The 115,343-nt window shown below is 43.2% G+C and carries 104 protein-coding genes and 5 pseudogenes (1 of these 109 running past the window's edge); 75 read left to right on the top strand and 34 right to left on the bottom strand.

Going from position 1 to position 115,343, the window contains the following annotated elements:
• Positions 1 to 3: 3 nt before the first annotated feature.
• The 3 genes from erbB to SB847_RS04355 form a co-directional block, all read right to left on the bottom strand.
• Positions 4 to 357, bottom strand: a complete 354-nt coding sequence (gene erbB / locus SB847_RS04345) for an SMR family multidrug efflux transporter EbrB (protein WP_410577358.1) — start codon at positions 355 to 357, stop codon at positions 4 to 6.
• Positions 358 to 374: 17 nt separating this feature from the next.
• Positions 375 to 689, bottom strand: coding sequence for an SMR family multidrug efflux transporter EbrA (gene erbA, locus SB847_RS04350; RefSeq protein WP_007410378.1), 315 nt, complete (start codon positions 687 to 689; stop codon positions 375 to 377).
• A 137-nt stretch (positions 690 to 826) separates the two neighbouring features.
• On the bottom strand, positions 827 to 1,138 hold the full coding sequence (locus SB847_RS04355) for a hypothetical protein (RefSeq protein WP_007611594.1): 312 nt from the start codon (positions 1,136 to 1,138) through the stop codon (positions 827 to 829).
• A gap of 101 nt (positions 1,139 to 1,239) precedes the next feature.
• Here SB847_RS04355 and SB847_RS04360 point away from each other — a divergent pair, with 101 nt between their 5' ends.
• From SB847_RS04360 to SB847_RS04400, 9 genes are all read left to right on the top strand, one after another.
• Entirely contained in the window at positions 1,240 to 1,644 is a 405-nt protein-coding gene (locus tag SB847_RS04360; protein ID WP_014417831.1) for a YmaF family protein, read from the top strand.
• A gap of 98 nt (positions 1,645 to 1,742) precedes the next feature.
• Complete coding sequence (miaA, locus tag SB847_RS04365) at positions 1,743 to 2,687, top strand: tRNA (adenosine(37)-N6)-dimethylallyltransferase MiaA (protein ID WP_007410375.1); 945 nt, start codon at positions 1,743 to 1,745, stop codon at positions 2,685 to 2,687.
• Positions 2,688 to 2,726: 39 nt separating this feature from the next.
• Positions 2,727 to 2,948: an RNA chaperone Hfq gene (gene hfq / locus SB847_RS04370; RefSeq protein WP_003154064.1), complete on the top strand. Its 222-nt coding sequence runs from the start codon at positions 2,727 to 2,729 to the stop codon at positions 2,946 to 2,948.
• Positions 2,949 to 3,044: 96 nt separating this feature from the next.
• Entirely contained in the window at positions 3,045 to 3,320 is a 276-nt protein-coding gene (locus SB847_RS04375) for a YmzC family protein (RefSeq protein ID WP_007611597.1), read from the top strand.
• 82 nt (positions 3,321 to 3,402) lie between these two features.
• Entirely contained in the window at positions 3,403 to 3,618 is a 216-nt protein-coding gene (locus SB847_RS04380) for a hypothetical protein (RefSeq protein ID WP_003154062.1), read from the top strand.
• Positions 3,619 to 3,877: 259 nt separating this feature from the next.
• Positions 3,878 to 4,270, top strand: coding sequence for a class Ib ribonucleoside-diphosphate reductase assembly flavoprotein NrdI (gene nrdI / locus SB847_RS04385; protein ID WP_003154061.1), 393 nt, complete (start codon positions 3,878 to 3,880; stop codon positions 4,268 to 4,270).
• Positions 4,230 to 6,332, top strand: coding sequence for a class 1b ribonucleoside-diphosphate reductase subunit alpha (nrdE, locus tag SB847_RS04390; RefSeq protein ID WP_007611605.1), 2,103 nt, complete (start codon positions 4,230 to 4,232; stop codon positions 6,330 to 6,332). The genes nrdI and nrdE overlap by 41 nt, the downstream gene beginning before the upstream one ends.
• A 17-nt stretch (positions 6,333 to 6,349) precedes the next feature.
• Complete coding sequence (gene nrdF / locus SB847_RS04395; RefSeq protein WP_012117608.1) at positions 6,350 to 7,339, top strand: class 1b ribonucleoside-diphosphate reductase subunit beta; 990 nt, start codon at positions 6,350 to 6,352, stop codon at positions 7,337 to 7,339.
• 48 nt (positions 7,340 to 7,387) lie between these two features.
• Complete coding sequence (locus tag SB847_RS04400; protein ID WP_410562131.1) at positions 7,388 to 8,008, top strand: hypothetical protein; 621 nt, start codon at positions 7,388 to 7,390, stop codon at positions 8,006 to 8,008.
• 49 nt (positions 8,009 to 8,057) lie between these two features.
• Here the strand turns inward: SB847_RS04400 and SB847_RS04405 are convergent, their stop codons facing one another.
• A complete protein-coding gene (locus SB847_RS04405) occupies positions 8,058 to 8,816 on the bottom strand; it encodes an N-acetylmuramoyl-L-alanine amidase (RefSeq protein WP_020955856.1) in 759 nt (252 codons plus the stop codon).
• 306 nt (positions 8,817 to 9,122) lie between these two features.
• Between SB847_RS04405 and spoVK the strand changes: the two genes are divergently transcribed.
• The 5 genes from spoVK to glnA all read left to right on the top strand — a co-directional run bounded on the left by spoVK (position 9,123) and on the right by glnA (position 14,672).
• Positions 9,123 to 10,091: a stage V sporulation protein K gene (gene spoVK / locus SB847_RS04410; protein ID WP_015417523.1), complete on the top strand. Its 969-nt coding sequence runs from the start codon at positions 9,123 to 9,125 to the stop codon at positions 10,089 to 10,091.
• Between the two features lie 130 nt (positions 10,092 to 10,221).
• Entirely contained in the window at positions 10,222 to 11,484 is a 1,263-nt protein-coding gene (hflX, locus tag SB847_RS04415; protein ID WP_410562127.1) for a GTPase HflX, read from the top strand.
• Between the two features lie 16 nt (positions 11,485 to 11,500).
• Complete coding sequence (locus SB847_RS04420) at positions 11,501 to 12,766, top strand: methionine gamma-lyase family protein (RefSeq protein WP_007410367.1); 1,266 nt, start codon at positions 11,501 to 11,503, stop codon at positions 12,764 to 12,766.
• A 109-nt stretch (positions 12,767 to 12,875) separates the two neighbouring features.
• Positions 12,876 to 13,280, top strand: a complete 405-nt coding sequence (gene glnR / locus SB847_RS04425) for a transcriptional repressor GlnR (protein ID WP_007611631.1) — start codon at positions 12,876 to 12,878, stop codon at positions 13,278 to 13,280.
• A 57-nt stretch (positions 13,281 to 13,337) separates the two neighbouring features.
• The gene (gene glnA, locus SB847_RS04430) at positions 13,338 to 14,672 is read left to right on the top strand and encodes a type I glutamate--ammonia ligase (protein ID WP_007410365.1); all 1,335 of its coding nucleotides are present in this window, start codon (positions 13,338 to 13,340) and stop codon (positions 14,670 to 14,672) included.
• A gap of 204 nt (positions 14,673 to 14,876) precedes the next feature.
• Here glnA and SB847_RS04435 read toward each other — a convergent pair whose 3' ends face one another.
• Positions 14,877 to 15,965: an L-dopachrome tautomerase-related protein gene (locus SB847_RS04435; RefSeq protein WP_410577360.1), complete on the bottom strand. Its 1,089-nt coding sequence runs from the start codon at positions 15,963 to 15,965 to the stop codon at positions 14,877 to 14,879.
• Between the two features lie 564 nt (positions 15,966 to 16,529).
• Here SB847_RS04435 and SB847_RS04440 point away from each other — a divergent pair.
• Both SB847_RS04440 and xynB read left to right on the top strand, forming a co-directional pair.
• The gene (locus tag SB847_RS04440; RefSeq protein WP_410577362.1) at positions 16,530 to 17,921 is read left to right on the top strand and encodes an MFS transporter; all 1,392 of its coding nucleotides are present in this window, start codon (positions 16,530 to 16,532) and stop codon (positions 17,919 to 17,921) included.
• A 42-nt stretch (positions 17,922 to 17,963) separates the two neighbouring features.
• Positions 17,964 to 19,565, top strand: a complete 1,602-nt coding sequence (gene xynB / locus SB847_RS04445) for a xylan 1,4-beta-xylosidase (RefSeq protein WP_410577364.1) — start codon at positions 17,964 to 17,966, stop codon at positions 19,563 to 19,565.
• A 143-nt stretch (positions 19,566 to 19,708) separates the two neighbouring features.
• Here the strand turns inward: xynB and xylR are convergent, their stop codons facing one another.
• Positions 19,709 to 20,863 (bottom strand): transcriptional repressor XylR, encoded by a 1,155-nt coding sequence (gene xylR, locus SB847_RS04450; protein ID WP_410577366.1) that lies wholly within the window; start codon positions 20,861 to 20,863, stop codon positions 19,709 to 19,711.
• Between the two features lie 263 nt (positions 20,864 to 21,126).
• Here xylR and xylA point away from each other — a divergent pair, with 263 nt between their 5' ends.
• The 3 genes from xylA to ppsA all read left to right on the top strand — a co-directional run bounded on the left by xylA (position 21,127) and on the right by ppsA (position 26,871).
• Positions 21,127 to 22,464 (top strand): xylose isomerase, encoded by a 1,338-nt coding sequence (gene xylA / locus SB847_RS04455; protein WP_410577367.1) that lies wholly within the window; start codon positions 21,127 to 21,129, stop codon positions 22,462 to 22,464.
• 135 nt (positions 22,465 to 22,599) lie between these two features.
• Positions 22,600 to 24,099 carry a xylulokinase gene (gene xylB / locus SB847_RS04460; protein WP_410577369.1) on the top strand — a complete coding sequence of 500 codons (1,500 nt, stop codon included), beginning with the start codon at positions 22,600 to 22,602 and terminating at the stop codon, positions 24,097 to 24,099.
• A 174-nt stretch (positions 24,100 to 24,273) separates the two neighbouring features.
• Positions 24,274 to 26,871 carry a phosphoenolpyruvate synthase gene (gene ppsA, locus SB847_RS04465; RefSeq protein WP_045207483.1) on the top strand — a complete coding sequence of 866 codons (2,598 nt, stop codon included), beginning with the start codon at positions 24,274 to 24,276 and terminating at the stop codon, positions 26,869 to 26,871.
• Between the two features lie 536 nt (positions 26,872 to 27,407).
• On the opposite strand, the gene SB847_RS04470 is transcribed toward ppsA, so the two are convergent.
• Complete coding sequence (locus SB847_RS04470) at positions 27,408 to 27,506, bottom strand: YjcZ family sporulation protein (protein WP_003154037.1); 99 nt, start codon at positions 27,504 to 27,506, stop codon at positions 27,408 to 27,410.
• Positions 27,507 to 28,268: 762 nt separating this feature from the next.
• Positions 28,269 to 28,442 (bottom strand): hypothetical protein, encoded by a 174-nt coding sequence (locus SB847_RS04475; RefSeq protein ID WP_349551683.1) that lies wholly within the window; start codon positions 28,440 to 28,442, stop codon positions 28,269 to 28,271.
• A 352-nt stretch (positions 28,443 to 28,794) separates the two neighbouring features.
• On the opposite strand from SB847_RS04475, the gene SB847_RS04480 reads away from it, so the two are divergent.
• The 3 genes from SB847_RS04480 to SB847_RS04490 all read left to right on the top strand — a co-directional run bounded on the left by SB847_RS04480 (position 28,795) and on the right by SB847_RS04490 (position 31,046).
• Positions 28,795 to 28,980 (top strand): hypothetical protein, encoded by a 186-nt coding sequence (locus SB847_RS04480; RefSeq protein WP_032875019.1) that lies wholly within the window; start codon positions 28,795 to 28,797, stop codon positions 28,978 to 28,980.
• Between the two features lie 587 nt (positions 28,981 to 29,567).
• Positions 29,568 to 30,482: a helix-turn-helix transcriptional regulator gene (locus SB847_RS04485; RefSeq protein ID WP_082998054.1), complete on the top strand. Its 915-nt coding sequence runs from the start codon at positions 29,568 to 29,570 to the stop codon at positions 30,480 to 30,482.
• A 63-nt stretch (positions 30,483 to 30,545) separates the two neighbouring features.
• Positions 30,546 to 31,046, top strand: coding sequence for a DinB family protein (locus tag SB847_RS04490; protein ID WP_082998055.1), 501 nt, complete (start codon positions 30,546 to 30,548; stop codon positions 31,044 to 31,046).
• Positions 31,047 to 31,196: 150 nt separating this feature from the next.
• Here SB847_RS04490 and adhP read toward each other — a convergent pair whose 3' ends face one another.
• Positions 31,197 to 32,213: an alcohol dehydrogenase AdhP gene (adhP, locus tag SB847_RS04495; protein WP_082998056.1), complete on the bottom strand. Its 1,017-nt coding sequence runs from the start codon at positions 32,211 to 32,213 to the stop codon at positions 31,197 to 31,199.
• A 503-nt stretch (positions 32,214 to 32,716) separates the two neighbouring features.
• Between adhP and SB847_RS04500 the strand changes: the two genes are divergently transcribed.
• From SB847_RS04500 to SB847_RS04550, 11 genes and pseudogenes are all read left to right on the top strand, one after another.
• Positions 32,717 to 33,082 carry an LbetaH domain-containing protein gene (locus SB847_RS04500; protein ID WP_249274036.1) on the top strand — a complete coding sequence of 122 codons (366 nt, stop codon included), beginning with the start codon at positions 32,717 to 32,719 and terminating at the stop codon, positions 33,080 to 33,082.
• Between the two features lie 467 nt (positions 33,083 to 33,549).
• Complete coding sequence (locus SB847_RS04505) at positions 33,550 to 33,672, top strand: hypothetical protein (RefSeq protein ID WP_007410351.1); 123 nt, start codon at positions 33,550 to 33,552, stop codon at positions 33,670 to 33,672.
• 15 nt (positions 33,673 to 33,687) lie between these two features.
• The gene (locus SB847_RS04510) at positions 33,688 to 33,891 is read left to right on the top strand and encodes a hypothetical protein (RefSeq protein ID WP_017417852.1); all 204 of its coding nucleotides are present in this window, start codon (positions 33,688 to 33,690) and stop codon (positions 33,889 to 33,891) included.
• 267 nt (positions 33,892 to 34,158) lie between these two features.
• Positions 34,159 to 35,271: a WD40/YVTN/BNR-like repeat-containing protein gene (locus SB847_RS04515; protein ID WP_082998057.1), complete on the top strand. Its 1,113-nt coding sequence runs from the start codon at positions 34,159 to 34,161 to the stop codon at positions 35,269 to 35,271.
• 193 nt (positions 35,272 to 35,464) lie between these two features.
• Positions 35,465 to 35,608 carry a hypothetical protein gene (locus SB847_RS04520; protein ID WP_410577374.1) on the top strand — a complete coding sequence of 48 codons (144 nt, stop codon included), beginning with the start codon at positions 35,465 to 35,467 and terminating at the stop codon, positions 35,606 to 35,608.
• A 159-nt stretch (positions 35,609 to 35,767) separates the two neighbouring features.
• On the top strand, positions 35,768 to 36,184 hold the full coding sequence (locus SB847_RS04525) for a UPF0715 family protein (RefSeq protein ID WP_410577376.1): 417 nt from the start codon (positions 35,768 to 35,770) through the stop codon (positions 36,182 to 36,184).
• A 35-nt stretch (positions 36,185 to 36,219) separates the two neighbouring features.
• Positions 36,220 to 36,981, top strand: coding sequence for a GNAT family N-acetyltransferase (locus SB847_RS04530; RefSeq protein WP_410577378.1), 762 nt, complete (start codon positions 36,220 to 36,222; stop codon positions 36,979 to 36,981).
• A gap of 217 nt (positions 36,982 to 37,198) precedes the next feature.
• Positions 37,199 to 37,741 carry a GNAT family N-acetyltransferase gene (locus tag SB847_RS04535; RefSeq protein ID WP_410577380.1) on the top strand — a complete coding sequence of 181 codons (543 nt, stop codon included), beginning with the start codon at positions 37,199 to 37,201 and terminating at the stop codon, positions 37,739 to 37,741.
• 288 nt (positions 37,742 to 38,029) lie between these two features.
• Positions 38,030 to 38,270, top strand: a pseudogene (locus SB847_RS04540) (hypothetical protein).
• 30 nt (positions 38,271 to 38,300) lie between these two features.
• Entirely contained in the window at positions 38,301 to 38,735 is a 435-nt protein-coding gene (locus SB847_RS04545; RefSeq protein ID WP_319465003.1) for a DUF3902 family protein, read from the top strand.
• Between the two features lie 128 nt (positions 38,736 to 38,863).
• Complete coding sequence (locus tag SB847_RS04550; protein ID WP_410562075.1) at positions 38,864 to 39,343, top strand: DUF4944 domain-containing protein; 480 nt, start codon at positions 38,864 to 38,866, stop codon at positions 39,341 to 39,343.
• A gap of 46 nt (positions 39,344 to 39,389) precedes the next feature.
• Here the strand turns inward: SB847_RS04550 and SB847_RS04555 are convergent, their stop codons facing one another.
• Positions 39,390 to 39,617, bottom strand: a complete 228-nt coding sequence (locus SB847_RS04555) for a hypothetical protein (RefSeq protein ID WP_045207493.1) — start codon at positions 39,615 to 39,617, stop codon at positions 39,390 to 39,392.
• A 296-nt stretch (positions 39,618 to 39,913) separates the two neighbouring features.
• On the opposite strand from SB847_RS04555, the pseudogene SB847_RS04560 reads away from it, so the two are divergent.
• The 3 genes and pseudogenes from SB847_RS04560 to SB847_RS04570 all read left to right on the top strand — a co-directional run bounded on the left by SB847_RS04560 (position 39,914) and on the right by SB847_RS04570 (position 42,663).
• Positions 39,914 to 40,521: pseudogene (locus tag SB847_RS04560) on the top strand (DUF3885 domain-containing protein).
• 240 nt (positions 40,522 to 40,761) lie between these two features.
• Positions 40,762 to 41,835, top strand: coding sequence for an LLM class flavin-dependent oxidoreductase (locus tag SB847_RS04565; protein ID WP_410562072.1), 1,074 nt, complete (start codon positions 40,762 to 40,764; stop codon positions 41,833 to 41,835).
• 207 nt (positions 41,836 to 42,042) lie between these two features.
• Entirely contained in the window at positions 42,043 to 42,663 is a 621-nt protein-coding gene (locus SB847_RS04570; RefSeq protein ID WP_410562069.1) for a lytic polysaccharide monooxygenase auxiliary activity family 9 protein, read from the top strand.
• Between the two features lie 164 nt (positions 42,664 to 42,827).
• Here the strand turns inward: SB847_RS04570 and SB847_RS04575 are convergent, their stop codons facing one another.
• The 4 genes from SB847_RS04575 to SB847_RS04590 all read right to left on the bottom strand — a co-directional run bounded on the left by SB847_RS04575 (position 42,828) and on the right by SB847_RS04590 (position 47,228).
• The gene (locus tag SB847_RS04575; RefSeq protein ID WP_003154022.1) at positions 42,828 to 42,926 is read right to left on the bottom strand and encodes a YjcZ family sporulation protein; all 99 of its coding nucleotides are present in this window, start codon (positions 42,924 to 42,926) and stop codon (positions 42,828 to 42,830) included.
• Positions 42,927 to 43,664: 738 nt separating this feature from the next.
• A complete protein-coding gene (locus SB847_RS04580) occupies positions 43,665 to 44,201 on the bottom strand; it encodes a hypothetical protein (RefSeq protein ID WP_007611706.1) in 537 nt (178 codons plus the stop codon).
• Positions 44,202 to 44,486: 285 nt separating this feature from the next.
• A complete protein-coding gene (locus SB847_RS04585) occupies positions 44,487 to 44,642 on the bottom strand; it encodes a hypothetical protein (protein ID WP_164512107.1) in 156 nt (51 codons plus the stop codon).
• 168 nt (positions 44,643 to 44,810) lie between these two features.
• On the bottom strand, positions 44,811 to 47,228 hold the full coding sequence (locus SB847_RS04590; RefSeq protein WP_410562064.1) for a peptidase G2 autoproteolytic cleavage domain-containing protein: 2,418 nt from the start codon (positions 47,226 to 47,228) through the stop codon (positions 44,811 to 44,813).
• A gap of 379 nt (positions 47,229 to 47,607) precedes the next feature.
• Between SB847_RS04590 and SB847_RS04595 the strand changes: the two genes are divergently transcribed.
• On the top strand, positions 47,608 to 48,042 hold the full coding sequence (locus SB847_RS04595) for a dUTP diphosphatase (RefSeq protein ID WP_003154017.1): 435 nt from the start codon (positions 47,608 to 47,610) through the stop codon (positions 48,040 to 48,042).
• 88 nt (positions 48,043 to 48,130) lie between these two features.
• Here SB847_RS04595 and SB847_RS04600 read toward each other — a convergent pair.
• Positions 48,131 to 48,238, bottom strand: a pseudogene (locus SB847_RS04600) (DUF4177 domain-containing protein); the annotation flags it as partial.
• 212 nt (positions 48,239 to 48,450) lie between these two features.
• Between SB847_RS04600 and SB847_RS04605 the strand changes: the two are divergent.
• The 3 genes from SB847_RS04605 (at position 48,451) to SB847_RS04615 (ending at position 50,347) form a co-directional block, all read left to right on the top strand.
• Entirely contained in the window at positions 48,451 to 49,272 is an 822-nt protein-coding gene (locus tag SB847_RS04605) for a poly-gamma-glutamate hydrolase family protein (RefSeq protein WP_101670680.1), read from the top strand.
• Positions 49,273 to 49,380: 108 nt separating this feature from the next.
• Positions 49,381 to 49,530, top strand: coding sequence for a hypothetical protein (locus SB847_RS04610; protein WP_007410334.1), 150 nt, complete (start codon positions 49,381 to 49,383; stop codon positions 49,528 to 49,530).
• Entirely contained in the window at positions 49,517 to 50,347 is an 831-nt protein-coding gene (locus SB847_RS04615; RefSeq protein WP_007611716.1) for a prohibitin family protein, read from the top strand. Before SB847_RS04610 ends, SB847_RS04615 begins: the two co-directional genes overlap by 14 nt.
• Positions 50,348 to 50,374: 27 nt before the next feature.
• On the opposite strand, the gene SB847_RS04620 is transcribed toward SB847_RS04615, so the two are convergent.
• Positions 50,375 to 50,824 (bottom strand): YndM family protein, encoded by a 450-nt coding sequence (locus SB847_RS04620; protein WP_003154009.1) that lies wholly within the window; start codon positions 50,822 to 50,824, stop codon positions 50,375 to 50,377.
• Between the two features lie 153 nt (positions 50,825 to 50,977).
• Here SB847_RS04620 and SB847_RS04625 point away from each other — a divergent pair, with 153 nt between their 5' ends.
• Positions 50,978 to 51,406, top strand: a complete 429-nt coding sequence (locus SB847_RS04625) for a hypothetical protein (RefSeq protein WP_101670681.1) — start codon at positions 50,978 to 50,980, stop codon at positions 51,404 to 51,406.
• A 338-nt stretch (positions 51,407 to 51,744) separates the two neighbouring features.
• Here SB847_RS04625 and lexA read toward each other — a convergent pair whose 3' ends face one another.
• Complete coding sequence (lexA, locus tag SB847_RS04630; protein WP_007611720.1) at positions 51,745 to 52,365, bottom strand: transcriptional repressor LexA; 621 nt, start codon at positions 52,363 to 52,365, stop codon at positions 51,745 to 51,747.
• A gap of 155 nt (positions 52,366 to 52,520) precedes the next feature.
• Between lexA and yneA the strand changes: the two genes are divergently transcribed.
• The 6 genes from yneA (at position 52,521) to SB847_RS04660 (ending at position 56,872) form a co-directional block, all read left to right on the top strand.
• Positions 52,521 to 52,832 (top strand): cell division suppressor protein YneA, encoded by a 312-nt coding sequence (yneA, locus tag SB847_RS04635; protein ID WP_003154001.1) that lies wholly within the window; start codon positions 52,521 to 52,523, stop codon positions 52,830 to 52,832.
• Between the two features lie 15 nt (positions 52,833 to 52,847).
• Positions 52,848 to 53,498 (top strand): YneB family resolvase-like protein, encoded by a 651-nt coding sequence (locus SB847_RS04640; RefSeq protein ID WP_044801482.1) that lies wholly within the window; start codon positions 52,848 to 52,850, stop codon positions 53,496 to 53,498.
• 68 nt (positions 53,499 to 53,566) lie between these two features.
• Positions 53,567 to 53,800 (top strand): DUF896 domain-containing protein, encoded by a 234-nt coding sequence (locus tag SB847_RS04645; protein WP_003153997.1) that lies wholly within the window; start codon positions 53,567 to 53,569, stop codon positions 53,798 to 53,800.
• A 166-nt stretch (positions 53,801 to 53,966) separates the two neighbouring features.
• Positions 53,967 to 55,970: a transketolase gene (gene tkt, locus SB847_RS04650; protein ID WP_410577384.1), complete on the top strand. Its 2,004-nt coding sequence runs from the start codon at positions 53,967 to 53,969 to the stop codon at positions 55,968 to 55,970.
• A gap of 151 nt (positions 55,971 to 56,121) precedes the next feature.
• The gene (gene sirA, locus SB847_RS04655; RefSeq protein WP_003153995.1) at positions 56,122 to 56,568 is read left to right on the top strand and encodes a sporulation inhibitor of replication protein SirA; all 447 of its coding nucleotides are present in this window, start codon (positions 56,122 to 56,124) and stop codon (positions 56,566 to 56,568) included.
• An 85-nt stretch (positions 56,569 to 56,653) separates the two neighbouring features.
• Positions 56,654 to 56,872 (top strand): YneF family protein, encoded by a 219-nt coding sequence (locus SB847_RS04660; RefSeq protein WP_003153994.1) that lies wholly within the window; start codon positions 56,654 to 56,656, stop codon positions 56,870 to 56,872.
• A gap of 73 nt (positions 56,873 to 56,945) precedes the next feature.
• Here SB847_RS04660 and SB847_RS04665 read toward each other — a convergent pair whose 3' ends face one another.
• Positions 56,946 to 57,119, bottom strand: coding sequence for an aspartyl-phosphate phosphatase Spo0E family protein (locus tag SB847_RS04665; protein ID WP_012117647.1), 174 nt, complete (start codon positions 57,117 to 57,119; stop codon positions 56,946 to 56,948).
• A gap of 201 nt (positions 57,120 to 57,320) precedes the next feature.
• On the opposite strand from SB847_RS04665, the gene SB847_RS04670 reads away from it, so the two are divergent.
• The 3 genes from SB847_RS04670 (at position 57,321) to SB847_RS04680 (ending at position 59,046) form a co-directional block, all read left to right on the top strand.
• Complete coding sequence (locus tag SB847_RS04670; protein ID WP_087920767.1) at positions 57,321 to 58,028, top strand: cytochrome c biogenesis protein CcdA; 708 nt, start codon at positions 57,321 to 57,323, stop codon at positions 58,026 to 58,028.
• 84 nt (positions 58,029 to 58,112) lie between these two features.
• On the top strand, positions 58,113 to 58,475 hold the full coding sequence (locus SB847_RS04675) for a response regulator (protein ID WP_007410327.1): 363 nt from the start codon (positions 58,113 to 58,115) through the stop codon (positions 58,473 to 58,475).
• 79 nt (positions 58,476 to 58,554) lie between these two features.
• Complete coding sequence (locus SB847_RS04680; protein WP_007611735.1) at positions 58,555 to 59,046, top strand: CcdC family protein; 492 nt, start codon at positions 58,555 to 58,557, stop codon at positions 59,044 to 59,046.
• A gap of 27 nt (positions 59,047 to 59,073) precedes the next feature.
• On the opposite strand, the gene SB847_RS04685 is transcribed toward SB847_RS04680, so the two are convergent.
• From SB847_RS04685 to sspO, 4 genes are all read right to left on the bottom strand, one after another.
• Positions 59,074 to 59,502 carry a DUF2621 domain-containing protein gene (locus SB847_RS04685; protein WP_007410325.1) on the bottom strand — a complete coding sequence of 143 codons (429 nt, stop codon included), beginning with the start codon at positions 59,500 to 59,502 and terminating at the stop codon, positions 59,074 to 59,076.
• A gap of 233 nt (positions 59,503 to 59,735) precedes the next feature.
• Entirely contained in the window at positions 59,736 to 60,107 is a 372-nt protein-coding gene (locus SB847_RS04690) for an Hsp20/alpha crystallin family protein (RefSeq protein WP_224181757.1), read from the bottom strand.
• A gap of 94 nt (positions 60,108 to 60,201) precedes the next feature.
• Positions 60,202 to 60,348 (bottom strand): small acid-soluble spore protein P, encoded by a 147-nt coding sequence (locus SB847_RS04695; RefSeq protein WP_052586010.1) that lies wholly within the window; start codon positions 60,346 to 60,348, stop codon positions 60,202 to 60,204.
• 29 nt (positions 60,349 to 60,377) lie between these two features.
• Positions 60,378 to 60,524, bottom strand: coding sequence for a small acid-soluble spore protein SspO (sspO, locus tag SB847_RS04700; RefSeq protein WP_032875047.1), 147 nt, complete (start codon positions 60,522 to 60,524; stop codon positions 60,378 to 60,380).
• Positions 60,525 to 60,755: 231 nt separating this feature from the next.
• Here sspO and acnA point away from each other — a divergent pair, with 231 nt between their 5' ends.
• The 7 genes from acnA (at position 60,756) to SB847_RS04735 (ending at position 65,552) form a co-directional block, all read left to right on the top strand.
• Positions 60,756 to 63,482: an aconitate hydratase AcnA gene (gene acnA, locus SB847_RS04705; protein ID WP_032875049.1), complete on the top strand. Its 2,727-nt coding sequence runs from the start codon at positions 60,756 to 60,758 to the stop codon at positions 63,480 to 63,482.
• Positions 63,483 to 63,543: 61 nt separating this feature from the next.
• Entirely contained in the window at positions 63,544 to 64,053 is a 510-nt protein-coding gene (locus SB847_RS04710; RefSeq protein ID WP_003153980.1) for a TlpA family protein disulfide reductase, read from the top strand.
• Positions 64,054 to 64,131: 78 nt separating this feature from the next.
• Entirely contained in the window at positions 64,132 to 64,257 is a 126-nt protein-coding gene (locus tag SB847_RS04715; protein ID WP_012117651.1) for an FbpB family small basic protein, read from the top strand.
• 63 nt (positions 64,258 to 64,320) lie between these two features.
• Positions 64,321 to 64,467, top strand: coding sequence for an acid-soluble spore protein N (locus SB847_RS04720; RefSeq protein WP_003153977.1), 147 nt, complete (start codon positions 64,321 to 64,323; stop codon positions 64,465 to 64,467).
• A gap of 24 nt (positions 64,468 to 64,491) precedes the next feature.
• A complete protein-coding gene (tlp, locus tag SB847_RS04725; RefSeq protein WP_007410320.1) occupies positions 64,492 to 64,734 on the top strand; it encodes a small acid-soluble spore protein Tlp in 243 nt (80 codons plus the stop codon).
• Positions 64,735 to 64,820: 86 nt separating this feature from the next.
• Entirely contained in the window at positions 64,821 to 65,237 is a 417-nt protein-coding gene (locus tag SB847_RS04730; protein WP_003153973.1) for a YbgC/FadM family acyl-CoA thioesterase, read from the top strand.
• Between the two features lie 15 nt (positions 65,238 to 65,252).
• On the top strand, positions 65,253 to 65,552 hold the full coding sequence (locus SB847_RS04735; protein ID WP_007410319.1) for a hypothetical protein: 300 nt from the start codon (positions 65,253 to 65,255) through the stop codon (positions 65,550 to 65,552).
• A 31-nt stretch (positions 65,553 to 65,583) separates the two neighbouring features.
• On the opposite strand, the gene SB847_RS04740 is transcribed toward SB847_RS04735, so the two are convergent.
• Entirely contained in the window at positions 65,584 to 65,871 is a 288-nt protein-coding gene (locus SB847_RS04740; RefSeq protein ID WP_007410318.1) for a HesB/YadR/YfhF family protein, read from the bottom strand.
• Between the two features lie 88 nt (positions 65,872 to 65,959).
• A complete protein-coding gene (gene plsY, locus SB847_RS04745) occupies positions 65,960 to 66,541 on the bottom strand; it encodes a glycerol-3-phosphate 1-O-acyltransferase PlsY (protein WP_007611761.1) in 582 nt (193 codons plus the stop codon).
• 152 nt (positions 66,542 to 66,693) lie between these two features.
• Here plsY and SB847_RS04750 point away from each other — a divergent pair, with 152 nt between their 5' ends.
• The 3 genes from SB847_RS04750 to parC all read left to right on the top strand — a co-directional run bounded on the left by SB847_RS04750 (position 66,694) and on the right by parC (position 71,918).
• Entirely contained in the window at positions 66,694 to 67,101 is a 408-nt protein-coding gene (locus tag SB847_RS04750; RefSeq protein WP_007410316.1) for a CoA-binding protein, read from the top strand.
• 423 nt (positions 67,102 to 67,524) lie between these two features.
• The gene (gene parE / locus SB847_RS04755) at positions 67,525 to 69,492 is read left to right on the top strand and encodes a DNA topoisomerase IV subunit B (RefSeq protein ID WP_014305073.1); all 1,968 of its coding nucleotides are present in this window, start codon (positions 67,525 to 67,527) and stop codon (positions 69,490 to 69,492) included.
• 2 nt (positions 69,493 to 69,494) lie between these two features.
• Positions 69,495 to 71,918, top strand: coding sequence for a DNA topoisomerase IV subunit A (gene parC / locus SB847_RS04760; RefSeq protein ID WP_032875056.1), 2,424 nt, complete (start codon positions 69,495 to 69,497; stop codon positions 71,916 to 71,918).
• 51 nt (positions 71,919 to 71,969) lie between these two features.
• Here parC and SB847_RS04765 read toward each other — a convergent pair whose 3' ends face one another.
• Both SB847_RS04765 and SB847_RS04770 read right to left on the bottom strand, forming a co-directional pair.
• Positions 71,970 to 72,095: a hypothetical protein gene (locus SB847_RS04765; RefSeq protein ID WP_007410313.1), complete on the bottom strand. Its 126-nt coding sequence runs from the start codon at positions 72,093 to 72,095 to the stop codon at positions 71,970 to 71,972.
• A 24-nt stretch (positions 72,096 to 72,119) separates the two neighbouring features.
• Entirely contained in the window at positions 72,120 to 72,473 is a 354-nt protein-coding gene (locus SB847_RS04770; RefSeq protein WP_003153956.1) for a hypothetical protein, read from the bottom strand.
• A 376-nt stretch (positions 72,474 to 72,849) separates the two neighbouring features.
• Here SB847_RS04770 and SB847_RS04775 point away from each other — a divergent pair, with 376 nt between their 5' ends.
• From SB847_RS04775 to SB847_RS04840, 14 genes and pseudogenes are all read left to right on the top strand, one after another.
• Positions 72,850 to 74,268: an alanine/glycine:cation symporter family protein gene (locus tag SB847_RS04775; RefSeq protein WP_007410311.1), complete on the top strand. Its 1,419-nt coding sequence runs from the start codon at positions 72,850 to 72,852 to the stop codon at positions 74,266 to 74,268.
• Positions 74,269 to 74,471: 203 nt separating this feature from the next.
• Positions 74,472 to 75,428 carry a sugar kinase gene (locus SB847_RS04780; protein ID WP_327943183.1) on the top strand — a complete coding sequence of 319 codons (957 nt, stop codon included), beginning with the start codon at positions 74,472 to 74,474 and terminating at the stop codon, positions 75,426 to 75,428.
• A 29-nt stretch (positions 75,429 to 75,457) separates the two neighbouring features.
• Entirely contained in the window at positions 75,458 to 76,477 is a 1,020-nt protein-coding gene (locus SB847_RS04785; RefSeq protein WP_410577389.1) for a zinc-binding alcohol dehydrogenase family protein, read from the top strand.
• Between the two features lie 13 nt (positions 76,478 to 76,490).
• A complete protein-coding gene (locus SB847_RS04790) occupies positions 76,491 to 77,126 on the top strand; it encodes a bifunctional 2-keto-4-hydroxyglutarate aldolase/2-keto-3-deoxy-6-phosphogluconate aldolase (protein ID WP_410577391.1) in 636 nt (211 codons plus the stop codon).
• 1 nt (position 77,127) lies between these two features.
• A complete protein-coding gene (gene uxuA, locus SB847_RS04795) occupies positions 77,128 to 78,204 on the top strand; it encodes a mannonate dehydratase (RefSeq protein WP_007611787.1) in 1,077 nt (358 codons plus the stop codon).
• Positions 78,201 to 79,037 carry an SDR family oxidoreductase gene (locus SB847_RS04800; RefSeq protein ID WP_410577394.1) on the top strand — a complete coding sequence of 279 codons (837 nt, stop codon included), beginning with the start codon at positions 78,201 to 78,203 and terminating at the stop codon, positions 79,035 to 79,037. Before uxuA ends, SB847_RS04800 begins: the two co-directional genes overlap by 4 nt.
• Before the next feature lie 83 nt (positions 79,038 to 79,120).
• Positions 79,121 to 80,122, top strand: coding sequence for a substrate-binding domain-containing protein (locus SB847_RS04805; RefSeq protein WP_038458149.1), 1,002 nt, complete (start codon positions 79,121 to 79,123; stop codon positions 80,120 to 80,122).
• A gap of 74 nt (positions 80,123 to 80,196) precedes the next feature.
• Entirely contained in the window at positions 80,197 to 81,468 is a 1,272-nt protein-coding gene (locus tag SB847_RS04810) for an MFS transporter (RefSeq protein WP_029325933.1), read from the top strand.
• A 118-nt stretch (positions 81,469 to 81,586) separates the two neighbouring features.
• Positions 81,587 to 82,027, top strand: a pseudogene (locus tag SB847_RS04815) (hypothetical protein); the annotation flags it as partial.
• A pseudogene (locus tag SB847_RS04820) lies at positions 82,019 to 82,369 on the top strand (DUF4166 domain-containing protein); the annotation flags it as partial. The pseudogenes SB847_RS04815 and SB847_RS04820, both read left to right, overlap by 9 nt.
• Complete coding sequence (locus SB847_RS04825; RefSeq protein WP_410577396.1) at positions 82,363 to 84,000, top strand: YndJ family protein; 1,638 nt, start codon at positions 82,363 to 82,365, stop codon at positions 83,998 to 84,000. The pseudogene SB847_RS04820 and the gene SB847_RS04825, both read left to right, overlap by 7 nt.
• Positions 84,001 to 84,150: 150 nt before the next feature.
• On the top strand, positions 84,151 to 86,316 hold the full coding sequence (locus SB847_RS04830; protein WP_410577398.1) for a DUF1430 domain-containing protein: 2,166 nt from the start codon (positions 84,151 to 84,153) through the stop codon (positions 86,314 to 86,316).
• Positions 86,313 to 86,933, top strand: coding sequence for an ATP-binding cassette domain-containing protein (locus tag SB847_RS04835; protein ID WP_324635809.1), 621 nt, complete (start codon positions 86,313 to 86,315; stop codon positions 86,931 to 86,933). The genes SB847_RS04830 and SB847_RS04835 overlap by 4 nt, the downstream gene beginning before the upstream one ends.
• 13 nt (positions 86,934 to 86,946) lie before the next feature.
• A complete protein-coding gene (locus SB847_RS04840; RefSeq protein WP_140957314.1) occupies positions 86,947 to 87,156 on the top strand; it encodes a bacteriocin-like WGxF protein in 210 nt (69 codons plus the stop codon).
• 830 nt (positions 87,157 to 87,986) lie between these two features.
• Here SB847_RS04840 and SB847_RS04850 read toward each other — a convergent pair.
• Positions 87,987 to 89,123, bottom strand: coding sequence for an alpha/beta hydrolase (locus SB847_RS04850; protein ID WP_410577401.1), 1,137 nt, complete (start codon positions 89,121 to 89,123; stop codon positions 87,987 to 87,989).
• A 244-nt stretch (positions 89,124 to 89,367) separates the two neighbouring features.
• On the bottom strand, positions 89,368 to 90,867 hold the full coding sequence (locus SB847_RS04855; RefSeq protein ID WP_410577403.1) for a cellulase family glycosylhydrolase: 1,500 nt from the start codon (positions 90,865 to 90,867) through the stop codon (positions 89,368 to 89,370).
• A 459-nt stretch (positions 90,868 to 91,326) separates the two neighbouring features.
• Here SB847_RS04855 and SB847_RS04860 point away from each other — a divergent pair, with 459 nt between their 5' ends.
• Complete coding sequence (locus tag SB847_RS04860) at positions 91,327 to 91,638, top strand: magnetosome magnetite crystal formation protein family (RefSeq protein ID WP_375005447.1); 312 nt, start codon at positions 91,327 to 91,329, stop codon at positions 91,636 to 91,638.
• A gap of 49 nt (positions 91,639 to 91,687) precedes the next feature.
• Here the strand turns inward: SB847_RS04860 and SB847_RS04865 are convergent, their stop codons facing one another.
• The 6 genes from SB847_RS04865 to bamB form a co-directional block, all read right to left on the bottom strand.
• A complete protein-coding gene (locus SB847_RS04865) occupies positions 91,688 to 93,088 on the bottom strand; it encodes a sensor histidine kinase (protein WP_375005448.1) in 1,401 nt (466 codons plus the stop codon).
• Positions 93,089 to 93,090: 2 nt separating this feature from the next.
• A complete protein-coding gene (locus SB847_RS04870; protein WP_410561989.1) occupies positions 93,091 to 93,798 on the bottom strand; it encodes a response regulator transcription factor in 708 nt (235 codons plus the stop codon).
• A 143-nt stretch (positions 93,799 to 93,941) separates the two neighbouring features.
• Positions 93,942 to 95,213: a glucuronoarabinoxylan endo-1,4-beta-xylanase XynC gene (gene xynC / locus SB847_RS04875; protein WP_410561986.1), complete on the bottom strand. Its 1,272-nt coding sequence runs from the start codon at positions 95,211 to 95,213 to the stop codon at positions 93,942 to 93,944.
• Between the two features lie 51 nt (positions 95,214 to 95,264).
• Positions 95,265 to 96,803 (bottom strand): glycoside hydrolase family 43 protein, encoded by a 1,539-nt coding sequence (locus SB847_RS04880; RefSeq protein WP_130570939.1) that lies wholly within the window; start codon positions 96,801 to 96,803, stop codon positions 95,265 to 95,267.
• A 324-nt stretch (positions 96,804 to 97,127) separates the two neighbouring features.
• Positions 97,128 to 104,987: a bacillomycin D non-ribosomal peptide synthetase BamC gene (bamC, locus tag SB847_RS04885; RefSeq protein WP_410577405.1), complete on the bottom strand. Its 7,860-nt coding sequence runs from the start codon at positions 104,985 to 104,987 to the stop codon at positions 97,128 to 97,130.
• An 83-nt stretch (positions 104,988 to 105,070) separates the two neighbouring features.
• Positions 105,071 to 115,343, bottom strand: partial view of a bacillomycin D non-ribosomal peptide synthetase BamB gene (bamB, locus tag SB847_RS04890; RefSeq protein ID WP_410577407.1) — the 3' portion only. The gene runs 5,819 nt beyond the window's last position; only the last 10,273 of its 16,092 coding nucleotides appear in the window; its start codon lies beyond the right edge, outside the window; its stop codon occupies positions 105,071 to 105,073.

Genomic DNA, 115,343 nt, shown 5'->3' on the forward strand with positions numbered 1-115,343 from the left:
CGGTCAGCTCCGGGCCGTTTGATTTTTTTTAGCTTTTTGAGACTTGGAACGGTTCAGCAGGATGACGCCCGTGATGACCAAAACAAGCCCGATCATCATTTTGATTGTCATGGCCTCCTTAAAAACAAAAAAGCCGACAATTGCCGTTAAAGCGGTGCCGACACCTGACCATGTCGCGTATGCGGCGGATAAATCAAGGCTTTTCAATGAGAAGCTCAAAAACATAAAAGAGGCTCCGATTCCGGCAATGACGCCGAGAGCGGGCCACAGGTGCGTAAAACCGTCCGACAGCTTCAGCATCGTGCTCCCGAACACTTCTGATACAATGGCTAATGCCAAGCAAAGTAATCCTTTCATCAGTATGCCTCTCCTTTCTACCAATTCATCAAAATGACACCGGCCAATAAGAAAAAGAGTCCGATGACGGCCTGCTTGTCCAGTTTTTCATGAAACCATTTCGCTCCGATAATGGATGCGAGCACCGTTCCGGCTCCGCTCCATGTTGCATAGGATAAGCTGAGCGGAATGAGATTCAGTGTCAGTGAAAGCATATAAAAGGCCAATGAATAGCCTGCCACTACAAGCGCGCTCGGCAAAAACCGCGTAAATCCGCGGGAGACCTTCAGCATGGCCGCGCCGATTGACTCTGATAAAATAGCAATTGTGAGGAAGATATAACCCAGAATCATATCAAATCCCCCTCTCATCATAATCCTTATGCCTTTTGTTTAAGGCAGTAAAATAAAATAATATCCGAACTTTGCCCGCCAAGTCAAGACATTAGGCCTATACAAAAAGGCCCCCCGGGAGGAGCCTTTTTGATTCGTCAATAGTAATACGGATAGCCGTAGCCGTAACCCCCGTACAAGTACGGATTGAATAAAGCGCTTCCGACAAGCCCCCCGACAAGCCCTCCGAAAAACGGTCCGCCGTAAAAACCAAACGGCCGTCCGAATCCATAACCAAACCAAGGCCGGCCAAATCCAAAACCCGGCCGTCCGAATCCAAATCCGAATCCGGGACGCCCGAAGCCGAAGCCCGGCCGGCCAAACCCAAATCCGGGCCGTCCAAACCCAAATCCAGGCCGCCCAAACTGTCTCATATCACTATCTACTGCGTATGTGTATTCTTCATTCATAATTAAGGTACCTCCAAGAATAAATTTGAGATGATAACAGAGTATTCAGCCCACCAATTTTTGATTGGGCGTTTATCAAAAAAATAAAGGAGTGAGCTTTTGTGGGCCTGTATCAGTCCGATTGGTCAAAAAAACCTCCGCACACACACGCATACCGGGCGGTTACGGATGTAGTGCAGGGGCATTACCATTTGATTGAAGGCTTTTCGCAGCCGGAGAACGGCAGCAATACAGATGAGCATACACATTTCTATACGGGCATCACCTCGTTTGAAAACGGCCATTTTCATAGGTATTACGGCATTTCCGGCCCTGCCATCCCGAGGGTTGACGGAACACATTACCATGAGCTTTCAGAGACCACCTTTGCCGCCTACAATGAGCCGATTCAGATCCAGCACGGCGGCGTCGTTTACGATCCGCGGGAGGAAGGACGGAAAACGCACCGCCATACACTCAAAGGAAAAACGAGAGAGGTTGTCGGAAACGAGCCGATCGGGTGGTAGTGGACGTTTAGCGCTCAGGAAAAAGGGCAAAATGGATAGGTGCCTGAAGAAATGAATGCTATAATTAGGGGGAGATTTATAAAAGAGAGTGATACATATTGAAAAATAAAAAACAGCCTGTCGTCATACTTGTCGGACCGACGGCAGTCGGAAAAACAAAACTAAGCATCGGACTCGCGAAAATGCTGAATGCGGAAATCATCAGCGGAGATTCCATGCAGGTATATAAAGGGATGGACATCGGAACGGCCAAAGTCACCGAAGAAGAGACAGAAGGCGTGCCGCATCACCTGATTGATATTTTGGAGCCGTCCGACACTTTTTCAACGGCGGATTATCAGAAAATGGTAAGGGGAAAAATCACCGAGATTGCCGATAGAGGAAAGCTGCCGATGATTGTCGGGGGAACGGGTCTGTACATTCAGTCCGTGCTGTATGACTATACGTTCACGGAAAACTCCGGCGACCCTGTATTCCGGGAGCGCATGGAGAAACTGGCGGCTGAAGAAGGGGCGGAAGCGCTTCATGCCAAGCTTGCGGCAGCCGACCCGGAAGCGGCGGCAGCCATTCATCAAAACAATACGCGAAGAGTCATCCGCGCGCTCGAAATTCTGCATGTATCGGGAAAAACAATGTCAGAGCATCTTAAAACCCAAAAACGGGAGCTGCTTTACAATGCGGTTCTTATCGGTCTTACAATGGACAGAGAAGTGCTGTACGGCCGGATTAATGAGCGCGTTGACCTGATGCTGGAAACCGGCCTTCTTGACGAAGTAAAGCGGCTGTATGATATGAATATCCGGGACAGCCAATCGATTCAGGCGATCGGTTATAAAGAGCTGTATGAATATCTTGATGGAAAAGTGCCGCTCCCTCAGGCTGTGGAGCAATTAAAACAAAATTCAAGGCGATATGCGAAACGCCAGCTGACCTGGTTTCGCAATAAAATGCCCGTTTCATGGACAGATATGACGCCGCCTGTTGATATTGAGCAGAAAAAAAAGGAAATTTTCGAGTGCATAGCAGGAAAACTGGAAATTTAATCGAAACAGTATTGTATTGAGAACCAAGGAGGACGAAACATGAAACCGATTAATATTCAAGATCAGTTTTTGAATCAAATCCGAAAAGACAATACGTTCGTCACGGTGTTTTTACTCAACGGCTTCCAGCTTCGCGGCCAGGTAAAAGGCTTTGACAACTTTACCGTTTTGCTCGAAACGGAGGGGAAGCAGCAGCTTATTTATAAACATGCCATCTCCACGTTCGCCCCGCAAAAAAACGTCCAGCTTGAGCTTGAATAGACTTTTTGAAAAAGACCATGAACAATGGTCTTTTTCTATGCGCATCTGTATATTGCAGGCTGTATATCGGAAACATAAAAGGGGGTTCGGAAAATCGTGTTCGAAAGTGAAAATGAACTGAGAAGAATCAGGATTACGCTCGTTTGGATCGCTGTTTTTTTGCTGTTTGGAGCTTGCAGCAATCATGAGACGGTGGTGACGGATGATGACGGCGGTTCAACGGATACCGAACCGCAGACAGAAGGCATGGTGCAGCTGGAACATAATCGTTTCGGCATCGTTGAGGACGGTTACTTAAAAATATACCGCTATGATGAAAAAACGAATAAAATTGAACTGAAAAAAGAAACGGCGCTGGATGAGCTTGAATAAATTTCACAAGCGTTCGAATTTACAAAGCGGGCAACACAAGCTACACTAAGTACTGACATTGATCATGCAGAGGGTGAGACGATTGAAACACAAGGTGATAATCAACCATTGGGAAGAAACTTGTGAAGATGATTCCTGCTATGAATATGGAACCAGCATCATCGTTGACGGCAAAGAACTGATCAGAGAGGCTTCCATCACAAGCGCTCTGAAAGCCGTACTGAAAGAAATCGGTGCTGATGTGGAGATTGAAGAAACCGTTGAAAGCGAAAAAAAATGTGATTCTTACAAAAAATAAGAATAAAAGTCTAGACTACTAAGCAGTTTTTTTTCATGTTATGATAGACATCGGCTTACACATGACACCTTGAGTAGGATGAGAGATGATTCTCGTTCTGCTCTCTTTTTTGGGCGTTAATCGGGCCAGAGCCAAAGTCCGCTCTTTCAAAAATATGAATTTTTTATAAATCGATCTCAATATGTTGTGTTTTTCTGAGAGGTTAGTATACTATATATAGTGTTAAGAGATTCATTATTTTTGATAGGTCGTGATAAGGATGGTTCAAATCATATTTGATTCAAAGACAGGGAATGTTCAGCGTTTTGTGAATAAAACAGACTTCCAGCTGATCCGCAAGGTGGACGAAACGGACCACGTGGACACTCCGTTTGTTTTGGTCACCTACACGACAAACTTCGGCCAGGTACCGGCATCAACACAATCATTTCTCGAAAAATACGCCCATCTCTTATTAGGAGTCGCTGCGAGCGGCAACAAAGTATGGGGCGATAACTTTGCAAAAAGCGCCGATACCATTTCAAGACAATATCAGGTGCCGATCTTGCACAAATTTGAACTCAGCGGCACATCTAAAGACGTTGAATTGTTTACTCAGGAGGTAGAAAGAGTTGTCACAAAATCAAGTGCCAAAATGGATCCAGTTAAATAACGAAATCATGATCCAACAAGATGGAAAATTCCAGTTTGATAAAGATAAAGAGGCTGTACATAGCTATTTTGTTGACTATATCAATCAAAACACAGTTTACTTTCACGATTTAAAAGAGAAGCTGGATTATTTGATTGAAAACCAATACTACGAAGAGGAATTCTTAAGCCTTTACTCTTTTGAAGACATTAAAGAAGTGTTTAAGACAGCTTACGCAAAGAAGTTTCGTTTTCCTTCCTTCATGAGTGCGTTTAAATTCTATAATGACTATGCTTTGAAAACGAATGACAAGAAAAGAATCCTCGAGCGTTATGAGGACCGAATCTCAATCGTTGCGCTGTTCTTCGCAAACGGCGACACTGAGAAAGCAAAAGAATATGTGAATCTGATGATCAATCAGGAATATCAGCCGAGTACACCGACGTTTTTGAATGCCGGCAGAAAACGCCGCGGAGAACTGGTGAGCTGCTTCTTGCTCGAAGTCAACGATTCCTTAAACGATATTTCACGGGCGATCGATATTTCCATGCAGCTGTCTAAATTGGGCGGCGGGGTTTCTCTTAATCTGTCCAAGCTTCGCGCGAAAGGTGAAGCGATTAAAGATGTTGAAAACGCCACAAAAGGTGTTGTAGGCGTCATGAAGCTTCTTGATAATGCGTTCCGTTACGCTGACCAAATGGGCCAAAGACAAGGCTCAGGCGCGGCGTATTTAAATATTTTCCACCGCGATATCAATGATTTTCTCGATACGAAAAAGATTTCTGCGGATGAAGATGTGCGCGTCAAAACGCTTTCTATCGGTGTCGTCATTCCGGATAAGTTCGTTGAGCTTGCACGTGAGGATAAAGCGGCTTATGTATTCTATCCGCATACGATTTATAAAGAATACGGCCAGCATATGGACGAAATGGACATGACGGCGATGTATGAGGAGCTTGTCGACAACCCGCGTGTCAAAAAAGAAAAAGTGAATGCGCGCAAACTGCTTGAAAAGCTTGCCGTTCTCCGTTCTGAGTCAGGTTATCCGTACATTATGTTCCAGGATAACGTAAACAAAGAGCACGCGAATAACCACGTATCAAAAGTGAAATTCTCGAACCTTTGCTCTGAAGTGCTTCAGGCGTCACAGGTTTCGGCTTACACAGATTATGACGAGGAAGACGAAATCGGCTTGGACATTTCCTGCAACCTTGGTTCATTAAATATACTGAATGTCATGAAACATAAATCGATTGAGCGCACGGTGAAACTCGCGACGGATTCCCTGACTCATGTATCTGAGACGACGGATATCCGCAACGCGCCGGCAGTCAGACGCGCGAACAAAGCGATGAAGTCCATCGGTTTAGGCGCCATGAACCTTCACGGCTACCTGGCCCAAAACGGCATCGCGTATGAAAGCCCGGAAGCAAGAGATTTCGCGAATACGTTCTTTATGATGGTGAACTTTTATTCCATCCAGCGTTCAGCTGAGCTTGCGAAAGAAAAAGGCGAAACGTTTGAGCATTATGAAGGCTCCACTTATGCAACGGGAGAATATTTCAATAAATACATCGAAAAAGAGTTCTCACCAGCATACGAAAAAATCGCTGCGCTCTTTGAAGGCATGCACATTCCGACAATCGAAGACTGGAAAGAGCTGAAGGCGTTTGTCGCTGAAAACGGCATGTACCACAGCTACAGACTGTGCATCGCGCCGACAGGCTCCATTTCCTACGTCCAATCCAGCACGGCGTCCGTTATGCCGATCATGGAACGGATCGAAGAAAGAACATACGGAAATTCAAAAACGTATTACCCGATGCCGGGGTTAGCGTCTAATAACTGGTTCTTCTACAAAGAAGCTTATGATATGGACATGTTCAAAGTGGTGGATATGATCGCGACAATCCAGCAGCATATCGATCAGGGAATCAGCTTTACCCTGTTTTTGAAAGATACGATGACAACTCGTGATCTGAATCGTATTGATCTGTATGCCCACCATAGAGGCATCAAAACCATTTACTATGCAAGAACGAAAGATACCGGGCAGGACAGCTGTCTTTCTTGTGTCGTTTGATTAAAGGAGAGTTTACAGTGACAAAAATTTATGACGCAGCAAACTGGTCAAAGCATGAAGATGATTTCACCCAAATGTTTTACAACCAAAATGTAAAGCAGTTTTGGCTTCCGGAAGAGATCGCATTAAACGGCGATCTTCTCACTTGGAAGTACTTGGGTAAAAATGAGCAGGATACGTACATGAAGGTGCTCGCCGGCCTGACACTGCTTGATACAGAGCAGGGGAACACGGGCATGCCGATTGTGGCCGAGCACGTCGAAGGCCATCAGCGAAAAGCGGTTCTTAATTTCATGGCGATGATGGAAAACGCGGTGCACGCAAAATCATATTCAAATATTTTTATGACGCTTGCTCCGACTGAAACGATTAATGAAGTATTTGAATGGGTTAAACAAAATAAATATTTGCAGAAAAAAGCGCAAATGATTGTCGGGCTTTACAAAGCCATTCAAAAAGATGATGAAATTTCACTGTTCAAAGCGATGGTTGCTTCCGTCTATCTGGAAAGCTTCCTTTTCTACAGCGGTTTCTATTATCCGTTATATTTCTACGGACAAGGAAAACTGATGCAAAGCGGTGAGATCATTAACCTGATCCTTCGGGACGAAGCGATTCACGGCGTGTATGTCGGTCTCCTTGCTCAGGAAATTTATAATAAACAGACAGAAGAGAAAAAAGCAGAGCTTCGTGAATTTGCGATTGACCTTCTGAATCAGTTATATGAAAATGAGCTTGAATATACAGAGGACTTGTACGATCAAGTGGGACTCTCACACGATGTAAAGAAATTCATCCGCTATAACGCCAATAAAGCTTTGATGAACTTAGGGTTCGATCCTTACTTTGAAGAAGAGGATATTAATCCGATCGTATTAAACGGATTAAACACCAAAACAAAATCACATGATTTCTTCTCCATGAAAGGGAACGGCTACAAAAAGGCGACGGTAGAACCGATTAAGGACGAAGATTTTTATTTTGGCCAAGATGAAGAGCAGATATAATATCTGCTCTTTTGGCTTGAGTGGAGAGGTAAGACAGGAGGAACGGGCATGAATAAAATGGATGAAATCATCTTGGCTGCACCGCGGAGTGACGTCTTTCAAAACGAAATGCTGACATTTCAGGGAGTCAACAGCGAGGATGAACGTATCGTAAAAATTATGGCTCAAATTGAGGCGCATTTTTTTGAAATCAGAAGAGGCGACGCGGAAGAGGACCCGCGATTTAAACAGCCGATTCCGTATGTCGTCATCCGCCGCGATGATGAGGTGTTTGTGTATGAACGGCTCGCGGGCGGAGGGGAATCACGCCTCCATAATAAGCTTTCTCTCGGCTTCGGCGGACACATGAACCCTATGGAAGGGGCGGCTTCATTTTCGGAAGTGCTGAAACAGAACACCGACCGGGAGCTGGCGGAAGAACTGTACATTCGCGAGGAGGACAAACAAAACATTGTCACACTCGGCCTGATCAATGATGATGAAAACGATGTAGGGAAGGTGCATATCGGCATCCTTTCTGCGCTGCAGTTAGCGTCTGCGGCACAAGTCGAAGTGATAGAAAAAGATCAAATCGCCGGGCGCTGGATGAAACTGAGCGAACTGAAAGAGGAATATGTGTATCAGCGTCTTGAAGCTTGGTCTCAGTTTGTCGCCGATATACTTCAATAACAAAAAACCCCTGTTCGTCCCAAAAAAGGGAGAGCAGGGGTTTTTTCATTTAGTCTTGCACAATGAAGGCATCAAATCCGGCTTTTTCGGCCCGCGCGGCCAACGCTTCAGCATAATCTCTGGAAGAGAATGCGCCGATCTGCACTTTAAATAAGCCGCCTTTTGGAAGCACAATCGCGTCAAAACCTTTAGACTCCGCATCGGCGGCAAGCGCATCAGCATTTGCTTTCACTTTGAATGCGCCGATTTGCACTTTATATAAGTCAGCCTTTTTTTTTAGACCGAAAGCTTGCTCCAAGCCCTTGGCATGTCCTCTTGCAAGGCTTTCAATAAAACTGGCTGTTTTCAGTTTGTTTGCATCAGCTGACGTATCAACAAAACCATTCTCCGTCAAAATCGCCGGCATACTTGTCTCCCGCAGCACATGGAAGTTGGCTGTTTTTTTTCCTCGGTCATTAAAACCTGATGCTTGAATCACTTGCGTGTGGACGGCTGATTGGTAAGTCGAGGTCGGCGCTCCGACACCGGGGTAAATATAGCTTTCGAATCCGGTTCCGCCTCCTGAGTTAATATGAATGGATAAAAAATAATCTGCGCCCCAGCTGTTGGCGGCATCCGTTCTTTCCGTCAGGCTGACCGTCTTATCGCTTGTCCTGCTCATCGTGACAGAAACTCCTTCATACTCATTCGTCAGAATCGTGCGCAAAGCCAGCGCGATCTCCAGCGTGACCGCTTTTTCTTGAAGTCCGTTTCCGGTTGCACCTGAATCAGTTCCGCCATGACCGGGGTCTATAAAAATTTTAACCATTCTCCATCACCTCATTACAGCATATGATGATATTCAAAAGGTGCTTGTACGGCTGTCATTCATGAAAAAAATGAGAAACACACCCAACATTTCCCGGAAAATAAAAATAAATGGTTTGTCCTCCCGTTTCTGTTGAATACAATAAGAAATGAAAAATATTTCTCGGGAAAGCGCAGGATTCAACATTATTCCCGAAGAGAACGGAAAAAGTGACAGATAAAAAGGAAAACGGGTCTCATGATGATAGGCGGATGTCACGGAACCGCTTCATCATGAGTAAGATAAAGAGAGAACAGAGAGGTGAGCATGTTGGAGCGCGCTGTAACCTATAAAAATAACGGACAAATTAACATCATTCTTAACGGCCAAAAGCAAGTGCTGACAAATGCAGAAGCTGAGGCGGAATATCAGGCCGCCCTGCAAAAAAATGAAGCCAAACACAGCATTCTGAAAGAAATTGAAAAAGAAATGAACACATTAGTGGGTATGGAAGAAATGAAACGCAACATTAAAGAAATTTACGCGTGGATATTCGTCAACCAAAAACGGGCCGAACAAGGGCTGAAAGTCGGAAAACAAGCTCTTCATATGATGTTCAAAGGGAACCCCGGCACCGGGAAAACCACCGTCGCGAGACTGATCGGCAAGCTTTTCTTCGAAATGAACGTGCTTTCCAAAGGACATCTGATCGAAGCGGAACGTGCCGATCTGGTCGGTGAATACATCGGACACACGGCGCAAAAAACGAGAGATCTGATTAAAAAATCGCTCGGCGGCATTTTATTCATTGATGAGGCATACTCACTTGCAAGGGGCGGAGAAAAGGATTTCGGTAAAGAGGCGATTGATACGCTTGTCAAGCATATGGAAGACAAACAGCATGAATTTATTCTGATCCTGGCAGGGTACTCGAGAGAAATGACACATTTCCTGTCATTAAATCCCGGCCTGCAATCGCGTTTCCCTATCAGCATCGACTTTCCGGATTACTCTGTCACTCAGCTGATGGACATCGCAAAGCGCATGATAGCAGAGCGTGAGTATCAATTAAGCCAGGAAGCCGAGTGGAAGTTAAAAGATTACTTAATGACAGTGAAAAGCACGACAAGCCCCATTAAATTCAGCAACGGGCGCTTCGTCAGAAACGTGATTGAAAAATCGATCCGCGCCCAGGCCATGAGACTTTTAATGGGAGACCAATACTTAAAAAACGATTTAATGACGATCAAGAGCCAGGATTTACTTATAAAAGATGAGGCGGCAGCTCACGAATAGACCTCTTTAGCCGGTTTGAGGGGTCTCTTTTTTATTTCTCTCTTTAAAACCCGCCGGATGTGTGGTATACGCCCTGCGGGTTTGGTATGATAGTACTACTGCCCAATACGACACAGAAAGGAACATCCATTTGAACGAACAGGAAGGAAAAAAAGAAACGGTCATTTTGGTCGGCTGCCAGCTTCCGCACATGACAGATGAGCACTTTGAACATTCCATGGAAGAGCTTGCTTCATTGACAAAAACGGCTGACGGAACGGTGCTGACCCGGATTACGCAAAAACGGAACAGAGCGGATGCCGCTACATATATAGGCAAGGGGAAAGTAGACGAGCTGAAGGCGCTGTGTGAAGAGCTTGAAACGGATCTGGTCATTTTTAATGATGAACTGTCACCGAGCCAGCTTAAATCACTCGCCACTGCAATTGAAGCGAAGATCATCGACCGCACGCAGCTTATTTTGGATATTTTCGCAAAAAGGGCGAAGACGAGAGAAGGAAAGCTTCAGATCGAATTGGCCCAGCTTCAATACGCGCTGCCGCGTCTGAGCGGACAAGGAATCAATCTCTCAAGACAAGGCGGCGGAATCGGGACGAGAGGGCCCGGTGAGACAAAGCTTGAAACAGACCGGCGCCACATTAGAAACCGCATACACGAAATTAATGTGCAGCTTTCAACGGTTATCCGCCACAGAAGCCGTTATCGGGAGAGACGAAAAAAGAACGGCGTGCTTCAGGCTGCACTCGTCGGGTATACCAATGCCGGAAAATCAACATGGTTCAATCAATTAACGAGCTCAGACAGCTATGAAGAAGACCTGCTGTTTGCAACACTTGATCCGATGACGAGAAAGATGGCGCTCCCAAGCGGCTACAGTGTCCTTTTGTCTGATACGGTCGGCTTCATTCAGGATCTGCCGACGACGCTGATTGCCGCTTTCCGCTCAACGCTTGAGGAAGTGAAGGAAGCAGACTTGATCATTCATGTCATTGATTCATCCAATGAAGATTATGCCGGACATGAACAGACGGTCCTCGGTCTGTTAAAAGAGCTTGAGGCAGATGATATTCCGGTGCTGACCGCTTATAACAAACGTGATGAGACACTTCCTGACTTCATCCCGACAGCGGGAGAAGGCCACATCATGATCAGCGCCAGAATCGCCGGGGATGAAGCAAAACTAAAAGCGGAAATCGAAGCTTATTTGCGACGGGAGCTGATGACGCCGTATGAAGTTCATGTGCCTGCCGCCGAAGGCAAATTGATGTCGCGCATCAAATCAGAGACCATGATCGACAGCCTTTATTTTAATGAAGAAAATGAACGCTACGAAGTCTCAGGTTATGTACAGGAAGAACAAAGCATACTCGGAGAACTGAAGAAATTCATGTAAGGAAGGTATACACAACATGTTTGACACACTGACCCACGGCGCTCTTTTACAAAAAACCGCCGAAGAAACAGAAGCGGAAATCTCCGCCGTTCATAAAAGAATAGAAGAAATCAGTGAACGGAATGAATGGAGAGTCCTGCAAAGCTACAGAAAACATAAAGTAAGCGATACGCATTTTACGCCTTCAACCGGATACGGTTATGATGATATCGGACGAGATACACTGGAGAAGATCTATGCTGATGTGTTCGGAGGAGAGGCGGGACTCGTGCGGCCGCAAATCATTTCCGGAACGCATGCGATTTCAATCGCGCTCTTCGGTGTGCTGAGACCCGGGGACGAATTGCTTTATATAACAGGCAAGCCTTACGATACACTCGAGGAAATCGTCGGAGTAAGAGGCGGGGAGTATTCAGGCTCGCTGAAGGAATTTCAAATCGGATACAATGCAGTCGATTTAACATCAGAAGGCAGAGTTGACTTTGAAGCGGTCCGGGCTGCAATCCGGCCGAATACAAAAGTGATCGGCATCCAGCGTTCAAAAGGATATGCGAATCGTCCGTCTTTCAGAATAAATGAAATTGAAGAGATGATTCGTTTCGTAAAGGAAATCAAAGAAGATGTCATTGTTTTTGTGGACAATTGCTACGGAGAATTTGCAGAAGAGCGGGAACCCTGCCACGTCGGAGCGGATCTTATGGCCGGCTCCCTGATTAAAAACCCGGGCGGCGGCCTTGCTAAAACGGGCGGCTACCTTGTAGGGAAAGCCAAGTGGATTGAAGCCTGCTCTTACCGGATGACCTCCCCGGGAATCGGAAGTGAAGCCGGGGCTTCGCTTTATTCACTGCAGGAAATGTATCAAGGTTTCTTTCTCGCTCCGCATGTAGTGGCGCAAAGCTTGAAGGGAGCGGTATTTACCGCCCGTTTTCTTGAAAAGCTCGGCTTTACGTCAAACCCTGCATGGAATGCGCCGAGAACGGATCTGATTCAATCAGTTGAGTTTCAGGACCCTGATAAGATGATCGCTTTTTGCCAGGCGATACAATATGCTTCACCGATTAATGCGCATGTGACGCCTTATCCGAGCTATATGCCGGGATATGAAGACGATGTCATTATGGCAGCGGGCACTTTCGTACAGGGAGCAAGCATTGAATTATCAGCAGATGGACCTATCAGACCGCCTTATGTCGCGTATGTCCAAGGAGGATTAACCTACGCGCACGTGAAAAATGCGATTTGCAGCGCCGTAAATGCTTTAATGGAAAAAGAGCTGATCTAGGCCGTTTGCAATTTTCAAAGAATTCGATGTTAAGATTCCTTACATTGTGTTGACACAAAATATAACATCACCTATAATGAGACTAAGATAAGAAAAGGAGGAAATTGAGATGAGTGATAACATTCGCCGCTCAATGCCTTTATTTCCAATTGGGATTGTCATGCAGTTAACAGAACTTTCTGCCCGGCAAATTCGATATTATGAGGAAAATGGATTGATATTTCCAGCGAGAAGCGAAGGAAATAGACGATTATTTTCATTCCATGATGTAGATAAACTGTTAGAAATCAAAAATCTGATTGAACAAGGCGTCAATATGGCGGGGATCAAACAAATTCTGGATAAGGCATCTGCCGAACCGGAAGAAAAATCCGAAAAAACCGCCAAACCGATGAAGCACGATCTGTCTGATGACGAACTCAGAAAGCTTCTGAAAAACGAACTGATGCAGGCAGGCCGTTTCCAACGGGGAAATACTTTCCGCCAAGGTGACATGTCCCGATTCTTTCATTAATCCGTTAGCAACTGTTTTGCTATATACATTTACCTTTTAGAGGAGGAGTTTTACGAAATGGCAAAGTACACAAGAGAAGACATCGTAAAATTAGTAAATGAGGAAAACGTAAAGTATATCCGCCTTCAATTCACAGACATTCTCGGAACGATTAAAAACGTGGAAATTCCTGTGAGCCAGCTTGAAAAAGCACTTGATAATAAATGCATGTTCGACGGTTCTTCCATCGAAGGTTTCGTCCGTATCGAAGAGTCTGATATGTACTTATATCCTGATCTGAACACATTTGTAATCTTCCCATGGACGGCTGAAAAAGGTAAAGTAGCACGCTTCATCTGTGACATTTACAATCCGGACGGCACGCCGTTCGAAGGTGACCCGCGTAACAACCTCAAACGGATTCTGAAAGAAATGAAAGAACTCGGTTTCAGCGATTTCAATCTTGGACCTGAGCCTGAATTCTTCCTGTTTAAATTAGATGAAAAAGGCGAACCGACGCTTGAATTGAACGATAAAGGCGGATACTTCGACCTGGCTCCGACTGACTTGGGAGAAAACTGCCGCCGCGATATCGTGCTTGAGCTTGAAGAAATGGGCTTTGAAATCGAAGCATCTCACCATGAAGTTGCTCCGGGACAGCACGAAATCGATTTTAAATATGCCGGTGCCATCCGTTCTTGTGACGACATCCAAACTTTCAAATTGGTTGTCAAAACGATCGCCCGCAAACACGGTCTGCATGCGACATTCATGCCAAAACCGCTGTTCGGCGTAAACGGTTCCGGTATGCACTGCAACCTATCACTCTTTAAAGATAGCGTTAACGCATTCTTTGATAAAGACGCTGATCTTCAGCTGAGTGAAACAGCAAAACATTTCATTGCCGGTATCGTAAAACACGCGACAAGCTTTACGGCTGTCACAAACCCGACAGTGAACTCTTACAAACGCCTTGTTCCGGGCTATGAAGCACCTTGCTACGTGGCATGGAGCGCGCAAAACAGAAGCCCGCTGATCCGTATCCCGGCTTCCCGCGGCATCAGCACGCGTGTTGAAGTCCGCAGCGTAGACCCGGCGGCAAACCCGTACCTGGCGTTAAGCGTATTGCTTGCAGCAGGCCTTGATGGAATCAAAAATAAACTTGAAGCACCGGCTCCGATTGACCGCAACATCTACGTCATGAGCAAAGAAGAGCGCATGGAAAACGGCATCGTAGACCTTCCGGCGACACTGGCAGAAGCTCTCGACGAATTCAAATCAAACGAAGTCATGGTTGCAGCGCTCGGCGAGCACCTGTTCGAACACTTCATCGAAGCAAAAGAAATCGAATGGGATATGTTCCGCACACAGGTTCATCCGTGGGAGCGCGAACAGTATATGTCTCAGTATTAATCTCTCAATCCCTTGGCACTATTGGTGTCAGGGGATTTTTAAATTTTGGTCATAAGATTAAAAGAACAATATTTTTGGTCCTTGACCAAAATATGACCAAAAAAATTGAAGTTATGAATCTAACTCCATAATTGAGGACACGTATTTATTGTAATCCCTTATTCGGTTTAGGATGAAGGCTAAATGAACCGGCCATTTTTATTTTCAAAAAGCAGGAGCTTCATCAATTTTGATACGAAGTAAACTATAAGGTTTCTGTCGTAAGTCCTTTCCATAATGAAATCTAGCCTGCCGATGTAATTGGTTCACGATGACATATAAGTATTCATCCGGACCAATCGAAAAAGTATCCGGCCATAAAATTCTCGGATCATGTGCGATGGTTTCCATTGTGCCATTCGGCAGCATCTTTCGAATACTATTGTTCTCATAATCTCCGGCATAAATGGCTCCTTTTGCATCTGTAATCATTCCATCAGACGCGCCTTTTTCTCCCCAATACGCCACATGATAAAGTAAATCCATGTCCGGTATATTTCTATCTCTCAGGGCTTCTGTTGAGATTGAGAACAGATGACGGCTGGTCAGTGGACAAAAAAATAATACCTTTCCGTCAGGAGAGATCGCAATACCGTCGGATGCCAGCCTAAACGGGGAAGTTGAACCATCTCTGTTACGATTCATCAAAATTTTGCCTTCTATTTTCGGTATAAAAGAGGAATCCGGTGAAGTTGGATTTGCTCCATTTAACCGTCTAAATGCGTTTCCGGTTTCTAAATCAACGACGATAATAGCTCCTGGTCCTTTGGAAGAAGAATCCGTTATATAGGCATAACCTGCAGTTCCAACACGAAAATCAAATCGGACATCATTCAGGTAAGTTGTTGGAAGAACAACATCTTCTGTAAAGGTATAAACTCTTCTGATTGTATTGGTTTTTAAATCAACAGCGACTAATTTTGCCCCGCCTTTAATTGGTTCAGAAAAATTGGGTGCCGCTGTATCTAGTACCCAAAGCGTTCCTCTTCCATCAGTAACTACACTTTGAACACTGATGAAAGTCATTTTGATATTCTCAGGGTTAACCAAATTGGTTTGTAAATCAGGATAAGGCTGCAATTTATCCCCAATTATCTCCGCCACCGTAAATTTAACATCGTCTCCCCATTTCGGAAAACAAATGAAAATACGACCAGTTTCCGAAACCGTAACACCGGTAGGCATAGCTCCATAAAATGCATAAACCAGTTCTAAATCACCGAAATACTTTTCAAAAGGCAGCATAGGTTTCATCATATCCTCCTCAACCAATTAAACGGGATATGACTTATATATGATTCGCATTTTTTCTAGTGCATGTTTCTTAATACGTTTTTCTAAACACAAGATGATGGAAGTGCTTATCATTTAATAAGTCAGTCAGGTGACACAGGGGGTTTTTACTTAACGTCTGTCGAAGCAGTCGGCAATTACAACATGGTATGTCCTTTGGTCGGTTTTAAATTCTCTGAAAAAAGAGTTGAAAAAGCAGAAAAGATTTTATAATATGAAATCAAGTTAGTTTGTTCGATCAACAAACTAATAAAACCACTTTAATTGTCCATCATGTAAAGGTCTTAAATGGGAGGGGGATAAGAGGCTCGATTTAATTGGAGGTATATAAAAAGCGAAAGCCAAGCTTTTATCCTGTTCACTGCTATCTGATCACCATTTGGATGATGAAAATGCTCTGTGAAAGTAAACCGCTGTCATTTTTTGAAAGCGCTTTTATATGCCGCTCACTGGCCGATAATTTTAAAGAAAATGTTATACCATTCATCATGTTCCTTATGTAAAGGATCGAAAAGGGGAGAAATCATGCTCAGTGAAAATGTAAAGAAGATCAGCATGGTTGAAAAAGTTGGATATGCGTCTGGAGATTTTGCTTGTAATTTAATTTATGCAACAGTGTCTACGTATCTTTTGTTCTTTTATACAGATGTTTTTGGTTTATCGGCAGCAACAGCCGGTACGATGTTTTTAGTGGTTAGAATCATCGACGCTCTCGCTGATCCTTTTATCGGAACAATAGTTGACAGAACAAATAGCAGGTTTGGCCGCTTCAGACCGTATCTTTTATTCGGAGCTTTTCCCTTTGTCATATTGGCAATACTCTGTTTTACAACCCCGGATTTTTCGGATATGGGGAAATTAATATATGCCTATATCACCTATGTCGGCTTATCGCTTACATACACCATGATAAACGTGCCATATGGCGCGTTAACATCTGCAATGACCAGAAATAATCAAGAAGTTGTTAGTATAACGTCTGTCCGTATGTTATTTGCGAATCTTGGGGGACTTGTCGTTGCATTTTTTGTTCCCTTACTGGCTGCTTATTTAAGCGATACTTCCGGCAGCGAATCTCTTGGCTGGCAGCTAACCATGGGTATTATGGGAGTTATAGGCGGGTGCCTTTTAATCTTTTGTTTTAAAAGCACAAAAGAGCGTGTCACGCTTCAAAAATCCGAAGAAAAAATTAAATTTTCGGATATATTTGAGCAGTTTCGTGTTAATCGGCCTCTAGTTGTATTAAGTATTTTCTTTATTATTATTTTTGGAGTGAATTCAATCAGTAATTCGGTTGGCATCTATTACGTAACGTATAATTTAGAAAGAGCGGATTTAGTGAAGTGGTACGGTTTGTTGGGAAGTTTGCCTGCTTTGGTCATTTTACCGTTTATTCCAAAGCTTCATCAATTATTAGGGAAGAAGAAATTACTAAATTATGCATTATTACTGAATATGATCGGTCTCTTAGCATTACTTTTCGTTCCGGCAAGTAATGTATTCCTCATACTTTCCTTTCGATTACTGGCCGCTGCCGGAAGTCTCACTGCCGGGGGATATATGTGGGCGCTTATTCCTGAAACAATAGAATATGGAGAGTATAAGACCGGGAAAAGAATGGGCGGTCTCATATACGCTATTATCGGATTTTTCTTTAAATTCGGCATGGCCTTGGGAGGGGTTGTACCGGGTCTGGTTCTTGATCAGTTTGGATATGTGGCAAATCAGGCACAAACCCCGGCGGCATTGACGGGAATTTTAATTACAACAACCATTATTCCCGTGTTCTTACTGGTTCTGGCTATGATTGATATTAATTTCTATAACTTAGATGAGAAAAAATATAAAAGCATGGTTCGAGAATTAGAGAATAGAGACAAAGTTTATTTGGATCATATTGACGATTTCAAAGCTTAAAACATGATGAGTCAACAGAAAATAGCTGAGGAGGAGTTCAAAATGAAGATTATCAATCCAGTACTTAAAGGATTCAACCCCGATCCGAGTATTTGCAGGGTTGGAGAGGATTATTATATCGCTGTATCTACATTTGAGTGGTTTCCGGGAGTCCAGATACACCACTCAAAAGATTTAGTCAATTGGCAGTTGGTTGCACATCCATTACAGAGAGTATCGCAATTAGACATGAAAGGAAATCCTAATTCAGGCGGGGTCTGGGCGCCATGTTTAAGTTACAGTGACGAAAAGTTTTGGCTGATCTATACGGATGTTAAGGTCGTAGATGGCGCCTGGAAAGATTGCCACAATTATTTAGTGACTTGTGACACGATTAATGGTGAGTGGGGGGAGCCGATTACATTAAACAGCTCGGGATTTGATGCTTCTTTGTTCCATGATACGGATGGGAAAAAATATTTATTAAATATGTTATGGGATCAGCGTATTGATCGGCACTCCTTTGGAGGCATTGTCATGCAGGAATATTCTGATAAGGAGCAAAAACTAATCGGTAAACCGAAAGTGATTTTTAAAGGAACCGAAAGAAAGCTGACAGAAGCGCCGCACCTTTACCGTATCGGGAACTATTATTATTTATTAACCGCAGAAGGAGGAACACGGTTCGAACACGCTGCTACAATTGCCCGTTCTGCAAATATTGAGGGTCCATATGAAGTTCATCCTGATAATCCTATCTTAACGTCATGGCATGCGCCGGAAAATCCGCTGCAAAAATGCGGACATGCATCCATTGTACAAACACATACAGGCGAGTGGTTTTTAGCTCATTTAACGGGACGTCCCATTCATCCGGACGATGATTCAATTTTTCAGCAGAGAGGATATTGTCCTCTGGGCAGAGAAACAGCTATTCAAAAGCTCTATTGGAAAGATGGCTGGCCTTATGTAGAAGGCGGAAAAGAAGGGAGCTTGAAAGTGGATGCGCCTTCTATACCAGAAACAATGTTTGAAGACACCTATCCGGAAGTTGATGAATTTGAGGATGCAACATTAAATATTAATTTTCAAACGTTAAGAATTCCGTTTACGGAGAAATTAGGATCATTAACTCAAGTGCCAAATCATTTACGATTATACGGCCATGAATCCTTAACTTCGACATTTACTCAGGCATTTGTAGCCAGACGATGGCAAAGTTTCCATTTTGAAGCGGAAACGGCTGTTGCGTTTTATCCGGAAAATTTTCAGCAAGCCGCTGGTTTGGTGAACTATTACAATACAGAGAACTGGACGGCTCTTCAAGTCACGTATGATGAAGAACTTGGCCGTATTCTTGAATTAACGATATGTGATAACTTTTCTTTTTCACAGCCATTAAAAAATAAAATTGTGATTCCTCGTGAAGTCAAGTATGTCTATTTAAAAGTGAATATTGAAAACGAAAAATATTATTATTTGTATTCATTTAACAAAGAAGATTGGCACAAAATCGACATTGCATTGGAATCGAAAAAATTATCAGATGATTACATCCGCGGCGGGGGATTCTTTACAGGAGCTTTTGTAGGGATGCAATGCCAAGATACGAGCGGTCATCATATTTCGGCCGACTTCAAATATTTTCGTTATAAAGAAAAATAATTAGCACATGAAAAAGGAGATTTCTATTTTAGAACTCCTTTTTCATATTAGAAAGTGCCTATGTCAGTATTGATTCAGAAATACGCCTAGAATAAAAAAACCCATCTTTAAAGATGAGCGTAAAACATAGAAGTATGTACATTTCAGTTATGAACCATGTCGAGAAAATGATCAATAACAATGGAGGACATTCCTAGAGCAGGGGCATTTTTTCCTAAGATAGATGGTAATAATTCATAGCTATTGTCTAGTTGGGAATAAACCCTGGATGACACTTCACTTTTAATTGAATGTAAAACCATAGGATGCGATTCAATGATGCTGTTTCTTAAAATGATGGCTTGCGGATTAAATGTATTTAAAATATTGGTCAGGCCTATTCCTAAATAGAAACCAAAATTCTGTAATGCCTGTAAAGTTGCAACATCATTCAGATGGGCGAGGTCTATGATATCTTGGCTGGACACTTTTTTCTCTTTCGTCTGAAGAGATGTTACTAAAGCCTTCTCTGAAGCATACAATTCCCAGCAGCCTCGGTTTCCGCAGCTGCATTTAGGACCCTTAAAGTCTATTGTCATATGTCCCATTTCTCCAGAGAATCCGCCAACCCCTCTATATAAATGATTGTTGATCATAACGCCGATCCCTATCCCTGTACCGATACTTGCATAAATAATGTTATCGTGATTTTTTGCAGCACCAAATACTTTTTCTCCATATGCGCCGGCATTTGCCTCATTTTCAATAAAAACGGGCACATTGAACTTTTCTTGAATGAAAGATTTTAAGTCAATATCTCTCCAGTTGGAGTTCGGAGCGAAAACAATTTTTTGATTTTTGTCAATCAGCCCGGGCGCGCATATCCCTATACCAATAAGACCGTATGGAGATTGCGGCATATTTGCAATAAAGAGATGAATCATCTCAATTAAAATATCTTTAGTGATTTCTGGGGAATTGCATTCCAAATGATGGTGTTGATCAAGGACGATCGTCCCTTCAAGATCTGTTAAAATGCCATTAACATAATCCACGCCAACATCTATTCCTACGGAGTATCCCGCTTTTTTATTAAAAACAAGCATGACGGGTCTTCTGCCGCCGCTTGATTGTCCCTGACCTATTTCAAATACGAGGTTTTCTTTCATTAATGTGTTTACCTGTGACGAAACAGTTGATTTATTTAATCCGGTCATTTCGGATAATTTTGCTCTTGAAATAGGAGAATTCTTAAGTATTTCATTTAGTAATAACTTTTGGTTAACTTTCTTGACAAAGGCTTGATCAGCGATATCCACTTCATCCACTCCATTTGTATAATCTTTAAATTAAGTTGAACGTTCTGTGTTATCGTGCAAAACGCAGTACATAGCGAATCCAACCTTTATTATATCTAATGTGTTCGTAAAAAACTAAAAAAAATATTGAAAATACTGATGAGGTTATATAAGATGAAAATAAGTTAGTTTGTTTGGGCAACAAACTAATGTGCAACATGACATAAAAGCATCTGTATTTGAATGATCATGTTTAGAATTTATTTTTAAGGGGGAAATCACACATGGCTCACTCTCATTCCGGTTCAGTCAACTATTTTGAAAGCGCAAACAAAGTGATTTACGAAGGGAAAGAATCCACGAATCCTTTAGCATTTAAATACTATAATTCTCAAGAAGTAATTGGCGGAAAAACGATGAAAGAGCATTTGCGATTTTCTATTGCCTATTGGCATACATTTACCGCTGACGGCACAGACATTTTTGGCGCAGCTACGATGCAGAGACCGTGGGATCACTATAAAGGCATGGATCTGGCGAGAGCGAGGGTAGATGCGGCGTTTGAGCTGTTTGAAAAACTGGATGCGCCATTTTTTGCTTTTCATGACCGGGATATCGCACCGGAAGGAAGTACGTTAAAAGAGACAAATCAAAATCTGGATATAATCGTGGACATGATAAAAGACTACATGAGAACCAGCGGCGTTAAGTTATTATGGAATACTGCAAATATGTTTACGAATCCCCGTTTCGTCCATGGTGCGGCGACTTCTTGTAACGCAGATGTATTTGCGTATGCCGCAGCCCAAGTAAAAAAAGGATTAGAAACAGCAAAAGAGCTTGGCGCCGAGAACTATGTATTTTGGGGCGGACGTGAAGGGTACGAAACTTTGTTAAATACCGATTTAAAATTTGAGCTTGATAATATGGCCAGATTTATGCATATGGCAGTGGATTATGCGAAGGAAATCGGGTATACAGGGCAGTTTTTGATTGAACCAAAACCAAAAGAGCCGACCACCCATCAATATGATACGGACGCCTCAACAACCATTGCCTTTTTAAAGCAATATGGCTTAGACAATCATTTTAAATTAAATCTCGAAGCCAATCATGCCACATTAGCCGGGCATACATTCGAACATGAATTACGCATGGCGAGAGTGCATGGCCTTCTTGGCTCTGTTGACGCGAATCAGGGTGATCCGCTTTTAGGCTGGGACACAGATGAATTTCCGACAGATTTATATTCTGCGACATTAGCAATGTACGAAATTCTGCAAAATGGCGGTCTTGGAAGCGGAGGATTAAACTTTGACGCAAAGGTCAGGAGATCTTCTTTTGAGCCTGATGATTTACTTTATGCTCATGTTGCAGGGATGGATACATTTGCAAGAGGGTTGAAAGCCGCCCACAAATTAATCGAAGATCGTGTGTTTGAAGATGTGATTCAACACCGTTACCGCAGCTTTACTGAAGGGATTGGTCTTGAAATTACAGAAGGAAGAGCTGATTTTAAGACACTTGAGCAATATGCGCTAAACAATCAGCCAATTAAAAACGAATCAGGGAGACAGGAGCGGTTAAAAGCGATATTAAATCAATACATTTTACAGGTATAACAAATGAAAAAAGAAGCTCCAGATCCCGCTGTAAAAAGATGCAGGCAGCCAAGTTCCCGGAATTGCCCGTCATGAAGTTACTGTTATGGCGGGTCATTTCAATGGGGATCTATTTAGAGAGGAAGGAGTGAAAAAATGAAGTATGTCATTGGAATAGACCTTGGAACGAGTGCCGTTAAAACCATTTTAGTCAATCAAAACGGCAAGGTTTGTGCAGAAACGTCCAAAAGTTACCCGCTCATCCAAGAGAAGGCGGGATATAGTGAGCAAAATCCTGAAGACTGGGTGCAGCAAACAATTGAAGCATTGGCTGAATTGATTTCGATATCCAACGTTCAAGCCGGGGATATTGAGGGGATTAGCTATTCAGGACAAATGCATGGGTTAGTACTGCTTGACCAAGATCGGCGGGTGCTGCGTCATGCGATTCTTTGGAATGATACCAGAACGACGCCTCAATGTAGCAGGATTACCGAGACATTTGGCGATCATCTGCTTGTTATCACAAAAAACCGTGTCCTTGAAGGGTTTACATTACCTAAAATGTTATGGGTGAAGGAACATGAGTCTGAACTTTTTAACAAAACCGCTGTTTTTTTGCTTCCGAAAGACTATGTGAGATTCCGCATGACTGGCGCCATTCACACCGAATACTCCGATGCGGCGGGAACGTTACTTTTACATATGACCCGCAAAGAGTGGAGCGATGAGATTTGCAATCAATTTGGTATTTCAGCGGAAATTTGTCCTCCGCTTGTTGAATCCCATGACTGTGTAGGATCGCTGCTTCCGAACGTTGCGGCGAAGACAGGGCTGTTGGAAAAAACAAAAGTGTACGCCGGGGGAGCAGATAATGCTTGCGGTGCTGTCGGAGCCGGTATTCTTTCTTCCGGAAAAACATTATGCAGTATCGGGACGTCAGGAGTCATACTTTCCTGTGAAGAAGACAAAGAAAGGGACTTTAAAGGGAAAGTGCACTTTTTTAATCATGGAAAGAAGGATTCTTTTTATACGATGGGAGTCACGCTCGCTGCAGGGTACAGCTTGGACTGGTTTAAAAGAACGTTTGCGCCGAACGAATCGTTTGAACAATTATTGCGGGGAGTGGAATCTGTTCCGATAGGAGCAAATGGACTGCTGTACACTCCTTATTTGGTTGGTGAAAGAACGCCGCATGCCGATTCATCTATTCGGGGAAGCTTGATCGGAATGGACGGAGCCCACAAAAGAGAGCACTTTTTGAGGGCAATAATGGAAGGCATCACATTCTCTTTATATGAATCAATTGAGCTATTCCGCGAAGCGGGAAAATCAGTTGATACGGTTGTCTCTATTGGCGGGGGAGCTAAAAATGAAACGTGGCTTCAAATGCAGGCTGATATTTTCAATACGAGGGTGGTTAAGTTAGAGAATGAACAAGGTCCCGCCATGGGGGCTGCGATGTTAGCTGCCTTCGGAAGCGGGTGGTTTGACTCTCTTGAAGAATGCGCAGAGCAGTTCATTCATGAAGCAGCTGCATTTTATCCAAAAGAACAAAACGTTCAAAAATATAAAACACTATTCGAGTTGTATAAGAACATTTACGTTCACACAAAAGATCTCAACACAGCTTTAAAGAGCTTTAGACAAAAATGAAGAAAGAACCTCGCCAAATTGGCCAGGTTCTTTTTATATTGCACAAAAACAGACACGGTGATATAATCAGAACACGCGCGCTTTCTGTGTGAAAAGTCATAGATATCCACCTTATATTATGATTATATCATGCTGAAAAGCTCTTGTCAAATTTTTTTGAAGGGGAGATATAGAATGAGTTCTTTGGTTCTCGGCATTCACGAAATTGAAAAAACACAGCCTTTGCTCGTTGGAGGAAAAGGGTTACATTTAGGGGAATTATCAAAAATTCAAGGAATACAAGTACCGGAAGGATTTTGTGTCACAACCGCAGGATATCAAAAAGCCATTGAACAAAACGAAACGTTACAAACGCTGTTGGATCAACTGACCATGCTGAAAGTGGAGAATCGGAATCAAATTGGTGAAGTCAGCAAAAAAATCCGGCAAACCATTATGGAAGCAGAAATTCCTTCAGATGTAGTCAAAGCAGTTGCTTGCCATCTCTCCCGGTTCGGCGAAGAACATGCCTATGCCGTACGTTCCAGTGCGACAGCTGAGGATTTACCGCATGCTTCTTTTGCCGGTCAACAAGACACCTATTTAAATATTACCGGGGTCGATGCGATCTTGCAGCATATCAGTAAATGCTGGGCGTCCCTATTTACGGATCGCGCGGTCATTTACCGTATGCAAAATGGGTTTGATCACAGCCAAGTTTATTTATCCGTTATCATTCAAAGGATGGTGTTCCCTCAGGCTTCGGGGATTTTATTTACCGCTGATCCGATGACCGGAAACCGAAAGCTGCTGTCCATCGATGCCGGTTTTGGACTTGGTGAAGCACTTGTCTCCGGCTTAGTCTCTGCCGATTGTTATAAAGTACAGGACCGGCAAATCGTCGATAAGAGAATAGAAACTAAAAAATTGGCAATCTATGGACGAAAAGAAGGCGGAACGGAAACACAGGAGATCGCTCTTGATCAGCAAAAGATTCAAACACTGACTGATGAACAAATTTTACAGCTGGCACGTATCGGGAGACAGATCGAAGCTCATTTCGGCCAGCCGCAAGATATCGAATGGTGTTTGGACCGCGATACTTTTTATATTGTCCAAAGCCGGCCGATCACAACGTTATACCCCGTTCCTGAAGCGAACGATCAAGAAAATCACGTCTATATCTCTGTTGGTCATCAGCAAATGATGACGGATCCCATAAAACCCCTTGGATTGTCATTTTTTCTGTTGACGACTGCTGCACCCATGCGTAAAGCCGGCGGAAGGCTATTCGTTGATGTCACACATCAACTGGCATCTCCTACTGTCAGAGAAGTTTTCTTAAAAGGCATGGGGCAGCACGATCCGCTCTTAAAAGACGCACTTATGACCATAATAGAGCGAGATGATTTCATTAAGCCGATACCTGATAAAACGGCACAGATTCCCGGCAAAGGCAATGCAGATATGCCGGATCAAGCTGAGAACGATCCGGCAATTGTTTCTGATTTGATTAAGAGCAGTCAGGCATCGATAGAAGAGTTAAAACAAAACATCCAGACGAAATCAGGATCTGATTTATGTCGTTTTATTTTGGAAGATATCAAGGAATTAAAGAAGATTTTATTTAACCCAAAAAGTTCGGTGTTGATTCGAACTGCAATGGATGCTTCATCATGGATTAACGAAAAAATGAACGAGTGGTTAGGTGAAAAAAACGCAGCAGATACGCTTTCTCAATCTGTACCCCATAATATTACCTCGGAAATGGGGCTTGCGCTTTTGGACGTCGCCGATGTGATCCGCCCTTATCCAGAAGTAATTGCCTATTTAGAGAATGTAAAAGATGATCACTTTTTGGATGGGCTGGTGACGTTTGAAGGCGGGCGGGAAACCCGTGACGCTATCTATGCTTATCTCAGCAAGTACGGAATGCGATGTGCCGGAGAAATTGATATGACAAGAACTCGATGGAGCGAAAAACCAACTGCACTTGTCCCTATGATTCTTAATAATCTCAAAAACTTTGAGCCAAATGCCAGTCAGCGGAAATTTGAGCAAGGGCGGCAGGAGGCGTTGAAGAAAGAACAAGAGTTATTAGACCGATTGAAGCAATTACCGGATGGTGAACAAAAAGCCAAAGAAACCAAACGAATGATCCGCATCATCCGGAACTTCAGCGGGTTCAGAGAATATCCAAAATACGGCATGATCAGCCGCTACTTCGTTTATAAGCAGGCTTTACTGAAAGAAGCCGAACAACTCGCAGAAGCGGGCGTTATTCATGAAAAAGAGGACATTTACTATCTCACTTTTGAAGAACTTCAGGAAGTCGTACGCACACATAAATTGGATTACCAAATCATCAGCACACGAAAAGGCGAGTACCAAGTATATGAAAAACTATCTCCGCCGCGTGTTATCACATCTGACGGTGAAATCGTTACAGGCGAGTACAAACGAGAAAATCTCCCGGCCGGAGCGATTGCAGGGCTGCCCGTTTCCTCGGGAGTCATAGAGGGGCGGGCACGGGTTATTTTAAACATGGAAGATGCCGATTTGGAAGATGGGGATATATTAGTTACCCCTTATACTGATCCCAGCTGGACACCATTGTTTGTATCCATAAAAGGCCTGGTCACTGAAGTTGGCGGACTGATGACCCATGGAGCGGTTATCGCGCGTGAATACGGCTTACCTGCAGTTGTCGGAGTTGAAAATGCAACCCAATTGATAAAAGATGGGCAGCGAATACGCGTTCATGGAACAGAAGGCTCTATTGAAATATTATAATAGCGGGGGTGTGCAGCGCGTCACCAGATATTTCCAGCGTTTTAACTAAAAAAGACCGGAACCTCTTAAAGGAGGAATCCGGTTTTTTTATGTGAAAATGACTTAATGTGTGAACACCGTATTTTGTGGGCGGTCCCTTTTTAAATGAGTGTGGAAGGCCGCTAAGATACCAAACAAATAAGATTCAGTGACTAAATCTAACGAATGACAATTTTATAAAGGGGGTGAGTAATATCCTTTTTAAGTTCACAACATCTGTAATCCTGATGAATTAAAAACGCCTTAGTTTTTTAACAACTATTTAGGGGCTATGTTCATGAACAAGTTTTTATTCCGAATTGGATTGTTCGCCTTATCTTCATAACGGCAATATTGGCGCAGGCAGGGGAGGAAACTCTCCCGCTTACCAGAGTAAAAATAAAAAATGGTTATCTTAGATTGATTTTTTAAAAGTAAAAACGCCATAAAACTTCTTATGGCGTCTGTCCGAACTAAGGGATGCAATGTTTGGGAGACGAATATAAATCGTCAATGTGCTAGAAAAGGAATGCAGCACCTACAATGATTAACAAAATGAACAGCACAACGATCAATACGAAAGAACTTCCACCGTAATTTCCACCGTAGTTCCCCATATTATTGCCACCTCCTGTTGTTAGGATAGTACATAATATGCCGGACGATAAATTTCGACATAGATTTAAGTCTAAATAAGAAAAAATGGATGTTATGTCTAAAATGAAGAGCTTCTAAGAATATAAAATAATGGGAAGTTAACTGAAAGAGAGAAATGGATTGGACGGTTTGCTGTTTAAAGAGGAGGGATATGACTAAACATGCAATAAAACTGTATATGAAAGTGGTGAGCCATGAAGCTATTTCATCATGCAGAGCCACATACGAAGAGGTACAGGGAAATTATAGTTAACGAAAATATTCATCATTTCCCGGGCAAGCGCAGTATACGACAAATCAAAACAAATCACAAAGGGACGGAAGGTACGATACAAGGAGGCTGCTTGCGGGTATGTGGTGCAGATAAAGTTTCCGTTTCAAAAAGGTCATATGTTTATTCCAAACTTTACGTTTATTCCTGCAGAATGCTTGTAAAAGAAAGTCGGCAAAACTGCCGACTTTCCTAACGGAATTTAGATCTCAACAGATCTAAAGAAACCATCGACACTATCACCGGTGCCGCTATCATATTTCAGGATGTATTCTCCTTTTTGGTTAACGCTGAATTCTTGAATGAACGTTTTCCCCGCATTTAAGGTCGTAGAGGATAAGAGTGTATTCCCATTAGGATAGTTAATGGTGAATTTGAAAGATTTGCTGCCGTCATTCGCAACAAAAACTCTGATTTTTCCTGAAGAGCTGCCTTGATAGTTGAATGAAACCTAACCGGTACCGCCAGAAAAAGGCTGACAGGCAATATACGGAGCGTCACATGACCAACCAGCAGGTTTCATAACTTTATCTGGATTTGGCAAAGGTTTTGCAGAAATATCTGCAGTCCCCATTAGTGGAATTAACCCAAAAGCAAGAGCGCCGGCAATAATTTTCTTTTTCATTCGTATCGCTCCTCTTAATAGCGAATGTGATACAGCTAAAAATTTACAATGTTTATAAAATAATTCCTTCTTTTTCAAATTGAGAGAAGAAGAAAAAATTTTAAGAGGGCAAATAAATGTCACAAATTTACAATATATACACTGCAGTAAACTGGTCAAAGCATGAAGATGATTTCACTTAAAATGAAAAAGCGGCCTATTGGGTGGGGTATATTTGTAGGCAATGATGACCGGGGCGGCTGCGGATCAACTGAAACGAAGTATATTCCCAGGCAAGGAGTATTTCTTTAACGTGAAACTTTTATAAAGCATTAACGTATTACTTTATAAAGGTAAATAAGGAGGCTTCTGAATGGGATTGAAAAATTTCTTTAATATTGAGTTAAAATGCTCTATCTGCGGAAAAACATTAAAATCAGGGGATGAGATAACAGCTTATCTTACACTTCCGAGTGAGAAGAAGATGCCTGTGGGGAGAATGGATAAAGTGTTAAGCAAACACTCTGATAAGGTCTGCTGTAAAAAGTGCAGCGAGTAGGTTTTTAGTGTTATGAGGAACCTCTGGCGGGTTTCCTCATAACAAATATCAACCAATTAAATTAGAAAAAAGCGAAATTGTGATGATTAAAGTAGATAAAGAACTGAGGGATACCAAAGGGATCATTTTTCGTTTACTTTGCTTTTTTGAAGGTTTGTTTAGCTCGTGGATCACTGCACTCCATAAAAGCATGGATGCTAAAATGATAAGACTCATATGTAACAACACTCCCTTGTTTTTATGAATTTTACCATATTTATCACAAGGATGTCGATAGAACGAACATCTCTATAAAAAGAAGATTTTTATCTAAAATTGTTGAGAGATTCAGTGAACTATTATGTAGATTAAATTGGGCCTCAAATTACTCAGTGAAGAGAACAGGCGTTTTATTGAATATCAGATGAAGCGATAGAAGGGTTTATCGGGGTCGCAAAGTATAAAGCATATGGTTATTCGCGTATTATGCGGTTGGGTGGAAAAATTAAGCTTTCTGCGTGGTATCTTGAAGTGACAGGAGGTGAGCGGCATAAATGTGTCAGAGCCAAAAGAGCACTTCCAACCCTAATAAGGAAAGGAATTGAGAATTGAAATTAGAACGTTTGTTATCAATCATATTCAAGCTCTTACATAATGAAATTTTATCTGCTTCCAGTTTAGCTGATGAATTTCAAGTATCAACGCGGACAATTTATAGAGACATCGAAGCGATTTGTGCAGCTGGAATACCAGTCGTTTCATACCAAGGGGCTAACGGCGGTTTTGGGATAATGAGAGGATACAAATTTGATAAAAGTTTAATCGGTTCTCATGATGTATTGAATTTAATTACAGTATTAAGCAGTTTGTCGAGTGTTTTTGAAGATAAGGAAGTTGAACACACGATAGATAGATTAAAATCTCTGGATACAAGCGAAAACAGCAGGACTTTGTATGTTAACTTGGAAAGCCTTAGAACAGAACCGAATTCATTAATCCGGCTGCGAAAAGCTATACAGAAAAAAAAGGCAGTACGCTTTGATTATGTCAGTAATAAAAATGAATTTACATCACGTGAAGTAGAACCTATCCACCTTCATTATAAGTTTCGTAATTGGTATGTATATGGCTTCTGCAGAGAACGTCAAGATGATAGAGAATTTAGAGTATCACGTATGATGAATATAACGCTTACTAAAGAAGAGTTTTTGCGCAGTCACAAAGTGAAAGATGAACCATCTTATTCAGAATCCGACCTGGGAGGGTTTGCGGATGTAGTCATTTGGGTTAATCCTAATTCCATAGCTAAAGTATTAGATCAATTTCAGAACGCTTCAAAAGTCATGAACAGAGATGGAAGTATGACGTTTACAATCTCTGTGTATCGGCCTCAGCATGCCGGATGGCTTAAATCAATTCTTTTGAGCTTTGGCAGTGGCGCTAAAATTATAAAACCGGTGGAACTGCAATCAATTTTAATGGATGAAGCCGAAAAAATAATGAAAATTTATAAAGATGTATGACAATCTGCTGTCATATATCTTTTTTTATAATCACAAGTATCAACTTTAAAGGAGAGATGTTAAATGAACCATGCGAAAAATATGTATCAGTATCATGTGTGGGCGAATAAAGCGTTATTAGAAAGAATAAAGGAATTACCAAGTAATGTCCTTTATGAAGAGGTTCACAGTTCATATCCTACAATTGCTCAAACGTTCAGTCACATCTGCGCAGTGGATGTTATGTGGCTTCAAGTGCTTAAAGGGATAGACATGCAGGAAGCATTGGAAGGTTCTGCGGCTTATGCGGAAAGGGCTCATTTATATTCTGCAGATGAATTTGCGGCGTCTTATGAAGAACTGGCTTCACAGTTTGAAGAATGGATGAATAGCCAAACAGATTTAGAACAAAAAATGAACTTAAATAATCCTTGGTTAGGTTACAGAGAAACTGCTTACTCAGAAATTTTATTCCATGTTGCCAATCACGGAACTTATCATCGGGGCAGCATAACAACTATGTTAAGACAGCAGGGCTACGCTTCGGCAATGAATGACCTTGCATTATATTGGTATCAGGGTTAGTTCAGAGAGTACTTGCAAAATGAATAACCGCTGAATGGTCTGTAGAGCTTCTTTTCTGAACTAAATGACAAAGTCTCATTCAGTCTGAGTGGGGCGCTGAGCAAGAATAGAGATCAAAGGCTGCCGTATCATTCCCGGCAGCCTTAATGATTAGGAAGTAAAATCGATAACCATGCGGCCGGTCACTTTGCCTTGCTCCATTTTTTCAAAAATATCATTCACATCTTCAATCGGGCGTTTTGTCACTTTAGGTACAACTTTACCGTCTGCAGCAAATTGAAAAGCTTCCTTCAGGTCTTCTCTGGTACCCACTAATGAACCTACTACCTGAATTCCATCTAACACGAGACGGGGAATATCTAAATCCATTTTGTCCACCGGTAAACCGACGGCGACTACGCGAGCTCCTGCTTTTACAACATCAATCGCTTGATTGAAAGGGGTTTTAGAGACAGCCGTGATGACCACTGCATCAAGCCCTAAATCGTTAGTCACTTCTTTTGCTTTAGCGACGGGGTCTTCGTTTAAACTGTTTACAACCGCATCAGCGCCTAAGCTCTTAGCAAAATTCAATTTTTCATCGCTAATATCGAAAGCAATTACTTTAGCGTTAAAGACATTTTTTGCATATTGAACAGCTAAGTTGCCTAAACCGCCGACTCCAAATACACCGATCCATTGACCTGGCTTAATTTCACTGACTTTAACGGCTTTATAAGTTGTTACACCTGCACAAGTAATGCTGCTTGCTGCTGCAGGGTCTAAATTTTCCGGCACCTTTATTGCATAATCAACCGCTACGATTGCTTCTTCAGCCATTGCACCGTCAACTGTATAGCCGGCATTTTTTACATCCCGGCACAAGGTTTCACGGCCAGTTAAGCAATATTCACAGCAGCCGCAGCTTTCAAACATCCAGGCAATAGAGACGCGGTCGCCCTTTTTCAAACTTGTTACACCTTCACCAATCTCAGTTACAATGCCTATTCCCTCATGACCTAAAGTGATGCCTGTAACATCCCCGAAATCAGCATTTTTAACATGCAAGTCAGTATGACATACACCGCAGAATTCCATCTTAACTTTAGCTTCACCATGTCGCAAAGGACGTAATTCTTTTTGTACGATCGCTATACTTTTGTCTTTTGTTGCTACTACTGCTTTCACATCATACACCCCTTTTTATTATTCGCAGAAAATTGTTACTTATCTTACAATTTAGCACATCGCTCTTGTTTTGAAAACCCTTACATTATTTTACGGACAAGTGTTTCTGCAAAAATTGTGGGAGCTATGCAGGAAAGATCCTTTGGATGATTTGTCGTCATCCGAATGGTGTTTAAATGGGGGATTGTCGTCTCCAAATGCACAGAATTTACATAGTATACATCAATAGACACGTTTTCAAAGGAGGTCTTTTTTTGAGCAATAGAAAGCTGACGGAAGATAAATTCGATAATCGGCTCACTAAGTTTGCGCCCTTTATCAGCCCTAACCCTGTTACATCATTTAATCCGGTTCAAAGATATCCTAAAATCGATAAAACGTCGTTCATAAGTCCGTTTTCCAGCGTGATAGGAGACGTGAGAATAAAGGACAATGTTTAAGTAGCGCCAAATGCAGCTATTCGTGCGATTGGTTCAAATTAAGACGGAGTCATTTTACATGGTTTGTTAAAACAATTTGTTTCAGTCAAAGATAAGGCATATTCCATTTATATCGGAAACAATGTAAGTGTCGGGCATGACGCTCTCATTCATGGCCCTTGTTATCTTGGAAATCATACGTTCATCGGTTTTAAGGCAATCGTGTACAATGCAATTATAGGAAAAGGATCATTTGTTTCATACAATGCTGTTATCACAAATGGTGTACGGATTGCACCGAATCGGTTCGTTCCTCCCGGTGCCGACATAGACACACAAGAAAAAGCTGACAGACTCAGAAGAGTGACAGAAGAGGAACGTGAATTTGCACGGGAAGTGCAGCGCGCAAATCAAGAATTTCCCGCTTCTTATAAAGCGTTATTCAGCTAACGAAAAGCAAAATGCGAATATCCTAAATTAAATTAATGCATGAGAATTGGCGCCCCACGATGCAAGGTCAGATAAGTTTTGAGAGTCAGATTTCGGTCAGGGATTCGCAAAGGGAAGAGTTAAAAGCTGTTCATCGGATATTTGTGAGGAAGCTGCAAGAAGGGTCGAAGGTGAGCAGGGCGGCGGATTAAAACTGACCTTCCCTCAAATTTTATCCCAATAGGATTGACAGGAGGATACAATCATAAAAATAAAATGATGCTTCGCAAATGAGCCTAAAAGCGGCTCTTTTATAATCCATCTTTAACGCTTTAACGTAGAAGTTCAGCACTCATGGTTCTGCTGGATAAGACAACTTTTCTTATACAATTAGCATAGTGAGTTACTTATTTTTACATAACTGTTGGAAATGGTCTTTCCATCTGAGATAATAAAATTCATCTTGATTGGTACATGGGGGAGTAAGGATGGGCTGTTTTTATCAAGCGGCACGCAAACCATTTTACAAACAAATTCCTCAAGCGGTTTTTATAACCGAAGAAATTAGTGCTTTGGATAAACGCTGTAAGAAAGATTCTCTGTTTAAATAAACGAGGTGAAAATCAATGAATGGTATAGAATTCTTAGAATCTGTGTCGCGACTTGGACAACTCATTTTGGTGTTTTCCTGCTACGCCGTTTATTGGAAATTGGGTAAAACGAAAAGGGAGCGAAGACTTACAAAATTCGAAGCTTTGCTTAGGTTCTTTGTAATGTTCGGCCTATCTGCATGGGGGCTGTCGTTTCTTGCTTTGAATTTGTGGTCGTAATCTTTCTGTCGATATTTGACTTGATGGGCTGTTACACCACTTTACACATTCGGGAAACTCACTAGATATTATCTTCTGATACTGTCTTTAGTGATTCAATAAACGATGTAATATTGTATTTAAAATATTATGTGCGAACATCCATCATGAGAATCGGACGTATTCCGAGCGTATTTATGGGCAAATTGACTTTTTTATGATGATGTGTTAATATTATGCAGTAAAAATATTGAACTATTATGTGATTATTAGATTACGGAGGTACATATGAATAGAAAAAGTAGTATGTTAATGAAAATAGTTTCCTCAGTTTCTATCTTGGGCTGTGTAGGTTTTGTAACTGAGTTAGGTTCACAAACTTCTTTTATGAATAACGTAGCTTCTGCTGCGGAAGCAGGCATTCTTCCTAGTGAAAATGCTTCATTATTATCTGAGTCGGGAGATATAAGTCATTATCATTTTGTTAATTCTAGTTCTGTTTTTAATTATGCTGATAACAAATGGGTTTATAAATCATCTACAACACCAATTAAAGATGTTAAATCATTTGATGGCAAAAACCTATATGCTACTGCGGACGATGGTTATTATGCAAAAATACTGAAATGGAATAATAGTTTAAAAGTATGGGATCAACTTGCGAGTTTTAGAGGCGGGCCAATTTTTGATTTAATCAAAACAAGTGATAATAAATTTGCTGCCGGTGGAGGAGAATCACGCAGATATGGGATCAGTTCAACAATTTTCACATCAATTGGCGGTGATGCGAACTGGTCACAGAAAGTCAGTGGTTATAAATCCAAAGAGTCAAGTTACACCACGGGCGGCTACTTAGGTGTCGTGTACACTGGAGTTGCAATTGATGATAAGATTCTTATGTTCGGTAACTCATATGCTACAAACTATATAAGTGAGTCTTCAGATGGTATTAAATTTACCAGAAAAGGAAGTTTTGATGGTGAATATTTTGATGCTATTTACAATGGAGATAAGGTGGTGGCCGTAGGACAACAAGCAGGAGGGACATTTAGCGATTATGGTTTAGTTGCTGTTTCATCTGATAAAGGCGAAAGTTTTCAAACGACGGTACTGGGGTATAATGCTCCTCTGAATTCTGTTACTTATAAAGATGGAGTATACATTACTGTAGGAGATCTTGGATCAATTTATTATTCTGAGGATGCGCACAATTGGACTAAAGCATCTTCTCCTACAGCCAACAAACTAAATGATGTTGAATGGGATTACGTAAATAAACGTTTTGTTGCAGTTGGGGATTCCGGCACTGTTTTATTCTCCTTAGACGGAAAACGATGGATTTCAGTAAACAGTGGAATAAAAAATAATATTACCAATGTTGTTATGATGGAAAACTCATAATGACAAATGAAAAAAGCAATACCTTTTTAGGTATTGCTTTTTTTATATTTTTGCCTACCGTATGCCGACTAAGCTGGGATACAGGTTCACCATCTACAATGCTGATGGATGTACATTAAATATCAAACTGCAGAGAATTACACTGGCAGGATATGATTTTACCCTTAGTGAAAAGAATTTCACGGATAATCATTTGAACTTGAGCGCGGCTGATAAGGTGAATGGTGATGCAAACAGAAATCATTACTTATTGATCGCAAAAGGAGCCGGCTGCGAAGATGTGTGGATTAAAGGCTTTTACGGATTCGAACACGATGAGCCGGATGCAGATTGGTGAGCGACTTTTTTTAATGGCAATTAAAATTTCTGGATATTAAGATAGTGAATTGATGATCTGCCAAAAAAACATAGATCTTTTAAAGTGATGGATATATACTGATTTTAAACAATAGGAAAAAAATGAGAAATGTATTTTTATATAAAGCAGGTGAACTATATGGGAGCGGCGACTTGGAGCAAAAGTCAAAGCTATACTTACACATTGGCTTTTTCAAGTTTGTCGTATGGTTTGATCTTCGGGCTATATATGTTTGTATACTCGGGTTTTGTGCCAATTGCATTGGTTACTGTAGTTATCATTGCTTTTTACGCATTGATTACTTACTTTTTGTTTGCTGTTCCTGTGCAACTATGGCTAAGAAAGAAGCCTAAAAGGTTTAGTTTGGTTCATCTTTTCATTTATACAGCAGTCGCTTTTTTAGCCGTGTTCTTGTTCTGGCACATAGATAATCCGTCAATTGATTTCACAGTTTTCAGAAGTTTCATTTATTACATAATGAGCTTTGTTGCTGCGTTCATATATTGGTTCTGGGACTCTATATTTCTGAGAAATTACAATGTTCACTGCAAGTAAAGCTGATGTTCCCAAAAGAAAGCGGGTGAGGAAAAATGGAATACATTGAGTTGACTAGGGACAATATTGATGACAATCATATTTGCTGTGCATTAGGTACGAAACAATATGAGGATGCGGTAAATGAAAAGAAGAGCTGGCTCAAGGATCGAATGATTGATGGCTTGGTGTTCTATCGCCTAAACGAACGGGCAAAAGTTTTTATTGAATATTTACCTGCAGATGAAGCGTGGGTTCCGGTAAGTGCACCTAATTTTATGTTTATTAATTGTCTTTGGGTCTCAGGTAAATATAAGAATAACGGACATGCGAAACACTTGTTAGAAAAATGTGTGTCAGATGCAAAATCCCGCGGTATGGATGGGATAGTTCATATAGTGGGGAAGAAAAAACTCCCTTATTTAAGTGATAAGCATTTCTTTGAACATATGGGATTTGCTGTGCAAGATGAAGCAGAACCCTATTTTCAGTTGATGTCACTGACGTGGAATGAACATGCATATCCTCCTGTATTTAAAAAACAGGTGAAAAGTAATTTAGTTAATGATGAGGGAATCACAATATTTTATACAGCTCAATGCCCGTTTGCATTCGGATTGTTAAAGGACTTAAAGGAACTGACTGAAAAGAAAGGACTTCATTTTCAGGCCCGGCGAATAACGTCAAAAGATATGGCGCAAAAATCCCCGGCAGTTTGGACGACTTTCAGCGTGTTTTATAATGGGACATTTCTCACTCATGAGATGATGAGCGTGAATAAGTTTGAAAAAATACTCAATAAGCTTTTAATGGCTTAACTTTGTTTTAATTACTATTGCTCGTTTCTATATTCGATACTGAGGGTTTTTCACGAAAATTGTTCAGTACTTTACATCGCGGGCGGCAAATGAAAATTATTGTTTTTGACAAAGATGATAACATCCATCATTATAGTAAAAATAAATTGAGACAAGTTCTTCAACAAACGAAGAAGTTCTCTTCAAAGGTCGATAACAATGAAACAGGAGACTGCAAATGCAAAAAATTGAAACCCATCGTTTAATTTTAAGAAATTTTACCGAAAGAGATGCGCAAGGTCTGTTGGAATATTCGGCACATCCGAGAGTGAATTGCTTTCTTGATGACAGAATATCTACGTTAGAAGAAGCTGCCGTAAACGTTCAAAAAAGAAGCCGAGATGACTCTTATATTGCAGTTTGTTTAAAAGACAGTAATGATCTAGTCGGAGAACTATTTTATTTAAAAGAAGAGCCAGATACCTATTCTGTTTGTTGGAATTTCAATGCCCGTTTTGAAGGGAGGGGATACGCAAGTGAAAGTGCGAAGGCTTTCTTTGAGTATCTCTTTATGCAAAAAGAAGCAAGAAGGCTTTATGCATATGTTGAAGATGATAACTGCAGGTCACAAAAATTATGTGAGAGATTAGGAATGCGTAAAGAAGGTTATTTTCTTGAATTTATTTCATTTACTGCACATGAGGATGGAACACCTAAATATGAAAACACTTACCAATACGCATTGCTAAAGAAAGAATGGTTAAAACAAAAACATAGTTAATAGAATTTGTGGGGAAATAACCTCTCCTTTATCGAAAAAACCTTGCTGAAAGCAGGTTTTTTTGTATTTAAGTTAAATACTTCATTAGGTTACCGATCATACCAATGTATTATGGAATTGAAAAAAGTACTTAGATTAGTAACGATCAAAAAGATTAAGCTTGAAGGTTGGGAAAAACATGAAATTCATTATAGCAACGTTGTAAAATTGGAGAAAGGATGAATGTGATGGACATTTTGCAGTTTAGCGACAGAAGGTGCAGGAAGTCATTCGAATCAGCAATGTTCAATTCATTTTGATGAATTTAAAGATGCGCTTGAGAATGGAAATGTGGTTGATAATCAAAACCTTAAAAGCAGTTCAGTATGAAATCACCAGTTTGATTATCCAGAATAACTGGTGGATGAGCTGTAACTGAAACGGATAATCAAGTGCTGGATATATCAAACAAGCATACAATCTTGGAATGGTGACGAAAGATAATATGCTTTTGAGAAATCAAGCCATTAACGCTTATAAAACATCTTAATTTTAAATCGGCGTTTCAGGTGAACTTTATATGATTTCTGTTTTAGTAAACATATTTAAAAACGAAATAGGAATTAAAATATGCAGACAAAGCGGCGAAGCATATCGCATAAAAGGTGTTATCAGATGTATGACCGTTCCTAAAAATAAAACTTATGAAGAAAGGAACGCTAACTTGAAATCAAATTTAGTTTCGTTTCTATTAGCATTGTCAGGATTTATATTCAGTATTTATATGCAGTCAATGGCTTACTGGAGCAATGACTCTATGTTGTGGTATTGGGTCGGTGCGGTTTTGGCGTATCTATTTGCAGCAGGATCAATGGTTACTCTGATTCTTAACAAAAACAAAGACTCAATTCTAACAATAAGTTGTCTCATTTTAATGATTGTAACCGTTATGCTTATTTTAGTCACAACTTTTTGGACGACTTTTATCATTATTGCATGGCAATCTGGGATGTGAAGCTAAGGGGAATATGATCTTCTTAGTATTTTTTTATTCCTGGGATTAGAATCCCTTTTTATTATTCTTTCAAATTAAATGTAACAATTCTAATATTCATATGTTCTAAATGATAAAGGCGGGATGTCATGAAAAAACGTAAAGTCATTAAAACATTGCTGGTTATTATCACTGTTCTCATAATAGCAGCCGGATTTGCACTGTTTTCTTTAATTTCAGGAGAAAAAGTTAAATATATCGGCTATAGCCAAAGCAAGACGTGGGAAGCGTCAATCGAAAAATCAGGCAAGACCTCTATCGGCCCTAACTATTTCTTGAATTTGTATTACAGAGGTAATAAAGTGAATGAAAAGAACACGGTGATTAAGAGATTAACATTATTTGTTGACGGCCGGAAATATGGTGAAGATAAAGACTATCATCTTTCAGAATACACCGGAGAGGAATTAGAAGGCGGCGGAACGGGAGAAGACCATATTCAGACGTTTGAATATATGCCGGAAAATGAAGTGATCGGTCATGAAATCACTGTTGAAGCAGAATGGAAAACAGATCATGAGTCCTATTCAGAAAAATTCAGCCTGAAAAGAACGCATTGGTATGACTGAAAGAATAAAAAGAGGGCGGTATAACCCTCTTTTTGACGCAGAGCCTTTATTTTTGTCTGTTTTTCCTTGATGTGCTGAAGTCGATAAAAGAGGCATTAGAGCCGATAAAATTACTTACTAAGACATACATAAAGAAACCATTAAAAGCTCCCTGCCGGCATCCGTAAAAAAGAATGGATAATGAGATAAGCAATACAGCCGTAAGCAAGTCTGCAGCCAGACCTATTTTACGGTGAGACTGAAAATATGCTCTTAATCTTCTGATGTTATTCAAAGCTGACACCTCTTGATGCTTATGTGTAAGAAAATAATACCATTGAAATATATGTAATATCAATGAATAGGGTTGGAAACGGAGGGGTTCAAACTTGGGGCGATCTTGTGTAAAAGAAAGGATCAAGAAAGGATCAGGATGAATGTGACCAGCATCCACCCTGATCAATGGGGTTCACAGTGTTCTATTTCATTGTATTCCAATCGGAATAATATTACAAGGGTGAAAAAGAAATAAGCGGAATGTTTTCGGCTTCTTCTGCTTCTGGAGCGGGAAAAGGAAAGTGAGATGTTTGAATGAAAATAAATGATTATCTGAAGGAAAGGTTTCCGACTTTAAAATTAGTGCCCGGCATTTATCATTAATGGGACGTGGGAATTCATTTTTCTCTCGGCGGCAATATGTATCAATTTAATGAAAGCGGTGCTTTGAATCTTGAGTATTTTCAGCTTGTTCATCATCAAACCGCCGCACTTTTCAATGAGCTGTTTGAACATAGCGATGACATGTTCCTTGTTGCCAACGTGTATAAGCACAAATCTCAAGGTCATCACGCGAGAAAATTAAAGGTTTATCAGCCGTTTCTGAAGTGTAAGGATGATTTATATCGGATTCAAGTGAAGACCTGTCCATGCCCGTTCGAGAAGAAGAATATGAAATGCAGCAGTTTTCTTTATTATGTAAACGGAAAGATCTGCGTATCCCCCAATTACTTAAGGCAGCCGTCCACGAAGATTTTCCGCTGAAGCCAAGGTTCGGGGGCTGTTCCGTTGGGTATCCTGATGTTTTTTTTGTGAATATGACAAAAGATATTATTTTCTTTCTGTATGATGACAGAGGGGGTGAAGTCATTGCTCTTGATGCCGGAAGAATACGAAAGCTTTATGATCAATTTCACGATTAGATTGAATCGGACTGAAAATGAACACATGAATTCGAATCCGTTTGTGGCGGCTTTGTTCTTGCCTAGTCGGGCTGCATGAGTGTAATGGGCAGAATTGAAGGGCGCCAGAAACTTTTTTTCCTCTCATACCGATCTTCTGCATGTTAAGCTTCTGTATTTATTTTGAACGAATTCCTATTTGTAAAATGGCTGAATAGAATAACATAAAAGCTTTTTTACACAGTGCAGGAGGAGAGAAATGTGAGGGCTGAACACCGTGATTGTATGGAAATTGGAATTTATTCATTTGCAGAATTATATCCCGATCCTCTGACAGGGAAAACAGTCAGCGCAAAGCAGCGGATAGATGAATTGATGAAGCTGGCGAAACTGGCTGACGACGCAGGACTTGATGTATTCGGTGTAGGCGAGCATCATCGTCTTGATTATGCGGTATCTTCGCCGCCAGTCATCTTATCAGCGATTTCACAGATCACTGAAAATATTAAGCTGACCAGTGCCACGACTGTATTATCCACAGCAGATCCCGTCCGTTTATTTGAGGATTTTGCAACGCTTGATCTGATTTCAGACGGCCGGGCGGAAATCATTGCGGGACGGGGCGCATTTTTAGACTCGTTTCCTCTTTTCGGTTATGACGTAGGCCATTATAAAGAACTGTTTGAAGAACACATTGACCTTTTTTTAAAATTAAATTCCGGGGAAGAGTCGGTTACCTGGAAAGGACGTTACCGGCCGCCGCTGCGCGAGGCAGAAATTTCTCCGCGGCCTTTTCGCGGAAGCATTCCGCTATGGTTAGGTGTTTCGGGGACTCCGGAAAGCGCAGAACGAGCCGGGCGTGCAGGCGCGGGTTTGGCATTAGCTGTACTGAGCGGTGATCCGATGTCATCTAAGCCGCTTGTTGACAAATACCGGGAAGCGGCTTCTAAAGCCGGTCATCCTCCGGAACATGTGAAGGTTGCGGTAACCGGACATATGTTCATTTCAAAAACGAATGAACAGGCAATACAAGAATTTTATCCGTATCATTCAAATTACTGGTCTCACGTTCATTCATATCACGGGATCGATGAGCCTTTAACGAAGGAAGATTTTGAGCGGGCGTCCGGAAAAGAAACAGCTTTATTTGTGGGAAGCTCACAGCAGATCATTGAAAAAATCATGCATCAATACGAGTTATTCGGACATCAGCGATTTCTCGCGCAAATCGATATAGGAGGTATGCCGTTTAAAAAAGCCGCGGAAAACATCGAACGATTAGCAGCGGAAGTAGCACCGGTTATCCGAAAAGAAACCGGCAAATCCAGCGAATGAAGTTCTGAGCAAAAGGGGCGGGCCGGTCAATCGCGGATTCGACAACAGAATCGGCCCGGCTTTTTCTTTATGATTATAAAAAACAAAGGGGAAAGCGCGAACCTCATTGCTTTTTCCTATCAAGAAAAGGAAGGTCATTTCATCCTCTATCGTGAAGTGTATACACTGAAAGGTTTTTATTAACAAAAGAGGGAGGATGATGCAGTAATGAAGGGTTTAGTCAAAGCTGCAGTTTTAACTGTTACTCTTGGTTTTGGAGGCGCTTTCTACACAAGTGATGCATCTGCGCACGGGTATATAAAAGAGCCCGTCAGCAGAGCGTACATGGGAGCATTAGAGAAACAAACATTGGGCTGGACGGCCGCTGCGCAGAAATATGGCTCCGTCATTGATAATCCTCAGTCTGTAGAAGGGCCGAAAGGATTTCCGGCTGCAGGTCCGCCGGATGGAAGAATTGCGTCTGCAAATGGAGGATCGGGACAAATTGACTTCGGTTTAGACAAGCAGACTGCAGATTATTGGGTAAAACAAAACATCCGCGGCGGTTTTAACACCTTTACTTGGTACTACACGGCCCCTCATGCGACATCAAAGTGGCACTATTATATCACCAAGAAAAACTGGAATCCGAATAAACCTTTGTCAAGGGATGAATTCGAATTAATCGGAACGGTAAACCACGACGGTTCCAAGGCAGATACGAATCTGACTCATAAGATTTTTGTGCCGACTGATCGAAGCGGGTATCATGTCATTTTAGGGGTATGGGACGTTGCGGATACTTCCAATGCCTTCTATAACGTCATCGATGTAAACCTTACACAATAATCTATGAATTACTGATCGGCTGCATGTTGATACATCGGCCGATCTTTTTAGTTTTAATGTGTGAATGAAAAGGGGAAAAACAGCAGAGCGCCATAAACATTTCATTTATGGCGCCGTACGATCATGGAGGTGCTGCTGACATGGATGCGGAGGTAAGAGGATTCTTAATAACCGCCGAGGAAAGAAGCCCCAACGATGATTAATAAAATGAATAGCACCACGATTAACGCAAAGGAGCTACCATAACCACCTGAGAATCCCATATAATCTCACCTCCTAAAGAGGATTAATACATATTATGCCGAAATGTAAAGTTTGATAGGGATGCTAGTTTACTTTTTGAAAAAAGGTTTTTAGTCTATATTTCCTTTACATGACCATCCGTTAAAATGAGGCATCGTACTGTTTCCTGTAATAGAGACGAATAGGCTCATACATTGAGAAGTTGCGAAGAGAATGCGCAGGTGGCTTGTTTTTTAAAAAATGAAAAGTAACAAGCTATTAGGATTGGAAGCTTTTGGTTGTTTTCAAGAGCAGTATCATGAAAAAAGGGAATGTGATGGGGAATCAAGAAAAAAGATGCGAAGGGCATAATCGGAACCATGTATCAAAACGGACTGCCTGATGATATACGCGTATACTCCATTCTGAATGGGAACGTTAACGATCTAAATAGAAGAACTTCAAGTGTTCTGCGGTAAATAAAAAAAGCCGATGAAGGCTTAACATTGATTCGAAGCCATAAAGCATTTTTTTGCTGCGCTTTCTGCAGACGGAGTTTGATTGTAAGAAACGATTCCGATAATCACTAACAAGATGATGAACACCAATATGCTCCACAACATTATTTTTAAAGACTTTGACATGGCATACCCTCACTTTGAAAGACTTTACCGGGGCTGCGTTCGGAGCCCGCACTTCAAGTATAGTCGTTATAACGGTGAAAAATGTGCAGTCCAGTTAAAAAAAACTTGCGGGCGCTCCCGCAAGTTTTCTCCGTATTAAGGTCTGTGGAATTCAATATGCTGATTATCACGATCGAACCACCCTCTGAAAGCCCAATTGATCCAGCCCCCGTCTCCTTTGTTATCGAAGGAACCGTCTTCGAAGACCCAGATTCCGTAAGTAATACCGTCATAAACGGCTGATCCGTAAAATTGAACGCCGTTAAAGCGGTCTTCATATTCTTGATTTAAATTGAACACCATGACGTTGTACTTCTGTCCTGATGCGTAAAATGTTGTTTCCATAACATTTTTTACCCAGCCGGTTCGGTTTTGATCTGACTTAACCGCTTCAGCAATGCGATCTGAGATTCCGAGAACATCTACGTTTACGTTCAGCCCGGCATCAACACCTGCTGCTTTTACGTTTTGGTCTGCTGTTTGGGATAATTTACTTTCTAACGGATTTGCAACGGGTGAAACGTGAGGCGCGTTTGCATGTTCAGACTGACTGGCTGCTGAGGCACTGGCTGTGAAAGGAATTGTTAGAGATAAAGCTAAGCATGATCCGACTACCGTTCTGGCGATTTTCATGGCTATGACCTCCTGAGGGAATTTTTAAAAAATGTTGCAAATTCATGGTATCGCAGAAAAATTGACCAAGCAAAGAGTAGATTTTCTCAAAAGTCATGTCATTCTATTTGTGTTGTTTTCTGTAAATGAAATACTTTTAATTAGGCGAAAAGGGAAGAAAATAATAGAGCCTTTTTATGTATTGTGATAGGATGACCGGATTTTGGGTGAAAATAGCCCGGAGAAACGCCATAATAAGAAAAACACCCGGAGTTTACCGGGTGTAAAAAGTGTTGATATGTCAAGTCAGCAGCATTTTTTACATTTTTTGCATTTTCTTTTATAAACAACGATGTAATCATAATCAAGATGCTTTTTATCTTGTTTCTTCTTTTTTTGTTTAGGCTGCTTTGGGTGGTGATCATAATGTCCGTTCATATCCATATCCATACCCATATCCATACTCATATTCCTCCTTTTTTCATCTGACGGTAGTATTCTATGACAGAAAGCATGGATGGCTTGGACAAATGAAACGGTATGCTGAAAAAGAGGCATCTCATTCGGTATAAAAAACAGGATCATACCCGCCCGATAGAAAAGAGAGGAGATGATCCTGATATTGAGACCCTATTTGATAACCGCAATTGCAATTCCGTACCCTTTTTCAGAACTGTATAAGGCCGTCAGTTTCAATACCTTCCAGCCTTCCGCGGCTTTAGTCCCGATTCCGTTATGGGCCGTGATATAATCTCCCGGGCTGACCGTACCGTCGACCCGTACGTAATGCCGGCCGTTGAGTCCGACAATGTGCCATTCGTCTCTGGCCGCGCGTGCTTCATAGTCAGCTTCAAGAGCCGGACTGCAGTCCGGGTTTTGTTTCGGAACGCGTACCGTTTCTCCTGTTTCTTCGTCAGTCACATTTTCGTATATGAAACCGCCGAACTCATTTGTCAAAAAGCGGTTTTGCCATCCGAAGCTTGCGGCTCCTGAGATAAAAGCGGCTGTTTCTGAAATGACGCCGAGCATGTAATCTCCGACGTGAGCCGATTCAATTTTTTCGCCTTTCACTGTGACGATCGTCCCGGCGGGAATTGTCTGGCCGGTTACACTTTCAAAATATTCTCCGTACCCTGACAGGGAAGAGGTGACAGCTCCGGCGAACGTACCGTGGCCGCCCGCTGAATCCAGTTTCCATTTGATGGACTGATGCCCTCCGGCAACCGTGTATGGTTCTTCCAATGTAATGCTTTCTGATGACAGAATCGTTCTGGAGACTTTGCTGCCCGTAATATGGACATTGTTTGAAGCGGCGATAAATGCCCTTGAACCTTCAGAACTTGAACCTCCGGAAGAGCTGATGATCGCATTTCTGTCACCTCTGGCCGTAATATCGCCTGTTCCCGCAATAACGGCGCTTGTCGGGTTGAATGCAAAACCGGAGCTGGTCGCGAGCTGTGCGCCTCCCTTTAAATTGACGGGGATCTGCTCATAAGTCTGTCCTTTTATAGATGCGGCCGCGCTGTAACCTTCCGCTTGCACCCCGAGAATGACGGCCTGACTGTTAGGGGACGTAATTCCGACGGAACCGCCGTCTCCGATCATCGTACCGTTCATAATATTTACGTTATATTGGCCTCCGCCGATTGAGATGCCTTTAGGAGAAGACTTGTATATATCAAAATTTAAAATTTTAACATAATCGGTTTTATTTGATCCGCCGGATATATTGATGTCAACACCTGCTTGTGTAAAGCCGCGTATTTTAATGCCGTTGATCGTAATATTTTGACTGCGGTATTGAAGAGCCACGACTGGATTCCCGCCATAGTCGTATGAGGGATCACCAATAGCTGTGAATCCGTTTACATTAACGTTTTTATAGGCAGAGATGACCAGCGCCCTCGGGGTCACACCGTCATAGAGAGCATTAAACACCGGTTCAATCGCGGTGCAATCGGTTAAAGTAACATCATAAGCCGTCGTGCTTTCGGGGTCTGAGGCCTGATGATGGCCGATATGACGAATATCAAATGAACGTACATCACGATACGAAACATGACCGATAATATGAACATTTTGAGAAGCCGGCCACAGGCTGTGCGCCTTTACCTCAATCCCGCGGATATTTCCGCTCGTATAGTTATTTAAAAGCCATACATGTTTAGAGCCGTCGTCAATTTCAATGCCGTTCGAGTTTGCGCTGCCCTCAGCATGCTCTGTGCCGCGGGGGTTTCCGGAATGGCAATTGGAAATGAAAATATATTCGCTGTAATGGGTGGTAATGCCGTCGTCTCCGGCGCCGTATGCCACACAGTTATCAATCCATATATATCGGCATCCGTCTTTCGTCCATTCTGTTTCAGGCAAATGATCGTAAGTTGGAGATGTAATATCAATACCATGGAGACCCGCGTTAACCGTTTCAACATTCTTAATCCAGCCGTATTGCACATTAGCAAACGTTAAACAGCTGGAAAACTGTCCTCCGGGGTTCCTGACCCCGCATTGACGATCAGGATTCCAGTCTAAAGTCATGTTCTGGACAAAAATATTACGGTTTCCATTTTCGTAATCATCGTTAGTAATGACCCATTCGTATGCGGGAGTGTCCTCATGAAGCTTTAGCACGGTAATCCCTTGTCCCTCACCGGAAATAGTGGTCCATGAGGGGAGTTTTATCCCTTGAACCAAAAATTCTCCTGCGGGAACATTTACTTTGACCCGGCCGTTCCCGATCGCTCTCCGAAAGGCTTCCGTATTGTCCCGGCCGTCAGGGATCGCTCCATAGTCCTCCACATTCACTTCCCGGGTGATTTTATTCTTAAGCATTTCGTATTCTGTATCAAGCCGTTCTTTTAAAAGTGAGGTGACCATTCCTTCCGCCGTCACCCGGGCATCTGCGATCTCAAGATTATCATCCGTTGCGGAATGCTTAATAAAATTCTGCATCCTTGCTTTGAGATGCTCCAATTCAGAGGGCTGTGCAGGGCGAGACTGCAATGGGGCGTTTAAAGACGGATCAGGAAAGTTTTTAAATTGAACCATTCTAAAGACACCTCTTTCTTTTGATATAAGCGCCTGAGGCAGGGGACAGAAAAGAGTCGCGCGCCCTTTAAGCGCTTATTCTTCAAATTCTTTATTCAGAACGAAATTCCTTTTGAAACCAAGGTGAAATTTTAAAAAAGCTCTGTTGAAAGAACGGATATAAAGCTTTGCATTATTGTAATTGAAGCTGTCATGTGAAAATGGAGGAAAAAACTGATAGGAGGGGCCCTCATTTTAGGTTTATTCTCATTGACTTCGCAGTGCTTCCTCTTCGGCTGCATATACACCAAAATCAACATTCTTATCAGTTAAATGGTATAATGGGGCACGGATTGGTCATCAATACGACTGAAATAGGGAAGCAAAAGGAGCAGCGAAAATGACTTTACAAATCAAAATTAAATATTCAGATGATACGCAAACGAGAATCAGTAAAATTGAACAGGGCGATTGGATTGATCTGCGGGCAGCTGAAGATATAACAATCAAAAAAGGTGAATTCAAACTTATCCCGCTTGGAGTTGCGATGGAACTGCCGGAAGGATATGAGGCCCATGTCGTACCGCGTTCAAGTACATATAAGCATTTCGGTATCATTCAGACAAATTCAATGGGAGTCATTGATGAATCATATAAAGGCGACAATGACTTTTGGTTTTTTCCTGCATTCGCGCTTCGGGATACTGACATATCCAAGGGGGAGCGGATCTGCCAATTCAGAATCATGAAGAAAATGCCTGAAGTGGAGCTGATCGAAGTAGACAAGCTCGGGAACAATGACCGCGGCGGACTGGGATCAACAGGCACGAAATAAAACGAAAAAAGACTGCTTAACAGCAGTCTTTTTTTTATGGAAACAGCAGTTACATTCAATTTGTTTCGGTGATTCTTGAATTGGGAAATCATACGTCACGTTCGAATTTGACTTCGAAATAAGCGGCCGCTCCGTAACCGTTTATGCCGGGAGCAAATATTTGAGCCGGACGCCAGCCCAGCTCAGCATATTGATAAAATGATTTCCCTGCAGTCCTCACTCTCCTCCAAAACTAAGGAGAAGGGTTTCATTTTTATCATTTAAGCTCTCCGTCTCTTTGACAGAAAGACTTTTTTAGGTTAAAGGATAGAGGTTGTTTTGATGTTTTTATTCTTCAAGATGAACGGAGGTTTTGTCCAACGTATATAATATTGTGACAAAAGTGTAAACAAAAGAAAGGATGATGTTATGGCAAAAAGGGTTAGAAGAGTAGAGCGTAAAGCAGCTGGCAAAGAGGCAGAGCAGAAGAAACCGTCCAAAGTCACCCTGTTCTGCCGTTCGCTTCAAAGGCTGAAGCATTTGTATTGTAACATAAACATACAAATGCCATCAATAACCAAAAAAGGAATTTTAGTTTTAATTTTACCGTTTTTGCTCCTGCCGTTCTTTCAGGCTAATGCCGCTTCAGATATTTACGGCGGTTTCGAGGAATTAAAGCTGAATGAAGATCCTTCCGATTTTTCCATTTCAACACGAGAGCATGACCCTTCTGTCCTCATATTAGCTATACACGGCGGAGGCATAGAGCCGGGGACCAGTGAGTTAGCCAGAGAAATTGCCGAAAACCGGAGTTTATATTTATTTGAAGGGTTAAAATCAGCCGGTAATGCGGCTCTGCATTTGACAAGTTCGCATTTCGATGAACCTAAGGCCGTGCAAATGGTGAAAGAGCACTCTAATGTCATTTCATTGCACGGTTACGGCAGTGACGATAAAAAGATAAAAATCGGCGGTACAGACAGAGAACGGGCCGAACTTTTGACCGATGTGCTGAAACGACACGGGTATCCTGCCGTTCTTCTTGGCATAAATGATAAATATGCAGGCGTCAGTCCGAACAACCTTGCCAATCAATCTTCATCCGGATTGAGTATTCAAATCGAAATGAGCTCCGGCTTCAGAAAATCACTATTTGACACTTTTACGCTGAAAAGCAGAGCATCCACACAAAATGGGACCTTTTATCAATTCACAAAAACGATTTCTGATTTTATCAGTGACAATTATTAATAAGCACGCCTATTTTGCCGGCGGGGCTTTTTCTTTTGAAATTTATGAAACTTTAAGTTCTTAAGATCGTATACATAATTGACAGGATGAAAGAAAAGAGGTGGGCAAATGAAAGTGATGATCGGGTCTATCATTCTTCTTGTCATCATCGGATTCGGTTTATGGCTGATGCTTAGTCCAATCTTTAAACAAGTGGGAAGCGGAGCCAAAAAATTCAAAAAGTCATGGGAGGAAGAAGATCAGCATGAGCGAAAATAAGCGCGGAAACACAAAAAAAATTCTCGGCGGTGTGATTATAGGTGCAGCCCTTTTAATTGCGGGCGTTACAGCGTCACTATTCATTGAAAAAATACCGAACGGTTATGTCGGGGTTGTATACTCACCGAATGGCGGGGTAAAATCCGACACATTGGACCAAGGCTGGCACTTAGTCGGATTATTTAATAAAGTAACGGAATATCCGGTGCGTATGCAGACAGTGAATAATGAAAATATAAAAGTGGCAACCTCAGACGGTAAAAATATAGAAATGGATATCGCTTACAACTATGTCGTGCAGCCTGATAAAGTAGTCGATCTGTTTAACAAATTCGGCGCGGTAGACGTTGAAACGATCGAAAATACATATTTAAAAACAAGGCTGTGGGATGCGGCGCGAAAATCAATCAGCAAATACTCGGTTATTGACACATACGGGCAAAAATCTGCAGAAGCCGCTGCCGATGTTCAAAAGAGATTTGCTGATGATATGAAGAGTCTTGGATTTTTAATTGATGATCTGACGCTTGGCGTACCGAAGCCGGATAAAGCCACACAGGAAGCTATCGATGCAAGGGTGAAGTCTTCACAGGAACTTGAACGGACACAAACTGAAATTAAAATAGCCGAAGCCGAAGCGAAAAAGAAAAAAATTGAAGCGGAAGGGATCGCTGATTACAACCAAATCATAAAGAAATCAATGTCAGATGAAATGATCAAATATAAATGGATTGAAAAATGGGACGGAAAAACGCCGAAAGCGACAGGCACAGACTCACTGCTGCAGCTGCCGCTGGACGATCAGAAGCAAAAATAAAAAGAGAAGGAGGCGATTGCCTCCTTTTTATGTTTTTTCCTGTGGGTCTTTTTCCGGCACTAATTCTTCAGACGCCTCGGTTTGATAGCTCCATAGCGTGCTATCCGTCTCTGTTGTGTCCTGATAATCTTCGGGAAGTACATATTGCTGCAAATACCGGTGAAAAAATGCCTCAAAAACAGAAATGCAAAGTGCAGAGATAACCGATGCCGCGGCAGGCGAGACATTAAATCCGCCAATATTCATAAGGAATATCCATAATATAATGAATGAAATTCCGAAATCAGCTGCAACGGCTGTGAAATTGCTTGTTCTCGGCAGAATCATGCAATCACCCGCAAAATAAGTGATTAAACTTAAGATCACTGTAATAAACAGAACGTTTAAAAAGGTTACTTGGTACATAAGATCCAGAACAATGTACAGTAAAGCAAGTGTGAGCGCCGTTTTAGAAGCGAAAGCAATTACGTGTTTCATTTGAACCACCTTCGTTATTTCGTTTAGTCTTCATTGTAAGCAATCCGCAAATTTTTAAACTGGTATATAGTGGTTATAAAGGATACGTTTTAATAAAATGTGAATAGACATCACAGGATTCACAAGTTAAAATATGTAAAAAGGGGGATGCAAATGAAAAAATACTGGATATGTATTGCTGTTTTTTTATTATGTTTTAGCGGAATACACTCTGCTAAAGCGGCTACCACTGAATTCGGATCAAAAACAAGCTTCACTTTGGAGGGAAATGCAAAAGAGTTTCATATTGAAAATCCGGGGGCTGTAGCTGCCGACGATTACTTTTTAGGATATAAGTTCACCATAATGAACAACTCTTCGTGCGGTTTAAGCATGAAACTCCAGCGGATGGCGCTGAACGGAAATTTTTATACATTAAGTTCTAAAATCTACAGCGGCAGCTGGTTAAACCTCAGTGCCCAGGATAAAAAATCAATTGATCCGTATCACAAATACAGGATTCTGGTTGAAAGTTCTTCAAACGTCTGTGGCCCCGTCTATATTAAAGGGTTATACGGTGTAGAATATTATCATTTTGATTGAAAATAGATACTCGCTAAAGGAAGCGGGTTTTTTTATATTTAAATATAACTTATCGTACTATGTACTAAATATTCATATATAAATTTTGATGCACCCGCCCAAAGAAAAGATAAACAAAAGCAAATTCATCACGCACAAATATACAAAGTTGAAAAATGGATGAAAAGTTTCTTGAGGGAAACATTATTAGTTGACTTCAAAAGTGTGATGTCGGATAATAAGAATGTAAGTTTTTCCTCCTTAGCAGATTCGTTTCTTAAGCCAGGGCGAATCTGCTTTTTTTATACAAAAAAACCCCTTACAGAGGGGTTTTTTACGATAAATGAAGTTTAATAGAATTAATGTACGGCTCTGAATACGCCGATAACTTTCCCCAAAATGCTTACGTTTTGCAGGATAATCGGCTCCATCGTCGGATTTTCCGGCTGCAGTCGCACATAATTGTCTTCTTTATAGAAGCGCTTGACCGTCGCTTCATCATCTTCGGTCATAGCTACGACGATTTCTCCGTTATTGGCCGTGTTCTGCTGTTTGACAATGACGTAATCTTTGTCAAAAATGCCGGCGTCGATCATACTTTCTCCCATGATTTCTAACATAAAGACATGTTCGCCCGGAGGAACCATCCGGTCAGGAAGCGGAAAATACTCGTCGATATTTTCAACAGCCGTAATCGGAATACCCGCCGTCACTTTCCCGATGACCGGAACGTTTACGACCTGGCTTTTCGGAATTTGGACTTCTTCTTCATCCAATACCTCAATCGCCCTCGGTTTAGTAGGGTCCCGTCTAATCAGGCCTTTTGTCTCCAGCCGCGCCAAATGGCCGTGCACGGTTGAACTGGAAGCCAGTCCTACTGCTTCTCCTATCTCTCTTACAGAAGGCGGATATCCTTTCGTTTTTACCTCTTCTTTAATAAAACGCAGGATATCAAGCTGCCTTTTTGATAGCTTCGTCATATTTCGCACCTCAAAACGTCGATTTTAAGTAGATTATAGCATGATTTTCCTGACAGTACAAACATAGGTTCGAAAAAAACGATTGACAGAAACGTTTGTTCGTATATACTGAAAGGTATAAAAGCGAACAAACATTCTTATCGGAGGTTGTTTACATGGCGAAAGAATCTATTATATTTGTCGGGCTGTTTACTGCAATTTTAAGTGCCGCTATTTTACTTGTCTCATGTGCGGGAAATGATCAGTCCCTCAGCCAATATGTTAAAATAAAGGTTCAGGACGGCGATACACTCTGGTCACTTGCGGATCATGTAGCAGAAAAGAAACACATTAATAAAGAAGATTTCATTGAGTGGGTGACGGAGAATAATCATCTCCAAACTGCTGATATAAAGCCCGGAGACGAACTTATTCTTCCGGTTAAGAAGAAGCATCCGGCCGTATATCAGCTGGCCATTGTCAATTAGAGAGGAAAGAGAGAAATGAAGGCGCTCATTTATGCCCGCGTAAGCACAAACAAAGAACAGCAGCAAACGTCATTAAAAAGACAGGAAGAGGAGCTCGGTGAGATCGCTGCTGCAAACGGCATGGAAGTCGTGAAAGTCATTTCTGAGAAAGCCAGCGGTTACGAAATGGACCGCGACGGAGTATTTGAAATGCTTGATGAAATTAAAAAATCACATATTGACGCGATATTGGTGCAGGACGAAACGAGATTGGGAAGAGGCAACGCCAAGATTGCGCTTTTGCATTGTATTTACAGGGAGAATGTGAAAATATATACGACGGCTCATAAAGGTGAACTGGAGCTTTCTGAAGCTGATTCGATGGTACTCGAAATCGTCAGTATTGTTGAGGAATATCAAAGGAAAATTCATAATATGAAAATCCGGCGGGGAATGAAAAGAGCCGTGAAAAACGGCTACAAACCTGAACGGAATCTGAAAAACAGGCATGAAAACAGCGGAAAAGAAAAAAAAGAGGTTCCGGTTTCGGAAATTATCAGGCTGAGAGCCAACAAGCTTACCTTTGCAGAAATCGCAGCGACCTTAAGGGGATTCGGCTATGATGTGTCCAAAGCCACGGTTCACCGGCGGTTTCAGGAATATACCGCAGACACAGAAGGCAGCTGACGCGCATCAGTTGTAAAAAAGACTGCGTTTTAGTAGTATATAATCAACACGCACCAAAGGAGCTTATTATGATTTCTAAAGAAAAAATCGCAAGAATTAACGAATTGGCTCAAAAAGCTAAATCAAACACGATAACGGATGAGGAAAAAGCTGAACAGCAAAAGCTTCGCCAGGAGTATTTGAAAGGATTCCGCTCCTCAATGAAAAATACGTTAAAGAGCGTAAAAGTGATTGATCCGGAAGGCAACGATGTCACCCCTGAAAAATTAAAAAGAGAACAACAGAAAAATAATCTTCATTAAACAGAAAGAATACGGCAATACGTATTCTTTTTTCGTATATACTAATATCAGGATGTGCTTTACGACAATTTTCAACAAGTTTATCTCAAATTTAAGCTGAAAGAGTTGAGAAAAAGTCAGCATCGCTTTATGATGAAAAGGTACAACAATATGGAAGGGGATTATAATGGATACAATTGAAAAGAAATCAGTTGCCACCATTCGTACACTATCTATAGACGCAATTGAAAAAGCGAATTCCGGACATCCGGGCATGCCGATGGGAGCCGCTCCGATGGCATACACGCTGTGGACGAAATTTATGAATGTAAATCCGCAGAATCCGAGCTGGTTTAACCGCGACCGCTTTGTTTTATCAGCAGGCCACGGTTCAATGCTTTTATACAGCATGCTGCATTTAAGCGGATATGACCTCAGCATTGAAGACTTGAAACAGTTCCGTCAATGGGGAAGCAAAACACCGGGACATCCGGAGTTCGGGCACACAGCCGGAGTAGACGCAACGACCGGGCCGCTTGGACAGGGTATTGCAATGGCAGTGGGAATGGCAATTGCAGAACGCCATCTGGCTGAGACATATAACCGTGATTCTTTCAACGTAGTTGATCATTATACATACAGTATTTGCGGAGACGGCGATTTAATGGAAGGCATTTCTTCCGAAGCCGCTTCTCTTGCAGGCCATCTTGAATTAGGCCGCCTGATCGTATTATACGATTCTAATGACATTTCTTTAGACGGCGATTTAGACCGTTCTTTCTCTGAAAATGTAAAGCAGCGTTTTGAAGCAATGAACTGGGAAGTTCTTTATGTTGAGGACGGAAACAACATCGCTGAATTGACGGCTGCAATTGAAAAAGCGCGCCAGAATGATAAAAAACCGACTTTGATTGAAGTGAAAACCACGATCGGTTTCGGTTCTCCAAACCGCGCGGGCACATCCGGCGTTCACGGCGCTCCGTTAGGACTAGAAGAGAGCAAGCTGACAAAAGAAGCGTATGCTTGGACGTTTGAAGAAGATTTTTATGTTCCGGAAGAAGTATACGGGCATTTCAATAAAGCGGTAAAAGAAGCCGGCTCGAAAAAAGAACAGGAATGGAATGAACTGTTCGCGGCTTATAAAGAAAAATATCCTGAGCTTGCTGAACAGCTGTCACTCGGCATGAAAGGCGAGCTTCCTAAAGACTGGGATCAGGAAGTTCCCGTTTATGAAAAAGGCAGCAGCCTTGCTTCCCGCGCATCTTCAGGTGAGGTGCTGAACGGGATCGCCAAGAAAATTCCTTTCTTTGTCGGGGGATCTGCTGACCTTGCGGGTTCAAATAAAACGACAATCAAAAATGGAGGAGACTTCACGGCCAAAGACTACGCCGGGAAAAACTTCTGGTTCGGTGTCCGTGAATTTGCGATGGGCGCTGCATTAAACGGAATGGCGCTTCACGGCGGCCTTCGCGTATTCGGCGGCACATTCTTTGTGTTCTCTGATTATTTAAGACCTGCCATTCGTCTGGCGTCATTGATGGGTCTTCCCGTCACTTATGTATTCACACATGACAGTATTGCCGTAGGAGAGGACGGGCCGACTCACGAACCGATTGAGCAGCTTGCTTCTTTACGCGCACTTCCTAACCTTTCTGTGATCAGACCTGCTGACGGAAATGAAACCGCAGCTGCATGGAAGATTGCCGTTCAAAGCCAAGATCATCCGACAGCTCTTGTATTGACACGCCAAAACCTGCCGACGATTGATCAGCAGGCTGAAGAAGCGTATGCGGGCGTGGAAAAAGGGGCTTATATCGTTTCCAAAGCTCAAACGGAATCACCGGCCGCTCTTCTTTTAGCGACAGGTTCTGAAGTCGGACTTGCGATCGAAGCTCAAGCGAAACTGGCTGAAGAAAACATTCACGTATCTGTAGTCAGCATGCCGAGCTGGGACCGCTTTGAAAAACAATCGGCTGAGTACAAAAACAGCGTGCTTCCTCCGAATGTGACGAAACGTCTTGCGATCGAAATGGGTTCAAGCTTCGGATGGGGCAAATTTACCGGTCTTGAAGGAGACGTTCTCGCAATTGACCGTTTCGGTGCTTCAGCTCCGGGAGAAACAATTATGAAAGAATACGGGTTTACTGCAGAAAACGTGGTTGACCGCGTGAAAAAACTTTTAAACAAATAACGAGACAAAAGAGGATGAGTCAAATCATCCTCTTTTTCCTGTTTATGCGACAAAAATAGAAGGGGCGGCGTAACAGTAATAGACAATTCTTTCTTTTCTCCTTTTGTATAATAGAAAGCAATAACGAAGCGCTGTAAAAGGGGATGAGGAAATGGAACGTCATTACTATACGCACCTGATAAAGGATGAGTTTGCGAACCACTACTTCGGGCGGGAAACGGCTATGTTTGAGTTGTTTCGAGACTATCATTGGACAGACCTGACACCCCAGGAATATCAAATGACAGAAAAGCAAGTTCAATATATAACGGAACCGATTCCGGTGATACATATGCATCAGCGTCTCCAGCTGCATTTAAACCGAATGAGTTACAGCCGTTTAGATTCCATTTACCGGCTTACACTGCCCGGAGAAAAGGGCCGCGCCACCTTCATGATGAAAGACAGTTTAATTGAGATTGCAGCTTCGGGAGATTATGAGGCGGAAACGATTTTCTTTGAGATTCTGCGTAAAATCAGCCCCTGTTTTCTTGCAATGGATTTCAAGACACGGCGCTACGGGTGGTTAAATCCGGTCAGAGAAAGAAATTTTGTCTAAAAACGAGGAAAAAGAGATGTAAATGTTGTATAATAGCCTTTGGTTTAGTACACTTTAAACTAGACAACATGAAGGAGGAAATAAAATGACTTTATGGGTTGGCATCCTAGTGGGCGTTGTCGCATTGCTCATAGGTGTTGCACTCGGGTTTTTTATTGCTCGTAAATATATGATGAGCTATTTGAAAAAGAATCCGCCTATTAATGAACAAATGTTACGCATGATGATGATGCAAATGGGAATGAAACCTTCTCAAAAGAAAATTAATCAAATGATGAAAGCCATGAATAATCAAGCGAAATAATACGTACAGATTATGATATAGAGATACATGGTTATAAAAATAAAAAACCCGGAGAGGGTTTTTTATTTTGGCGTCATGTTTCACCCCAACTGCCGGTGTGCAGTTCTTTTTGGTATTGTATGAGAAGGTGGTCAAGCTCCTGGCTGAGTTCTATCGTAATGTTTGATGTCATTCCGTTTGTCATGACGATTTTAAGCAGCTCTGCCCGTTTTTTTTCAATTTCATTTAATAGATGCTCTCTAATCACAGGGATATATCCTTTCATACATAAATCTTTCACCTGAGTCGCTATTATTATATCCACATTTATACTGTTTTTCAAATAAGAAGGAGTATAATATCTCGATGTCAAATTAAATTATATAAGCTTTTTCTATAAAAAGTAATCCTTCTCGGGAAAGTGTTAAAAAAATGAAATGATTTTGTCATAACTCGAAGGGAGTGTGTCATCGTGAGTTTTAATTACTTTCTGACGTTTGGGGCCGGATTTCTGTCTTTCATTTCTCCATGCTGTCTGCCGTTGTATCCCGCTTTTTTGTCTTACATAACTGGTGTCAGTATGGACGAGGTGAAAACAGAAAAGGTGATGCTGCAAAAGCGCGGCCTCGTGCATACACTTTGTTTTTTGCTTGGTTTCTCCGTGATTTTTATCGCATTGGGATATGGAACTTCGTTTATCGGCAGTTTTTTTACCCAATATCATGAAGCGATCCGCCAGTTTGGCGCTATCATGCTGATCCTTTTCGGGCTGGTTACTGCCGGTGTGTTTCAGCCGAAATTCATGATGAAAGAGCGGCGCATTCACTTTAAGCGCCGTCCGGAGGGGTTTATCGGTTCGGTTCTGATCGGTCTTGCGTTTGCAGCCGGCTGGTCGCCGTGCAGCGGGCCTATTTTAGGAGCCGTGTTTTCGCTGGCCAATACAAATCCTTCTTCAGCAGTGCCGTATATGTTTTTATATGTTCTCGGATTTGCGATTCCTTTTCTTGTTCTTTCATTTTTTATTACCAGAATGAATTGGATTCGCAAGCATCAGCTGCTTATCATGAAAATCGGCGGCATTCTTATGATTCTGATCGGAGTTATGCTGTTTTTTAACTGGATGAGCTACATTCTGATCGTTCTGTCAAATCTTTTCGGAGGATTTACGGGTCTGTAACGGATTAATAACTTTTGAACTATTATATACCCTTTTGTTTTTGGTACAATAAGACTAGTTAATGTTAAATATGTGGAGGGGAATATGACACGAGTTTTAGTTGTAGATGACGCCAAGTTCATGAGGGTGAAAATCAGAGAGATTCTGGAATCGGCGAATTACACAGTGGCCGGGGAAGCGGCTGACGGTGAGGAAGCTCTGGCAGTATATCAAAAAATCCGTCCCGACCTGGTGACTATGGATATTACCATGCCGGTCAAAAACGGTATACAGGCGCTGCAGGATATTTTAGCTTTTGACCCGAAAGCCCGGATCATCATGTGCACCGCCATGCGGCAGCAGCGGATCGTTCTGGAAGCGATTGAATTAGGCGCTAAAGACTTTATCGTTAAACCGTTTGAAGCATCTAAAGTGCTGGAGGCCGTAGGCCGGGTAACGGGAACGTAAACGTGTTCTCTTTTCAAATTGGTTTTTTTTATGTTTTTGGAGTATAGTATATAGTATCAAACTCCGTGCAAGCAAAGGAATGATAAAGATGATGATTATAATTTCATCCGTTATTGCAGCGGCCATGGCAATTTCCGTGATGATCGTCAGGATTAAATCCTCCGACAAGCCCGCTTCACCTAAAAAAATAATTCTCCCGCCGATTTTCATGAGTACGGGAGCGCTTATGTTCCTTTTTCCGATTTTCAGAGTGACGGGCGAAGAATTTTTGGAGGCCATTACGCTGGGCGTGATCTTCTCTATTTTTCTGATTAAAACATCTAAATTTGAGATTAAAAATAATGAAATCTACTTAAAACGGTCAAAAGCGTTTGTGTTTATCCTGATTGGTTTGCTGGTTATCAGAATCGCTATGAAATCCATTTTGAGCACGACGATTGATTACGGAGCTTTAAGCGGAATGTTTTGGATTCTTGCTTTCGGAATGATTGTCCCGTGGCGCATCGCGATGTTTTTGTCTTACCGCAAACTTTCGAATGAACTGAAGACCGCTGATATTCAGATGAATTAAAACCTTTCCGTCCGCCGGAAAGGTTTTTTATTTGAGCAGGGCTTGATAAGGAGTAAGATCAATCTGTTTTTCACGGAGATGCTTTTTTAAAAATTGATGATCACGCTTAGGAGTGGCCAGTATGTAACCCCTGATGATTAAATCACGGTTTATTTGTTCAGCTTCCTCCGCTAAGGAAAGTTCACCGATTTTTCCGGCGATTTTCGCTTTGGCTACATCCCGAAAGAGCTCCGGCACGGGGGCGACCAATTCATCCAAAAACGCCTTGTCACCCTCATTCCATAAGTGCCTGCTTTTTTCAATATAATAGTCCTGCCAATCCAGTTCTGACCGGCCGTCTTCTTTCGGTAAGCGTTTTAAAAATTTTCGAAACATAAAAAACCCGCCGATAGACAGCAATCCGATCATCACGATGACCCAAAATAAAATAAACCACATAAACCAGCCTTCCAGCATTGTTCTATCTCCTCCTTACTTTAACCATATTGTAAACGAAGACAGAATAGAAGAACACATGAAAAAAAGAATAGAAAAAATGATAGATGTCCAGTCATTCCGGTTGCTAGAACATATTCTATCGTATAGTGATTCTGCTATTTGGCCATGGGAGATTCACTTTGAGGGTATATGACTGATATGACCGGACAAAAAAGCCGCTTCCATTGAGGGATGAAAGCGGCTTTTTTATGTTATAGAGGAAATTGAAAGGAAAAAGAGGCAGGAGTCTCATTTGGCTCCTTGTTCATGGAGACGGTCAGAATATGGTTGGTGAAATCAGTGAAAATATGTTTGTCATTCAGATAAAAAGGAAGCACCATTTGTTTGTTTAACGTCCGTTCAAGCGTTTTAACAGAGAGCATAAACTCATTTCCCGAAAGAGTGACGGTTATCGCTTGCACCTGTTTCAGCGCCGTCAGGTCGGCTTCAATGATATATTCACGGCTTGTTTCATATAGATCGATCGGCAGCGTCTCATCATACCAAGCATACGGATCCTCGTAAAACTGCCGCAGCCATTCTTCCGTATCATCAAATTCTTCAGCGTTTTTTGAGTGATTCATGGAAGCATCCCTCCATATTAAAGAGCCTTGCTATAACGTATGCAGAAGCTTTGAATGGGTGAATGGCACAAAAAAACAGACACCGGGGTCTGTTTTACATATCGTGGCTTGTATTATGTTTTTGTCTTGTATGGTTGCGGTTTTTCACTTTTTTGCTTCCGCTCAGCGGTTCCGGCTGGCCGAGGTTATGGCCCTTCGGAGCATTTTTATGCATATCTTTACTCGTATTTTTATTTGTCATGTTAAAGCCTCCTTTTTAAGGTGTTCCGGCTATTGGTTTGTTTTTCTTTTTTTATTGTTCTGCCGTTCTTCTTCCGTCAGGACGAGCTGGTCATTTTCTATATAGCCCGCGCCTTTGCCTTGGCTTTTCGCATCATTCATGCCGTTCATTACATGATTGGCTTTCCGTTTTACCATGATCATCACCTCAACATTAATATGGCTCTTTACAGCCTGTTGTATGAGGCGGAAAATCGGACAAAATTTACCGACAATCATGCTGATAAGACGATCTTATTGTATTTAATAAAAACATTGATATTTACTTATGTATGATTTTATACTAAGATGAAATTGTGAGAAAATTGTGATGGAATGTGAACATTCATCTAAAGAACGATCTTGATCATTGAAGGGGGATTTTGGAGAATGACAAATCAGCAAAAAGTCGCAACACAAGACGTTTTCCAAGCAAGAAAAACATTTTCTTCAAATGGGAAAACATACAACTACTATTCATTAAAAGCATTGGAAGACGCAGGGGTCGGCAATGTTTCAAAACTTCCTTATTCTATTAAGGTTCTTTTGGAATCCGTTTTGCGTCAGGTAGACGGACGCGTCATTACAAAAGAACATGTTGAAAATTTAGCAAGATGGGGTACTGCTGAATTAAAAGATATCGATGTGCCGTTTAAACCGTCACGGGTTATTCTACAGGACTTTACCGGTGTTCCGGCCGTAGTTGACCTGGCATCTTTAAGAAAAGCCATGGCCTCTGTCGGCGGAGACCCTGATAAAATCAATCCTGAAATTCCGGTTGACCTGGTCATTGACCACTCCGTACAAGTCGACAAAGCCGGTACGGAAGACGCGTTAGCCATTAATATGGACTTAGAATTCGAAAGAAATGCAGAACGTTATAAATTTTTAAGCTGGGCAAAGAAAGCGTTTAACAATTATCAGGCCGTTCCGCCTGCAACAGGTATCGTTCACCAGGTAAACCTTGAGTTTTTGGCAAGTGTCGTTCATACGAAAGAGGAAGACGGAGAACTTGTGACATATCCTGATACATTGGTGGGAACAGATTCCCATACAACAATGATTAACGGAATCGGCGTCCTCGGCTGGGGTGTCGGCGGTATTGAGGCGGAAGCGGGAATGCTCGGCCAGCCTTCATATTTCCCTGTTCCTGAGGTCATCGGTGCGAAACTTGTCGGAAAATTGCCTAATGGAACGACGGCGACTGACTTGGCGCTGAAAGTCACTCAAGTGCTGCGCGAAAAAGGTGTAGTCAATAAATTTGTTGAATTCTTCGGTCCTGGTGTTGCTGAGCTTCCGCTTGCGGATCGTGCGACTATTGCCAATATGGCGCCGGAATACGGAGCGACTTGCGGATTCTTCCCGGTTGACGAGGAAGCACTTTCTTACCTGCGTCTGACCGGCCGTGAAGAAGAGCAGATCGATATTGTGGAAGCATACTGCCGCAACAACGGTTTATTCTATACGCCTGACGCGGAAGAGCCGATTTTTACAGACGTTGTGGAAATTGATCTGTCAAAAATCGAAGCGAACCTTTCAGGACCGAAACGTCCGCAGGATTTAATCCCGCTTTCCGTTATGCAGGAAACGTTTAAAAAACATCTTGTCAGCCCGGCCGGCAACCAAGGATTCGGAGCGGATGCTGCTGAAGAGAACAAAGAAATTTCATTTAAACTTAACAGCGGTGAAGATGCGGTTATGAAAACAGGGGCGATTGCAATCGCCGCTATTACAAGCTGTACGAATACATCAAACCCTTTTGTATTAATCGGTGCCGGATTGGTAGCCAAAAAAGCGGTAGAATTAGGCTTGAAAGTGCCGAATTATGTTAAAACATCACTTGCACCGGGGTCTAAGGTTGTTACTGGATACTTAGTCAACTCGGGCCTGCTTCCTTACATGAAGGAGCTCGGCTTTAACCTCGTAGGGTATGGCTGTACGACATGTATCGGGAACTCCGGCCCGCTTTCTCCAGAGATTGAAGAAGCGGTTGCTAAAAATGATCTCTTGATCACTTCTGTCTTGTCGGGTAACAGAAACTTTGAAGGCCGGATCCATCCGCTTGTCAAAGGAAACTACCTTGCGTCACCTCCGCTTGTTGTCGCATACGCATTAGCAGGCACTGTGAATATCAACCTGAAAACGGATCCGATCGGTGTCGGAAATGACGGACAAAATGTTTATTTCGATGACATCTGGCCGTCCATGGATGAAATCAATTCTCTCGTCAAACAGACTGTTACGCCGGAATTATTCCGCAAAGAGTATGAAACGGTATTTGACGACAACCAGCGCTGGAACGAAATCGAAACGACGGATGAAGCGCTGTACAAGTGGGATCAGGATTCCACTTACATTCAAAACCCGCCGTTCTTTGAGGAAATGTCAGTAGAGCCGGGAAAAGTTGAGCCTTTAAGAGGACTTCGCGTTGTCGGCAAATTCGGCGATTCCGTAACGACTGACCACATTTCTCCGGCCGGAGCGATCGGAAAAGACACACCGGCGGGCAAATACCTGCAGGAAAAAGGCGTTTCTCCTCGTGACTTTAACTCTTACGGCTCACGCCGCGGAAACCATGAAGTTATGATGAGAGGAACATTCGCCAATATCCGCATTAAAAACCAAATCGCACCGGGTACAGAAGGCGGATACACAACACATTGGCCTACCGGGAAAGTGACATCTATTTATGATGCCTGCATGCGGTATAAAGAAGATAAAACGGGCCTTGTCGTCCTGGCCGGAAAAGATTACGGAATGGGCTCTTCACGTGACTGGGCTGCAAAAGGAACAAACCTGCTCGGCATCAGAACAGTCATTGCCGAAAGCTTTGAAAGAATTCACAGAAGCAACCTCGTCTTTATGGGTGTGCTGCCGCTCCAGTTCAAACAGGGTGAAAACGCGGATACACTCGGCTTAACCGGTAAGGAAGTCATCGAGGTGGATGTTGATGAATCTGTACGTCCGCGTGACTTGCTGACTGTCAGAGCAATCAGTGAAGACGGTACGGTAAAAACATTTGAAGTCGTTGTCCGTTTTGACAGTGAAGTGGAAATTGATTACTATCGCCACGGCGGCATTTTACAAATGGTGCTTCGCGATAAAATGAAACAGTAGCAGAATGAACAAAGGAGAGAAAGCAGTCTGCTTTCTCTCTTTTTATGCGGGAGGCCTTGAGATGCTTGCGAAATGGCTGGGCGGAATGTTACTTATCGGGTTGTTAGTGTATGCGGGCTGGAACATTTATTCTGTACAAAAAAGTCCGAAAGAAGGGACAGAAGAAGGGATGAAAGCCCCTGACTTTACACTTGATACATTGTCAGGAAAAAGCATCTCCCTTTCTGATTATAAAGGAAAAAAAGTGCTCCTCAATTTCTGGGCGACGTGGTGCAAGCCGTGCCGAATGGAAATGCCCGATATGCAGGAGCTGCAGAAAGAATATCCTGATATTGCAGTAGCAGCCGTTAATTTTACATCCTCTGAAAAAAATATACAGGCTGTTAAATCATTTGCTGATCATTATCAGCTGACATTTCCTATTCTGATTGACAAAAGCGGAATTAATGGAGATTTCAACGTGCTTTCTTATCCGACAACATACATATTAGACGAAAAAGGAACCATTCAGCACATTCGCGTAGGCACGATGACAAAAAAAGAAATGAAAGAAAAACTGGATCTCAAATAGAGGTTCAGTTTTTTTATTGTGAAGGGCTTAGGTTTTGAAAAATTGGAAAAAATGAATGAAAACACGGAGGTGAGAAGATTGAAAAAAATGCGAAAACGTTCTTTTCATGAATTGGTTATGGAAAATAAACGTGAGCTGATGACCAATACGGAATATTTGAATCAGCTTGAAGAAAAGCTGGAGCAGCGGTTCAAACAAAAATAACCTTTAATTTGCAGTCATGTTTGAACCTCCTTTTGCAAAATATACTCTTAAGGAGGGATGAACATGGGCATAAACAAGAAAGACGGCCAGCCGCAATACGCTCCGAGCCACTTAGGGACAAAACCCGTTAAATATAAACGCAACAAAGGGGAAAAGTTTCATGACAAGTCAAACGGACATCCGATTGTCATGCAGACGAAAGGCGAATAACATCATCAAAGGAGAGCAGACATTATGACAAACAATTATCAAAAACCGAATCCGGATGACCGCTCCGATAACGTTGAAAAGCTGCAGGATATGGTGCAGAATACAATTGAGAATATAGAAGAAGCCAAAGAATCAATGGAATTTGCGACAGATGAGGAAAAACAGCGCATTCAAGAGAAGAATGCCAGACGCAATGAAAGCATTGAATCGTTCCGCAGTGAAATCCAGGATGAATCGGCTGCAAGAGAAAACGGCTATCAATCATAATAAAAACCAGGGAAACCTGGTTTTTTTCTCTTTCCGGCTCGTTGTGATAAAATGGGGCTAATCTGATAATAAGGGAGCAGAGAACGTTGCATGTGTCAAAAAAAGAAATAGAAGTGCGTTATGCGGAAACAGATCAAATGGGCATCGTCTATCATGCCAATTACTTAGTCTGGATGGAGGTCGGCAGAACGGCGCTGATTAAGGAACTCGGATTCCTTTACAAGGATATGGAAGATAGAGGAGTGCTGTCCCCTGTATTGGATATCAGCATTTCTTATAAAAAGCCGCTCCGCTACGGAGAAACGGCTGTCGTACATACTTGGATTGAAGAATATAACGGATTTAAAACCGTTTACGGCTACCACATCTATAATCCGGATCAAGAACTTGCCATCAAAGCGACATCCTCTCATATATGCGTTGATAAAGAGAGCTTCAAACCGATTCAGTTTCGCAAGGCTTTTCCTGATTGGCATGCCGCTTACGAAAAGGCAAAAAAATAAGGAGCGGCTGCAGTTATGGCATTTGGAATTACGCGTAAGGAACTGGAAAGGTGGAAGCGGGATGTATCGGAAGGGAAAATCGCTTTTTTAACGCATTACTGGCTGGACGACCGCTTTCCGGAGGCTAAGACCGTGACGAAGGCCGGTTCAAGCGATCTCAATAAACTGATCAGATGGGGAGCGGAGTACGGGCTGAAGCCGGAGTGGATTCACCATAAAAATGAATTTCCCCACTTTGACCTGCTCGGTGATACGCAAAGAAGCATATTAGAAAAAGAACATCTGACTGATCATCTCAAAAGGTTCAGGCTGTAAAAAAAAGAACGCATCCGCTGCGTTCTTTTTTTTACACGTAATCAAATACCGGCTCTTCTGCCTGATCTGAATATGTGACTGACAAATCATGATTATCAAAGTACCATAAGTCGCTTTCTTCAATAAAAAAGGTAATGCCTTCAACTTCCGTGCTGGTGCCGATGTTCATCGGCCGGTCTTTTAAAATGCCGAGAGAAAAGCCTTTCTGAACGTTGCTGCATCCCCCGTAACGGACAAAGAAACGGACATGATCGCCTGTTTCCAGATCGAGCTCTTCTTTGTACCAATCCAGCGCGCCTTTCGTTACTTTCATGTTCATCCGGAACACTCCCTTTTTGTTTCTCATATAAAGAAATTATCTCTATTATAAACGCATATGGCATTTTGATGTCAAAATTGAAGTTTCATCAAAACCATTTGATCTTCGGCTCTGTTTTGTTTATAATCCGTTTGATGTTTGCCCTGTGTCTGTAGATAACAAACGCGGTCAACAGCGTCACTACGATTAATAAATAAGGGTCTTTTACAAACAGACAGTAAATAATCGTATAAATCCCTGTTAACATTGAAGACAGAGAAACAAATTTCGTAAGGAATAAAAATACGAAAAATACTGCAACCATCGTAACGAATAACAGCGGAGCATAAAACAGCAGGACTCCCCCTGATGTGGCTACGGCTTTGCCTCCTTTAAACTTTGCGAACACGGGGAATACATGGCCGATCACTGCTGCCACCCCTGCGAGAAGAGGATGAATGGGGACGTGCAGTAAATATGGGAGCGCCGCGGCCAGGGTGCCTTTTAAAATATCGGCTGCGACGACGACAGATCCCGCTTTAACGCCAAGCGTGCGAAAAGCATTTGTAGCGCCCAAATTGCCGCTTCCGTGTTCTCTAATATCGATCCCTTTCGCAAGTTTGCCTACGATTAAACCTGACGGGATGCTGCCTATTACATAGGCCAAAATAATCAATAAAGCAATCAACATCTACATTTCTCCTTTTCAATGTCCCTTCACTTTATTTTAACACGAGTTGTTACCGTCTGATGACAAGTTTTTTTGAGAATTAAGCTGACAAAGCGCTTTTTTTGATTCCGGCGAAGCGGTCATGTACAATATATCAAAAGGAGATGGTAAAGATGCAAAATCCTTCAAAATCAGAGATTAAAGAAATTCTGGACCGGAGCAAACGGATCGCAGTCGTCGGGCTGTCAGACCGTCCCGACCGGACTTCTTACATGGTTTCCAAAGCGATGCAGGATGAAGGGTATGAAATTATTCCCGTCAATCCAACGATTGATGAGGCGCTTGGCGTTAAAGCCGTCGCTTCATTAAAAGACGTGGAAGGACCGATTGATATCGTGAATGTGTTCAGACGCTCTGAGCAGCTTCCCGGCGTCGCTGAAGAATTTTTACAGACGGACGCTCCCGTTTTTTGGGCGCAGCAGGGTCTTGCAAATGAAGAAGCGTATCGCATGATTACAGACAAAGGACGGACGGCTGTTATGGATTTATGTATAAAAGTCGCCCGCGCTGTTATAAAATAGGAACAAAAAAGGCAAAAATCCTTGGCGAATCAGGGGTTTTTGCTTTTTTATTGAAAGAATACTCTTTGCGTATGATGATGAAACAGATACAATAAAGCATGAACAGCTTTTTTAGAAACCCCTTTATACAGGGGTTTACAGTCTGTTTGCGATGGCCCGCATAAAGCTATATAATAGAAAGCGAACTCATGTTCTTATCCGCCGAAAAGGGCACCAAAAAGATGAAAAGCCGTTCGAATGTATGTCTTGCGGCCTAAAAAACGAGCCATTCGCTTAAATATGTTGCGAAATCAAGCATATTGGTTATAATTGTGAGTCCGAGGAGAATTGGACCGAAGCTTGCGCATACTGAAAAACAAAGACATGAAAACAGTTAAAAAAGAGAATGATTAAGAGCAGGTTTTTTGAAAGGGGTTTGTACGTTTGGCTAGAAAACAGCAATTTGATTACAACGAAGATGCCATACAGGTGCTTGAAGGCCTGGAAGCCGTCAGAAAACGACCGGGAATGTACATCGGTTCGACGGACGCACGCGGCCTGCACCATCTGGTATATGAGATCGTCGACAATTCCGTCGATGAAGTTCTTGCCGGCTACGGAGATCATATTATCGTAACGATACATAAGGACAACAGCATCTCTGTACAGGACAGAGGACGCGGAATGCCGACCGGGATGCATAAGCTCGGAAAGCCGACGCCGGAAGTTATTTTCACCGTGCTGCATGCCGGGGGGAAGTTCGGACAGGGCGGCTATAAAACAAGCGGCGGTCTGCATGGTGTCGGCGCATCTGTCGTAAACGCATTATCGGAGTGGCTGACGGTTACTATTGAGCGTGACGGATATGTTTATAAACAGCGGTTTGAAAACGGCGGCAAGCCCGTGACTTCACTTGAAAAAATCGGAACGACCAAAAAAACGGGAACGCTTACCCATTTTAAACCTGATCCGTCAATGTTCAGCGCAACGGTTTATAATTTTGACACGCTGTCAGAACGCCTGCGCGAATCGGCTTTCTTGTTAAAAGGTTTGAAAATAGAATTAATTGATGAACGGAACGGCGTAAAAGAAGTATTTTATTATGAGAACGGAATTGAAGCATTTGTCGCTTATTTAAACGAGGAAAAAGACGCTTTGTGCGAAGTGGTTTCCTTTGAAGGCGAGCATCATGACATTGAAGTCGATTTCGCGTTTCAGTTTAATGACGGGTATTCAGAAAATATGCTGTCATTCGTTAATAACGTCAGAACAAAGGACGGCGGCACCCACGAATCAGGAGCCAAAACGGCAATGACAAGAGCGTTTAACGAGTATGCGCGAAAGGTCGCCCTTTTAAAAGAGAAAGACAAGAACCTTGAAGGCGCCGATATCAGGGAAGGTTTGTCCGCAATCATTTCCGTGCGTATCCCGGAGGAACTGCTGCAATTTGAAGGCCAGACGAAAGGGAAGCTCGGCACAAGTGAGGCGAGATCCGCCGCGGATGCCGTCATTTCCGAGAATCTTGCTTATTTCTTGGAAGAAAACCGCGATACGGCAACCCTGCTTGTCAAAAAAGCGATTAAAGCAAGCCAGGCCCGTGAAGCGGCACGTAAAGCGAGAGAAGAAGCGAGAAGCGGCAAAAAGCGCAAAAAATCAGAAGCGACGCTGAGCGGAAAACTCACACCGGCCGGTTCCAGAAATCCGGCGAAGAATGAATTGTATCTTGTGGAGGGAGACTCTGCGGGAGGCTCTGCAAAACAGGGAAGAGACCGGAAATTCCAAGCCGTGCTGCCCCTTCGCGGAAAGGTCATCAACACAGAGAAAGCAAAGCTTGCAGACATCTTCAAAAATGAAGAAATCAATACGATTATTCATGCGATCGGCGGAGGAGTCGGCGCAGATTTTGATATAGACGACATCAACTATGACAAGATCATCATCATGACGGACGCAGATACCGACGGCGCGCACATTCAAGTCTTGCTGTTAACGTTTTTCTACCGCTATATGAAACCTTTAATCGAGCACGGAAAAGTCTTCATCGCCCTTCCGCCTCTTTACAAAGTGAGCAAAGGAAGCGGCAAGAAAGAGATTATTGAATATGCTTGGTCCGACGAAGAAATGGACGGCGTTTTAAAGAAAGTCGGCAAAGGGTATACCATCCAGCGCTATAAAGGTCTGGGAGAAATGAACGCAGACCAGCTCTGGGAAACGACGATGAATCCCGAATCGCGAACGCTCGTCAGAGTCAAGATCGACGATGCGGCACGGGTAGAGCGCCGTGTAACGACATTAATGGGAGACAAAGTAGAACCGAGAAGAAAATGGATTGAAAAGAATGTTGCCTTCGGATTAGATGAGGAAAGCAATATTTTAGAAAATGAAAACTTGTCGGTCGCTGAGGAGGTTTAATAGTGGCACAGCCAGAATTATTTCATGATTTACCGTTAGAAGAAGTAATCGGCGACCGTTTCGGACGCTACAGTAAATACATTATTCAAGACAGGGCGCTGCCCGACGCTCGTGACGGTTTAAAGCCGGTGCAGCGGAGAATTTTATACGCCATGCACGCAGACGGAAATACATTCGATAAAAATTTCCGTAAAGCGGCAAAAACGGTCGGAAACGTTATCGGTAATTATCATCCGCACGGTGATAGTTCCGTTTATGAAGCGATGGTGCGGATGAGCCAGGATTGGAAAGTGCGGAATGTGCTGATTGAGATGCACGGCAACAACGGAAGCATTGACGGTGATCCGCCGGCTGCCATGCGTTATACGGAAGCGAGATTATCTTCTATCGCGTCAGAGCTTTTGCGTGATATTGATAAAAATACGGTTGAATTCGTTCCGAACTTTGATGACACTAGTAAAGAACCGGTTGTTTTGCCCGCCATGTTCCCTAACTTGCTTGTCAACGGATCAACCGGGATTTCAGCGGGCTATGCGACTGATATTCCCCCTCATCATCTGGGTGAGGTCATTGATGCCGTCATTAAACGGATTGAATCTCCGGATTGCACCGTCGATGACTTGATGCAGGTGATTAAAGGGCCTGACTTTCCGACAGGAGGCATTATTCAAGGAGTCGACGGCATTCGGAAGGCTTATGAAACCGGTAAAGGCAAAATTATTATCCGCGGCAAGGCTGAAGTGGAATCCGTAAGAGGCGGACGGGAGCAGATCGTCATTACAGAAATTCCGTTTGAAGTAAACAAAGCCAATCTCGTAAAGAAAATGGACGAATACCGCATAGACAAAAAAGTCGAAGGCATTTCTGAAGTCCGGGATGAAACTGACCGCACGGGGCTTCGGGTGGTCGTTGAGTTAAAGAAAGAAGCCGATGCAAAAGGCATTTTGAACTTCTTATATAAAAACACTGATCTGCAGACAACATATAACTTTAATATGGTCGCCATACATAACCGCCGGCCGATGCTGATGAGTCTTACGGCCATCCTGGATGCGTATATTTCCCATCAGAAGGAAGTGGTGACAAACCGCTCCGTCTTTGAATTGCAAAAAGCAAAAGAGCGGCACCACATCGTTGAAGGATTGATGAAGGCACTGTCTGTGTTAGATGAGGTCATAGCCGTCATCCGGGCAAGCAGCGACAAGAAAGATGCGAAGCAAAACTTAATGTCTAAATTCGCATTTACGGAGCCGCAGGCCGAAGCGATCGTATCCTTGCAGCTGTATCGTCTGACAAACACGGATATTACGGCGTTAAAAGAGGAAGCGGAAGAGCTCAGCAAGAAAATTCAGGAGCTCGAAGCCATTTTAAGTCATGATAAAAAGCTGTTAAAAGTCATTACAAGCAGCCTGAAAAAATTGAAAAAGACCTATGCTGACAGCAGACGGTCTGTCATTGAAGAAAAGATTGAGGAAATTAAAATCAATCTTGAAGTCATGGTTGCCTCTGAGGACGTATATGTGACAGTCACAAAAGACGGCTATGTAAAACGAACAAGCCAGCGGTCATTTGCCGCTTCTAACGGCCAGGATTTCGGTATGAAGGATACTGACAGGCTGATTCACCAATTTGAAATGAATACAACGGATGTTCTCCTGCTCTTTACCAATAAGGGAAGCTATGTTTATTGTCCGGTTCACCAGCTTCCTGATATCAGGTGGAAAGACATGGGGCAGCACGTAACGAACATCATCACGATTGACCGTGATGAAACCATCGTGAAAGCTATACCGGTAAAAGAATTTGATCCATCTTCATATTTATTATTTATGACGAAAAACGGCATGGTGAAAAGAACTGAAATGACGCATTACAAAGCGCAGCGTTACTCGAAAGCGCTTGTTGCCCTTAACCTTAAAGGGGACGACGAGCTGATTGATGTTCATGTCACAGACGGCGGCAGCCAGCTGTTTATCGCCACCCGCCTCGGGTACGGTTTATGGTTCGGTGAAGATGAAGTAAATGTAGTCGGTGCCCGTGCGGCCGGCGTAAAGGGCATAAATTTAAAAGACGGTGATACCGTCGTATCAGGGCAAATCCTGCATGAGACAGATTCGCTTATCCTCGTCACACAGCGGGGAGCAATCAAGCGGATGAACCTATCTGAATTCGAAAAAACATCCAGAGCGAAGCGCGGTGTCATCATGCTGCGTGAACTTAAAAAGAACCCGCATCGTGTTGTCGGCGTATTCGCGTGCGCTTTGGCCGACATGATCGCTGCGGAAACAGAAAAAGGCGAGAGAATCGAAATCGCCGTGAAGTCCTTGCGGGCGAATGACCGATACAGCAACGGTTCCTTCTTTACCGATGAAGATGAGACAGGGCCGGTAACAGATGTATGGCGTATCCCCGCGTCTGATGTTTAAGAGTAAAAATAAATAAAAAAAACCTCCGCTCATTGAGCGGGGGTTTTTTATTTAGCTTTCATGGTTGCCGAATAAGTCAGTGATAGCGTGAATGACTTCGATTCCCTGCCATACAAATAAATTCAATGCGGTGAATGAAAACAACCCTAAAATCACCATTCGTAAGATAAACAACATGTTTAACAACCTCCTCATTTTATGTTACATAGATAGGCGATGTTGAACATGAAGCTCATCGAAATACGAGGACTGATAAAATTTAGCGATTAAAAAGCTTTTCTTTCGCTGTCTTCTCCGGGAAGCGGGGCGTCTCCTGTCTGATATCACGATCAGTGAGACAGAAGCGGCAAAAAGCGCCGTCAAGATATATGAGCCCGTCAGCGATTTTTTCTCATCATCAGCATTTTGGCCGGCCTTCATTTCGTGCATTTCCTGCTGGTCGGCTACCGCTTTAAAATGATGAGCAGTATCAAACGCATGGGGAATGGAGAGCAAATGAAAGCTTGCAATCGCTAAAAATAAAATAGAAGCTTTTAAAAACAAGATTTTTTTCAAATGTTCTCCCCCCTTCATAAGTCTGAATATTTTTATTATAATACCCTAATTTAAATGTAAAGTAAACATATTTATTAAATTTAAAAAATTATTATCCTGGTTAAGTATATACCATTCCATTCATCTTTTCATCTCTTTTTTCTTAAAGACCTATTTGTTATGATATGCACGCATTCCTTATGACGTGAAAACATTTTTCGGGCTGTAAGATAAAAAACGGGGCATGACAGCAAAAGACGTGATGAAGAAACCGAAACATTTTCTTAAAAAAACTTCTCAACCACTGTTGTTGTGATATAATAATACTCGTTGTGTTAAAAGATCTAACATATGCAGCAAAAATGACAGTAAAAGATATGTAAAAGGGAGGTTAAACATGGAGGCTTTCATCAGTGAAATCATAAATGTTCCAAATGATTTTATTTGGAAGTATCTTGTTTATATTTTAGTCGGGATCGGATTGTACTTTACGTTCCGTTTTCGCTTTATTCAATTCCAATACTTTATTGAAATGTTCAGAATCGTCGGGGAGAAGCCGCAAGGAAATAAAGGAGTGTCTTCAATGCAGGCATTCTTTATCTCAGCCGCTTCTCGTGTCGGAACCGGAAACTTGACCGGCGTCGCGCTGGCGATTGCAACAGGCGGTCCCGGCGCAGTATTTTGGATGTGGATCGTAGCGATTGTCGGTATGGCTTCCAGCTTTGTGGAAAGCACCTTGGCGCAGCTGTATAAAGTGCGTTCCGGTGACGAATTCCGCGGCGGTCCGGCATATTACATGGCAAAGGGACTGGGCGCCCGCTGGCTCGGTATTTTATTCGCCGTATTGATTACCGTTTCTTTCGGACTTATCTTTAACGCCGTGCAGTCAAATACGATTTCTGTCGCGTTTGACGAAGCATTCCATGTGAATAAAACAGTTATCGCAATCATTTTAGCTGTATTAACGGCTTTCATTATATTCGGCGGTCTGAAACGTGTTGTTTCCGTTTCGCAATTAATCGTTCCGGTCATGGCGGGTATGTATATTCTGATCGCGTTGTATGTCGTGATTGTAAATATTACAGCGGTACCTGAGCTGTTTGTTACGATTGTGAAAAATGCGTTCGGTCTTGAACAGATCGTCGGCGGAAGCTTAGGAAGCATCATTATTATCGGAGCGCAGCGCGGCCTGTTTTCTAACGAAGCGGGTATGGGAAGCGCGCCGAATGCCGCAGCGGCTGCACATGTGTCGCATCCGGCTAAGCAGGGATTAATTCAGACGCTCGGCGTGTTTTTTGATACATTTATCGTTTGTACATCGACTGCCTTTATCATTTTATTGTACAGCTTTACGCCTAAAGGCGACGGCATCCAAGTGACACAAGCCGCACTGCAGCACCACCTCGGCGGATGGGCGCCGACATTTATTGCGATTGCGATGTTTTTATTCGCATTCAGCTCAGTCGTCGGCAACTATTACTATGGTGAAACGAATATTGAATTTATTAAAACAAGCAAAACATGGCTTAATATTTACCGCGTATTCGTCGTAGTGATGGTGGTATACGGATGTTTGGCTGACTTCCAGATCGTCTGGGACATGGCAAACTTGTTTATGGGACTCTTGGCTCTCATTAACTTAGTGGCAATCTTACTGCTGAGTAATGTAGCCTACAAGATCTATAAGGATTATGCCGCTCAGCGCAAAAAAGGTCTTGATCCTGTATTCAAAGCCGAGAATACGCCGGAGCTCAAGCATATTGAAACATGGGCGGAAGAAGAAGGTACAAGCCCTGAACGTAAGACTGCTAACTAAGGAAACGTGCATACAATTTTCAAAAAACCCCTTACATTTTGTTGTGAGGGGTTTTTTCATGTGAAAAACCGGGTTATTTTTACCGAAAATAGATTTTTTTGAATTTACTGTATTTTTCTCTTGTGTGTGTAAGGGTTTTCATATAAAGTTTTACTAAACCGGTTTATCAAACCGATTTAGTCTTAAAAGAAAGGAGTATTGATGTGGCTTCTGATTATGGCATTTTTACGATCGGTGATGCGATGATCACCTTAAATCCCGCAAGCACAGGGCCTTTGCGTTTTGTTACCCATTTTGAACGAAAAGCAGGAGGAGCTGAACTGAATTTTGCGATTGCATGCGCCAGGTTGAATCTGCACTCAAAGTGGGTCAGCAGACTGGGGAAGGATGAGTTCGGCAGAGTGATTTATCAGTTTGCCAGAGGAGAAGGAATTGATGTGACTGACGTCTCCTATGTTGAAGGCTTTCCTACATCTTTAAATGTCAAAGAGATCAGAAATGACGGTTCAGGCAAGACGTTTTATTACCGTTTCAATTCACCAATTCTGACTCTTGCACCGGAAGATATAACAGAGAATATGTTTGACGGCATTCACATCGTTCATCTTACCGGTGTGTTCCTCGCGCTTGATAAGAAAAACCTTGAAATTGCTGAAAGGGTGCTTTCCATCGCCAAAGCAAGGGGGATTCCCGTATCTTTTGATCCGAATATCAGGCTGAAGCTGTGGACGATTGAGGAGGCGCGTGCGGCATTTCATCAAATCTTTCCGCATACTGATATTCTTCTGGCGGGCCGGGACGAAATGAAACAGCTGACAGGTATAGGGGAAAATGAAGCATTAGCCCGGTTTGCAGAGACCTATTCAATCAGTCAGCTCGTCATAAAAGACGGTGAAGCAGGTTCTGCGCTGTATCATGATCATAAGTGGGTTCACAAAGAGGCTTTCCCGGTTGCGCCTGTTGACACGGTAGGAGCGGGTGACGGCTTTAATGCCGGCTACCTGTACAGTTATCTGCATGGTTTTGAACCGGAAAAACGCCTGGAGTTTGCCAATGCGGTCGGTGCGCTCGTCACCACAGTTTCCGGTGACAATGAAGGGCTTCCCTATCTAGAAGAGGTTCTGTCATTTGTAAACAAAGAGACTGTGATTGAACGGTAGCAAGCACAACTTAAAAAGCGGGTGAGAAAATGAAAGCGGTTCTAGTACGGAAAGCATTTGATCTGGTAGTGACGGAATGTGAGAAACCGTCTGTTGTCCATGCGGATGATGTTCTTGTCAAGGTGAAGCGGGTCGGAATTTGCGGATCAGATTTGCATATTTATCATGGGACAAATCCGTTAGCGTCCCTGCCGAGAGTAATCGGACATGAAGTCACAGGGGAAGTCGCAAAGACCGGTTCTCATGTCCGGCGTTTCAAGCCGGGTGACCGGGTAGTGGTTGAACCGATATCTTATTGCGGAACATGCTATGCCTGCCGGAAAGGACGTCCGAACGTCTGCAAAGCGCTTTCGGTGTTCGGCGTTCATGAAGATGGCGGGATGCGGGAATATATCGTCGTTCCGGAAAAGCAGCTGCATGCCGTTTCGCCCGATCTGCCCTGGGAGGAAGCGGTCATGGCAGAACCATATACGATCGGCGCCCAGGCCGTTTGGAGAGGCCGTGTCAAGAAGGAAGATACCGTTTTGATTCAGGGAGCGGGACCGATCGGAATCTGCATATTAAAAATGGCAAAGTTCGAAGGCGCTTCCGTCATGATAACCGACTTGAATGAGGAACGCTTGGCATTCGCTGAAAAAAACGGTGCGGACGTTACCGTCAACGCGCAAAAAGAAGATCCCGTTTTGCGGGTGAACGAATGGACAGAAAATGAAGGCGCCAATGTTGTCATTGATGCCGTCTGTCTCCCCTCAACGTTTGAAACGTCCATTGACGCGGTTTCTCCGGCCGGTCATGTGGTTGTGCTTGGTTTTGATGAGAGGACTGCCGGCATTTCTCAGCTTCCGATCACAAAAAAGGAAGTCACGATAACCGGTTCAAGATTGCAGACGAATCAGTTTCCGTACATTACAGACTTACTGAATAAAGGCCTGTTAACGCACGGCGGTCTTATTACACATACATTTTCAGCAGATGACGTCCATCAAGCATTTCAGTTGATCGAACAGCACCCGGGCAAGGTGGGAAAAGCAATCATTACGTTTGATTAAAGGAGGAGCGAGAATGCTGCCTAAGTACGCCATTTACGAAAAACTTCTGTATGCACAAGTGGTAGCTGTCATAAGGGGACAAAACAGCCAAGAGGCGCTTGAAGTTTCAAAAGCGGCCATTTCAGGAGGTATCAGCGCCATTGAGCTTACATACACAACTCCTGAAGTGGAAGATGTCTTTAAGGAACTCCGGCATCAAGATATTCTTCTTGGAGCCGGCTCTGTAATTGATACAGAAACGGCGAGACACGCCATTTTATCAGGCGCCTCATTTATCGTCAGCTCTCATTTTGTAAAAGAGATAGCATCTCTATGCAACCAGTACAGCGTACCGTATCTTCCGGGATGCATGAGCGTGTCTGATATGGCTTTGGCGCTCGAAGCCGGATGTGATGTGGTAAAGCTGTTCCCCGCTAATTCGTTTGACCCTTCATTTATCAAGTCGGTCAACGGCCCTCTGCCGAATGTCCGCATTATGCCGACCGGGGGTATCTCATTACACAGCATGAATGACTGGCTCTCTGCCGGAGCGGTCGCGGTCGGTGTGGGGAGCGACTTGACAAAAGCATATCAAAAGGGCGGCTATGAAGCTGCCGTATCCCTCAGCAAAGAATACGTCTGCCGAAAAAACGAATATACGGGGGTGTAACATGAATATCACGTTTCGCTGGTACGGCCAAGGTAATGATACGGTGACTCTTGAACATGTCAGACAAATTCCCGGGGTCAAAGGCATTGTCTGGGCTCTTCACCAGAAGCCCGCGGGCGAAGTATGGGAAAAGGAGGACATTGAAGCGGAAGTCAGATACATTCAATCCTATGGGTTTCATGCAGAGGTCGTGGAAAGCGTGAATGTTCATGAAGCCATTAAACTCGGTCATGAAGAACGCGGACAATATATTGAGCACTATAAACAGACCATTCGCAATCTGTCCGAATTCGGCGTGAAAGTCATCTGTTACAATTTCATGCCGATATTTGACTGGACGCGTACCGATATGTTCCGCGCGCTGGAGGATGGGTCAACCGCTTTGTTTTTTGAAAAAGCGAAAGTGGAAAGTCTCCCTCCTGAGGAACTCATCCGCACGGTTGAAGAATCTTCTGATTTGACGCTTCCCGGGTGGGAGCCGGAGAAAATGGCCCGGATCAAGGAACTGTTTGAGGCCTATCAAACGGTCGGTGAAAAACAGCTTTGGGCCAATCTTGAGTTCTTTTTACATGAAATTCTTCCTGTAGCGGAGGAACACGGCATTCAAATGGCCATTCATCCGGATGATCCGCCCTGGTCAATTTTTGGCCTGCCCCGTATTATCACCGGTGAGAAAAGTTATGAAAAGCTGCGAGAGATTTCAGATTCACCCGCCAACTGTATTACGTTATGCACGGGTTCGATGGGAGCGGATCCCGCCAATGATATGGTGAAGATCGCCAAACACTATGCGGGAGCTGCGCCGTTTGCCCATATACGAAATGTGAAAATCTGCGATAACGGTGATTTTACGGAAACTTCGCATCTTACCAGTGATGGGTCCATTGATATTACCGGTGTGGTAAAAGAATTGCACGGCCAAGACTATAAAGGATATGTACGGCCTGATCACGGCCGTCATATCTGGGGCGAACAATGCCGGCCGGGTTATGGTTTATATGATCGTGCCTTAGGAATTATGTACTTGAACGGGCTGTGGGATGCGTTCTCGTCTCATGAGAAAGGGGTGAAGAGATGAAACCGATTCATGAACGTTTATCAGGAAGAACCGCTGTCATAACAGGCGGGAGCGGTGTTCTCTGTTCAGCAATGGCAAAGGAGCTTTCACGGCAGGGGTTGAAAATTGCGATCATCAGCCGGAATGCTGATAAAGCAGAGCGTGCGGCGGGCGAGATTGCTGACGCTGGAGGAACCGCGGTTTCTGTACCGGCTGATGTTTCAGCCCGTGATTCGCTCGAAAAGGCAAAAGACGAGATTATCAGCCGGTTCGGTTCTGTCAATCTTTTAATTAACGGAGCCGGGGGAAACCACCGTGATGCGATCACTGCCAGCGAGACGTATGAAGAGGATGAGCAGGACACATCCTTTTTTGATATGGACGAAACGGGGTTTTCCAGCGTATTTTCAACCAACTTTACCGGTGCATTTCTGGCATCGCAAGTGTTTGGAAAAGACCTTTTGAAGGCGGAATGTCCCGCGATTATTAATATTTCTTCTATGAGTGCGTATACACCGATGACAAAGGTGCCCGCCTACAGCGCGGCCAAGGCGGCGGTTCAGAATTTTACGATGTGGATGGCTGTTCATTTCGCAAAAAAAGGGCTGCGGGTGAATGCCATCGCCCCGGGTTTCTTTTTGACTGCGCAAAACCGTGGGTTGTTATTACAGGAAGATGGAAGTCTAACAGACCGATCCAATAAGATTATGGCACATACACCGATGAAACGTTTCGGGAAACCGGAAGACCTTCTGGGAACGCTCCTGTGGCTTTCGGATGATTCATGCTCAGGCTTTGTCACCGGGGTCACAGTTCCCGTCGACGGAGGTTTTATGGCTTATTCCGGAGTGTGACAGAATCCCTGTCCCTGTCAGATTGTAAACTATTTACTTCTGACTTATACTAGTGAAAAATGAAGACAGACGGGGATGAGTCTATGAAAACCATTACAATTTCAGATGTGGCGAAATATGCAAACGTATCTAAAAGCACCGTATCTCAATTTTTAAATCAGCGCTATGACTATATGAGCGAGAAAACGAAACAAAAAATAGAAGCGGCTATTCAAGAGCTGAACTATCAGCCGAATTTCGTCGCCCGCAGCTTAAAACAGAAATCAACATTTACGGTAGGTGTGGTGGTGGCTAATATTCTTCACACCTTTTCCACTCAGGTCATCAGGGCGGTGGAAGACTATTTTCATGAACAAGGATTTCATATTATTGTCTGCAATGCAGATGATGAACCGGAAAAAGAAAAGAAATATATTGAAATGCTCCGGGCCAAGCAGGTGGACGGAATTATTATTTTTCCGACGGGCGAAAATCTCTCTTTATATGAAAAGATGAAACGCGATACGTTTCCGGTCGTGTTTATGGACAGAACCATTGAAGAACTCGGGATTCCGACAGTGATGCTTGATAATCATCATGCAGCCGGTCTTGCCGTTGACCGGTTTATCGAAAGCGGCATTAAGAGAATCGCGATTATTACGACGTCCATTATTCGGGAAATCAGTCCGAGGGTAGAAAGGATTGAAGGGTATAAGAAGGCGCTTGACCGCCACGGAATGATGGTGCGGAACGAATATATCAAAACAGCCGATGCAGCTGATATTTCCAATGTTTTGTCAGAGCTGTTCTCACTTGAGGAGCCTCCGAAAGCGATATTGGCGGCAAACGATATCGTTCTTGTTGAGGTGCTGAAGTATATGAAGGAGCATGATATGACAATTCCGGATAAGGCTGCCGTCATCGGGATTGATGAAGTTCCTTTTGCGGGTTTTTTTACTCCTCCGATTACGACGATCGTTCAGCCTGCGGCAGAAATGGCGCGAAAAGCGGGAAGCATTCTTCTTCGCCAGATACAAGAAAAAGATAGCGGTGAAAAACGGATTCACCGCTATAAACCGGCGCTGCTCGCAAGGCAATCCGGATAACCGGTTTCATTGCATAAACCGGTTTACTCCGGCAATTTAAATGTCTGAATATTATGAAGTGAGAGGGAGATTTTATGTTCTCAAAGGATAGATTCCCTATTATTCTTCTTTTATTTTCAGCCGGGGTGATTAACTATTTAGACCGCTCAGCGCTGTCTATTGCAGCGCCGTTCATACAGCAGGATCTCACATTGTCGGCAACCCAAATGGGGCTGATTTTCAGCAGTTTTTCTGTCGGATACGCTGTGTTTAACTTTCTCGGCGGTGTTGCATCTGACCGGTACGGGGCTAAATTGACATTGTGTACGGCGATGATCGTTTGGTCTCTTTTCAGCGGAGCGGTTGCGCTTGCTTTCGGATTTGTAAGTCTTTTGATTATCCGTGTTTTATTCGGTATGGGGGAGGGGCCGCTGTCGGCTGCCATAAGCAAAATGGTCAACAATTGGTTTCCTCCGTCTCAGCGCGCCACGGTCATCGGCCTGACAAACAGCGGAACGCCGCTCGGCGGAGCGATCTCCGGCCCGATTGTCGGGATGATTGCTGTGGCGTTCAGCTGGAAGGTTTCCTTTGTCCTGATCATGATCATCGGTTTAGTCTGGGCGGTCATCTGGTTTAAATTTGTCAAAGAACGGCCGGCGCCGACGGAAGACGCCCCGGCAATGAAAGCGGAGATTCAGTCGCATGAGCAGCATATCCCGATGACCTTTTATTTGAAACAAAAAACGATTCTCTTCACGGCTTTTGCCTTTTTCGCCTACAACTACATTTTATTTTTCTTCTTAACATGGTTTCCGAGCTATCTGGTGAAAGAACGCGGTTTAAGTGTTGAATTTATGAGCGTGGTGACTGTTATTCCTTGGATTCTTGGATTTATCGGTTTGGCGGCAGGCGGAATGATTTCTGATTATGTATTCAAAAAAACCGCCGGAAAAGGGGTTTTGTTCTCACGGAAAGTCATTCTTGTCACTTGTCTGTTCGCTTCCGCTGTACTGATCGGATTTGCCGGACTTGTTACCACTACCGTAAGTGCCGTTATTCTCGTTGCTTTATCAGTTTTCTTTTTATATATAACGGGCTCTATCTATTGGGCGGTCATTCATGATGTGGTTGATCAAAGGAATGTCGGGTCAGTCGGCGGCTTTATGCATTTTCTTGCAAACACGGCCGGTATTATCGGGCCTGCTTTAACCGGCTTTATCGCGGACAAAAGCGGATCATTCTCCGGGGCGTTTTTGCTTGCAGGCGGATTAGCCGTTTTGGCCTCGGCTGCGGTAATCTGTTTCGTGCGTCCGATTATCATTCAACCCGCTTCTAAAGATAAAAAAGACACGATACCTTATTCATAAGTCATCAAAGCCACTGAGGCTGTCCTGCCGATAACGGGATGGCCTTTTCGTTCTGCCGCTTGATCTGTTCCTATGATAATATAGGAATTGTTTACAAAAGAAGGGAAGAGGAGGGGGCATGAAACAGAAGCCGATATATGTCGAAATCAATATTGCATCTGATATAGAAACGCTTTGGGAATATACGCAAAACCCGCATCTTCATAAGGAATGGGATCTGCGTTTTTCTGACATTACATATCTTCATAGGCTGCCAGATGAACCGCAGAGGTTTCTATATGAAACACGAATCGGTTTTGGGCTGAAGGTATCCGGCACGGGCGAATCAATAGGTGACATAAGGTCTCGCTCGTCAGAAAGAGTGTCTTCGCTCGCTTTTGCCTCTGATCATCCGCTGTCACTTATAAAAGAAGGCAGGGGCTACTGGAAGTATATAGAGCGGGATAATGGACAAACCGCATTTTTGACTCAATATCAATATGAAACGGCCCGCGGTCTGCCGGGAAGCTGGATAGACCGGTTTTTATTTCGTCCTCTGCTAAGCTGGGCTACCGCTTTCTTTAAAAGCAAAACGCGTTTTTTTGATGCGGTCATGGAATACGATGAGCGGGAAAACAGAATTCTTGATTACTTCGGAAAACCTCACATCCTACTGTCTGAACTGCATTTAGAAGCGTCTTCAGACGGAGGGCTTGTTATTACATCCGGAAGGCAGTGGCTCCTGATAGGCGGAAAGAAAATCCCGCTTCCGGCATGGCTGTGCGGCAGTTCAACCGTTTATGAGGCTTATGATGAGGAAATGAATTGCTTCAGCATAAAGGTTCATGTGAAAAATCGGATACTCGGCACTCTTTTCTCTTACCGGGGGACTTTCCGGGAAACAGAGGGAGAAACATGCTGAAGCGTCATCTCATGGTAAGCGTGATTTGCTTTTTGGGATTTGCGGCGGCTGAAGCTCCGCATATATCAGCTGCTGAGACGTTTGTTTTATTTTCCGTACTTTTTTTCGTTCCCGCTGTATTCGATTTTGCTTTTCGGCCGTCAAAGACCTTAGAGAATGTGTTATTACGGAGTTATCCTGTTGCCGCTTTATGTGCGGTGCTTGCGCTTGTCACAGACTTCAGTTTTTTTGCCTTTGTGTGGCTCATTTATACGCTTGGGCTGGCACTGTATGCTGTCCGGCGGCTGATGAAAACAAATATTCACAGAACAGAAGAGATGTCTGTTATGGCGGGTTTCATTTATTTGGCCGGGGGCGGATTCTGGTTCTTCGCATATGTCCTTGAGATTCCCGTCATGAATTTCGGCCCGCTTATCGTTCTGCTGACGGCGGTGCACTTTCACTATTCCGCTTTCCTCATTCCGATCTTTAACGGATTGCTCGGCAGGATCATACGGGAGAAACGCGAACTTTACCAGTGGAGCACGGTCATTATTTTGATTTCGCCGATCCTTATTGCCTTGGGGATTACATTTTCAAAGACACTTGATGTGATTGCTGTCGCTCTGTATCTGGCGGGTCTGTATGTAAATGCATATCTCGTCTTTACGGCACCGTTTGTTACGAAAACAGGCAGGGTCTTGATCAGGAGTTCATCGGCTGTGTTAATGATCACAATTGCTTTTTCTTTGATATATTCGTACGGTGTCTACCGCGAGGAGGCAACGCTCACGATCAGCCAGATGATTTGGATTCACGGGGCCGTCAATGCATTCGGCGTTATCCTGCCGGCTTTGGCGGGGTGGAGGTTGGAAAATCCGAGACCGTTTGATGAGGGCAGCGAAAGAACGTTCAGCCGTATTTACGGGAAGAGAACGATAGGCAAAGAATTTTTGACTGATATTCATGCAGCAAATGACATCCATTATACCGGCCTTCTGGATCAGCTGAGAGAACTGCATTCTGAAGACTTTTCAACTGAAAAACTGGCGCCGGCCGTTATTTCCTTTTATGAAGAGACAATTGATTATGACATCATGGCAAAAGTGACGTGGAGCAGATGGTTTCGTCCGTTCGCGCGCATGTACGAGCCGTTCAGCAGAAGAGCGGGGCAGATTCACCTGTCCATGAATCCGGATTGGTATATCATGCACAGTGATATTATAGGAGTTGACTCTGACAAAGATGGCAGAAAAAATGTCCGTGCGTGGATCAGAACAAATGAAAAGCAGGAAACCGTTTTTACTGCGCTGTATTCAGCGTACAGGTCAAAAGGGGAAGGATACATGAATATCTCTCTTCCGCTGCCGTACGGCCAAATGACGGGCATTTTAAAACCTTATGCGCGTAAGCAGAAGCTTGTTTTGACAAGCAGACGGCGAAAAAGCGGAGCGGGTGATGAAGGGATTTATCTGCAGACGAAATGGGGGGCGTGTCATCTTCCGCTGGCAGAGACATTTCTTATTTCAGCCCAGAGCAAAACCAGCCTGAAGGCCGTTCATCATATGTGGCTGTTCGGACTGAAATTTTTAACTGTGCATTATCGGATCACTCATGCTTCCGCTGGTAACCGAATGGAAGAAAAAAGATGAAGGGTATCTACGCTCCCGTGTATCGAACTTGGTTCGGAAACAAGGCTTATTGGAATACAAAATAAAGCAAGTGATTTTTAAATTTTTCTTCCGGTGTGGTCAAACTTGAATACAAGACAGCACCGGATTTCTTTTTATGGAGGCTGTCCAATGAAGAAAACAATCTACATATTGTTCATTTTGGTTTTGCTCTCAATGAATATGTCAAGCTATCATTACACTCTTAACAAACAAATCTATTACACTTTATTCTCCAATAAAGAAGCATTGATAATCGATTATACCTCAGAAATTAAAGGTGAGGACTTTATAAAGAGATTGGTCGCCTTCTCCAAAGAAAACAAAGTGAATATTTCTCAATACAATTTCTTAGATGAGAAGAGCTTAAACATCTATTCTACAAACTCTAAAAATGAACCATCAATACATAATGGCAATAAGCTTGTGTCAAATTTTCTAAGAGATCATTCAAATCAGAAGATGATCGGCAGCATTTCTTTTCCACTCTCGACATGGAAAATCAGATATTTTGATTTTAACCAAATAAAGAATATAGGCATAGGAAGCAAATTTTATATTTCATCTAACGATGACAAGGTATTGGAGAAAGCACAAAACCTTTTTGCTGACTATGGTGAAGTAAGTTTTGAAAACATCACTGAGAATACTGCTTTTATGTTTAACAAAACTTTGCTTATGCTAGTGTTGCTCTCTATGCTGATTTTGTTTATTGGTGTCCTCTATTTTGTAATTAAAAATCGCAAACGGCTTCTGCTGCAAAAGTTATGGGGGTATTCCAAGGTTAAAACATTGCTTTCTTACCCAGCAATGTTTTTGAAACCTCTAATTATAATCATATTTTGCGGTGCAATTATTGTAGCTTTACTAGCTTTTTCTTTCAATTTAAATGACTGGTTGGCTGTATATCTTAGAATTTACATTAGAAACGCGGTGATTGGTGCGCTTATCATGATGGTATACACCATCATGGTTACCCTCGTCTTGTATAACAACAGCGACATTAGTGGCTCGATCAAAGGCAGCACACCGATTAAAAAATTCCAATGGTTATCTGTAGGCTTTAAAATTGTTGTCACGATATTGCTCTTCAATATTGTTGCGTTTTCACTTTCTAACGTATTTGATCTCAAACAGCAGCTTGATAATCAATCGTACTGGAAAAAGACACAAAACACTTATAAGACAAGCTTTGCAAATACCGGGATAGACTATAGTGATTTAAAATTAGACAGGGAGAAAAATGTTAGAGTTCGCGCGTTGTATCATCAATTAGAGAAGCATAAAAATGCGTTCGTCATTGATGCACATAACTATGCTGTACTATGGAAAGATGGAAAAAAACCTGTTTATTTTTACACCTTAAATACGACAAAGAAAAATGAAATTTACTCTCCTTCTGGACGAAGTATTACAATCGGCCCTAATTATTTAAAGGTGAATCCCATTATCGGCGCTAATGGGGAAGCCATAAGCCAAAAGGCATTAAGGGTTGATTCAAATACATTGAACCTGCTTGTTCCACAAAAGTATGAAAAATATAAAGAAAAAATAATAGCTGCATACAGGGATCAGTTTTTCTTTGACAAAGTTGAATTAGATAATATGTATAACAAGGAGATGAATCAACCTTTAAACACCCTCAAAAAAGATGAATTGAAAATCAACATCATTTATACTAAAAATAGGCAGGAGTATTTCACCTTTAATAGTGAGTTTGGGGATGCCGGCAATAAAAATAACATTGTTGATCCAATAGCTGCAATTTTCACGGACAACGTTGATCCATCTGTTATAGGTGCTTACTCAACCTCAAGTTTATTCTTTTCAGATTCTTCAAAAGGCATGGCGTATGACCGCATAGTTCCTTATTTGGAGAAGACCAATACGAGAGATCTAATTGATTCATCAATTTCGGTTTATCAAGAACTAAGCGACGGTATAGCAAGAATTCAGAATCAATTCTTGCAGAATTTAATTAGCCTAACAATAACAGTTATCCTGTCCATCGCATTTCTTGTTGCTTATATTTGGTCGTTTTACAGTGCGAATGCATATCGGCTGTACCTTAAAGAGCTTTTTGGATATTCATATTGGGCCAGAAATAAAAATTTAATCATCTTTTCCCTTTTAACCAATTGCCTTATAGGTTTAGGATGCAGTATTTATTACAAAATCTTCGAATTAACAATTTTTGTTGGGCTGTTTATTGTAATCGAGCTGCTTATTCTTTATTTCCTGAGTGTCTATTTAAACAGGAAAAACATGAATAGGATCTTAAAAGGAGATAGAATATGATTACACTCAACCACATATCAAAGACGTTTGATGAAAAACCTGTTCTTTCGAATTTCTCTCTTCAGATAAAAGAAAATGAATTTGTTTCAATTGTTGGTAAGAGCGGTTCAGGAAAGACTACCCTGCTAAATATCATAGGTCTTCTTGATACTCCACACTCAGGAAATGTTGAAATTTTAGGCTTTCGAAATCCTAAACCTACAGAGGTGATGAAACTAAGGAGAGAAAACTTAGGGTATATCTTTCAAAATTACGTGCTTATGGACAATGAAACAGTATTAACAAATTTACAGCTTTCGACGGCTTATGCAAAAGACTTCAAGAAAGAAAAGTTGACAGAAGCTTTAGAAATGGTTGGCCTGGATAAAAGCTTTTTGAAGAAAAAGGTTTATCAGCTGAGTGGCGGAGAGCAGCAGCGTGTGGCCATCGCAAGAATAATTTTGAAGCCTTGTGATATTATCCTGGCTGATGAACCGACAGGAAACTTAGACGAATATAACAAAAGCATTATTTTGTCTTTATTCCATCAGTTAAAAGGTATGGGGAAAACGATTATTTGTGTTACTCATGATCAAGAAATCGCCAATGGTTCGGATAGAGTGATCAATCTTTCATAAGGAGAGGTTTAAATTGAAACACATTGCTTTTGCATTATCAGCAAGCATCCTGGTCATTATTGCCGGAGTGGTACACAGAATACTCTTTAGAGTGTTTGGCTTTCCATTTGATCAGGCTATCTTCTTTTGGGGCGGATTCGTTGTTGTTTATTTTGTGTTAGCTCTGCTTTCTTCTTTACTCTTTAGGAATTTAGGTTCAAACAGCAGAAATTACGAGGCTTAATAAAGGCTTTAATGCTTTCTTACCAAGTAATCAAGAAGGGTACATGTTGTCTAGAAGAAAGGACCGGCCAACACGCCGGTTTTTTTTATGTAAGCACATTTGCAAAGAGGATCGCTATCAGAAGCCCTCCGAAAAGTTTCAGAATTCAAGAATGGAAAAGAATTGACATAATTTTGCATTTTTTCCGAAAGTAATACTCTCATCTACAAAATATGACAAATTTTCCTCTTGCAAGGTGATAAAATCAGATTGCCTGCTAAGTGAGTAAGCAGCAGGCAACAAATCAAAAGGGGGCAATAAAAATGTTAAAAAGTAAATTCAAGAAGATAGCAGGAGCTACAGCACTGGTGGGGCCTTGCTAGTATCTGGATCACCAGCAATGGCGGAGACTCTGCCAGGATTAATTTGGGTAAGAGATAAATATCCGAATGCTTACGATTTTGATTACTTCAAAAGAGACGGTGAAAATTGGGTTTATGTGTACACAAGATTATCCAATGGCAAAACTGATGTAGACGAAGTAAAGTGCGAGGTGATTATTAAAGATCGGTGTTATGTTCAAGATTAATTATAAATCGTAATACATCCTATTTTTTTAATTCTGTCTCACCAACTAAGTATACTTAAGATAACGAGACAGAATTTTCATCAAAGATTTAACTTCCTAGAATATATATTATGTAAACTAGAAATTGTGAAGAGAATATAAAAGTGGATTCATATTATAAGAGCGTCCCCTTTTTGTAAGGTAATATTAAAAAACCTCCACGTCCTTAATAAATTAAATTGGTCATAAAGGTTTTTCAGTTTGAGTATTTTAATCGGTTATGTCACTTGTTGCTGGTCTTCTTGATCAAGTCCACGCCATCGTATGCCAGACTTTCCACACTTGCAGCCTTCTGCAGTATATAATGATCAAAAAAGTTCTTCGTATAGTCTGTAACAAGATTTCGCATCTCCATGGCATCCCGTTCGCCTCTAAGTTCCTCATTCACACTGGTAAACACGATGTCGCAGTAATCTAAATGCGCAGCACGATCAACAGAGAAATAATAGGTATCCATGCTATTGTTAGCGCCAATGATCGCATTCATGTTATAGTTCGGTTCAGAAAACAGCAGCAAAAAGGGTTTCTTAAGGTCGCTGCCCTGAAGGCCGAACGCTCCGCTATCCAAGCCAATCCCGCAGGCGAACCGGTCGTCGTCCCGGCAAACAATCGCCGTCGTAGCCCCTCCATAAGAATGTCCGACTATGCCCATACCGATGTCAAGCAACAATCTGCCCTTAAAGATGGAATTCAGCTCTCCAGAGTCCAATTTGACAAGATAATCGGCTGCATACCTTACATCTTCTGCCTGTAATTCACTATATTCTGTTAACTTGTCAAGTATCGGCAGTGTAAGCACGTTTTGGCACATCTCAATGGCAGTTTCGTCGTCAGGACGCATCTCCATCTTACCAGCCAACGCCATCATCTCCGGATCTTCAGAAAACGCCATAATAACATCCGAAAAATCCTTTGATATATTAAACAGGCGCCCATCTTTACGCTTATACATCGTGCTATTCTGATGGCCGATGCTTACCACAACATATCCCATGCTTGCCAAGTCTGTACAGATCACTGTACCCCATTCTGGAGAACCGCCCCCGCCGCAAACATAAAATAACACCGGATAGCGTTTTTCCATCCCGGAGAGAGCAAGGCCGTCGTAACATTGGGTCTTGATATCTATAGAGTAAGCATCCTTCAACGCAGTGAGAAGCGGCTGCTCATCAAGCATTTCGCAGACTTCAGGAAACATGTACGTTGATGTAGTCTTCCCTTCGCTGCTGTCGGACGGATAGTACATAAACGCCGTCAGTTCTCTTTTTGTATGATCTGATGCCGTGTACTCAAAATCCATCTGGGTTCGGCCGACAGTATAGCCGTCAATTGGCTCTGGAAACGCGTCATACCTGTTCATTCTCTAGTTCCCCCTTAAGTAATAAAAGTGGCGGATGTGAAATACACACATTGCGCTACAAACGCTTTTCATTACATCATATGTTCAGTGAATCATAGCTACTCCTTGGCTTTCTTGAGATTGCTAACAACATTTGTACAGGCCCATATACTGTTTCAGAGTTTCATCCGCCACGTAAACCTCCATGTATTGCTGTTTAAGATGATAAAAGCGGACATCGTTGCTGATGTCCGCCTAAAGCTTACTAATTGGGTTCTGTTCCCCAAATCAGTTTTCCTTGATGATATAATGTGATTTTTTTCGTTGTTTTAAACGTATTTGATTGGAAAAAGGAATAATCGCCGCTTTGTGCATAATGGCTCCAGTCATCGTTGTGAAGACGAAGCTGAATATTCCCTGTGCTTGCTCCCGGTGACAGTGTTCCTTTTTTAAACCCCAGTTCCAGATAGGTATCTGCGCCTTGCTTAGGTTTATGCAGCGTCACAAACTTGTGGGTCAGATTGCTGCATCCAATCTGCGCGTAGTCACAGTCAAAGTTTTGGCCTTTGTTTTTCGCGTTATACCAGTAACGGGCAGTGACACCTTTTAAATCAACCGTGGTATTCCCGTTATTTTTTATGTGAAGCTGCGGGCGGATTTGGTTGCTGTTCACACTCCCATCCCCTGCTTTGTATTGTACAGAAACGCCTTTTTCCTGTGTGGGATTATCTTGTGCTGGCGTTTCAGGGCCGTCCTTCGTTGAATCTTTGTTGCCGCGAATGTTTTCTCTTACGAATGTTCCTGAAGCAGTTAAATCTGACAGCGGCCAGCCGCCTGTTTTAGATGCTCCCGGCTTTAACGCTGAGGATGATTCCTGCTTATCAGAAAGATTCCAGTTCACCCAGCTGATTTTCTTGCTGTCGAGATAATTCAGCCATTCCCGCGACTGGTCAAGGAATACACCGCCATTTCCAGACGCGTCGCTTGTTCCCCATTCCGTCACGAAAATAGGCGCTCCTTTACTGAGTGCATAGTTTGCTTTATCCCGTAAAGATTGGCCGTGTGTGCCGGCATAAAAATGAAGCGCGTACATGACGTTTGCATCTTTTAGCTGGTCATCGGCAGCATCATTCACATCCTGGCTCCATGTACCGGTTCCGACAATGGTGGGATTGTCGGGGTCATTTTTGCGGATAACGGAAAGCACTTCTTCCGCATACGGTTTAATATCACGTTTCCAGTTCACGTCACCGTTTGGTTCGTTTGCAATTTCATAAATGACGTTTGGCGTGTTTCCGTAAAGACTTGACATTTCCTTGAAAAATTCTTTTGCCTTCTCTTTATTTTGGTTTGGGTTGCCGTCATTTAAGATATGCCAGTCAATGATGACATATATCCCAAGTTCTTTTGCCGCTTCAACCGCTTCTTTTACTTTATTTTTCACGGACGGGTTGTCAATATAACCGCCGTCTGCCGTATACATTGCCGCGCGGAAAACGGTGATGCCCCAATCGTCTCTCAGCCATTTTAAGCTGTCTTTATTGACGAAATCGCCATACCATTGCAATCCGTGTGAGCTGATCCCTTTCAGCTGTACCGCTTTGCCGTCTCGGTTTACGAGCTGTGTACCTTTTATGCTAAGCTGACCATTCTTGGCTACTGGCGTTTTTGTCCCTGCTGCTGATGCCGGTGAAGCTGGCAAGCCGCTCATTGTCAATACCGTAATCAATAAACACGTAATAAAAATAGAAATTGACCGTTTCATATCTGATCTTTTCCTCCTTCGCATCATTTTGGCTCTTTCTTATGAGCTCGAACTCATTGTAAAAATCTTTCTCATGATTGTCTATCAACCTAATTTCTTGTTTTTAGGAGGTGTAAAAGCCTGTCAATTTGCTCTATCTCTATTGAATAAGACACACCTGACACATATAGAACAAAGAAAACCGGACTGAATCGGGACTTTACACGTCATTTTTCAATCGAATCGAAAAATTAAATTTATTTCCAACGTAGACACGCTGAATGTGATGAGTCTCAATATGGCATTGAATCTTATGATTGCTGTAAGAAGACGAGCCCTTGCCCGTCCTTGTTAATTTAAGGTTGATGTAAGGTTCGGATTAATACGGGTTAAGGTTGGAGTTGTACAATAAGATTGTACTTCAGTGAGGGATTCAGCCAGAAGAATTCCCCCTTCAATAAATCATAGAGGTGAAAAGGTTTGAGAGAAAATAAAATTTTGTCTTCATTATGTTACTTCAGTATATTTTTTGCGCCGTTTCTGTTTCCGATTATCGTCTATTTCTTAGGTCAGGACGATGTGAAATATCATGCGAAAAAATCTTTATGGACGCATCTGATTCCTTATTTGATTTTTGTAATTGGCATCATCGCTTCAGGTTTACTTGGTATGAATGACATCAGGCAAGCCGGGCCTTTCCTGCTTGCGACGTATGCTGTTACATTCCTTGTGGCGATCTACTTTTTCATTTGGAACATTGTCAAAGGAATCAAAGTGTTTTCGGAACAATAGGAAAAAAAGGTTCTGTTATTGATCAACAGAACCTTTTTTTGTATAGCCATTATGATAATTGTATATCTATCGTTGTCCCTTCTCCCGTGGTGCTTTGAATGGTGATGTCCCCTCCGTGCTTTTGGATAATATCCTTTGCTATGGCCATTCCAAGACCAGAGCCTGCATGCGTCGTTCCTGTATTTGTGCCCCTGTAATAGCGATCAAACACTTTTTCCAGCTCCTCTTCTTCTATCCCTTTGCCGTTGTCCTTAATTGTCACATGAGTCCGTTCTTTTTGTTCAAGCTGTACAACGATCTTCACATCAGGATCATTGTGAACGAGGGCATTTAAAATGAGATTCGTGACCGCTCTCCGAATCAATATCGCATCAAGGTTCAGCATCAGCTTTTCCAGGTTCGTTTGAAGTTCAATGGACTTATCCGCATATCTAGAATCGTTTAACATATCAATTAACGTTTCCCGCAGCAGCGATACAAGGTTTACCTGCTCTGTATGTAACATCACATCGTTGTTTTTCAGCCTTGTCGTTAAATTTAAATCTTCCATCACATCTTTCATATAGAGGGATTTACTCTCAATGATCTGGGCGTACTCTCTGATCTGTTCGACTGTGAGATGGTAATTTGGATCTTGGATGATTTCTGCATAGCCCTGAATAGATGCTAATGGTGTTTTAATGTCATGAGAAATATGACTGATCCACTCTTCACGCATTTGCTCTAATTTATCTTTTTCTTTTTTACTTGAAGATAGTTGTTCCGATAAATGATTGACATTATAGAAGACATCTTTATAAATGCCTTTGGATTTCATTTTGATCGTATAATCTCCATTAGCTAACCGCTGGATTCCTTGAATGACACGGCCGAGCGGTTTTGTGAGCTGCCGGCTGAATAGATAGCCGATGAGTAACGCGATCAATGCATCTATTGATAATAATATGATGGTCCCTGCATTGAACTTCGTCACAAATTCCTTGGTATCATATGAGAGGACATACTTTCCGAGAGAGGGATTTTTAAACCCTATAAAGTAACTGTACTCCTTGCCGTTCACTTTTTTTCCGCCGGCGTAAATGGTTGATAATAATTGTTCATCCTTATATTTATGTAAATTTATAATTTCAATAGGCGTATATTTTTCCTTCAGTCCTTTAGGTTCTCTATCATGATAAACATCCTGTCCGTTTTCATCTAATATTTGAATCCATGCATTCTGCTCTTTTAAAGCTTTTTGGCCCTCTTTGTTTACTGTGATACCATTGTTCGATAACGTGACATATTGTCGGAATGATCTTGTGAAAGTTTCCGGTGTACTTTCTTCGTCATGTTGGCTGTTCGCCTGGAAAACGAGCCAAAACATAAAAATAAATAAATTAATGAAGACTGTAATGATGGTCACGATAATGACAGAGACCATATACCTGCCTGTTAATCGCCAATTCATCCTTACGCATCCTTTACAACAAATTTGTAGCCTAACCCTTTCACAGTGACGAGAAAGTCTGGTTTTGATGGGGTGTTTTCTATTTTCTCACGGAGCCTGCGTATATGAACCATCACCGTGTTGTCAGAACCGAAGAAATCTTCTCCCCATACAGCTTGATAGAGTGTTTCTTTACTGATCACCCGATTGGGATGCTGCAGAAAATAGGTCATAAGCATAAGTTCTTTAGGTGTTAACTCAATAGCCGCTCCATTTTTGGTGAGCTCGGCTTGTTGTTGGTTTAATTCAAATGGTCCTTTTTTTATCACGGTTCCGGTTTGAGAAGGCTGTAAGTAAGAGACCCGTCTCAGCTGCGCTTTGACCCGATATGCAACTTCCTTAGGGCTGAAGGGTTTTGTAATGTAGTCGTCTCCGCCGATGGCAAGTCCTACAATTTTATCCGTTTCCTCCCCCTTTGCAGACAAAAAGATAATCGGAATGTGTGAAATGTCTCTTATTTGCTTGCAGATATCATAGCCTTCACCGTCTGGCAGCATGATATCCAATATCACAAGATCGGGATTTTCTTGATGAAATTGAGCCAATCCGTCACGGGCAGTCGAAGCGGTGATCACGCGATCAATGCCTTCTCTTATTAATACGGTTTTGATCAGTTCTAAAATTTCTTTTTCGTCGTCTATGATTAATACTTTGCTGTGAAGCCGTGACATATATTGATCACTCCTTGAAGTCATTGTCATTATTATACCCAATGTCTGTGTATCGTTAAAAAAATCAACACTTCTATCCCACAGAAAATAAGCCAATTTTCTTTTTCAAGTAAGAAAATTGGCTTATTGCGATGCTGATGCCTTTAACGCTTTACAACAAATGTTGTCACGCTTTGAGCCGGAAGATGGGCCCAAAAATGATTGTCCGTTACTTTGAGATCGGTTCCAGGCTGAAGATTGCTGCTGCTGCTCGTGACCCATCTGGATACTTGCGAAGCAGTTCCATTCTGCAACACAAAGTTTTGGTTGACCCCTGTGTTATTTTTATTAATGGCAACAATCACGACTTTATTGTCTCCTTTATAGGCTGACACGTAAACATTCGGTTCAGGATTTTTCGTTGCATCAACCCTTACATAGCCAGGGCGCACAAATTTTGAGAAATGAGCCATATTGTATCCGCGTTTGCTGATCATCCCATCTTCTTTCATAGGGCCGTATGATCTGCGGATGTACCACCACACATAAGCTTGAAAATCTCCCTCTACCATTGAATGGTGAATATGCTCTGAAACACCTAAAGCCTCAGGCCAGCGATCCGCTGAATTGTTGTCACTATTCGGATAGTATACCTCCGTCATCCATAGCTCTTTCCCTCCTCCTTTTTGTTTGAAAAGAGGATAAGGAAACTGACTGACCTGAGTGCCGTACAGGTGGGTTCCGAGGATATCCATATTCCTAAGCGCCTGCGGATCGTTCAAAATGGGGTCCGATATATTTTTCAGGTATTGAAATGATTCCGGCGCAATCACGCGGGCATTAATGGAACCGGCATTCTCTCTCATGAAACGCAGGATTTCTTGGGGCGTCCACCATGTCCATTCGTGAGCGTAATCAGGCTCGTTTTGCATAGAAATCGCATACAGATTCACACCATTACTCTTCATGAAATTAACGAAATCGTTAAGATGCTGCGCGTATGCGGCGTACTTATCATATCTCAGCCGCTTAGCTGATGTGTCACCATTATGATTGAAAGTCTCAACCATATCGTTTGGCGGATTCCAAGGGGAAGCAAAAACGATTGCTCCATGTTTGATCGCACTCTTTGCAGTCTCCACTTCCTTGTACCAATTGTTTCTATTTTCATCTACATGAATTCTTAAGACCGAAAAACCTAACTGATTCTGTCCATTGCCAAAAGCGGTCTCCCGTTGAGGCGCAGTCAAATCTCCAATCCAAGCCGGGTGGTTCATTCCTCCAAAACCGCGAATCACTTGTCTATCTGCAGATATATTAACTGTTGCATCACTTGCTGCTGAAACTTCAGTAACTCCCGGTCCTAAGAGCATGACGGACATCATTGTGAAACATACCAATAATACACAAATTGTTTTTTTTACGCTCGACATCATTTTTTCCTCTCTTTCATATGTCTTTTATGGACTTAGAAAACGTATCTTTGCTTATCTTTGTGTAAACTGCCAGTAATCAACGTTAAACAAGTTTCCTGTACCAGTTCCCGTAAATACAAAGAATACGTTGTGAACACCTGTTGCGCCGCTTATCGCAGTTTCTATTTCTCTCCAGGATTGCGTTCCGCCTGTGGAAGGGACATTCAAGGTTCCGACAAGCTTACCGTTTGCACTGTCTAGCCGCACTTCTATTTTCCCGCCAAGAGCGGACGCTACATTTGCTTTAAACGTCCTGGCGCCGCCTGAGCCGAAGTCTGCATTTCCAACAGCAATCCAGTCTCCGTTATGAATGTTTGTGACATGTTGATTATTGACCGGCCCGCCGGGTGCTGAGGATGCCTCTGTCAAAATCCGTCCGTTCCAGGCAAACGTTTCCGCTTCTACCCGGTGATATGGATTCAAGTTGGATAGCTGTTTGACACCTGCAAAATTTGCCGCTACCTCTTGCAGGGAGCCATCTGGATTATGCACAAGCTTATTAATATGGGGAGAACGGTATCCTTTGCCGGCCCCGTAAAGAGCGGAGCTGACAGTTTGAGTATGATACACCACATACCACTCGTTTTTAAAATTGAAAACAGCATGGTGATTGTTCCCGCCGCCTCCGAAAAATGCTCCCGGATTTTTCAGAAAGTGCCCTCTATACGAAAAAGAATCCATAGGACTTGAGCTGGTCATATAGCCAATCTCACCTGGAGGTTTATCGGCCGGGTGCGCGCCCCCGAAATTGATACAATAGGAATAGTAATATTTCCCGTTATACTTATGCATCCCTGAGTCTTCAAACATAAATGGCGCATCAATGGTCGATGCACTTCCGGCAACACTGGTCATATCAGGACCTAATTTCATGACTCTTGCTGTTTTAGGATTGGCCCATTGCCCCTGCGTTGGATTTGAACCGCCCGGAACGCCTCCGCCGGCATATAGGTAACCGGTACCGTCATCATCTACGAATACTGCAGGATCAAAAAGCCACACAACACCGGACATTCCTGGCGTATTTGGCGTTACAAGCGGTTTTCCGATCGGATCTGTCCATGGGCCGGTCGGGCTGTCTGCGGTGAGAACCCCGATACCTCCGCCGCCGTTTGCGAAATAAAGGAAAAATTTATCTTTACCATTGATCTTTTTCACCGCGGCTGACGGGGCCCATGATGCTCCTGCCCATTTGGCAATCCCCCGGCCGCCATTCGCCCCATTGGCACCCGCTGCGGGAATCGCTCCGTGATCTGTCCAGTTCACCATATCCGCTGAAGATATGACGGATATTTTATTCAAATTGGCAAATGAATTATCCTTAATCGTTCCGTCGCTATTATATTCATAGTCATCGCTTGACATATAGATGTAGACTCTTCCGTTATAGGTCAGCGCAAACGGATCTGCTCCCAAATGATGGTCTATAAGCGGATTTGAATTCCCAACATGTTTTGCAATTGGAGTGCTGGCAGCATACGCAGACTTCCCAGTGAAGCAACTCAATAATAAAGCAAGGACCCATAGGCATACCCAACATTTTTTACACATAACTTAACGCTCCTCCTTTTTCTTTAAATTTAGGTAACTTTTACCATTTGAGAACAAATTGCAGTACCGGCAGTAAAAAGCAGACTCCGCAGTTAAGCGACTCAATAATAGAGCTAGTACTTATAAACATACGCTACACTTTTTTCTAATAACTTGACATCCTCCTTTTTCCTTAAAATGTATGATGATTTTTTTACCATTTGATGACAACTGGTCATGGAGAACGGCTCTGGAGTAAGCCTTGCGAACACAGGAGTATGACTCTCGCCTTTTTAATAAAAACGCCGCTGAGTGCCAGGCCAGCGGCGTTTTACACTTGATCATTTACATTTTGTCAAACTTTGCGTCTCCCGCAAACGATCCCATTGACAGTTGTTCTTCAAGAACAAGTCCGTGATGATGCCGTTCTTCAATCCTTTTGATAATAGATCGAATTGTATCCGTATTTTCTTCAATATTGTGAGGGTCAAAGATCGTCACATGGTCTCCTTTTAATTTGTACTCAAGGTAATGCTGTGCGGTTGATTGCTTCCATCCTCTATCGGTCAACTCGCCGCATAGAAAATGATGAATGTTGGCGTTCACCGCGCCGGAATTGATCAGTTTATTGTGATATGTGAGATAGCTTCTGATTTTATCCTTAATGGAAGGAATGGTTAATAATTCTCTATAATAATCCGGAATGATATCCAGGTTCCGATGAATGATCTCTTCGGTTTCCTCTTCCGAAAAATAATTCACCGAAACGGCTCTTTTAGAATCAAGCATTATAATGTCCGATACGATGCGTCCGCGCTTCTCCAAGGCTTTGGCAACCTCAAAAGCCAAATTCGACCCCGAGGAGTAACCGAGTAAAACAAAGGGCCCTTGTTCCTGAATGCCTATCATGCTTTCTGCATACCGGTCGACTATCTCTTGCTCGTAAGACGGCTCTTCTAGGAAATCAGCGGCATAGACAGTGCAGCGGCCGTCAAGTCTTTTCGCCATTTCATTATAGACCAGCCCGTATCCGATTAAAGGCGGGAAACAGAACACAGGGATTGAACCGTTCTGATTCATCTTGACGAATACGTTATCCGTCTTGGACTCGAAAACTGCCGCTTGAATGGCGCGTGCCATTGTTTCGATAGTAGGAAAATCGTATACGGCTTGATAATGCATTTTGATTCCCATACGGTCGTTGATTTGATGAATAACTTGCAATACTTTGAGCGAATGGCCGCCAACGTCAAAGAAGTTATCTTTAATTCCCGGGTCACTGAGAGCTAAAATGTTCTTCCATATCTCGGCCAGCTGCTTTTCAATTAACGTTCCGGGCGCTTCGTATTCGGTTCCGGTGAGCCTATTTCCCTCAGGAGCCGGCAAAGCTTTTCGATCGATTTTACCATTTGCGGTTATCGGCATCTTCTCCATTTGGACAAAGTAAGCCGGTATCATATAAGCGGGCAGTTTGTTCAGTAAATGACGCTTCAGCTTCGCCGTATTTAATGAATCGTCTCCTGACAAGTAGGCGCACAGCTGCTTTGAGCCCTCTTCTTCAATTGCGATGACGACCGCTTCTTTGACAGATTCCGATTGCAATAAAGCCGCTTCGACCTCGCCAATTTCAATCCGGTAGCCCCGGATTTTCACCTGATGATCAATTCTTCCCAAATACTCGATATTGCCGTCAGGCAGCCACCGGGCGACATCTCCCGTTTTGTACATTTTTTCGTCCGCGGCAAACGGGTGTTCAACAAATTTCTCAGCCGTTAATTCCGGGCGGTTCAAATATCCTCTGGCCAGTCCCTCTCCTGCCACATAGAGCTCGCCCGGTATGCCCATTACCTGAATGCGCTGATATTCGTCCAAAATATACGCTTGCAGAGTAGGAATAGGTTGTCCGATGTTGCTTCTGCCCTCGTCGATTTCCCGTTCCGTGATTTCTTTATATGTGACATGAACGGTGGTTTCGGTGATGCCGTACATATTGATTAATTGGGTTAAAGGATATTTAAGCTTCCAGTCTTTCAAGAAGGATGGATTTAACGCCTCTCCGCCAAATATGATTTTTCGGATGCTTAAATTGGATTCGGGATCTGCTCTCTCCTCCTGCATCAGTTGATAGAAATAACTCGGCGTTTGATTTAAAATAGTCACAGCATCCGATTTTAACAATTGCAAATACCTTTCCGGGTTTTTTGCTATTTGTTTCGGAACAATCACTAATTTGCCCCCATACAGCAGCGCTCCGTACATTTCCCATACTGAAAAATCAAAGCAGAAGGAATGAAACAAAGTCCAAGTGTCCGATGCATTAAAATCAAAAACATTTTTGTTGTTAAATAACAGACGAACCACGTTTTTATGTTCAATGAGCGTGCCTTTCGGATTCCCCGTTGTTCCTGATGTATAAATAACGTAGGCTAAATGATTTGGCATCACGTTCAGATTGAGATTAGATGTTTCGGTGCCGTATGATGACGGATCGTCAAGGAAGACAGTATGATTTTGATAATCGGTACCTTCCAGAAGATGATGCTGCAATAATAAGATAGAGACGTTAGAATCCTCAAGCATATAATGGATGCGTTCTTTCGGATAATCCGGATCGATCGGTACGTAAACGCCCCCGGCTTTCAAAATAGCAAGGATGCCTATCACCATCTCCGGTGAACGTTCCGCCATAATGCCGACAAGCTCCTCGGCCTGAAGTCCTTTGGCAACCAAGGTTCGGGCCAGCTGATTGGCGCGTTCATTTACTACCCGATACGTCAGCTTCTTATCTTCAAAAATAATCGCCGCTTGCTCCGGCGTTCGCTCCGCTTGTTCTTCAAACAATTGATGAATCGTCTTTTCCTTTGGATACTCAGCCGCCGTATCGTTGAACTTGTCTATCAGGAGCGATCGCTCATCCGCTGTTACGATATCGAGGTCTTGAACGCGAATTTCTTGATCGTCCGCCATTTGCTTCATGATTTGCATGAAATGCGTCTGCATCCGTTCGACACTTGCTTGGTCATAAACATCGCGATTGTATACAAAACGAATGTCAATTTCTCCATCCGGCATCACGATAAAAGTAAAATCGTAATGAGTATGTTCTTCCATATGAAAATCGAGAATGTCTAATGCGTTGTCATCCTGCTTCATATGTTCTATTTGTTTCTCAACCGGGTAATTCTCAAATACCATAATATGATTGATCAACTGCTGCTTTTGCTCAGTTTGAGCCTGAATGTCATACAACGGAAATGTATCATATTTTTGAGAAGCCAGTGCCCGCTCCTGGTTCATTTTCAATACTTGTGCAGCTGTCATTTCAGACTGCGTATGAATACGTACGGGAATGGTATTGATAAATAAACCGACCATGGTTTCAATTCCCGGAATTTCTGCCGGTCTGCCGGATACGACCGTGCCGAAGACGACATCCTGACTCCCGTTGTATCTTTGCAGCAATAAGCCCCATGCGGTTTGTATCCATGTATTGACGGTGACTTGCTGGCGGCTTGCGGCCCGTTTTATTTCGTCTGTGAGCCGCTTTCCTAAACGAAACTCATGCTCACCTTTTTCGTATCCTTTCGCCTGGCCGGAAGGTTGTTCTTGTAACAAAACAGTCTGCCCTTCATAACCTTCTAAATAGTTGCGCCAATAGGCTGACGCCTGCTTGTGATCTTGTTGATCTAGCCATTCGATATATCGGCTGTATGGGGTGACGGCTCCCCGCTTCGGCTGCCTTTGCTCAAGTATCGCATAATAGGTTTCAAACACTTCTTTCGTAACAAGAGGCAAACACCAGCCATCCATTAAAATATGATGAAAGCTCCATATCAACCGCGCTTGGTCTTCCTCTGTCCGCAGGATCGATACGCGCATTAAAGCATCCCGAGTGAGATTGAATCCCCGCGCCTTATCTCTTCTTGCAAAATCGGCAATAAACTCGCTGCGCTGATGACTGTTCATGCTGCGAATATCTTCAACGGCCGTTTCAATCGGCTTTTGCCGGAATACAATCTGCAAAGGCTGATCTTTCCATTCTGTATAAAAAAGAGTCCGAAGAATGTCATATTTTTCGGCCAGATGCGCCAAACTCATCCTGAATGCATCGATATCCAAGAAACCTTTCAGATCAAAGGCGGCTTGTTCAAAGTAAGCTTCGGAAGCCGAATCGATCAAGCTGTGGAACAACATTCCTTTCTGCATCGGGGTTAATGGGTATATATTTTCAATGTCACCGAGATGACTCGTTTGCTGCACAAATTGATCTAATTCACCGATCGTTATACCTTTTAACGAAATATCGCTTGGCGTCAGGTGAATTTGATCTTGAGCATCACAATGTGCGATGACTTGCTGCAGGCTGTTTTTTAAGAGATCGGCACAGGCTTCCATTGTTTCTCTTTGATATTGTTTACCGCAATAGCTGATGGCCAGCGACAATCGGCCGTCTGAAATCATGCCGTTGATATCAAGTGTATAGGTCAAGGGACGATTGTCACTGGCTGTTTTCCCGCTTGAGTAAGGGGATACCTCCATCTTGCCGTTCCGGACATCTTGATCAAATTGACCCAAATAATTGAAACGTATTTCCGGATGACCGGTCCATTCATGTGCCTTCGGGTGATCGGACAAATATTTGATCAGGCCGTAACCTATTCCTTTTTGGGGGATCTGACGCAAATTTTCTTTCACTGTTTTAATCCGCCCGGTGATATCCTGATCAGCTTTGATTTGAAGCGAAACCGGATATAGGCTTGTGAACCATCCCACCGTACGCGAAATATCGAGATCCGGAATGATAGACTCTCTGCCGTGTCCTTCAAGATCAATGAGAATGTCTTCATATCCGGTCCAACGATGAATAGCAGTTCCCAGACCGGTCAGTAATAAATCGTTCATATCGGTCGAATAAGCCCGGTGAGCGTTTTTTAATAAACGTTCGGTTTCCTCAACGGTCCATTGAACGATGACCGTTTCCCGGTCTTTGGCCAGACCGGTTTCCTGTTCATTGTCCTTGGGCAATGTATACTGCGGATTATGTTTCTGTCTGAACCAGTATTGATTTTCCGCTTCGAATTCCTGACTTTCTGCATAACGATTCAACTGTTCAGCCCATAACAGGTAAGAGTCCGTTTTCATCGGAAGCCGGATCGCTTCGCCGTTTTGAAGCTGCTCATAAGCTGCCGCTATATCCTCAAGTAAAATCCTCCACGATACGCCGTCGATGACCAGATGATGAACTGCAATCAGCAAATGATCTCCCTCTTGACACCGGAACAATCCCAGTTTCATGAGCGGTCCTTCAGCTAAATGAATGGATTGCTGAATCTCATTGGAAATGGTTTCTATCGTCTTGGACACATTTTTTTCTTCGCGTAATGAGATCACTTCAAGGCTGAACAGATCACCTTCATCGATCCAGCGATTTCGGGCTTCATATCCATCTTCTGTCGGAACATAGACCATGCGCAAAGCATCGTGATGCTCCGTGATCTTCTTCATGACGTCCCGAAGCTTTGATTCATCCAGTCCCTCTTTCCAATAAAGCATAACCGCTTGATTGTAATGGTGTAATTCCGGGTATTTCTGGTCAAAAAACCAATGCTGAATCGGTGTCAGCAGCGCCCGGCCTTTAATTTCTCCTTGTTCTGCGATTCGGGTTACCGGCTCTACGTATGGAACAAGCTCGGAGATCGTTGGGTATTTAAACAAGTGTTTGATTTCAAACTTATACCCGGCTTGGTATAATCTTGAGGACACTTGAATCGACTTAATGGAATCGCCCCCCAATTCGAAGAAATGATCTGAGATTCCGACCCGTTCTAAGCCTAAGACCGACTCCCACACCGCGGCCAGTATTTTTTCCAGTTCTGTTCGGGGAGCTTCATAATTCATGCCTGTAAGATTCTCTCTTGGAGAAGGAAGGGATTTACGGTCTATTTTCCCGTTGAAAGTAAGCGGCATCTCTTCCAGCTGAACGAAATACGCAGGTATCATATAGGATGGAAGCTGCCGGGACAGCTCTTCACGGAGCTCGCCTGCAGTTAAAGCATGTTGTGCGGTATAATAGGCGCACAAGGATGTTTCCCCATCGATTTCCCGAGCGATAACGATGGCTTCTTTGATCGTCGGCAGCTGAAAAAAAGCGCCTTCGACTTCGCCGATTTCAATGCGGTAACCGCGGATTTTCACCTGGTGATCAATCCGGCCCAAATACTCGATATTGCCGTCCGGCAGCCATCTTGCCAAGTCTCCCGTCCGGTATATCCGTTCTCCTGATGCAATCGGATGGTTTACAAACTTCTCGGCCGTCAGTTCGGGACGATTCAAGTAGCCCCTTGCAAGCCCATCGCCCGCTATGCACAGTTCTCCCGCCACACCGGTCGGCTGCATATGTTCCAAATCAGCATGTAATATATACAATTGAATGTTGGAAATCGGTTTGCCTATCGGAATCGATGCATACGTTTCTTCCGTCTGGCAATCAAAGTATGATACATCAATTGTTGCCTCAGTCGGTCCGTACAAGTTGATGATTTGAGCCTGGCTCACCGACGTGATGATGCGTTTGAAGCCTGCGACATGTACAGGCTTCAAAGCCTCCCCGCTTGCAAACACATGTCTTAATGACGCTAATTTTTGTTTCAACATCCCGCTTGGCTTCTGATCCATGGATTCCAGGAAGGCATGCAGCATCGCCGGTACAAAATGCATTGTGCTGACGCCTTTTTGTGCAATTGTATCTAAAATCAGCTCGGGATTCTTTTCGCCTCCGTTTGGCAACAGAACCAATCTGGAACCTGATATCGTCCACCAGAACAGTTCCCACACTGATACATCAAAGGTGATCGCAGTTTTTTGCAGAATCGCATCCCGCTCATCGAGACGGTATTTTTCCTGCATCCACACCAGCCGATTGATGACCGACCGGTGCTCAACCATAACCCCTTTCGGCTTGCCCGTTGAACCCGATGTATAAATAACATAGGCCAGATGATCCGGACCAGCAGCCGGCTCTACATTCGACCCGTCTTCACAAAAGTTTTGCGGATCTTTCATATCCAGCACTTTTCCCGTAAAAGGTACTCTCTCTTGCGATTGATTCTGCACGAGTAACAACTTCGTATCCGAATCCTCCAATATGTATCGAACCCGTTCCTCGGGATAGCCCGGGTCAATCGGTACATACGCCCCGCCGGCTTTCAAGATCCCGAAGATCCCTACAATCATATCCAGGGAGCGTTCGGCCATAATCCCGACCGGCTGATCCGGCTGCACGCCTTCAGATTGCAGTGTCCGAGCGAGTTGATTCGCCCTTTCATTCAATTCACGGTACGTCAGACGGCTATCCTCGTAGACAACAGCCGTTTGATCAGGGGTACGTTCCGCTTGTTCCTCCAAAAACTGATGAATCGTTTTTTCTCTTGGATACTCTGCAGCCGTTTGATTATAGGCGATGAGTTGATTTGTCTCTGAGTCTGACAGAATATTAAGCTGGCGGATCATAAGGTCGGGTTGGAATAACAAAATTGAAAAAATCCGGTTTACATGTTCGATCACTTGCATCATATACTGGCGATCATAAGCTTGTTCATTATAAGTTAACTTTAAATGAATCGAATCATTTTCTATGGAAAACTGAAATAATGTATCAGCAGCAGCCGTTTCTATAAAATGAATGGGGTGCAGCTGATCTAGTGATACGATCGTATGGATCATTGGCAAATGATTTGAATCGTAGTTCAGATTTAATGGACCGGCCATTTTATCGAAAGGAACGTGCTGATGTAAGATGGCTCCGTTCAGCTTGTGTTTGAATTCATTAAATATGGATTTAAACGTGCTGTCCGCATTTATGTTTTGTTTGATTAACATGACTTGATCTAAACGAAGGTCTTCATCGGTTTCGTCTTCAAAGGTCGGAACACCTACAATAACGCCCTCTTCCCCCGTATATTTGTACAAAAGACACTCGATTCCGACCAGGAGAACCATATAAACGGCCATTGGCGATTTATTCGTCATCTTCATGATGCGCAGGGATACATCGGAGCTCAATGAACTATGAATACGGTTGGGTGCACTCGACGCATCATGCTCTATTGTTGAGTCCGACATTTGAAACGAAGGGATTGCACTGGGACGATCTTCCGCATCGAACATGCTGCTCCAGAACAACTCCTGTTGCTTAAATTCTGACATTAATATCCCTCCAGTAAGTTTTAGCCGGCTGACCGCTGTCCCCGTAAAAACACCATGCCGGGGACAGCCGGTACCGGCCGTTTTTAGAAATTCAATTCGATTTCGCTTGCAAAGTGTTCACTTTTGTTTACTTTCTCACTTAATTGAATTTCTTTTAAAGGAATCGATGGGTCTTTTATGATCGCCGACAGAATCATGGCGTAATCCTTGCTCAGCGTAGCGATGGTTTTCTGTTTGAACAGCTTCGTGCAGTACTCAAAGCTTCCTTGTATCTCGTGCGGATTCATCACGAAGGTCAGCTGCAAATCAAATTTGGCCGCCGTATTTGTTTGTTCATATGGTCTGACCGCGAGAGAGTCCAATTCGATATCCGTTTGTTCCGTATTTTGCAGAACAAACATCGTATCGAATAACGGATTACGGCTTAAGTCCCGTTTCACTCCCAGTTTCTCAACTAATTCTTCAAAAGGATATTCTTGATTTTCATAAGCTTTCAGCATCGTTTCTTTTGTTTCCGTTACATAGTCCATAAAGGTCTTTTCTCCAGCCGGAGCCGTACGGATGGCCAGCGTATTCACAAACATCCCGATAATATGCTGTAAATCTTCATGCATTCTTCCCGCAATAGGCGTACCGACGACGATATCTTCCTGACCGCTGTATTTGGCCAGCAGTATGTTATAGGCTGACAGCAAGATCATGTAAGCGGTCGATCCGGTCAATTCTTCCATCTGTTTTATACCCTGGACCACGTTCTCATCGAGAGCGAAATTGTATCGCTTGCCTTCAAAGCTTCGAATTCGCGGTCTGGCAAAATCTTTCGGCAGCTCAAATGGCGGGAGTTCCTCATGAAATACATTCAGCCAATAGTTCTCCTGCCTTTTGATGCGTTCCCTCTGCTCCGCCTGCTGCTGCCATACAGTGTAATCTTTGTATTGAATCCGGAGCGGGGTTAATTCTTTGCCGTCATACAATTGAATCAGTTCTTCAACAAAAATATTCATAGAAGCGCCGTCTGAAACGATATGATGCATGTCAAACATGAAAACATATCTGTCCTGTTCTAATTCGATGAGTTCGGCCCGAAGCAATGGAGCCTGACAGAGATCGAAAGGCCGCACGAAATTGCGGAACAGCTCCTCGACCTCTTCATCAGCTGCTTTGTACCTTTCTATAGAGAAATCCGTCTGCGGCTTGATCACCTGCACCAGCTCTCCGCGGACCATTTCAAATCCGGTTCGTAGCGATTCATGGCGCTGGATCAGACTTTGGAACGCAGATTGTAAACGATTCATGTCGATCCTGCCTTCCAATGTCAAAATCCCCGGCATGTTGTAACTTAGTTCTCCGCCTTCAATTTGTGTAGACAGGTAAACCATCTTTTGTACAGAAGATACAGGATAAACATCTTTGGCTTCTGCAACAGGGATTTCATCCGGTCCGCTGGTTTCCGCACCTGCAATGACCCTCGCCATTTCTTCAATCGTCGGGTATTGAAACACTTCTCTCAATGAAATGCTTTTGTCAAATTGCTTATGGATCTTGGTAACGAGCGTCATCCCCCGTAACGAATGCCCGCCGAGATCGAAAAAGTTATCTTTGATGCCGACTTGTTCTACCTTCAATACTTCTTTCCAGATGTGAACCAGCTGCTCTTCCGGTTTTGTCCTTGGAGCAACATAGTCAATCCCGGTCTGCAAGCCTGCTTCAGGCAGCGGTAACGCGCTGCGATTCACTTTTCCATTGGAGGTTAACGGCATTTGCTCCAGTTGCATCAGGTATGGAGGAACCATGTAGCCTGGTATTTGATCGGAGAGTTTTTCTTTAAGCTGATTGATCGGCAGTGACTTCTCCCCTGTAAAATAGGCATACAAATCGCTTTGCCCCTCTGCATTTTCTCTGGCCAGGATCACCGCTTCTTGTACATGTTCGATGTTGAGAAGAGCGGCTTCCACCTCGCCAAGTTCGATCCGGTAACCGCGAATTTTGACCTGATGATCCTTTCTTCCGGCATATTCAATGTTTCCATCCGGCAGGTAACGGGCAAGATCGCCTGTTTTATACATCCGCTCTCCGATTACAAACGGATCGGCCACAAACTTTTCACCCGTTAATTCAGGCAAGTTCAGATACCCTCGTCCTACTCCGTCTCCGGCGATGCACAGCTCACCCTTTACACCTATAGGCAGCATCCGATCATGGGAATCAACAATATACACACGGTTGTTGCCCAGCGGTTTGCCGATCGGCACGTAACCGCCGTCGTCAGCGGATGCCAATGTCTCCGGTACGATGTGAAAGACCGATGCATCCACGCAGGTTTCCGTCGGACCGTATACATTGGTTATGAGCGGCATTGATGACCTGTTCGAAGCAAACAATTTAAGCAATTGCGCCACCGTCGCCTGCGGGAGCGCCTCTCCTCCAATAAGCATGTGCCGGATCGTTACCCCATGAAGGCTGTCTGCAGCGATAAGCAATTGCAAATGTGACGGTGTTCCGTCTGTTACGTCAATGCGGTGGGCGCGATAATAGTTTGACAAGGCATAACCGTCTGATACTGATGCTTTAGGGACGATATACAGCGCATGTCCCCCTAACAGTGCCGCGAAAATTTGCTTGACCGATGCGTCGAAATAGTACGGTGCCAACAGAGACACACGCAATCCCGAATCATAAGCACCGTACACTTGTCCGCGGAGCCCCTCCATCAAATGAAGGACCTGGCGATGCTCAATCAGCGTGCCTTTTGGCTTGCCGGTTGTGCCTGATGTGTAAATCACATACGCCAAGTGATCCGGTCCGGCTGCGGTCACCAGATTCGAGCCGTCCCCGCTGTTCATTCGTTCGTCATTCAGCAGTAAAATCTCTCCGGCAAAGGATACACGATCTTGTAAATGGGGCTGTGCCAGCAGAACCTTTGCTCCTGAATCCTCCAGAATATAGCGGATGCGTTCCTGCGGGCTGTCCGGATCCATCGGCACATACGCGCCCCCGGCTTTCAGGATCGCCATAATCCCCACGATCATTTCCAGAGAACGTTCTGCCAGAATACCCACAGGCTGGTCAGGCTGCACGCCTTCGCTTCTTAAAATCCGCGCCAGGCGGTTGGCCCGCTCATTCAGCTCACGGTATGTGAATCTGCTTTTCTCGTAAACTGCGGCTGTATGTTCCGGTGTGCGCTCCGCCTGCTCCTCGAACAATTGGTGAATTGTTTTGTCCCTTGGGCTGTCTATCGCCGGTTGACCCCATCTCTCCACAATCTGCTCTTTCTCCTTCGCGGTGATCATCTCCAGCGATGAAAGCGGCGCCTGCGGGTCATTCGCAATCTCCTCGATCAATTGGATGAAGTGCTTTGCCATGCGTTCCGCAGTTTCCTGCTTGTACAGCGCTGCCGCGTAACTGATCATACCTGTAATTCCGTCTTCATTTTCTGCCGCTTGGAACGTCAGGTCGAACTTCGCCATCGCATGGTTGTCCGGATAAGGGGTAAAACGCACATCATCGAGGCTCAATTCTCCCCGTTCTGTGTTTTGCCATATGAACATCGTGTCAAACAGCGGATGGCGGCTGAAATCCCGGGACACATTCAGCTTGTCCACCAGTTCGTCGAATGGATACTCCTGGTTTTCGTACGCTTTTAATGTATGCTCTTTGACTTCCTGCACGTATTCCCGGAATGTTTTTTCCCCGACCGGATTCGTTCGTATCGCCAGCGTGCCCACGAACATGCCGATTAAGCTTTCCAAATCCGAATGGGTTCTTCCGGCAATCGGGCTGCCTACTACGATGTCTTCTTGCCCGCTGTATTTGGCAAGCATGGTCGTATAAGCAGCCAGCAGCACCATGTACAGCGTGCTTTCGCTCTTCACCGCTAAGCCTTTCAGCTGTTCCGTCAACTCCGGCCCGATGACAAACTCGATTTGTCCTCCTTCAAAGCTCCGCGCAGCCGGTCTTCCATAGTCGGTTGGCATATCAAGCACCGGAACCTCTCCGCTGAACACATCCAGCCAGTACGCTTCCTGTTTCTTCATCCGTTCGCTTTGCATATCCGACAGCTGCCACGCCGCATAATCTTTATACTGAACCCGCAATGGCGGCAATTCTTTTTCTTCATATAATGAAACGAACTCTTCAATCAAATTCTTGATAGATACGCCGTCTGAAATGATATGATGCATGTCAAACAGCAGCAAATGGCGGTCTTTTGCAAGCTCGATCAGTCCTACCCGCAGCAGCGGTGCTTTCTCCAAGTCAAATGCCCGCACAAACCCATGAACGAGGGCTTCCGCCTGTTCTTCTTTCGCCTGAGTGAATTCCACTGCAAATGGGACGTCGTCATAAATCCGCTGCACCGGTTCTCCATCTATCAGTTCAAAGCCGGTACGCAGCGTTTCATGGCGCTGAATCAGCTTGCGGATCGCCTTCTCGACAAGTTCCCGATCCAGAGCTCCATCGGCTCTCATGACACTCGGCATGTTGTAGCTCAGTTCTCCGCCTTTCAGCTGATTCAAAATGTACAGCCGTTTTTGCGCCGAGGAGACGGCATAGTATTCTTTTGCGTCAACGGTCGGGATAGATGTATATGCTGTGTGTTTCATTCCGGTAATCGTTTCTGCCATTTCTTCAATTGTTGGCGATCGGAACACTTCCCGCAGCGGCAGGCTGACCCCCATCTCTTTGTGCAGTTTCGCTGTCAGAGTCGTTGCCCGCAGCGAGTGACCGCCGATGTCGAAGAAGTTGTCTTTCACGCCGATACGCGGAAGTCCAAGCACCTCTTTCCAGATATGCGCCACCTGCGCTTCCGCCGCTGTACGGGGAGCAACGTATTCGCCCCCCGTTTGCACGCCTCCTTCTGGTTCTGGCAATGCTTTGCGGTCGACTTTTCCGTTTGCCGTGAGCGGAATCGATTCAACAAAAGCCCATTTCATGGGAATCATATAGTCAGGAAGGTTTTTGGCCAGATCTTTCCGTAATGCTGAAGGATCAGTCGCTTTTGAGACGCTGCAGTACGCACACAATTCATTTTCACCCAAAGCGTTTTTTTGAATAAGGACCGCTGCTTCTCTCACCGCCGGGTGATTGGCCAATATGACCTCAACTTCTTTCGGTTCGATCCGGTAGCCCCTTATTTTCGCCTGATCATCAATGCGGCCGAGGTATTCGATTTGCCCGTCCTCACGCAGCCTTGCCAAATCTCCGGTGCGGTACATAACGGCTCCCTCTCTGAACGGATCAGGCAAAAATTTCTCTCCCGTTAAAGCCGGGTTATTCACATAGCCTCTCCCGGTATTTGCTCCGGAAATATACAGTTCTCCCGCAATGCCCAAGGGCTGAAGCTGTTTGTTCTTGTTGATGACATACATATTGTTATGGCATATCGGTTTGCCGATCGGCGGATATTCAGGAATATCATCTCCCGGTTGAATGGTATACGTCGACACTACATGAGTTTCTGACGGACCGTAATGATTGTGCAAATGCAAGCCGTGTGTGCGGAGCACTTGCTGAAATAAACGGGATACTGTCAATTGTTCTCCTGCTGTAATCAAATGCTTCACACAGCGCGGAAATGAATATGCATAGCTCTCTTCGTTAAAAAGCATTTTGGCAAAAGCAGTCGGGAAAAAGACGATGTCCGTCTGATGTTTATTAATAAACGAAAACAGCTGAGCCGCGTCCCGCTTTATTGATTCAGGCACGATGTGGAGTGTGCCGCCGCTGAGCAGGGCTGAAAACAGCTCTTGATAGCAGACGTCAAATGCCGGAGATGCGTATTGAAGCACATTGGTTTTGAAATCGATGCCTGAGTTTGTAAATTGGTCATACAGCAAATTGGCCATATTTCTATGTTCAAGCAGCACACCCTTCGGTTTCCCCGTCGTTCCTGATGTATAAATAACGTAAAGCAGATCCTCCGCCGTGTTTATCGTCTGTACATTGCTCCCGTCCGGTTCTGTCTCCGCTTCTTCTATGAATGTGACAATCTGCGTTGCTGCCTCGGGGACTGACCGGTCTTTCTCTGTCACAACATGAGTGCAGCTGCTGTTTTCAATGATATAGCGGATTCGTTCGGCAGGATGGCTCGGATCAATCGGAACAATGGCACCGCCCGCTTTTAAAATGCCTAAAACAGCAATCGCTAATGATGGTGAACGCCCGGCGATCACAGCCACCGGCTCCTGATGCTTCACACCTCGCTTACGGAGAATCCGCGCCAGTTTATTGGACGTTTCGTTAAGCTCTTTGTAAGAAATCTCCGCCCCTTCGTATTGAATTGCGATTTCTTGCGGCGTTTGTGCCGCCTGGCGTTCAAACATAGTATGAATCGTTTCGTATTCAGGCTTCTCTGTTCCCCCGGAAAGCGGAGTGAGCAGCTGTTCTTTTTCCTGCTGCGTCAGAAGTTCCATTTCTTCTATTTTGACAGACGGCTGCTGCAAAATTTGGTGAATGAGCTGTTCAAAATGTCCGCGAATCCGCTCTGCCTCTGATTGTCCATATTCATTTTGGTTGAAATCAAAATGAATGGTGAGTTGTTCGCCAGGGATGACAACTACATTAAAATCGTAATGGGTATGTTCTTCTATATGGAAATTCACGATATTTAAATCCGCAGCATCATGACCCTTTTCGACTTGCTGCCCTATCGGATAATTTTCAAAGATCATGATATGATCAATTAAGTTTTGCTTTTGTTCCGTTTGGGCCTGAATTTCGTATAAAGGATAGGTATCGTACGATTGGGAAGCAAGCGCGTTTTGTTGAACCATTTGCATCGTATCAGCAAAAGTGCTGTCCTCATCGCAGCGGATGCGGACAGGAATCGTATTGATGAACAGGCCGATCATCTGTTCTACATCAGGAATTTCCGCCGGCCTTCCCGACACGACACTGCCGAAGACAACGTCTGCGGACCCGCTGTATTTCTGTAATAAAATTCCCCATAACGTTTGGATCAACGTATTTAACGTAACCTGATGCTGATTTGCGATCTGCTGTAATTGTTTTGTCTGTTCGTGATCAAATCGGCAGATCACATTGGCATAGGCGTATTCTTTTTGTTCATGCTGCGCTATTTTATGAAGAAGCGTGGTTTCACCTTTATATCCTTCAAGATACCCGCTCCAGTACCGCTTTGCCGCTCCCTGATCTTGGCGGCCAAGCCACTCGATATAGTCGCTGTAAGGAGCTGCCGATGGCGGTGCTGGTTCCCTGCCTTCCTGTAAGGCGCGATAATGATCAAACACTTCCTTCGTGATAAGAGACAGGCACCAGCCATCCATCACAATATGATGGAAGCTCCAAATCAAATGATATTTGCGGTCTTCCATCCGGAAAATCGCTATGCGCATCAACGGATCCCGAGCCAAGTCAAATCCTTTTGCCTTATCTTCTCTTTGATAGGCTGCAATTGCATCCTCGCGTAGGTGCCCCTCTCTATCACGCAAATCTGTAAAATGAATTTGCGGTGTTTGCGTTTTATAGACAATTTGTAAAGGAGTATCGTTCCAGCCGCTGTAAAAACGGGTTCTGAGCACGGCGTATGTTTCAAATAATCGTTCAAGGCTTGCTTTAAACCAATCAATCTTTAACTCTCCCTGCAAATCAAACGATGCTTGTTCAAAATAAGAACTTGAGGCCTCGTCCAGCAGGCTGTGGAAGAGCATTCCTTTCTGCATCGGAGTGAGCGGATACACGTTTTCAACCTCACCTGCATGCGGCAGTTGAATGAGGAGCTGATCCAATTCGTCAATGGACATGCCTTTTAACAAAATATCGCTTGGCGTCAGTTCCGATTGTTCTTTATGAACGCAATGCGTAATGATGGTCCGCAGGCGGCTTTGAATCGTTTCCGATAACCGCATGACCGTTTCTTTTGCGTACTGTTTGCTGCTGTAGCTGATCGTAAGCTTCAGCCGGCCCTCGGTGATCATTCCGTTTATATTCAATACATACGGTCTTTCTTGATTTTCGCTTGAGTCTGAACCGCAAGAATAAGAAGATAATTGAACCCCATGCTGCTGTAAATCTTGGTCAAACTGTCCCAGGTAGTTAAAGCTGATCTCAGGATTGAGTTTCGATGGCATTCCGCCGCTTAAGTACCTTGCTATTCCATATCCGATCCCTTTATGCGGAATTTGGCGCAATCCTTCTTTGGTCGTCTTGATATAATCAGAGATTTCTTTGCCCGGCTGCGCGTGCAGCACAACCGGATACAGACTTGTAAACCACCCGACCGTGCGGGAGATATCTATATCTTGTATAATCTGTTCTCTGCCGTGTCCCTCTAAATGAATCGGAATTTGTTCCAGTCCTGACCAATGCGATATGGAAAGACCCAGAGAAGTTAAAAGCAAATCGTTTATTTCCGTGTTATAAGCGCGATTCGCTTGTTTTAATAGCAGATCCGTTTCCTCTTTCGTCCATTCCACAGTTGCTGTTTCACTGTCTTTTGCAGTTGTATGGGTTTCATGAAAATCTTTAGGCAGCGGTTTGACATCGGTTTGTTCGATCTTTGTCCAATATTCCTGTTCTTGTTTTATGGTTTCACTTTGCGCGTATTCTGAAAGTCTCTTAGCCCATAATTGGAAAGAGTCTGTTTTTTGCGGCAATTGAATCACTCGCCCGTTCTCGGCTTGCTTGTAGCCGCTAACGATATCTTCCAGTAAGATGCGCCATGAAATCCCGTCTATAATCAAATGATGGATGGCAATGAGCAGATGATCTCCATTTGCGCATTGAAACAACCCGGCTTTCATTAACGGCCCATCACTTAAACGCATACTGCTTTGTATCTCATCAGCCTTGGCTTCAATTGTCCGTCCCGGATCGGAATCTTCTTTCAGATTCAGGACTTCTAAGCGGTACAGTCCGCTTTGGGCGATTTCTTCATTCTGTGCCTCGCAGCCATTTTCCGTAGTCCGGAACGTCATGCGGAGCGCATCGTGATGTTCAGCAAGCTTTTGCAGGGTTTGACGAAGCTGCGTTTCCTGAAAACCTTCCGGCGCATGCAGCATGACGGCTTGATTATAATAATGCTGATCTGTTGTTGTTTGTTCGAAAAACCAATGCTGAATAGGAGTCAGGCTGACTTTTCCTTTGACCTCACCTTGATCGGCTATACGCAGATTCTGCTTGATATGCGGACTCAATTCTGCAATTGTTGCATATTGAAACAGGTCTTTGATTTCCATTTTGTATCCTTGCTGATTTAATCTGGAGGATACTTGAATGGATTTAATGGAATCTCCGCCAAGGTCAAAGAAATTATCAAGAATACTGACGTTTTCAGCGCCTAATACCGATTCCCAGGCAGAAACTAATATTTCTTCCGCTTTTGTTCGGGGAGCTTTATACTCTGCTCTGTCCTGCAGTTCGAAATCCGGAGCCGGCAGCCCTTTTCTGTTTATTTTTCCGTTAGAAGTTAAAGGCATTTCATCAAGCTCGATAAAATAAGCCGGAACCATATAACTTGCAAGGGTTTGAGACAATTGTTTCCGGAGCCGGGCTGCCGTTGTTTGCCCGCCGCTCACGTAATATGCACACAATTGTTTAAACCCGTGGACATCCTCTCTGGCTGTAACGACAGCTTCCTTGATCGCTTCTTCTTGAAGCAGTGCCGCCTCGATCTCGCCTAATTCGATACGATAGCCTCTGATTTTCACTTGTTCATCTATTCTGCCCGCATATTCAATGTTTCCGTCCGCCAGCCACTTCGCCAAATCTCCGGTCTTATACATCTTCGCTCCGGGTTCAAACGGGTCATCGACAAATTTCTCTGCCGTTAATTCGGGACGGTTCAAATATCCTCTTGCCACACCGGCGCCGCTGATATAGATCTCTCCCGGCACTCCGATCGGCGCGGGTTTCATATTCTCATCAAGAACGTAAATGCTCGTGTTTGCCGCAGCGGTTCCGATCGGTACCGATTCCCGTCTGTCCTTTGCGGCATCGTAACGGTAGATCATGCAGCCGACAACGGTTTCCGTCGGTCCGTACTCATTGCATATTTCAATCCGGCCTTCGAACTGTTCATGAATGCTGCGGGCTAACCGGGTGCTTAAGTTTTCCCCGCCCACAATCATTCTTCTGACAGCCGTTTGATCGGCAATGTTCATTTCTTTCAGAACCTGCAAATGGGCCGGGGTCAATTTAATGATATCCACCCTCGGGTCCCGCACAATCGATTCAAGCAGAGCTGTTTTATCCTCTCCGTCATAGACGATGATTGCATTTCCTGTGACAAGCGGCGTGAAAATAGAAGTCACCGTCAGATCAAAAGAAATTGACGAATATAATGGGAAGTTGGCTTTCTCGCCTTTTACATAAACCTCTTTCGCCCACCAAATATAATTG

The organism is Bacillus sp. SIMBA_026 (assembly GCF_046535335.1).
Lineage (GTDB): Bacteria > Bacillota > Bacilli > Bacillales > Bacillaceae > Bacillus > Bacillus velezensis.

What these genes read in the sequence shown, in the direction of transcription:
- SB847_RS04585 (WP_164512107.1), bottom strand. Translation starts at nt 44,642, where the DNA reads ATGGATATGGGTATGGATATGGATATGAACGGACATTATGATCACCAC.
- SB847_RS04435 (WP_410577360.1), bottom strand. Translation starts at nt 15,965, where the DNA reads ATGAAACCTATGCTGCCTTTTGAAAAGTATTTCGGTGATTTAGAACTG.
- SB847_RS04535 (WP_410577380.1), top strand. Translation starts at nt 37,199, where the DNA reads ATGCAAAAAATTGAAACCCATCGTTTAATTTTAAGAAATTTTACCGAA.
- SB847_RS04660 (WP_003153994.1), top strand. Translation starts at nt 56,654, where the DNA reads ATGACTTTATGGGTTGGCATCCTAGTGGGCGTTGTCGCATTGCTCATA.
- SB847_RS04590 (WP_410562064.1), bottom strand. Translation starts at nt 47,228, where the DNA reads ATGGTTCAATTTAAAAACTTTCCTGATCCGTCTTTAAACGCCCCATTG.
- SB847_RS04640 (WP_044801482.1), top strand. Translation starts at nt 52,848, where the DNA reads ATGAAGGCGCTCATTTATGCCCGCGTAAGCACAAACAAAGAACAGCAG.
- uxuA (WP_007611787.1), top strand. Translation starts at nt 77,128, where the DNA reads ATGAATATCACGTTTCGCTGGTACGGCCAAGGTAATGATACGGTGACT.
- nrdI (WP_003154061.1), top strand. Translation starts at nt 3,878, where the DNA reads ATGGTTCAAATCATATTTGATTCAAAGACAGGGAATGTTCAGCGTTTT.
- SB847_RS04490 (WP_082998055.1), top strand. Translation starts at nt 30,546, where the DNA reads ATGAACCATGCGAAAAATATGTATCAGTATCATGTGTGGGCGAATAAA.
- SB847_RS04740 (WP_007410318.1), bottom strand. Translation starts at nt 65,871, where the DNA reads ATGAACATGAAAGTAACGAAAGGCGCGCTGGATTGGTACAAAGAAGAG.
- sspO (WP_032875047.1), bottom strand. Translation starts at nt 60,524, where the DNA reads ATGGTAAAACGGAAAGCCAATCATGTAATGAACGGCATGAATGATGCG.
- bamC (WP_410577405.1), bottom strand. Translation starts at nt 104,987, where the DNA reads ATGTCAGAATTTAAGCAACAGGAGTTGTTCTGGAGCAGCATGTTCGAT.
- SB847_RS04790 (WP_410577391.1), top strand. Translation starts at nt 76,491, where the DNA reads ATGCTGCCTAAGTACGCCATTTACGAAAAACTTCTGTATGCACAAGTG.
- SB847_RS04830 (WP_410577398.1), top strand. Translation starts at nt 84,151, where the DNA reads ATGAAGAAAACAATCTACATATTGTTCATTTTGGTTTTGCTCTCAATG.
- erbB (WP_410577358.1), bottom strand. Translation starts at nt 357, where the DNA reads ATGAAAGGATTACTTTGCTTGGCATTAGCCATTGTATCAGAAGTGTTC.
- SB847_RS04595 (WP_003154017.1), top strand. Translation starts at nt 47,608, where the DNA reads ATGACTTTACAAATCAAAATTAAATATTCAGATGATACGCAAACGAGA.
- SB847_RS04850 (WP_410577401.1), bottom strand. Translation starts at nt 89,123, where the DNA reads ATGAACAGGTATGACGCGTTTCCAGAGCCAATTGACGGCTATACTGTC.
- SB847_RS04800 (WP_410577394.1), top strand. Translation starts at nt 78,201, where the DNA reads ATGAAACCGATTCATGAACGTTTATCAGGAAGAACCGCTGTCATAACA.
- SB847_RS04870 (WP_410561989.1), bottom strand. Translation starts at nt 93,798, where the DNA reads ATGTCACGGCTTCACAGCAAAGTATTAATCATAGACGACGAAAAAGAA.
- SB847_RS04765 (WP_007410313.1), bottom strand. Translation starts at nt 72,095, where the DNA reads ATGTTGTTTATCTTACGAATGGTGATTTTAGGGTTGTTTTCATTCACC.
- SB847_RS04880 (WP_130570939.1), bottom strand. Translation starts at nt 96,803, where the DNA reads ATGTGTAAAAAATGTTGGGTATGCCTATGGGTCCTTGCTTTATTATTG.
- SB847_RS04550 (WP_410562075.1), top strand. Translation starts at nt 38,864, where the DNA reads ATGAAAAAACGTAAAGTCATTAAAACATTGCTGGTTATTATCACTGTT.
- plsY (WP_007611761.1), bottom strand. Translation starts at nt 66,541, where the DNA reads ATGTTGATTGCTTTATTGATTATTTTGGCCTATGTAATAGGCAGCATC.
- SB847_RS04625 (WP_101670681.1), top strand. Translation starts at nt 50,978, where the DNA reads ATGAAAAAATACTGGATATGTATTGCTGTTTTTTTATTATGTTTTAGC.
- spoVK (WP_015417523.1), top strand. Translation starts at nt 9,123, where the DNA reads ATGTTGGAGCGCGCTGTAACCTATAAAAATAACGGACAAATTAACATC.
- SB847_RS04865 (WP_375005448.1), bottom strand. Translation starts at nt 93,088, where the DNA reads ATGAATTGGCGATTAACAGGCAGGTATATGGTCTCTGTCATTATCGTG.
- SB847_RS04355 (WP_007611594.1), bottom strand. Translation starts at nt 1,138, where the DNA reads ATGAATGAAGAATACACATACGCAGTAGATAGTGATATGAGACAGTTT.
- SB847_RS04400 (WP_410562131.1), top strand. Translation starts at nt 7,388, where the DNA reads ATGAATAAAATGGATGAAATCATCTTGGCTGCACCGCGGAGTGACGTC.
- erbA (WP_007410378.1), bottom strand. Translation starts at nt 689, where the DNA reads ATGATTCTGGGTTATATCTTCCTCACAATTGCTATTTTATCAGAGTCA.
- glnR (WP_007611631.1), top strand. Translation starts at nt 12,876, where the DNA reads ATGAGTGATAACATTCGCCGCTCAATGCCTTTATTTCCAATTGGGATT.
- SB847_RS04695 (WP_052586010.1), bottom strand. Translation starts at nt 60,348, where the DNA reads ATGACAAATAAAAATACGAGTAAAGATATGCATAAAAATGCTCCGAAG.
- SB847_RS04615 (WP_007611716.1), top strand. Translation starts at nt 49,517, where the DNA reads ATGAGCGAAAATAAGCGCGGAAACACAAAAAAAATTCTCGGCGGTGTG.
- sirA (WP_003153995.1), top strand. Translation starts at nt 56,122, where the DNA reads ATGGAACGTCATTACTATACGCACCTGATAAAGGATGAGTTTGCGAAC.
- SB847_RS04510 (WP_017417852.1), top strand. Translation starts at nt 33,688, where the DNA reads ATGAATGGTATAGAATTCTTAGAATCTGTGTCGCGACTTGGACAACTC.
- SB847_RS04675 (WP_007410327.1), top strand. Translation starts at nt 58,113, where the DNA reads ATGACACGAGTTTTAGTTGTAGATGACGCCAAGTTCATGAGGGTGAAA.
- xynB (WP_410577364.1), top strand. Translation starts at nt 17,964, where the DNA reads ATGAAGATTATCAATCCAGTACTTAAAGGATTCAACCCCGATCCGAGT.
- glnA (WP_007410365.1), top strand. Translation starts at nt 13,338, where the DNA reads ATGGCAAAGTACACAAGAGAAGACATCGTAAAATTAGTAAATGAGGAA.
- xylB (WP_410577369.1), top strand. Translation starts at nt 22,600, where the DNA reads ATGAAGTATGTCATTGGAATAGACCTTGGAACGAGTGCCGTTAAAACC.
- xynC (WP_410561986.1), bottom strand. Translation starts at nt 95,213, where the DNA reads ATGATGTCGAGCGTAAAAAAAACAATTTGTGTATTATTGGTATGTTTC.
- SB847_RS04505 (WP_007410351.1), top strand. Translation starts at nt 33,550, where the DNA reads ATGGGCTGTTTTTATCAAGCGGCACGCAAACCATTTTACAAACAAATT.
- SB847_RS04545 (WP_319465003.1), top strand. Translation starts at nt 38,301, where the DNA reads ATGATTTCTGTTTTAGTAAACATATTTAAAAACGAAATAGGAATTAAA.
- SB847_RS04805 (WP_038458149.1), top strand. Translation starts at nt 79,121, where the DNA reads ATGAAAACCATTACAATTTCAGATGTGGCGAAATATGCAAACGTATCT.
- SB847_RS04835 (WP_324635809.1), top strand. Translation starts at nt 86,313, where the DNA reads ATGATTACACTCAACCACATATCAAAGACGTTTGATGAAAAACCTGTT.
- ppsA (WP_045207483.1), top strand. Translation starts at nt 24,274, where the DNA reads ATGAGTTCTTTGGTTCTCGGCATTCACGAAATTGAAAAAACACAGCCT.
- SB847_RS04855 (WP_410577403.1), bottom strand. Translation starts at nt 90,867, where the DNA reads ATGAAACGGTCAATTTCTATTTTTATTACGTGTTTATTGATTACGGTA.
- SB847_RS04475 (WP_349551683.1), bottom strand. Translation starts at nt 28,442, where the DNA reads ATGAAAAAGAAAATTATTGCCGGCGCTCTTGCTTTTGGGTTAATTCCA.
- SB847_RS04610 (WP_007410334.1), top strand. Translation starts at nt 49,381, where the DNA reads ATGAAAGTGATGATCGGGTCTATCATTCTTCTTGTCATCATCGGATTC.
- SB847_RS04470 (WP_003154037.1), bottom strand. Translation starts at nt 27,506, where the DNA reads ATGGGGAACTACGGTGGAAATTACGGTGGAAGTTCTTTCGTATTGATC.
- SB847_RS04605 (WP_101670680.1), top strand. Translation starts at nt 48,451, where the DNA reads ATGGCAAAAAGGGTTAGAAGAGTAGAGCGTAAAGCAGCTGGCAAAGAG.
- SB847_RS04785 (WP_410577389.1), top strand. Translation starts at nt 75,458, where the DNA reads ATGAAAGCGGTTCTAGTACGGAAAGCATTTGATCTGGTAGTGACGGAA.
- hfq (WP_003154064.1), top strand. Translation starts at nt 2,727, where the DNA reads ATGAAACCGATTAATATTCAAGATCAGTTTTTGAATCAAATCCGAAAA.
- SB847_RS04525 (WP_410577376.1), top strand. Translation starts at nt 35,768, where the DNA reads ATGGGAGCGGCGACTTGGAGCAAAAGTCAAAGCTATACTTACACATTG.
- SB847_RS04735 (WP_007410319.1), top strand. Translation starts at nt 65,253, where the DNA reads ATGGCATTTGGAATTACGCGTAAGGAACTGGAAAGGTGGAAGCGGGAT.
- SB847_RS04810 (WP_029325933.1), top strand. Translation starts at nt 80,197, where the DNA reads ATGTTCTCAAAGGATAGATTCCCTATTATTCTTCTTTTATTTTCAGCC.
- SB847_RS04575 (WP_003154022.1), bottom strand. Translation starts at nt 42,926, where the DNA reads ATGGGATTCTCAGGTGGTTATGGTAGCTCCTTTGCGTTAATCGTGGTG.
- SB847_RS04710 (WP_003153980.1), top strand. Translation starts at nt 63,544, where the DNA reads ATGCTTGCGAAATGGCTGGGCGGAATGTTACTTATCGGGTTGTTAGTG.
- SB847_RS04750 (WP_007410316.1), top strand. Translation starts at nt 66,694, where the DNA reads ATGCAAAATCCTTCAAAATCAGAGATTAAAGAAATTCTGGACCGGAGC.
- SB847_RS04420 (WP_007410367.1), top strand. Translation starts at nt 11,501, where the DNA reads ATGTTTGACACACTGACCCACGGCGCTCTTTTACAAAAAACCGCCGAA.
- SB847_RS04720 (WP_003153977.1), top strand. Translation starts at nt 64,321, where the DNA reads ATGGGCATAAACAAGAAAGACGGCCAGCCGCAATACGCTCCGAGCCAC.
- yneA (WP_003154001.1), top strand. Translation starts at nt 52,521, where the DNA reads ATGGCGAAAGAATCTATTATATTTGTCGGGCTGTTTACTGCAATTTTA.
- SB847_RS04825 (WP_410577396.1), top strand. Translation starts at nt 82,363, where the DNA reads ATGCTGAAGCGTCATCTCATGGTAAGCGTGATTTGCTTTTTGGGATTT.
- SB847_RS04775 (WP_007410311.1), top strand. Translation starts at nt 72,850, where the DNA reads ATGGAGGCTTTCATCAGTGAAATCATAAATGTTCCAAATGATTTTATT.
- tlp (WP_007410320.1), top strand. Translation starts at nt 64,492, where the DNA reads ATGACAAACAATTATCAAAAACCGAATCCGGATGACCGCTCCGATAAC.
- SB847_RS04690 (WP_224181757.1), bottom strand. Translation starts at nt 60,107, where the DNA reads ATGAATCACTCAAAAAACGCTGAAGAATTTGATGATACGGAAGAATGG.
- SB847_RS04480 (WP_032875019.1), top strand. Translation starts at nt 28,795, where the DNA reads ATGGGATTGAAAAATTTCTTTAATATTGAGTTAAAATGCTCTATCTGC.
- lexA (WP_007611720.1), bottom strand. Translation starts at nt 52,365, where the DNA reads ATGACGAAGCTATCAAAAAGGCAGCTTGATATCCTGCGTTTTATTAAA.
- SB847_RS04440 (WP_410577362.1), top strand. Translation starts at nt 16,530, where the DNA reads ATGCTCAGTGAAAATGTAAAGAAGATCAGCATGGTTGAAAAAGTTGGA.
- xylA (WP_410577367.1), top strand. Translation starts at nt 21,127, where the DNA reads ATGGCTCACTCTCATTCCGGTTCAGTCAACTATTTTGAAAGCGCAAAC.
- SB847_RS04570 (WP_410562069.1), top strand. Translation starts at nt 42,043, where the DNA reads ATGAAGGGTTTAGTCAAAGCTGCAGTTTTAACTGTTACTCTTGGTTTT.
- SB847_RS04685 (WP_007410325.1), bottom strand. Translation starts at nt 59,502, where the DNA reads ATGCTGGAAGGCTGGTTTATGTGGTTTATTTTATTTTGGGTCATCGTG.
- SB847_RS04620 (WP_003154009.1), bottom strand. Translation starts at nt 50,824, where the DNA reads ATGAAACACGTAATTGCTTTCGCTTCTAAAACGGCGCTCACACTTGCT.
- SB847_RS04580 (WP_007611706.1), bottom strand. Translation starts at nt 44,201, where the DNA reads ATGAAAATCGCCAGAACGGTAGTCGGATCATGCTTAGCTTTATCTCTA.
- SB847_RS04405 (WP_020955856.1), bottom strand. Translation starts at nt 8,816, where the DNA reads ATGGTTAAAATTTTTATAGACCCCGGTCATGGCGGAACTGATTCAGGT.
- tkt (WP_410577384.1), top strand. Translation starts at nt 53,967, where the DNA reads ATGGATACAATTGAAAAGAAATCAGTTGCCACCATTCGTACACTATCT.
- SB847_RS04645 (WP_003153997.1), top strand. Translation starts at nt 53,567, where the DNA reads ATGATTTCTAAAGAAAAAATCGCAAGAATTAACGAATTGGCTCAAAAA.
- SB847_RS04530 (WP_410577378.1), top strand. Translation starts at nt 36,220, where the DNA reads ATGGAATACATTGAGTTGACTAGGGACAATATTGATGACAATCATATT.
- SB847_RS04680 (WP_007611735.1), top strand. Translation starts at nt 58,555, where the DNA reads ATGATAAAGATGATGATTATAATTTCATCCGTTATTGCAGCGGCCATG.
- SB847_RS04515 (WP_082998057.1), top strand. Translation starts at nt 34,159, where the DNA reads ATGAATAGAAAAAGTAGTATGTTAATGAAAATAGTTTCCTCAGTTTCT.
- acnA (WP_032875049.1), top strand. Translation starts at nt 60,756, where the DNA reads ATGACAAATCAGCAAAAAGTCGCAACACAAGACGTTTTCCAAGCAAGA.